Source organism: Micromonospora sp. IBSANI012 (assembly GCF_052814045.1).
The window spans coordinates 5722168-5837199 of record NZ_CP199933.1; the positions used below are offsets into that span (position 1 = coordinate 5722168).

The following is a 115032-nucleotide window of genomic DNA, read 5'->3' on the forward strand; positions in this document are numbered from 1 at the left end:
GTCCGCCTTCCTCGCGCTGACCGTCCTCGCCTTCATCATGCTGGGCGACGCCATCCGCGACGCCTTCGACCCGAAGCTCCGGTGAACCTGATGACCCAGTCCGCTGTCCACCCGACGCCGGCCTCCCCCACGCCCGAGGGCGGCCACCTGCTCGACATCCGGGACCTGCACGTCGAGTTCCGGACGAGCGAGGGCGTCGCCAAGGTGATCAACGGGGTCTCCTACCACCTGGACGCCGGCGAGACCCTCGCGGTGCTCGGCGAGTCCGGCTCCGGCAAGTCGGTCACCGCCCAGGCGATCATGGGCATCCTCGACACGCCGCCGGCGGTGATCCGTTCCGGTCAGATCCTCTATCAGGGTCGGGACCTGCTGAAGCAGTCGGAGGAGCAGCGCCGCCAGGTGCGGGGCAAGGAGATCGCGATGATCTTCCAGGACGCCCTCTCCGCGCTGAACCCGGTCTTCCCCGTCGGCTGGCAGATCGGCGAGACGCTGCGCCAGCGCGAGGGGATGTCCAAGGCGGACGCCCGCCGGCGCGCGGTCGAGCTGATGGACCTGGTCCGGATCCCGGCCGCGGCGAAGCGCCTCGGCGACTACCCGCACCAGTTCTCCGGCGGCATGCGGCAGCGCGTCATGATCGCGATGGCGCTGGCGATGAACCCGAAGGTGTTGATCGCCGACGAGCCCACCACCGCGCTGGACGTCACCGTGCAGGCCCAGATCATGGACCTGCTGGCCGACCTGCGCCGGGACCTCAACATGGCGATGATCCTGATCACCCACGACCTCGGCGTGGTCGCCGGCGTCGCGGACCGGATCGCGGTCATGTACGCCGGCCGGATCGTCGAGCACGCCGACGTCCGCTCGCTGTACCGGTCGCCCGCCCACCCGTACACCAAGGGCCTGCTGGAGTCGATCCCGCGCATGGACGTGCGCGGCCAGGAGTTGTCGACGATCAAGGGGCTGCCGCCGAACCTGATGCGGATCCCCTCCGGCTGCCCGTTCCACCCCCGGTGCCCGTACGTGCAGCAGGTCTGCGTGGACGTGGTGCCGCACGACCTGGTCCTCGGCAATGGCCGGACCAGCGCGTGCCACTTCGCGCAGGAGGTCCGAGATGACAGCGCCCGCTAGCCCGACCAAGGTCCGCGGCGAGACCATCCTCGCCGTCGACAACCTGGTCAAGCACTTCCCGATCACCCAGGGCGTGCTGTTCCAGAAGCAGACCGGCGCGGTCCGGGCCGTCGACGGGGTGAGCTTCGAGCTGCGCCGGGGCGAGACCCTGGGCATCGTGGGCGAGTCCGGCTGTGGCAAGTCGACGCTGGCCCGGCTGCTGATGCGGCTGGAGACGCCCACCTCCGGCGGGGCCACCCTGGAGGGGAAGGATCTGTTCAAGGCCTCCGGGGGCGAGCTGCGCCGACTGCGGCGCAACATGCAGATGGTGATGCAGGACCCGTACACCTCGCTCAACCCGCGGATGACGGTCGGCGACATCATCGGCGAGCCGTTCGACATCCACCCGGAGGCGGCGCCGAAGGGCAGCAAGCAGCGGCGGGTGCAGGAGCTGCTGGACGTGGTCGGGCTCAACCCGGAGCACGTCAACCGCTACCCGCACCAGTTCTCCGGCGGCCAGCGGCAGCGCATCGGCATCGCCCGGGCGCTCGCCCTGCGGCCCGAGGTGATCGTCTGCGACGAGCCGGTCTCCGCGCTAGACGTCTCCATCCAGGCGCAGGTGATCAACCTGCTGGAGCAGCTCCAGGACGAGTTCGGGCTGTCGTACATCTTCATCGCGCACGACCTGTCGGTGGTCCGGCACATCTCGGACCGGGTCGCGGTGATGTACCTCGGCAAGATCGTGGAGATCGGCACCGAGGACGAGATCTACGAACGGGCCACCCACCCGTACACCCAGGCGCTGCTCTCGGCGGTGCCGGTGCCGGACCCGGATGTCCGCAACGACCGGACCATCATCCGGCTCACCGGCGACGTGCCGAGCCCGGCCGATCCGCCGTCCGGCTGCCGCTTCCGCACCCGCTGCTGGAAGGCCCAGGAGGTCTGCGCCCGCGAGGAACCCCTGACGGTCTCCCGCGCCGCCGACCCCCACCCCTCCGCCTGCCACTTCGCCGAACTCCGCCCGACCAACCTCTGACCCTCCCCTCCCCCGCCCACGGTTCCCGCCGTCGATCATGAAGTTGTTGTCCCGACACGCCGCGGTGCCGGGCAACAACTTCATGATCGACAGGTTCGGGGCGGGGGTCCGCGCCGGCTGACCATCTCGCGGCGGCTCACCGCCCCGCGGCGAACCGCCGGAGGCCGCGTGGCCCCCGGCGGTGCCGTCGGTCAGTGGAAGAAGTGCCGCGTGCCGGTGAGGTACATGGTCACGCCGGCCTCCTTGCACGCGGCGATGACCTCCTCGTCGCGGATCGAGCCGCCGGGCTGCACGATCGCGCGCACCCCCGCCTCGATGAGGATCTTCGGGCCGTCGGCGAACGGGAAGAACGCGTCCGAGGCGCAGACCGCGCCGCGGGCCCGCTCGGCGCCGGCCCGGTCGACCGCCAACCGTGCCGAGTCCACCCGGTTGACCTGCCCCATGCCGACCCCGACGGTGGCGCCGTCCTTCGCCAGCAGGATCGCGTTGCTCTTCACCGCGCGGACCGCCCGCCAGGCGAAGGCCAGGTCCCGCAGGGTGGCCTCGTCGGCCGGGTCGCCGGTGGCCAGCCGCCAGTTCGCCGGATCGTCGCCCTCGGCGTCGACCTTGTCCCGCAGCTGCACCAGGACACCGCCGGTGACCTGCCGCCACTCCGCCGGCAGCGGGTCGAAGGCCGGGGCGTGCAGCAGCCGGATGTTCTTCTTGGCCTGCAGGATCTCCGCCGCGCCCTCGTCGTAACCGGGGGCGACCACGACCTCGGTGAAGATGTCGGCCACCTGCCGGGCCATCTCCACGCTCACCGGCCGGTTGACGGCGATCACCCCGCCGTACGCCGACACCGGGTCGCAGGCGTGCGCCCGGCGGTGCGCCTCGGCCACGTCCGCGCCAACCGCGATGCCGCACGGGTTGGCGTGCTTGATGATCGCCACCGCCGGCTGGTCGGTGAAGTCGTTCGCGGCCCGCCAGGCCGCGTCGGCGTCGACGTAGTTGTTGTAGGACATCTCCTTGCCGTGCAGCTGCTCGGCCTGGGCCAGGCCGGCGGGGCTGGACGGGTCGGCGTAGACGGCCGCCGCCTGGTGCGGGTTCTCCCCGTAGCGCAGCACCGCCCGGCGGCGCAGGCTCAGCCCGGCGAACTGCGGCCACCCGTCGGCGGCCGGAGCCAGGGTGGTCGCGAACCACTCGGCCACGGCGACGTCGTACTCGGCGATGTCGGCGAAGGCGCGGGCGGCGAGCGCCCGACGCTGCGCCAGCGTGAAGCCGCCGTCGGCGAGGGCGGCCACCAGGGCCGGGTACGCCGCCGGGTCGGTCACCACCGCAACCGACGCGTGGTTCTTGGCGGCGGCCCGGACCATCGCCGGCCCGCCGATGTCGATCTGCTCCACGCACTCGTCCTGGCTCGCGCCGGAGGCGACCGTGGCCTGGAACGGGTAGAGGTTGGAGACCAGCAGGTCGATCCCGGCGATGCCGTGCTCGTCGAGCTGGGCGGCGTGGGTGTCCTTGCGCAGGTCGGCCAGGAGACCCCCGTGGATCTTCGGGTGCAGGGTCTTCACCCGGCCGTCGAGGATCTCCGGAAAGCCGGTCACCTGCTCGACCGGAGTCACCGGCACCCCCGCGCCCGAGATGGTGGACGCGGTGCTGCCGGTCGAGAGGATCTCCACCCCGGCGTCGTGCAGGGCCCGGGCCAGCTCGACCAGACCGCTCTTGTCGTAGACGCTGACCAGTGCCCGCCTGATCGGGCGACGCTCGTCCTGAGTGGAACTCACGGGACCGTGACCTTTCTTCCGGTGATCGTCCAACCTTCGCGGACCAGCCGACCGACCTGCTCGACGAGCTGGCGCCGCTCGGCCTCCTTGATGCGCTCGGTGAGCGTCTCCACGTCGTCGTCGTCGCGTACCGGCACGGCGACCTGCGCGACGATCGGGCCGGTGTCCATCCCGGCGTCGACGAAGAAGAGCGTGGCCCCGGTGACCTTGACGCCGTAGGCGAGCGCGTCCCGGGGGCCGTGGATGCCGGGGAACGCCGGCAGCAGGGTGTTGTGGGTGTTCAGGTAGCGGTCACCGAAGGCGGCCAGGAAGTGCGGCCCGACCAGCTTCAGGAAGCCGGCCGAGATCACCAGGTCGGGTCGGTGCTCGGCGACGTGCGCGGTGAGCGCGCGGTCCCAGTCCTCCCGCGACGGGTGGTCCTTGACCCGGTCGACGAAGGTCGGCACCCCGGCGGCGGCAGCCCGGTCCAGGCCGGCGATCCCGTTGCGGTCGGCGCCGACAGCCACCACCCGGGCCCCGTACGCGGGGTCGACGGTGGCGTCGAGCAGCGCCTGGAGGTTGCTGCCGGAGCCGGAGACGAGGACGACGAGGCGGGCGACGGACGCGGGCTCGGTCACGCGGCCACCCTATCGGGCAGGTCAGGACTCCCAGCGATCGGGCAGCGGCGATTCGGGTGATCACGCGAGTGGCACGTACGCGATACGCTGCCCGTCGCTCGGTGGCCGCCGTCCGGCCCGCCGCCGCACCCTTCACCACAAGATCAGGCACGGACAGTGCCGACGGAGCGAGGAGCACCATGCAGCCCGGTTACCCCAACCCCGCGCAGCAGCCGCCGATCAACAACAACATGACGATGTCCATCGTGGCCATCTTCTTCTTCTGGCCGCTCGCCATCCCGGCCATCATCAACGCCTCCAAGGTCAACCCGCTGCTCCAGCAGGGTGACTACGCGGGCGCCCAGGCGGCGGCGAACGAGTCGAAGAAGTGGTCGAAGTGGGCCATCATCATCGGCGCCGTCTGGCTCGTGATCGTCCTGCTGTGCTGCCTCGCCGGTGGTCTGGCCGGGATCATGGGCTCCGACACCAGCAGCAGCAGCTACTGACGATCACCGACTGAGGAGCATCCGCCATGCAGCCCGGACCCCCCGGTCAGGACCCGTACGGCCAGCAGCCCCCGCACGACCCGTACGGCCAGCCCGCCTCCGGGCAGCCCTACGGGCAGCCGTACGGGCAGCCGCAGGACCCGTACGCACCGCCCCCGCAGGCGCCGTACGGGCAGCAGCCGCACGATCCGTACGCCCCGCCGCCGCAGGCCCCGTACGGCCAGCAGCCCACCTCGGGCCAGCCGTACGGACAGCCGGTCTCCGGTGACCCCTACGGCCAGCCCACCTCGGGCCAGCCCTACGGGGCGCCGGGCCAGCCGTACGGGCAGCAGCCCTACCAGGATCCGTACGGCCAGCAGCCCTACGGCATGCCGGCGTACCCGAACGCGGGCTACCCGCAGCCCCAGGGCCAGCAGAACACGCTGGGCCTGGTGTCGATGATCCTGGGCATCGTCTCCATCCCGATGGTCTGCTGCTACCTCGGCATCCCGCTGGGCATCGCCGCGGTGATCACCGGATGGCTGGGCCGGCAGAAGGCGGCCCAGGGGCTGGCCAGCAACGGCGGTCAGGCCCTCGCGGGTCTGATCTGCGGCGGAATCGGTCTGGCGCTCGGGCTGCTGCAGATCGTGGCGCTCGCCGCCGGCATCGCCATGCCGAACTCCTGAGCCGACACCCGGAAGGGGCGTCCCGGATCTCCGGGGCGCCCCTTCCGTCGTCCCGGCCCCGCGCGCGCCGGTCGCCACAGGGCACGTCGCCCCCCGGCAGCAGCCGGGTGAGCGGCCCGGACGTGGGTCAGCGGGTCAGGCACGGGAGGCCGGGCGGGTCAGGCGCAGTCGGCAGCCGGGTGAGCGGCCCGGACGTGGGCCAGCCGCTCAGGCGCGGGAGGCCGGGCGGGTCAGGCGTGGCCAGCAGCCGGGTGAGCGGGCCGGGCGCGGATCGGCGGGTCAGGCGCGAGGTGCCGGGCGGGCGAGCACCCGGGCGGCGGCGGCCCCGAGCAGCGCGCCGGCCGTGACCACCGCGGTCGAGACGGCGGCCACCTGCCAGGGGACCGGGCCGATCTCGGCCAGCCGGCCACCGCCGAGCGGGCCGCCGGAGGCCGCGGCGGCGAGGCCGGCGAGCAGGCCGACCACCGGGCCGGCCAGCGCCGCCGGGCCGAGCAGCGCACCCCACTCCGGCAGCGCGCGCTCGTCCGCGTCGCGGAGCAGCCGCCGGGCGAGCAGCCAGCCCGCGGCCATCCCGGCCAGCACCGGCACCGCGAGCAGCGCCGCCCCGAATCCGTCGACCGGGCCGCTGGGCAGCCCGGCGAGCAGGGGTACGGCCGGCAGCGCGCCCACCGAGACCTCGCTGGTGCGTACCGCCGTGCCGGCGCCGACGGCGAAGCCGGGCCCGAGCAGGTAGGCGGTCGACCAGATCGTGGCGTTCGGCGCGTAGGCGAGGCTGACCAGGGTGATCCCGGCCTGCCCGGCCACCCCGGTCCGGTACGCGCCGATCATGTCGGCGGCGTCGCCCCCGCCGGTCGCCACCGCCAACCCGGCCGCGCCGGCCCCCGCGCCGAGCAGCAGCAGCCCGGCGACGAACCCGGTACGCACCCCGTCGCGCAGCGCCGCCGGCGCGCGCTCGGCGAGCAGGCCGGCCACGCCGGTGGTGCGCAGTGCCCCGACCAGCGCGGCGAGCGCGCCGAAGACCGCGTGGGTGACGCCGGCGCGGACCGGGGAGACCCGCAGGTCGTCGGTGCTCACCAGCACCGCGGCGAGGGCGCCGAGCAGCCCGTACCCGAGGCCGACCGCGACCGCGGCGGTGAGTGCCTGGCGGGGCGAGCGCCCGCCCCGCGCGCCCATGGCCCGGCTGGTGTGCACGCCGGCCCGGGTCAGCCGCCAGAACGCGAGCCCGGAGAGCAGCAGCGGGACCAGGCCGAGCGGGCCGGCGGTGGTGTGCAGCGGCACCCCGTGGCCGAGCAGCCAGCCGGACAGCCCGGCGCGCAGCGCACCGGCGACGGAGCCGGCGTCCTCGCTGAACTGGGCCAGCCCCAGCACCAGGGCGACCGGCAGGTACGACGTGAGCGCCGCCCAGCCCGCGGCGACCCCGGCGGCGACGACGAGCGGCGCCCGCCCCCGGCCCGACTCCGGCCGGCGGGGCGCGGGCACCCGGCCACCCGACGCGGGCCGACCTCCGGGCCGGTCGTGCTCCCGGCGGGCGTCGTCCCGGCGGTCGTGCTCCCGGCGGTCGCGCTCCCGGCGGTCGTGGTCCCGGCGGGCGTCGTCCCGGCGGTCGTGGTCCCGGCGGGCGTCGTCCCGGCGGGCGCGCTCCCGGCGGGCGCCCTCCCGGGGGCCGTCGTCGTTCCGGCGGGCGTCGTCGTTCCGGCCGGCGCCGGCCGGGCGGGCATCGTCCCGGCGGGCGTCGGCGCGGACGCCGGCGGCGGGACGGCGGGGCTGATCAGGGGTGACCGAGGACATCGGGTCTACTCTGGCACGCCGCGCGGGCGGCGGCTGCCCGGCGGCCCCACCTGGCCCCGGCGAGTTCCGTGATCCACCGGTTTCCGGACCGGATTCCGGTCTAGCCTCGGCGCAGGACGCGACTGCAGTCGCGGCACGAAGCGCTGGGAGGAAGCCGTGAACGCTCCGTACCCGCCGCCCCCGCCGCCGCCAGCGGCCGGCAAGGACCGCACCACGCTGTGGGGCGTGCTCGGCATCGTCCTGGGCCTGATCTGCTGCGGCATCCTGGGCATCGTCTTCGGTTACCTGTCGATCCGCGACGCGAAGCGGTTCGGCCAGTCGCCGGTGCTCGGCTACCTGGCGATCGCCTTCGGCGTGATCAACATCATCGGTACCGCGATCTGGCGGGCCAGCGGGACGTACCCGCTCTGGGACGACTGAGGGGGCCGACCGTCGCCGGCCGACCCCCTCGGTGTCTCACCCGTCCGCTCAGCGGCGGACGGTGCTGCCACCGGCCGCTCAGCGGCCCGACATGAGCTCCCGCATCAGCTTGGCGGTCTCGGTCGGCGTCTTACCGACCTTGACGCCGACGGCCTCCAGGGCCGCCTGCTTCGCCTCGGCGGTGCCCGCCGAGCCGGAGATGATCGCGCCGGCGTGCCCCATGGTCTTGCCGGGGGGCGCGGTGAAGCCGGCGATGTAGCCGACCACCGGCTTGGTGACGTTGGCCTTGATGAACTCGGCGGCCCGCTCCTCGGCGTCGCCGCCGATCTCACCGATCATCACGATGGCGTCGGTCTCCGGGTCGGCCTCGAACGCGGCGAGGGCGTCGATGTGGGTGGTCCCGATGATCGGGTCACCGCCGATGCCGACGCAGGTCGAGAAACCGATGTCGCGCAGCTCGTACATCATCTGGTAGGTCAGCGTGCCACTCTTGCTGACCAGGCCGATCCGGCCGGAGCCGGTGATGTCGGCCGGGATGATGCCGGCGTTGGAGGCACCCGGCGAGGCGATGCCCGGGCAGTTCGGGCCGATGATCCGGGTCTTCTCGCCCTTGCTCACGTTGTACGCCCAGAAGGCGGCGGTGTCGTGCACCGGGACGCCCTCGGTGATCACCACGGCCAGCGGGATCTCGGCGTCGATCGCCTCGACCACGGCGCCCTTGGTGAACTGCGGCGGCACGAAGATGACCGTGACGTCGGCCCCGGTCTCCTTCATCGCGTCCGCGACGGAGGCGAAGACCGGCAGCTCGGTGCCGTCGAAGTCGACCGTCTGGCCCGCCTTGCGCGGGTTGACGCCGCCGACCACGTTGGTGCCCGCGGCGAGCATCCGCCGGGTGTGCTTGGAACCCTCGGAACCGGTCATCCCCTGGACGATGACCCTCGAGTCCTTGGTCAGCCAGATAGCCATGATCAGACCCCCGCAGCTGCCAGCTCGGCGGCCCGCTCGGCCGCGCCGTCCATGGTGTCGACCCGCTGGATCAGCGGGTTGTTCGCGCCGTCGAGGATGGCCCGACCGGCCTCGGCGTTGTTGCCGTCGAGACGGACCACGAGCGGCTTGGTGGCCTTCTCGCCCCGCTGCTCGAGCAGCGCCAGCGCCTGCACGATGCCGTTGGCGACCGCGTCGCAGGCGGTGATGCCGCCGAAGACGTTGACGAAGACGCTCTTCACCGACGGGTCGGAGAGCACGATCTCCAGGCCGTTCGCCATCACCTCGGCGCTCGCGCCACCGCCGATGTCGAGGAAGTTCGCCGGCTTGACGTTGCCGTGCCGCTCGCCCGCGTAGGCGACCACGTCGAGCGTGGACATGACCAGGCCCGCGCCGTTGCCGATGATGCCGACCTCGCCGTCGAGCTTGACGTAGTTGAGGTCCTTCTCCTTGGCGGCCTGCTCCAGCGGGTCCACCGCGGCCTGGTCGACCAGGGCCTCGTGGTCCGGGTGCCGGAACCCGGCGTTCTCGTCGAGGGTGATCTTGGCGTCGAGCAGCAGCAGCTTGCCCTCGCCCGTCTTGGCCAGCGGGTTCACCTCGACCAGCGTGGCGTCCTCGGCGACGAAGGCCTTCCACAGGCCCACCGCGACCTCGACGACCTGGTCGGCGACCTCGGCCGGGAAGCCGGCGGCGTCGACGATCTCGCGGGCCTTCGCCTCGTCCACGCCCTTGACGGCGTCGATCGGGGCCTTGACCACCTTGTCGGGGGTCTCCGCGGCGACCTGCTCGATGTCCATGCCGCCGGCGACGCTGGCGATGCAGAGGAAGGTGCGGTTCGCCCGGTCGAGCAGGTACGAGAAGTAGTACTCCTCGGCCACGTCCGCGGTCACGGTGATCATGACCTTGTGGACGGTGTGACCCTTGATGTCCATGCCGAGGATGTCGGTGGCGCGGGCCACCGTCTCCTCCGCGCCCTCGGCCAGCTTGACGCCGCCGGCCTTGCCTCGGCCGCCGACCTTCACCTGCGCCTTGACGACCACCCGACCGCCGAGGCGTTCGGCGATCGCGCGGGCCTCCTCCGGGGTAGTGGCGACGCCGCCGGCGAGCACGGGCAACCCGTGCCGCTCGAACAGGTCCCGCCCCTGGTACTCGTACAGGTCCACGATTGCGCGTCCCGTCCCGTCTCCGCGGCGCGCCGTCGCGCCGCCACCAGCGTTGTGGAAACTCCGTTGACACCCGTCATCAGTTGAAACGGGCTATCGGCCGCAGCCTAGCGAGATGAGCACCAGCGGCAACCGAGCGGGTGCGCGGTGTGCGGTAATGCACAGCGCGCCGCCCGCGACTCGCCGGTGCGCGGGCCCGGCCGGCAACCGCCGCGAAGGATGTCTCCGACGACGCGTAACCCCCTGGTGGGGTCGTCGTTGAGTCTGATGTCGGAGCGCTGATTCAGCGCGAGGACGGGAGCGGCCGATGCCCTGTCGGTCGAGGGGTGGCGGCGGGGCATCGTGCATAGAAGGGCCGGGCGTGTGAGGGGTGCGTCCGGCCCTTCCCCCGTGCCCGGATCCGGCCGGCCCTCCCCAGCTCCCGACCCACTCCAGGTACGCGACGTGGCGGCATCCACCGGATGCCGCCACCTGCGCGAGATGGAGTCGTCAGGGTGCCGGGCGCGGGCCCGGCGGTGGCGCAGTCGTCAGGCGACGGACTGGGCCACGTTCCCCCGGACCCACTCGACGATCGACTGGGTCGTCGCGCCCGGGGTGAAGATCTTCGCCACGCCGAGCTGCTGGAGCTCGGGGATGTCGGCGTCCGGGATGATGCCGCCGCCGAAGACGACGATGTCCCGGGCGTCCCGCTCGGCGAGCAGCTCCAGCACCCGCCGGAAGAGCGTCATGTGCGCCCCGGAGAGCACGGAGAGACCGACCGCGTCGGCGTCCTCCTGGATGGCGGTCTCCACGATCTGCTCCGGTGTCTGGTGCAGGCCGGTGTAGATGACCTCCATGCCGGCGTCGCGCAGGGCACGCGCGACCACCTTGGCGCCGCGGTCGTGGCCGTCGAGGCCCGGCTTCGCGACGACGACCCGGATACGAGAGCTCATCAGCGCACACCTTTCACGGGCTCCGCGGCTATCACCTGAACGAACGGTAACCCGCCCGGTCGGGGGCGGGAAATCCGGGCCGCACCTCTACCGTTCGGCGGCCCCCCGAGAAAGCCGGACGCCTCCGCCGAACGGTCACTCTGCGCGACGAACGGGCAGTAACGGGGACGGCCATCCGGCGTACCGAGCTATGACAATGATGGACGGAAAGGGACAGAAAGACTCACCGATTCGGCGGTTCCGCTTGTGACCGGCGCGGCGGAGGGCTAACGTGTCCACGGTTGTCATCAGGTCCACGGACGGGTGACGACGCGACCAACGGACGTTCGACCGAGCTTCACCGAACGGCCCGAGATCGCATCGGATCCCCGACAACGGAGGGTGTGCGTGCGCCAGCGCCTGTCGTCTGAGCCCGATAGATATCGCGGCCGCCGTCGCGTACCCACCCCCCCGCGCAGCCGCTACGCGGCGGTCGTCACCACCGCGTTCGTGGGCGCCGGCATCGTCGCGCTGGGCGCGAACGCGCTCCCCGACGCCAAGAGCGTGAGCCCGTCGGTCCTCGACGAGCTCAAGCAGGCCTCGATCACCAGCCAGGACGCGGCGGCCCGCGCCGACGCCGCCGACCGCGCCTCCCGCGACACCAACCGGGACGCCGAGGTCAACGCCGGCGACCAGGACCCGTGGTTGCTGCCCCTGCAGGGCTACGACTTCAACTCCCCGTACGGGATGCGCTGGGGCAAGCTGCACACCGGCATCGACCTGGTCGCCGCCGAGGGCACTCCCTACGTCGCCATCCACTCCGGCACCGTCACCAAGGCCGGCTGGTTCGGCGGGTACGGCTACGCCGTGATCGTCCAGCACGCCGACGGCAGCGAGGCCATCTACGGCCACTCCTCCTCCGTGAACGTCAAGGAGGGGCAGCAGGTCAAGGCGGGCGACCAGCTCGGCCTGGTCGGCAACACCGGCCACTCGTACGGCTCCCACCTGCACCTGGAGATCCATGTCAAGGGCGAGCCGCGGGACCCGGTGCCGTGGCTCCAGGAGCGCGGAGTGGACATCAAGCTGCAAGTCGAGGCGTATTACAGCGAGGTAGCGGCTTCCTGACGCTCCGTATCGCCCGATGACCGCCCGGATCGAACGATCCGGGCGGTTTTTCGTGCCCGGAAGTCTGCTGGGTCACAGTCAGGACTGTGAGCGACGGCACCGCAAGCCAAGATCAGCTATCGGGGCAGAGTACGCCATTCCGCCACAATGGCTGACAGTTGCCCCGGCAGCCGTCGGTGACCCTGCGGTACCGGTACCCACCGCGGACCCGGTCGACACCCAGGATGGGCAGGTCCCAGCCCCCTGAGTGTGAAGGTCAGCCGTGCAGGAAGACACCCCCGCCCAGAACGAGAAGACCGTGGCCGCCCCGGCCCGGCACCGGCTGCGGAAGCGGCGCGGCGGGCGCGCTCTCGTCGTCGGCGCGGTCGCGCTGGTCGGCCTCGGCCTCGCCGGTGCCTCCACCGTCGCGTTCGACCGCGACGACGCCCCCGCCCCCACCGCCGTCTCGCTGGACGCCGCGTCCCGCGCCGAGGACGCCGCCCGCGCCGACCGTTCCGCCCGCGAGTCCGCGACCCCGGCCACCCCGTCGGCCAGCCCGACCACCGCCGGCCCGACCGCCAGCCCGTCGGCCACGCCGACGAAGAAGGCGACCCCGACCCCGAAGCCGAAGCCGACCGTCCGGAAGACGACGAAGCCGAAGCCGTCCTGGGTCATCCCGATGGCCGGCGCAGAGATCACCTCCTGCTACGGGCAGCGCTGGGGCACGCTGCACGCCGGCATCGACTTCGCGCTGCCCGCCGGCACCCCCATCCGCGCCGCAGCGGCGGGCACCGTGGTCAAGGCCGGCGACGCCGGCGACGGGTACGGCAACTCGGTCTTCATCGACCACGGCAACGGCTACCTGACCCACTACGCCCACCAGAGCAGCCTCAAGGTCGGCGTCGGGGACAGGGTCAGCGCCGGCGAGGTGATCGGCTACGAGGGCTCGACCGGCGACTCGACCGGCCCGCACCTGCACTTCGAGGTGCACAAGGGTCAGATGTGGAACCAGATCGACCCGGCGCCGTTCCTGCGCGCCCGGGGCATCGACGTGGCCTGCTGATCCCGTCGAGGACACGTGAGGGCCCGGTCCGGCGGTTCGCCGGGCCGGGCCCTGTCGTTCACAGCTTGTCGATCGGGGCGTGCCGCAGCACCAGCCACATCGTCTGGTCCCCGAAGTCGATCTGCGCCCGGGCGCCCGGGCCGTGCCCCTCCACGGCGAGCACCCGGCCGAGGCCGTAGCGCTGGTGGTTGACCCGGTCCCCCGCCGCCACCTTGGGCCCCTGCGGCAGCTCGCTGGCGGTGGCCAGCCGACTGCCGTCCACCCCGAGCCGCTTGGCCAGCTCCGCCGCCTTCGGCGTACCCCCGGCGAAGCCGCCGCGCGCGCCGGGCGCCCGGTCCGCGCGGCCACCGACGCCGCCGCCCCCGCCGGCCCACGAGGTGTACGACCCCTCGGTGCGCTCCCAGCGGACCAGCTCCGGCGGCAGCTCCTCCAGGAACCGCGACGGCGGGTTGTAGGCCGGCTGCCCCCAGGCCGAGCGGGTGACCGCCCGGGAGAGGTAGAGCCGCTGCCGGGCCCGGGTGATGCCCACGTACGCCAGCCGGCGCTCCTCCTCCAGCTCCCGGCTGTCGCCCAGCGAGCGCAGGTGCGGGAAGACGCCGTCCTCCAGGCCGGTCAGGAAGACCACCGGGAACTCCAGGCCCTTGGCCGTGTGCAGCGTCATCAGGGTGACCACGCCCTGGTGGTCCGGGTCGTCGGCGGGGATCTGGTCGGCGTCGGCGACCAGCGCCACCTGCTCCAGGAACCCGGCCACCGTGGCCCGCTCGCCCTCGGCGCCGAGCGCCTCGATCCGCTCGGTGTACTCCCGGGCGACGCTGACCAGTTCCTGGAGGTTGTCCACCCGGCCGGCGTCCTGCGGGTCGAGGCTCTCCTCCAGCTCGGTGAGGTAGCCCGAGCGGGTCAGCAGCGCCTCCAGCACCTCCTCCGGGGTGCCGGTCTCGGCCAGCTCCCGCGCGCCGTCGAGCAGCGCGACGAAGTCGGCGATGCCGTTGGCCGCGCGGGTGGAGATGCCCGGCGCCTCCCGGGCCCGGCGCAGCGCGGCCCCGAACGAGATCCGATCGCGGCTGGAGAGCGCCTCCACGCACGCCTCGGCGCGGTCGCCGATGCCCCGGCGCGGGGTGTTGAGCACCCGGCGCAGGCTGACCGTGTCGTCGTCGTTGACCACCGCGCGCAGGTAGGCCAGCGCGTCGCGGACCTCCTTGCGCTCGTAGAAGCGCACCCCGCCGACCACCTTGTAGGGCAGGCCTGCCCGGATGAACACCTCTTCGAAGACCCGGGACTGGGCGTTGGTGCGGTAGAAGACGGCGACGTCGCCGGGGCGGGTGTCGCCGGCGTCGACCAGCCGGTCGACCTCCCGGCCCACCCAGTCCGCCTCGGCGTGCTCGGTGTCGGCGACGTAGCCGACGATCTGCTCGCCGGCCCCGGCGTCGCTCCACAGCCGCTTGGGCTTGCGGGAGGTGTTCCGGTCGATCACCGCGTTGGCGGCGTTGAGGATGGTCTGGGTGGAGCGGTAGTTCTGCTCCAGCAGGATCGTCCGGGCGTCGGTGAAGTCCCGCTCGAACTCCAGGATGTTGCGGATGGTCGCGCCCCGGAACGCGTAGATCGACTGGTCGGCGTCGCCCACCACGCAGAGCTCGGCCGGCTCGATCCCCTCGGTGCCGGAGACCAGCTCCTTGATCAGCGTGTACTGCGCGTGGTTGGTGTCCTGGTACTCGTCGACCAGGACGTGCCGGAACCGGCGGCGGTAGCTCTCGGCGACGTGCGGGTGCGACTGGAGCAGGTGCACCGTCGTCATGATCAGGTCGTCGAAGTCCAGCGCGTGGGCCTCGCGCAGCCGGCGCTGGTAGAGCGTGTACGCCTCGGCCAGCGCCCGCTCGTTGGGGCCCTTGGCCCGGGCGGCGAACGCCTCCGGATCGACCAGCTCGTTCTTCAGGTTGGAGACCTGGGCGGCCAGCCCGCGCGCCGGGTAGCGCTTGGGGTCGAGGTCCAGCTCCCGGGTGACCAGCTGCATCAGCCGGCGCGAGTCGTCGGCGTCGTAGATCGAGAAGGTCGACTTGAGCCCGGCGTGCTCGTGCTCGGCGCGCAGGATCCGCACGCAGGCGGAGTGGAACGTCGACACCCACATCAGCCGGGCCCGCGGGCCGACCAGGTGGGCCACCCGCTCCTTCATCTCGCCGGCGGCCTTGTTGGTGAAGGTGATCGCGATGATCTCGCCGGGGTGCACGTCCCGCGCGGCGAGCAGGTACGCGATCCGGTGGGTGAGCACCCGGGTCTTGCCGGAGCCGGCGCCGGCCACGATCAGCAGCGGGGAGCCGGCGTGGGTCACCGCGTCCCGCTGGGGGCCGTTGAGCCCCTCGATCAGGGCCTGCGGATCGAGGTGCGCGGCGGAGGACCCGGGCCGGCGCGCCGGCGGGCGGGCAGGCTCGGGCGCGGGCGGGGACGCGGGGATGTCGAAGAGAGGATGCATCGCAGGGCGAGTCTATGCCGCCGGCCGGACACTTCCCGCCCGCGCACGCCCCGGCGCGACCGCGCGGTCGCGGGGGCCCGGCCCCTCGGCGCGGCGAGACGAACCTGTCACGGCGTCACCTCTGGCGCCTTCGTCCCCGAAGCGCAACGATGACGGTGAAAACCCCGACTACTCCCCCGTACCCGACTTGGGAGAACAACCATGACTCCACCGCGCTCGCGCGGTCGGGCCCTGCTGCGTCACCTCGCCGCACCGGCCCTCGCGCTGGCCGTCGTGGCCAGCCTGCCCGCCACCGGACGGCCCGGACCGCAACCGGCCGCCACCGACCCGACGGCGGGCCTGGCCCCGGTCGCCGTCTCCTACGCCACGCCCACCGGCGGCGAGGTCAAGGGCAACTTCCTGAGCTACAACGACTTCCACGGCGCCATCGACCCGCCCGGCGGCAGCGGGGCCGCGGTCAACGGCACCCCCGCCGGCGGCGTGGAATACCTGGCGACCTGGCTGAAGAAGCTGCGCGCCGACGCCGCGGCCGAGGGCCGGCGCACCACCACCGTCGGCGCCGGCGACCTGATCGGCGCCACCCCGCTGGTCAGCGCGGCCTTCCACGACGAGCCGACCATCGAGCTGATGGACGAGGTCGGGCTGGAGATCAGCTCGGTCGGCAACCACGAGTTCGACGAGGGCGTCGCCGAACTGATCCGGATCAACAAGGGCGGTTGTCACCCGGTCGACGGCTGCCAGGACTCGGACGGCTTCGCCGGCGCGAAGTTCACCTACCTCGCCGCCAACACGCTCGACCGGAAGACCGGCCTGCCGATCCTGCCCCCGGTGGACGTGAAGTTCGTCGACGGCGTGCCGGTCGGCTTCGTCGGCGTGACCCTGGAGGGCACCCCGAGCATCGTGAACCCGGCCGGCATCGCCTCGGTGCGGTTCGCCGACGAGGTCCGGACCGCCAACAAGTGGGGCGGGCTGCTCAAGCTCTTCGGCATCCGGGCGATGGTGCTGCTGGTGCACGAGGGCGGCGCCCAGTCCCCGCCGCCGGCCACCCCGGGCGTCTCGGACTGCGCCAACTTCTCCGGGCCGATCGTCGACATCGTCCGCGGCCTGCGGCCGGAGTTCGGCCTGGTGGTCTCCGGGCACACCCACCGCTTCTACTCCTGCTCGCTGCCGAACTCCTCGGGCGCGCAGAGCGTGGTCACCAGCGCCGGCAGCAACGGGCAGCTGATCACCGACATCGACTACTCGCTGGACCGGCGCACCGGCCGGTTCACCGGCATCTCCGCCCGCAACGTGGTGGTGGAGAACGGCGTCCGCAACCCGGACGGCAGCTGGCAGCAGAGCGCCCCCGGCGTCTACGTCCGCAACCCCGAGCTGGTCGACGCGGGGGCCAAGGCGCTAACCGACAAGTACCGGGCCGCGGTCGCCCCGATCGCCAACCGGGTGGTCGGCAGGATCAGCGCGGACATCGTCCGGGACGCCAGGCCCAGCGGCGAGAGCCCGCTCGGTGACGTGATCGCCGACGCGCAGCTCGCGTACACCAAGGGCGACGGGGCGCAGCTGGCGCTGATGAACCCCGGCGGCATCCGGGCCTCCCTGTCGTACGCGGCGTCGGCCGGCGGCGAGGCGCCAGGCGAGGTGACCTACGGCGAGGCGTTCACCGTCCAGCCGTTCAACAACCTCGTGGTCACCCAGACGCTGACCGGCGCGCAGCTCAAGAACGTGCTGGAGCAGCAGTTCGTCGGCTACCAGGGGCAGACCACCCAGCGGATCCTCCAGGTCTCCGCCGGGCTGACCTACTCCTACGACAGCACCGCCCCGGCCGGCTCGCGGGTCAGCGCGCTGGCGCTGAGCGGCGTCCCGGTCGACCCGGCGGCCAGCTACCGGGTCACCACCAACGACTTCCTCGCCAACGGCGGGGACGGGTTCACCGAGCTGACGGCGGGCACCGGCCGCACCACCGCCCCCGGCTTCGACGTGGACGCGCTGGTGGCCCACCTGGGCGCGGGCGCGCCGGTGGCCCCGGGCCCGGCCGACCGGATCACCCGGCTGGGCTGAGCGGACGTCGCCCGGCCCCGGCGCCGGGGCCGGGCGACCTTCCCAAGTGTTGGCGGAATCCTTGCGCGTGCGTACCCACGGTCGGCATACTCGATTCCGTGTTCGGTCAGCGCTTCTACTTTTACTACGGCACCGGGAGTCCGGCAGCCGTGGGTCGCGCCTGATCAACCAGACCTACGAAAAGCCCCGGGCTCCTGGAGTCCGGGGCTTTTCGCGTTCCGGGTTCCCGACACCGGGCACGACGTCAGAGAGGTACGACCGATGATGACAGACGTGGCGGAACAGAGCGGCAACACGGCGCGCTCCGGGGCGGGCGACGGCCGGAACGCGGCACCCGGGTTCGGCACGGACGAGCCCGCGGCGGCGGCCCGGATCGCGGCCATCCGGGAGCGCATCGACGAGATCGACCGGACGCTGATCGGGCTGTGGCAGGAGCGGGCGGAGCTCTCCCAGCAGGTCGGCGCCACCCGGATGGCCTCCGGCGGCACCCGGCTGGTGCTGTCCCGGGAGCGGGAGATCCTGGAGCGGTTCCGGCAGGCGCTCGGCGCCGACGGCACCCAGCTGGCCCTGCTGCTGCTGCGCGCCGGCCGCGGACCGCTCTGACGGGTGCCCCCGGGCCGGGAGCCGGGCGGGACGCCCGGCCCGCCGTCCTGCGGCGTACCCCCTGGCGGCCCTGACCGACGGGACGGCCCGGGCCGTCCGCGGGCGCCCGCGAACGGCGGCGGTCAGGCCCGGATACGACGAACCGCCTGCCGGCGTCACGCGGACGCCGGCAGGCGGTTCGGACCGTCTCACACCTCGTGCGTGGCGACGATCTCCCGCTTCTCGGCGAAGTGGCAGGCGCTCGGGTGGTCCGAGCCCTGCCGGATCTGCAGCAGCGGCGGCTGCTCGGCGCAGATGTCCTGCGCCTTCCAGCACCGGGTGCGGAACCGGCAGCCCGAGGGCGGGCTGATCGGCGAGGGGACGTCACCGGTGAGCCGGATGATCGCCTTGTTGTCCCGCAGCGTCGGGTCCGGCACCGGCACCGCCGACAGCAGCGCCTGGGTGTACGGGTGGGTCGGCCCCTCGTAGATCTGGTCCTCGGTGCCGATCTCCACGATCTTGCCGAGGTACATCACCGCGACCCGGTCGGAGAGGTGACGCACCACCGACAGGTCGTGCGCGATGAACACGTACGACAGGCCGAGCTCGTTCTGGAGCTTCTCCAGCAGGTTCATCACCTGCGCCTGGATCGACACGTCCAGGGCCGAGACGGGCTCGTCACAGATGATGATCTCGGGCCGCAGGGCGAGCGCCCGGGCGATGCCGATGCGCTGGCGCTGACCGCCGGAGAACTGGTGCGGGTACCGGTTGATGTGCTCCGGGTTGAGGCCCACCAGGTCGAGCAGTTCCTTGACCTTGTCCCGGCGGCTGCCCTTCGGCGCCACCTCCGGGTGGATCTCGAACGGCTCGCCGATCAGGTCACCGACCGTCATCCGCGGGTTGAGCGAGGTGTACGGGTCCTGCATGACCAGCTGGATCTGCCGGCGCAGCCGACGCAGCGCGCCGCCGGACAGCTTGGAGATGTCCTGGCCCTTGTAGAGCACGTGGCCGGCGGTCGGCTTCTCCAGGTTCATCAGCACCCGGCTCAGCGTCGACTTGCCGCAGCCGGACTCGCCGACCACGCCCAGGGTCTCACCGGCCCGCAGGTCGAAGGAGACGCCGTCGACGGCCTTGACGTGACCGATGGTCTTCTTGAACACCACACCGCGGGTGACGGGGTAGTGCTTGACCAGGTCGCGTACCTCGAGGATGTTCTCAGACACGGTTCACCAGCTCCTCGGCGAAGTGGCAGGCGCTGGCCCGACCGGCGCCGATCTGCAGCAACGGGGGGAGCTTCTCGCGACACACCGGCTGCGCCATCGGGCAGCGCGGGTTGAACGGGCAGCCCGGCGGGATGTTCATCAGGTTCGGCGGGAGGCCCTTGATCGTGCGGAGCTGCTGGCCCTTCTCGTCCAGGCGAGGGATCGAGTCGAGCAGACCGAGGGTGTACGGGTGCCCCGGCTTCGCGTACAGGTCGTACACGTCGGCTTCCTCGACGATCCGGCCGGCGTACATGACCGCGATCCGGTCCGCGACGTCGGCGACCACGCCGAGGTCGTGGGTGATCAGGATCATGCCCATCCGCCGCTCCCGCTGGAGTTCGCCGAGCAGGTCCATGATCTGGGCCTGCACGGTCACGTCCAGCGCGGTGGTCGGCTCGTCGGCGATCAGCACCTCCGGGTCGAGCGCCAGCGACATCGCGATCATCGCGCGCTGCCGCATACCACCGGAGAACTGGTGCGGATAGTTGCTGAACCGGCCCTTGGCGTTCGGGATCTTGACCTGGTCGAGCATCTCGATCGCGCGCTTCTTGGCGTCCGCGCGGCTCATGCCGCGCCGGATGCGGAACTGCTCGGCGATCTGGAACCCGACGGTGAAGACGGGGTTCAGTGCGGAGAGCGAGTCCTGGAAGATCATCGCGATGCCCTCGCCGCGGATGCGGCGGCGCTCCTCGGCGGACATCCGGAGCATGTCCCTGCCGTGGAAGCGGACCTGACCACCGGTCACGTACCCCGGTGGCATGTCCAGGATGCCCATGATGGTCTGCGCGGTGACGCTCTTACCGGAGCCGGACTCGCCGAGCACGGCGAGGGTCTCCCCCGCGTCGACGTGGTAGGTGACTCCGTTGATGACCTTGGCGACGCCGTCCCGGGTGCGGAACTCCACCCGCAGGTCGTCGACCTCGAGCAGCCGGCCCGAGGGGCGGCCGGATCCGTCGGCGCCCGGCGCGGTCTGCTCGGACACGAGAATGTCGGACAACTCAATCTCCCCTAGCGGAGTTTCGGATCGAGGGCCTCGCGGACGGCCTCACCGAGCATGACGAAGCTCAGCACGGCGGTCACGAGGAACGCGGAGGGGAAGAAGAGCAGGAACGGCGACGGCCGCAGGTAGTTCTGCGCTTCGTTGATCATGATTCCCCAGGAGACCACCGGGCTCTTCAGGCCGATACCCAGGAAGGAGAGCGTGGCCTCGGCGCCGATGAACGAGCCGATCATGATCGTCCCGTACACCAGCAGCGGCGCCAGGCAGTTCGGCAGCAGGTGCTTGAGGATGATCCGGCCGCTGCCGGCGCCCATGGCGCGGGCCGCGACGATGTAGTCGGCCTCCTTGGTGGCCAGCACCGAGGAGCGCATCAGCCGCATGACCACCGGCCAGCTCAGCAGCACGAGCGAGGCGATGACCAGACCCTTGATCTCCCACTCGCTGTTGCTCGAACCCGCGCCGTTGAAGGTGGTCAGGATGACGATGGCGCCGAGCACGAACGGCAGGCCGAAGAAGACGTCGGCGATCCGGGAGAGCAGGCCGTCGATCCAGCCGCCCTTGTAGCCGGCGATGATGCCCATCGTCCCGCCGATCAGCATGGTGCCGATCACCGAGAGCAGCGACACCACGATCGAGGCGTTGGCGCCGTAGATGACCCGGGCGAAGACGTCGCGACCCTGCACGTCGTAGCCGAACCAGGCGTCGTTCGAGGGCTCCACCCGGCTACGGGAGAGCGCGCCGTCCGTCGGGTCAACCGAGGTGAACAGCGACGGGAAGATCGACATCACCACGAACAGCAGGATGAACGTGGCGGAGATCCAGAACAGCGGCTTGCGCCGCAGGTCCCGCCAGGCGTCACCGAGCAGGCCGCGGGGCTTCTCCTTGCGGGCGCCCTCCGGCTGACCGGCGGTGACCGGCGCACCGATCTCGGCCGGCTGCTCCGGACGGGGGGTGCTGACGATGGAAGCGGCACTCGGGTCACTCATGCCCGCACCTCCCTCTGCTCGGCGCGGGCCTGGTTGCCCGCTCGCGTGGCGATGATGGTTCGTTCGCGGCGCTCACTCATAGCGGATCCTCGGGTCCAGGGCGGCGTAGAGCAGGTCCACCAGGAGGTTCATCAGGAGGTAGACGAGCACCAGGACGACCACGATGGAGACAACCGTAGCGCTTTCCTTGGTGACGATCGCCCGGAGAACCTGGCGGCCGATGCCGTTGATGCCGAAGATGCCCTCGGTGATGATCGCGCCACCCATCAGGGCGCCGAGGTCGGTGCCGAGCAGCGTCACCACCGGGATCAGGGAGTTGCGCAGCAGGTGGATGCCGACCACCCGGCGCATGGGCAGGCCCTTGGCGATGGCCGTCCGCACGTAGTCGGCCCGGCGGTTCTCCGCGATGCTGGTGCGCGAGACCCGGGCGATGTACGCCATCGACGCGCTGCCCAGTACGAAGCCGGGAAGGATCAGTTCAGAGATCCGCATCTCGTTCGACACCGTCGGCGTGACGATGCCCCACTTGACGCCGAAGAGCCACTGGAGCACGAAGCCGACGACGAAGACCGGCAGCGCGATCAGGAAGAGCGTCGAGACCAGGACCAGGTTGTCCAGGAATCCGTTGCGCCGCAGACCGGTGAGCACACCGGCGGTGAGACCGATGAGCGCCTCGATGAGCAGGGCGACCGCGGCCAGCTTCAGGGTGTTGGGGTACGACGTCGCGATGATGTCGTTCACCGAGCGCCCGGACCAGGTCGAGCCGAAGTCCCCCTGGAAGAGGTTCTTCATGTAGACGGCGTACTGCACGAAAAACGGCTCGTCGAGGTGGTACTTCTCGGTCATCATGGCGATGTAGTTCTCCGGGCAGCCCCGATCACCGCACTTGCCGGCGAACGGGTCACCGGGAACCGCCCAGACGAGCGCGTAGATCATTAACGTCGTCCCGATGAAGACCGGGACGAGTTGGAGCAGCCGTCTCAACAGATAACGGCCCATGGGGTGGTCCTCCAGACAGGGGGCGCGTCGGACGGCCGACACGAGTGACAACGTTGCGAGGGAATGTTGTACACCCCCTCGCGGAACGGCCCCGGGTCGGGCTCACCGGTAGGCGAGCCCGACCCAGGGTCAGACCGTTCGGATCAGAGCTCGACCGAGGTGATGTCGAGTTCGCCGACGTTGGTCAGCTCCATCTTCTTGATCTTCTCCGAGTGGCCGGACTGCTGGCCACCGAAGTAGACCGGCACCGTCGGGACGTCGGCGTCGATCTTCGCCACGGCCTGCTCGAAGAGACCGTGCGAGGCCTCGAGGCTCGGGGCACCGCTGGCCTGCTTGGCCAGGGCGTCGACCTCGGGGTTGCTGTACAGACCGTCGTTCGAGGAACCACCGGTCACGTAGAGCGGGTTGACCCAGTTCTCGACGTCCGGGTAGTCCTGCTGCCAGCCGGCGCGGTACATGCCGTCCATCTTGTGGGCGTTGATGTTCTGGCGGAACACCGCGAAGGTCGGCACGCCGACGGCGACGGCGTCGATCTGCAGGGTGGTCTTGATCTGCTGCGCGACGGCCTCCATCCACTCCTTGTGGCTGGCGTCCGCGTTGTAGTAGAGCTTCAGCTGGCCCTTGAAGCCGCCAGCCTTGGCCAGCAGCTGCTTGGCCTGCTCCGGGTCGAACTTGCAGGCGGTGCAGTTACCCGGCTTGGCGCCCGGGGTCAGCGGGTTGGCCCAGCTGTCGGCCGGCTTGCGGTTGCCGAAGAAGATCTTGTCGCTGATCTCCTGGCGGTTGACCGACAGCGAGATCGCCTTACGCAGGTCCGCGTTCTTGAAGCGGGCGTCGTAGACCGGGAAGGCGATGATGCCGGTCACCGGGGTGGTGGAGGAGATGGCCCGGTCGCCCAGGTCGTTCTTCCAGTTGTCACCCGCGAGAGAGGAGACCGGAACCTGCTGCTGGAAGTCCAGGTTGCCGGAGACCAGGTCGTTGTAGGCCGCCGTGTCGTCCTGGTAGATCTTGACGGTGACGTCCTTGATCTTCATCTTGTCGCGCAGGGAGTAGTCGTCGAACCGCGTCAGCTTGATCGCGACGTTGTTCTCCCAGGACACGAAGCTGACCGGGCCGTTACCGATCGGCTTCTTGCCGAAGTCCTCCGCCTTGCCGGCGAAGAAGGCGTCCGGCAGCGGCATGAAGGTGCTGTAGCCGAGCTTGGTCGGGAACACGGCGGTCGGCGCGGAGAGCGTGACCTCGAAGTTCCAGTCGTCGACGACCTTGAGGCCGGACATCTCCTTCTTGGTCGGCTCCGGGGCCTTCTTCGGGCCGTCGCCATCCGGGTCGGAGGTGTTGACGTCCGCGAAGCCCGCGATGTCGGCGAAGAAGCTGGAGTTCTGCGCGCCGTTCGGCGAGTAGGCGCCCCAGTTCCAGGCGTCCACGAAGTTCTTGGCCTTGACGACGGTGCCGTCGTGGAACTTCGTGTTCTGCTTGATCTTGATCTTGTAGACCTTGGAGTCGGTCGTCTCGATCGACTCGGCCAGCGCGTTCTGCGGCGCGCCACCGTTGTTCGGGTACTCGACCAGGCCGGTGAACAGCCAGTCGATGATCTTGCCGCCACCGGTCTCGGTGGTGTTGGACGGAACCAGGGGGTTCTCCGGCTCCGTACCGTCGACGACGATGCTGCCGTCAGAGCTCTTGGCGGCGGTGCCGCCGTCGTCGTCGTTGGTGGAGCAGCCGGACGCGATGAGCGCGAATGCCGCGCCCACGGCGATGGCGCCGCTCGCCCGCTTCGAGACTCTCATTCCGAGGGGCCTCCTCTTTCGTAACCTGGTTCCGTCGTGGGTTTCACGCACGCATGGGGGGTGACGCCGCCGGTGACCCCGTGTCGCAGGTCACCGGTACTACCGCAGAGAAATCGGGACACCCCAGGGGGACCGATCCGCCGGGCCACCGCACCACTGGAGCTCGACACCGCGCAGGCTCGACGGCCACGAACCGCGTTGATGGGCGGTGCCGTGGTCGGCGGGGCGTACGGGGTGCCTCACGCCAGGGGTGAGGTGCTGCCACTGTGACACCCACCGGCCCATTCCGTGAAGGTGCCGTTATCAACCCGTTAGTTGCCCGCCACGTTGCCGATACTTGAGAAAAGATCATGAGATGCCCTGGTCGTACCGCTCTGAGCAGGTAAGACATCAAGGCACCGGATCTCCGCACCACCCGTAGGCTCGGGGCTTGTGAGCTTCCCCGCCTCCGCTCCGGCGCTCGCCGACGTCCACCGAGCGCTGGCCGTTTTTGCCCATCCGGATGATGTCGACTTCGGCTGTGCGGGCACGATAGCAGGCTGGGTGGAGGACGGCGTGGAGGTGGCGTACCTGATCGTCACCCGCGGCGACGCCGGCGGTTTCGACGACACCGCCCGCGAACGGATGCCCCGGCTGCGCGAGGCCGAGCAGCGCGCCGCGGCCGCCGCCATCGGGGTGACCCGGGTCGACTTCCTCGACGGGTACGCCGACGGCACCGTCACGCCGACGCTCGACCTGCGCCGGGACGTCACCGCGGCCATCCGGCGGTTCCGCCCCGACCGGGTGCTGACCAACTCGCCGCTGCGCCGGTGGGAGCACCTCGCCGGGCCGAGCCACCCCGACCACCTCGCCGTGGGCGAGGCGACCACCTGCGCCGTCTACCCGGACGCCCGCAACCCCTTCGCCCACCCGGAGCTGCTCGCCCAGGGCCTCGAGCCGTGGGTGGTCCGGGAGATCTGGTACGCCGGCGGCCCCGGCCCGGACCACGCCGTCGACATCACCGACCAGATCGATCGCAAGCTCGCGGCGATACGGGCGCACTCCTCGCAGACCGACCGGCTGGACCTGGAGACCTGGGTGCGTGACCGGCTCACCGCGGTCGCCGACAACGCCGGGCTGCCGTCGGGCCGGCTGGCCGAGGCGTTCACGGTGCTGCGTACCGAGTGACCCGCCGCCGGCCCCGGACCACCGGCGCGCCCCGGCTGACCCGGAACGGACTCGCCCCGGCTGACCCGGAACGGACTCCGGCCCCGGCACCACAGGGGTGCCGGGGCCGGAGGGGGTGGTTCGTCAGGCGGTGAAGCGCACCCTGCGGCGGCGGACCACCAGCAGGGCGACCGCGCCCACGGCCAGCAGCAGCACGCCGGCGGCGGCCGCGGCCGCGATCGGCGAACCGGTCAGCGGCAGGTCGCCGCCGTTGCCGGCCGGCGAGGTGGACGGCGCCGGGCTCTCCCCCGGGGTCGAGGGCGAGGGCGACTCGACCGGAGTCGACGGCGAGGGCGAGGCCGACGGGGTGGTCGGCGACGCCGACGGGCTGGCGGGGGCGGCGGCGAAGCTCGCCGAGGCGTCGGCGGTGACGGTGGCGCCGGCGCTGCCGCCGAGGATCAGCTTCTGCTTCTCGTCCTTGCCGCCGGAGAAGAGGAAGACCCGACCGAAGGAGACCGAGTCCTGGGCGGAAACGGTCACGGTGACCGAACCGGGATCGGTCGCGGTCAGCCAGAAGACCCCGCCGTTGGTGGTCGTGGTGACCGGCTTGCCCTCGGCGTCGACGGCGGTGCCGCCGGAGACCTTCAGCGCGATCTCGCCGGCCGGGCCCTTGACGGTGAACGGGCCCGCCTTGCCGCCGACGGTGGCAGTGGCCTTCGCCGGGTCGATGCTCAGCTCGGCCTTCGGCTCCGGCTGGTCGGTCGCGTTCGCCACCAGGTAGTCGTGGATCTCCTTGATCACGCCGTACTCGGCGGGGTCGCCCAGGCCCTGCTCCCAGCCGCCCAGCTTGACGCCGTCACTGAAGTGCCAGACGGCGGTCTGGGTGCCGAAGTAGAGCAGGGTGTCGCGCCGCTTCTCGCCCAGCCCGGCCGGCAGCTCCGTCCCGGCCGCCTTGAGCAGCGCCGGCACCTCGGCGTTCGGGTAGCCGTGGGTGAGCACCCACTGCACCTTGCCGAGGTTCTCGACCTCCGACTGGCCCCAGGTGCCCTCGGTGTACTCACCGTCGCGGGCCACCGGAGTGTGGAAGTCGATGCAGAAGACCGGCACCGTGCCGTCCTTGAGCTCCAGCGCGAGCGCCGAGGTCGACAGCGTCTTCTCGTTGAGCTTCAGCACGACGCCGGTGTCCTTCACCGCGCGCGCCACGCCGGTCGCCGGCGCCTCGGCGGCCGCCGGAGCGGCCGAGCCGAGCACCATGGCGCTGCCGGCGACGAGCGCCGTGGCGATTCCGGCCCAGCGTCGTCCCAGTTGTTTGAACATCAAACTCGTACACCTCTCCCCAGGGGTGGGCCCGCATCCGGCGGGCCTGCACAGGTCGCCGTTCTCGCGGGGTTTCGCACCACCCGCACGCGAGAAGAACGGCGACGGGGAATTATGCGACATGAGTGGATCTCTTGTCAGCCCCTGGGGTCGTTCGGTCCGATTGTTCCGAATTGGCCCTGCCGTCACACCAGCCGGCGGTCCGCCGCCCAGCGGGACAGCTCGTACCGGTTGGACATCTGGAGCTTGCGCAGCACGTTGGACACGTGCGTCTCGACCGTCTTGATCGAGATGAACAGCTCCTTGGCGATCTCCTTGTACGCGTACCCCCGGGCCAGCAGGCGCAGCACCTCCCGCTCCCGGTTGGTGAGCTGGTCCAGCTCCGGGTCGGCGACCGGCGCGTCCGGGCGGGCCGCGAAGGCGTCCAGCACGAACCCGGCCAGCCGGGGGCTGAACACGGCGTCGCCGTCGGCCACCCGACGGATCGCGGCGGTCAGCTCGTCCGGCGAGATGGTCTTGGTGACGTAGCCCCGGGCACCCGCCCGGATCAACCCGATCACGTCCTCGGCGGCGTCGGACACGCTCAGCGCCAGGAACTTCACCTGCGGATGGGTACGCCGCATCGCGTCCAGCACCGCCCGGCCGCCGCCGTCGGGCATGTGCACGTCGAGCAGCACCACGTCGGGCTGGGTCGCGGCGATCCGGGTGAGCGCCTCGGCCACCGTGCTCGCCTCCCCCACCACCTCGACGTGAGCGCCCAGCTCGGCCCGTACGCCCGCCCGGAACATGGCGTGGTCGTCGACGAGGAAGACCCGCAGCCGCTCCACCCGGGCGTCCGCGCCCTCGACCGGTTCCATCGACTGCTCCGCCATGATCATTTGTCCCTCTCCGCCGTGGAGCCGTTGCCGGTGATCGGCAGGATCAACCGGACCTCGGTTCCTTCTCCCGGCCCGGACCGGATCTCCGCCCGGCCGCCGTGCCGCTTCATCCGACCGACTATCGATCCTCGTACGCCGTGCCGGTGATCCTCCACCGTATCCGGGTCGAAGCCCTTGCCCCGGTCCCGCACGAAGACGCTCACCTGCTCCGGCTCGACCTCGGCGTAGAGCGACACGGTCTGCACCCCGGCGTGCCGGGCCGCGTTGACCAGCGCCTCCCGGGCCGCCGCCACCAGCGCGCCGACCCGCTCGTCGGTCTCCCGGTCGCCCACCACCACCGCCTCGACGGTGATCGCGAAGGTGTCCTCCACCTCGGCGGCGGCCTGCTCCAGCGCGGCGGCGAAGCGTTCGGTGGGCGAGCCGGTGGGCTTGTAGAGCCAGTTGCGCAGCGAGCGCTCCTGGCCCCGGGCCAGCCGCTGCACCGTCTTGACGTCGGTGGCGTTGCGCTGGATCAGGGCCAGGGTGTGCAGCACCTGGTCGTGGACCATGGCGGCCAGCTCGGCGCGTTCCTGCTCGCGGATGCGCCCCTCCCGCTCCGAGCGGAGCTGGTTGTACGTCCGCCAGAGCACCGGCGCCGCCACCACACCGACGCCGGCCAGCCCGACCAGCGCGAAGATCACGCCGTTGACCACCGCGTCGAAGTTCTGCACCGGGGAGTAGACCGCCGCCACGCCGATGATGCCGACCGCGACCAACACCCCGCCGCCGGCGAAGCGGAGCACGAACGCCCGCCGGTCGCTCTCCTCGACCACCGCGCCGAGCCACGGCACCGGCATCGAGTCGCCCCACTGCCGGCGGCGCTCCGGCGCGGACTGGTGCCAGATCACGCCGGCGCCCACCGCGATGATCGCAACCAGCCAACCGGCGGTGCCGGTCGCGCCCACCGAGTCGAAGACCAGCACCTGCATCAGCAGCACGCCCAGCCCGATCAGCACGAACGGCAGCAGCTGCGACAGGTCCCGGCGGGGCGGCGCGGCGGTGTCGCCGGGACGCAGCGGGACCACCGCCCAGAAGGCGGCGTAGAGCAGCAGCCCCAGGCCGCTGAGGCCGAGCAGGACCATGAAGGCGACCCGTACCCGCAGCACCGGGATGCCGAGGTGGTCGGCGATGCCGGCGGCCACGCCGGCGGCCATCCGGTGCTCGGGTGCCCGGTAGAGGCGGGGCGGCGGGGTTGTCACGGTGCTGATCGGAGGCTCCCCTGTTCAGGGCCGGTGCGGCGCAGGTGCCGGGGTCGTCCGGCTCCGGTCCGATCGTCACACGGGGCGACGCCCGGTGACCACGGGGACGCCCCGGACATTCCCGCCCCCGGGATCTCAGGGTGGGGTCAGGGTCGGGTCCTGAGGACGCTCGGGCATCCGGCGCAGCAGGATCGGAGCATGACCGAGGAAGCTGCCCCGCCGCCCCGCCCGTGGGCGACCGAGCCGGAGAGTCCGCCGCCCACCACCACCGGCGCGCCGGGCCCGTGGGCGTCCGCCCACGGCGGCCAGACGCCACCCCCCGGGGGGTACGCTCCGCCGCCGTCGGGCGGTGCCGGCTTCACCTCGCGGTACGGGCTGGTACGGCCGCGGGAGGGCCGCTACCTGGCCGGGGTCTGCGCGGCGATCGGCCGGGCCACCAACACCGACCCGGTGCTCTGGCGGGTGATCCTCGCCGTGCTCGGCTTCTTCGGCGGCGTCGGCATCCTGCTCTACGTCGCGGCCCTGCTGGTCATCCCCGGCGAGGGCGACAGCGCCTCCCCGGTGGAGTCGATGCTCGGCCGGGGCCGGTCCAGCATGTCGCCGGTCACCGTCATCGTGCTGAGCATCCTGGTCGCGGTGAGCTTCGGCTTCATCGTCACGGACGCGTTCCGGGCCGTCCTGCTCGGCGCGGCGATCCTCATCGGCGGCGCGCTGCTGCTCAACCGGGACGGCCGCACCCCGCCCACCGCCGTCCCCACCGGACCACCGGCCCCGGCCAGCGCCCCACCCGGCCCGGTGCCACCGGTCAGCTACCCCGCGCCCGGCCTCTTCACCCCGGCGCCGCCGGCCCCGACCGGCCCGCTCGCCCCGACCGCACCGCTGCCGGTCACCGTGCCGGCGGAGCGCACCGCCGAGCAGGCCGCCTGGTCGCCCGCGCCGCCGGCCGCACCGCCCGGGGCCCGGCCGGACGCCCGGACCGCCGCCTGGCCGGCCGCGCCGGGGACGGCCGAGCCCGCGCCGATCACCTGGCCGCCGGTCGCCGAGCCGACCGCCCCGGTGCCGCCGGTGGGCGCGGCGGTGCCCGCCGGTGGCTACCGCCCGCCGTTCGCGCCGCGCGGGCCGTACGCCGGACCGCCGTCGCCACCCCCGCCCCCGCCGCCCCGGGTGAAGCCGCCGAAGCGGCCGCGCGAGCGGTCGGCGCTCGGCGCGGTGACCTTCTCGCTGATCTTCCTCGCCCTGGGCGTGGTGGCCATCCTGGACCTGCTGGGCGTCTTCCCGGTCGGCGCCGCGGCCTACTTCGCGGCGGCGCTGGCCACCATCGGCCTCGGGCTGCTGGTGGGCACCTGGTTCGGCCGGGCCCGCTGGCTGATCGCGCTGGGGCTGGTGACCGCGGCGGCGCTGGGGGTGGCCACGGTGGCCGAGTCCTACGACCGGATCCGCGGCGTGGACGGCAACGTCACCTGGGCCCCCACGGACGTCCGCGACCTGGCCACCCGCTACGAGAACAGCTTCGGCGACGCCACGCTGGACCTGCGGGGGATCAACTTCGACAAGCGGACCACCGAGATCACCGTCGTGGTCAACTTCGGTGAGGCGACGATCGTGGTGCCGCCGAACGTCGACGTGACCACCGTGACCGACGTCAACGCCGGGGACGCCACGGTCTTCGGCCGGCGCTCGGGCGGGCTGGACGGCCGCTCCCGGGAGAGCACCGACCTCGGCCCGGACGGGGCCGGCGGCGGCACGCTGCGCCTCAACGTCCACGTCAACGCCGGCAACTTGGAGGTGACCCGGTGAGGGTGCACCGCACGGACCTCGTCTCGCTCGCCTTCGGGCTGCTCTTCCTCGGGCTCTCCGTCTGGTGGCTGCTCGCCCAGATCCTCGGCCTCGCCCTGCCCCCGGTGGGTTGGTTCCTGGCCGGCGCGCTGGTGGTGATCGGGCTGCTCGGCCTGGTCGGCGCGCTGCGGTCCGGCCGGCACGACCGGGAGGTCCCGCCGGCCGCCGGGCCGGAGCCGACCGAGCCCGACCCGTCCGCCGCCGGCTGGCCGGCCCCGCCCGCCGGGCCGCGGGACACCGCCGACGGGTTCCCCGGACCGGCCGACACCACCGTCGCGGACCGGGAGCCGGCGCCGGTTTCCGTCGAGCCGGCCGACCTCCGGTACCCGCGGGACGACGAGGCCGCCCCCACCCGCTGGGAGACCACCGAGACCCCGGGCGCCGAGCGGGAGACGGCCGAGATCCACTACACCGACGCCGGGACGGACGAGGACGCGCCCACCCGCCCGCAGGTGACGGGGCAGGAGACGGCGGCGCTCGGAACAGCCGGAGAGCAGACCGCCGAGGTCCGGTTCGCCGGTCCGGACGACGCCACCGCCCCGGTGTGGGGACCGGACGGGACCGGTGACCGCTTCACCGAGCCGCGGACCCGGGCGATCGGATCGGCCGGCGACGTGGACGAGTGGCCCACGACGGCGATCAGCGACCGGCCCGCCGAGGCGGTCGAGGACCGGGCGGCCGACGCGCCGGACGACCGGCCCCGCTGGTCGCCCGCCGAGCCGGTCAGCGGCCCGCCGGCCGGGGAACGCCGCTCGCCGGACTGACCGCGGCGGTGCGGTCGCCGGCGACGGACTCGTATGCTGGCCGGTGGAGATCCCGCCTCCGCCGGCCGGCCGTGCCGGCGGGCCTCGTCCGCGGCCGAACGGTCCGGTCAGCGGTCCCGTCCGGGGCCGAGCGGACCAGGTCGCCCGTGGCGGTCCCGCCGCGACAGCCCGTCTCTACCTCGTCAGGAGCCCGTCCGACATGACCCAGTCCCCCGCCGAGCGCACCCCCGGCCGGTCCGGTCCGGTCCGCATCGGCGAGCGCGCCGCCCGTACCCTCGTCACCGAGCTGGCCCGGCGTAACGACCCGAAGGCCGCCCTCCTGGTCGACGCCTCCCCGGAGTCCGCGGTGCTCGCCGCGGCGATCGACGCGCTGCTGCCCGGCGACACGCTCACCGTCGTGCCGGCCGAGCCGGCCGGCGCCGGCGCGCTGCGCGAGCACGTGACGGCCCAGGGTCGCTGGGTCGCCGACCGGGTACGCGTCGTCGACTCCCTCGCCGAGGCGGACGCCGCCGAGGTGGTCATCGCCGCCGAGCCGCTGACCGGCACCGCGGAGCAGGCCCGGACGACCGTCGACGGCCTGGTCAAGTACCTCAGCGAGGGCTCGGTGCTCAGCGTGTCCGCGCCGGTGTTCCGTACCGAGGGCGCCGCCGCCGAGCTGGACCGCCAGGGCGTGCTGCACGGGGTCGGCACCGACCTGGTGCTGCGCAACTCCCCGCCGGTACGGGTGCACCACCTGCGCTTCACCCCGGCCAGCCCCGCGCTCGCCGCCCGGCTGGCCCCCGCCCACCGGCCCTCCAGCGTGCCGCTGACCCGCGGCATGCACATCGACTCCAACGGCGTCGCCGCGGCCGGCATCGCCCTCGGGCTGGCCGCCGTGGCCCGCGTGGTACGCCCGAAGTCGAAGCTCTGGCTGCTGCCGGCGCTGGCCGCCGGCCCGGTGGCCGCCTTCTTCCGGGACCCGGAGCGGGACGTCCCGGAGGACCCGTCGGCCGTGGTCGCGGCCGCCGACGGTCAGGTCCTCTCGGTGCAGCGGCTGCACGACGAGCGGTTCGGCGACGGCGAGTGGCTGCGGATCGCGGTCTTCCTGTCGGTGCTGGACGTGCACGTCAACCGCGCGCCGGTGCCCGGCAAGGTGGTCGACTACTTCGTCGCCGACGGCGGCTTCGTCAACGCGATGAAGCCGGACGCCGAGCACAACGTGGCCGCGTACACGGTGCTGGACACCGACCACGGCACGGTGGTGGTGGCGCAGCGCACCGGGCTGATCGCCCGGCGGATCGTGCAGCGGGCGCCGATCGGCGCGCTGCTGGCCCGGGGCGAGCGCTTCGGCCTGATCCGGTTCGGCTCGCGCACCGACGTCTACCTGCCGGCCGACGCGGCGGAGCCGCTGGTCGGGCCGGGCGACAAGGTGGTCGGCGGGTCGACGGTCATCGCCCGCTGGCGCTGACGGAACGCGAGAAGGGGCGCCGCGGTCGCGGCGCCCCTTCTGCGTACGTGCGGGTGGATCAGGCGGTGCGGCGCTGGTGCAGCCAGAGCAGCGGGCCGCTGACCAGGTAGCCCACCACCACCAGGGCGAAGGTGAGCCGGATGTCGACCAGCGCGCCGATCACCGGGGCCAGCCACAGCCACGGCGGCAGCTTGAGCAGCCGGGCGAGCTTCGCGTACGGGAAGCTGGAGACCATCGCGAAGGCCAGCAGCGCCACCCCGGCGATCTGCACCACGGCGGGCAGCGGCAGGCCGATCGCGACCGTGAGAGCGAGCACCGCCGCCGCCATGGTCGTCGGCACCCCGCAGAAGAACCGGCCGTCCTTCGGCGAGACGTTGAACCGGGCCAGCCGGATCGCGGCGCAGGCCGCGACGAGGGCCGCGGCCACCGCGGCGGCCGCCGTGGGGGCCGACCCGGCCAGCGAGGCGTAGACCACCACGGGGGCGGCCAGACCGAACGAGCACATGTCGGCCAGCGAGTCCATCTGGGCGCCGAACGGGCTGGCCACGCCGAGCTTGCGGGCGAGCGCGCCGTCGAGGCCGTCGAAGGCGACGCAGGCGATCAGCAGGATCGCGGCCACCCGGGCCTCCCCGGCCATCGCCACGAAGATCGCGTTGATGCCGAGCATCAGGCTGGCCAGGGTGCAGGCGTTGACCAGCGCGAACTTCATCCGGCGCGACGCGGTGCGCTCGCCGGGGAGCAGCGGGATCGACATCGCCGACGAGTCGTCGTCCACCGACGGAGCGGGGGCGAGGGCCGGGCTGACCGGCATGACCGCCTCGATCTCCGCGCGGCGGGCGCGGTCGAAGCCGTACCGGCGGGGCCGGTCGACGAGGTGCTCGGGGACCACCAGCTCGGCGCCGATACGCGGGTCGCCGTCACGGCGGCCCACCCGGACCAGCAGCACCTGCCGGGCGAACGTGCTGCTGCGGCGCAACCGGCCCGCCCAGCGACGCCCGGCCGGGCGCGGACTGTCAGTCGTACGACGCCGGCGCCATAGGGCTCTCGGCACGTTTCCTCCATCACCGGATCGACTGGCCGCCCACGGGGGGCGGGTGTCCGGCTGTCTCGTGCCGGACCGCTCTTGGCCCGGCAGCCCGTTCAAGCGGAGTACACCATTGCACAGGAAGTGGCGGTTGGCGATAGCTGCCGGCGGTACTTATATCTCCGTTAAACCGCGCGAACCGCTGCCTTGTTCCCATCTCGGGCCTCATCGCCCGTTTTCTCCGCCAACCTCACTTACGACTGTACCGGAGCACCCCCGCAACGGCCCGGCGAGCGAGGGCTATCCCCCCCGACGTCCGGTTGCCAGGGCGGCGACCTCGGTCAGCGACAGCTTCTCCACCTGCGTGGACGTGAACCAGCCCGCCTCCGCGGTCGACCCGCCGGCCAGCTCGGTCACCTCCGGCTCGGTGGGCGCGGAGACCAGCACCCGGTAGACCACCCGGACGGCGTGCCAGTCCAGCGGGCGCCCCTCCGGCCCGAGCGCCGCCGGGTTGTGCAGATTGTCGACGGTCAACAGGTCGACAACCGTCCCGAGCTGCCCGGACTCCTCCACCAGCTCGCGCAGCAGCCCGGTGGCCGGCTGCTCGCCGTGATCCGTGCCACCACCGGGCAGGTGCCACCGGCCGGCACCCGGGTAGCCCGGCGCGATCCGGGTCAGCAGGATCCGGTCCGCGGGGTCGGTGACCAGCCCGTACGCGGCGAACCGCTGGCGCCGGTCGGCGGGCGGGGCGGCCTGCCGGGCCGGCAACGCGTCGGGCAGTCCGGCCGGCAGGGGCGTGACGGGCAGGCCGAGCAGCTCGGCGGTGAACGGCATCAGCGGCAGCGCGGCGGCCTCGTCCGGCGTGCACCAGGCCAGCTCGTCGCTGCCGCCGGCCGGCTCCGGGCGCAGCTCGCCGCCGTGCTGCTCGACGTCGAAGACCAGCCGGTCGGTGTGCACGGCGACGCCCTCGGCGCGGAACGTGGTGACGTCGGCCAGGGCGGCCCGCACCCCGGTCACCTCGACGGTCAGCCCGGTCTTTTCGGCGAACTCGCGGACCACCGCCCGCGCCGGGTGCTCCGCGTGCTCGAGGCCGCCCCCCGGCAGCTGCCACACGCCCGGGAACGGACAGCGGGCGGATCCCCGGGCCAGCAACACCCGCCCCGAGGCGTCCCGCAGCACCCCGTACGCCCCGACCCTGCGCCGCTGCTCCACGCCCACCACGCTCCCCCGCCGTCCGGCCACCCGGCCGTCGATCATGAGGTTAGCGGCAGCGGGGAGCGGTATCAGGCGGTCGACGCCCAGGACGGACGGCGGACCGAGGGTCAGGTGAGGCGGGCGGCCTGGACGGCTTCGGCGGTGACCTCGGTGAGCCGGTCGGTGGGGAGGGCACCCAGCTCCTCGCGGGCGAACCAGCGGGCCTCGCAGGTGGAGCCGCCGACGTCGGCGACGGTGGGCGGGGCGGGCTGGTCGACCACCACCCGGTAGAAGGCGCGCACCCCGTGCCAGTCGATCGGGTAGCCCTCCGGGCCGAGCGAGGCGGCGTCCCGGTGGCTGGCCACGCCGAGCAGCTCGACCAGGCGGCCGGTCTGGCCGGTCTCCTCCACCAGCTCCCGGATCAGCGCCGCGCCGGGCTGCTCGCCGTAGTCGGTGCCGCCGCCGGGCAGGTGCCAGCAGCCGGCCCCCGGGTACCCATCGGAGACCCGGGTCAGCAGCACCCGGTCGTCGGGGTCGGTCACCACCGCGTACGCGGCGAAGCGCTGCGCCCGGTGCAGGCCGTCCGGGCCGGGCACGGCGTAGAAGGAGGGGAACTCCGGCGGCTCGTCCGGGACGACGTCGGCGGAGGAGGCCGGCAGGCCCAGGGCGCGTGCGGTGAACGAGCGCAGCGGCAGCGCGCGGGCCTCGTCGAGGGTGTACCAGCGGGCCAGGTCCGTGGGGCGCTCCACCCGGTCGGCGAGGGTGCCACCGCGCACCGAGACCCGGTAGAGCAGGCGGTCGGTGTGGATGGTGATGCCCCGCTCCGGCAGGGCCCGCATGTCGGCGAGGACGTCCTCCAGGCCGGAGACGGCGACCGAGAGCCCGGTCTCGGCGGCGGTCTCCCGGACGACGGTGTGCTTTGGGTCCTCGCCGTGGTCGACCGCCCCGCCGGGCAGGGACCACACGCCGGGGGTGCCGGAGCGCTCCGATGCGCGGACCAGCAACACTCGGCCGACTGAATCAGCACAGACTGCGTATGCCGCGATCCTGCGGAGCGGCTCCAGCAAGGTGGTCACGGAGCCAAATTCTCCCCGCCCACGGTTACCTGGATCGAAAAGAGTCAGATTCCTGACTCAAGGCTGGCAGGTCAGGGATCGGTCAGGGTAGGGATCCGGGCGGTCACCGAGGTCGCCCGGCCGCCCCGCGCGGACCGTGGAGACATGACCTCGACGAGCACCCCCCAGGCCCCGTACAAGCAGCTCCGCCGACCCACCACCGACCGGATGGTGGCCGGCGTCGCCAGCGGCCTCGGCCGCTACTTCGCCGTCGACCCCACCCTGGTCCGGGTGGTTTTCGCCGTGGCGACCCTGCTCACCGGCGGGTTCGCCGCGCTGGCGTACCCGATCATGTGGTTCCTGATGCCCGAGGAGCCGGCGGGCGCGCCCGCCTGGCCGCACCCGACGGGCGCCGCGCCGCACGGCACGCCGCCCACCCCGGGGTACGTCCCGACGCCGGCCCCGACCACGCGGCCCGAGCCGCCGACGGTCGCGCAGCCGACCTACCCGCCGCAGCAGCCGCCGACGGCGTGAGCCGGCCGGCTCACTCCCACTCGATGGTGCCCGGCGGCTTGCTGGTCACGTCCAGGACCACCCGGTTGACCTCGGCGACCTCGTTGGTGATCCGGGTGGAGATCCGGGCGACCACCTCGTAGGGCAGCCGGGACCAGTCGGCGGTCATCGCGTCCTCGCTGGAGACCGGGCGCAGCACCACGGGATGCCCGTAGCTGCGCCCGTCACCCTGTACGCCGACGCTGCGCACGTCGGCCAGGAGGACCACCGGGAACTGCCAGACGCCCCGGTCCAGGCCGGCGGCGGAGAGCTCCTCGCGGGCGATCAGGTCCGCCTGGCGGAGCAGGTCCAGCCGCTCCTGGTCGACCGCGCCGATGATCCGGATGGCCAGGCCCGGGCCGGGGAACGGGTGCCGCCAGACCATCGCCTCGGGCAGGCCCAGCTGGAGGCCGAGCGCCCGGACCTCGTCCTTGAACAGCGTGCGCAGCGGCTCGACCAGGGCGAACTTCAGGTCCTCCGGCAGGCCGCCGACGTTGTGGTGGCTCTTGATGTTGGCGGTGCCGGTGCCGCCGCCGGACTCCACCACGTCGGGGTAGAGGGTGCCCTGCACCAGGAACTCGACGTCGCCGTGCGAGGCGATCTCGCGGGCGGCGGCCTCGAAGACCCGGATGAACTCCCGGCCGATGATCTTGCGCTTCCGCTCCGGGTCGGTGACCCCGGCCAGCGCGCCGAGGAACCGCTCCTGCGCGTCGACCACCTTCAGCTTGATGCCGGTCGCCGCGACGTAGTCCTTCTCCACCTGCTCGGCCTCGCCGGCGCGCAGCAGGCCGTGGTCGACGAAGACGCAGGTGAGCTGGTCACCGACCGCCTTGTGCACCAGCGCCGCGGCCACCGCGGAGTCCACGCCGCCGCTGAGGCCGCAGATGACCTCCTTGTCGCCGACCTGCTCGCGGATCCGGGCGACCTGCTCGTCGATGATGTTCTCGGGCGTCCAGGTCGGCTCGATGCCGGCGATGTCGTACAGGAAGCGGGTCAGCATCTCCTGGCCGTGCGCGGTGTGCCCGACCTCCGGGTGGAACTGCACGCCGGCCCGGCGGCCGGCCAGGTCCTCGAAGGCGGCGACCGGGGCGCCGGCCGACTCGGCCGTCACCGTGAAGCCCTCGGGGGCCTCGGTCACGCAGTCGCCGTGGCTCATCCAGACCGGCAGGTCGGCCGGCAGGTCGCGGAGCAGCACGCCGGGGTCGAGGAGGCGGGGGCGCAGCGGGGTGCCGCCGTACTCGCGGTTGCCGGTCTTGGCGACCGTGCCGCCGAGCGCCTGGGCCATCGCCTGGAAGCCGTAGCAGATGCCGAATACCGGCACGCCGGAGCCGAACATCCCAGCGTCGATCTGCGGGGCGTCCGGCGCGTAGACGCTGGACGGGCCGCCGGACAGGATGATCGCGGCCGGGTCCTTCGCCAGCATCTCGGCGACCGGCATCGAGTGCGGAACGATCTCCGAGTAGACCTTCGCCTCGCGCACCCGGCGCGCGATGAGCTGGGCGTACTGGGCTCCGAAGTCCACCACCAGGACGGGGCGAGGCGTGCTCATGTGCAGAAAGCCTACCGACAGTCACCCCCGGCCCGGGCACGGGCCGGGCTCCGGGCGTGCCGCGTCACGTCCCCGCCGGTCAACCGGCCGACCGCCCCGCCGCCGGCGCGCCACCGGCCGGCCGCCCGCCCGGTGCCCGCGGCCCGCCCGGAACGGTCAGCCGCGCAGCGCGGCGGGGGCGTCCGCCGGCACCGCCGGGCGCCGCGGGGGTACGGGCGCCACCCGCCGGTACGCCTCGCCGAGCGGCGGACGGGGATCGTCCTCGCCCTGGTTCGGCCAGAAGGACATCGCCCGCTCCGCCTGGGCGGTGATCGTCAGCGACGGGTTCACGCCGAGGTTCGCCGAGACCGCCGCCCCGTCCACCACGTGCAGCCCCGGGTGGCCGTAGACCCGGTGCCACGGGTCGATCACCCCGTCGGCCGGGGACGCTCCGATCACCGCCCCGCCGAGGATGTGCGCGGTCATCGGGATGTTGAACGGCTCGGTGAGCGCGCCGCCCGGCGTACCGCCGATCTCCTCGGCGAGCAGCCGGACCGCCTGGTTGCCGGCCGGGATCCAGGTCGGGTTGGGCACGCCGTGGCCCGGGCCGGAAACCAGTCGCCGGCCGAAGAGGCCGCGCCGGAACCGGGTGGTCAGCGAGTTGTCCACCGACTGCATCACCAGGGCGATCACCGTCCGCTCCGACCAGCCGCGCACCGAAAGCATCCGGGCCGCCAGCCCGGGTTGCCGGACGATGCTGCCCAGCCAGCGTCGGACCCGGTGCGGGCCGCCGTCGACCAGCAGCGACTGGAGCAGCCCCATCGCGTTCGAGCCGCGGCCGTAGCGCACCGGCTCGATGTGGGTCTGCGGGTCGGGGTGGAAGGAGCTGGTGATCGCCACCCCCTCGGTGAAGTCCACCCCCTCGGCGCGGGCCCGCCCGCGGGGCACCGAGGCGCCGAGGATCGCCTCGGAGTTGGTCCGGGTCAGCTCGCCGAGCCGGTCGGACAGGCCGGGCAGCGCCCCGGTCGCCTTCATCTCGTGCAGCAGCCGCTGGGTGCCCAGCGCCCCGGCGGCGAGGACCACCTGGTCGGCGTGGATGACCTGCCGGCGCCGCCGCAGCCAGGCGCCCGTCCGCTCGGTGTGCACCTCGTACCCGCCGTCGGGAGCCGGCCGGACGGCGGTCACCGTGGTCAGCGGGTGGACCTCGACGCCGAGCCGCTCGGCCAGCCAGAGGTAGTTCTTGACCAGGGTGTTCTTCGCCCCGTGGCGACAGCCGGTCATGCAGGAGCCGCAGTGCGTGCAACCGGTGCGCTCCGGGCCGACGCCGCCGAAGTACGGGTCCGGCACCCGCTGGCCGGGCCGGCCGATGTGCACGCCCACCGGGGTGGCGTGGAAGGTTCGGCCGACCCCCATCCGCTCGGCGACCGCGCGCATCGCCCGGTCCGCGCCGGTGTCGACCGGGTATGTGGTGACGCCGAGCATCCGCTTCGCCTGGTCGTAGTGGCGGGCCAACTCGTCGCGCCAGTCGGTGATGCCGCGCCACTGCGGGTCGTCGTAGAAGGCGTCCAGCGGCTCGTAGAGGGTGTTGGCGTAGACCAGCGAGCCGCCGCCCACCCCCGCCCCGGAAAGCACCATGACCCCGCCGCCGGCCCTGCGGTCGGCCGAGCGGAGCAGCGTGATCCGTTGCAGGCCGTAGCAGCCGAGCTTCGGCGCCCAGAGGAAGCGCCGGGCCCGCCAGGAGGTCTGCGGGAACTCGTCGTCGGCGAACCGCCGGCCGGCCTCCAGAACGCCGACGGTGTGACCCTTCTCGGCCAGCCGGAGCGCGGTGACGCTGCCGCCGAAACCGGACCCGATGACGACCACGTCGTACCGCATGAACGCATCATTACCGCTGAGTAGCCATCGCGCCAGCGGCAGTTTTCGCGCGATCATGCTCGGGTCCACCGATCCGTCAGGCCACGCCCGCAACTCGGGACCCCAGTCGGAGCGTTGTTTCAACGGGGGTGCCGAGCATGGCTCACGAGACAGGGGCGCGACGACCGCGCCGGGTGTTGCTGCTGGCCGCCCTCGCCGCGGTGGTGCTGGTCGCCGGCGGCGCCCTGGTGGTGAACCGGCTGGTCAGCGACGACGGGCCGCAGCGCCGGCCGGGCGCGGTCGCCGCCACCGCCACCGCGACCGCCACACCGAGCACCGCCGCGGAGCCCAGCCCGACCGCCCCGCCCGGGGCCGGCATCACCGGGCCGCTCAACCTGCTGCTGGTCGGGGTGGACACCCGGGTCAGCGTCCCCGGGTGGGAGCCGCACAGCGACGCGGTGCTGGTGCTGCACGTGCCGGCCGGGCTGGACCGGGCGTACCTCTTCTCGCTCCCCCGCGACCTTCTGGTGGACATCCCGGCCTTCCCCGCCTCGGGTTACAAGGGCGGGAAGACCAAGCTCACCCACGCGATGAGCTACGGCAGCCGGGTGCCGGGCAAGCCCAAGGAGCACCGCGTCGCCCAGGGGTACGAGCTGCTGCGCAGCACGGTCAGCGGATACACCGGGCTGCGGTTCGACGCTGGCGCGGTGATCACCTTCAACGGCTTCGACAAGCTGGTGGACACCCTGGGCGGGGTGGACATCCACGTCGACGAGCGGGTGGTCTCGCTGCACCGCCGGCCGGACGGCAAGCACCGCGACCCGGCGCCCTCCGGCGGCGGCTACGTCGGGCCGCAGATGGTCTACGAGAAGGGCCAGCGGCACCTCACCGGCTGGCAGGCGCTGGACTACGCCCGCCAGCGCTACATCGCCGGCGGCGACTACGCCCGGCAGCGCCACCAGCAGCAGCTCATCCGGGCGCTGACCGCGAAGATCCTCGACGAGAACCTGGCCCGCCAGCCGGACCGGGTCCAGCAGGTGGCCGACGCGCTCGGCGACACCCTGGTCTACGCCGGAGGTCCCCGCATCGTCGACCTCGCGTACGCCCTCGGCGGGCTGAGCGTCGACCGGTTCACCCCGGTCGCGCTCCCCGGCAGCGGGGTGGGCAAGGGCCGCGCGTACCGGGGCGAGGAGCTCAAGCCGGTCGGCCGGCAGTTCCTCACCGCGCTCAAGGCCGGCGACGCCGAGAAGTTCCTCGCCGCCCACCCCGAGCTGCGGGTGAAGAACTAGGGCGGCTCTCCCGGGTCTCGTCGAGCCGAGACGGGGCCCAGGCGGCGATCCGGCAAGGCGGCGGTTCGTCCGGATACCGGTGTTGTATCCGGACGAACCGCCAACGCCGCCGGGCGTCGTCTGGGCCCGTCGCAGGCCGGCGAAGATCCGGGAGAGCCGCCCTAGATTCGCTTCGGTGCCGGGGGGCGCTCGGTGCCGTGCAGCCAGGCGGCGAAGAGCTTGTCCAGTTGCTTGCCGGAGACCCGCTCGGCGACCGCGACGAACTCGTCGGTGGTGGCGTTGCCGTTGCGCTTCTCCGCCGCCCAGGTCTTGAGGATCTTGAAGAACGCCGGGTCGCCGACCGCCACCCGCAGCGCGTGCACGGTCATCCCGCCGCGCTGGTAGACCGACTCGCTGAACAGGTTCTGCCGACCGGGCTCGGCCGGCTTCGTCTGCCAGAGGCGGCTGGACGAACCGGCGTACCGCCGGTCGAAGGCCGCCTGGGCGGTACCGGTGCCCCGGTGCTCGGCCCACAGCCACTCGGCGTAGGTGGCCAGCCCCTCGTTGAGCCAGATGTCCTGCCACTTCGCCAGCGAGACGCTGTTGCCGAACCACTGGTGGGCCAGCTCGTGGGCGACCACGCCGGTGTTCTCGCCACCCCGGAAGAAGCCCGCGCCGTAGACCGGGCGGCTCTGCGTCTCCAGCGCGTACCGGATCCGCTCGTCGGCGACCACCACCCCGCCGTACGCGGCGAACGGGTACGGCCCGAAGACGCTCTCCAGGTAGTCGGCGACCTCGGTGGTGCGGGCCATCGACGCGTCGGCGGCCCCCTTGCCGAGCTTGGTGCTGACCGCGCTGAACACCGGCCGTCCCTTGTGCTCGCCGGTCTCGACCCGGTAGTCCCCGATCACCACGGTGCTCAGGTAGCTGGCCATCGGGGCGGCCTCGGACCACTTCCAGGTGGTCCAGCCGTCGGCGTCCGAGCGCCCCTTCGGCACCCCGTTGCTGACCGCGGTCAGCCCCTTCGGGACGGTGATCTCGACGTCGTAGGTCGCCTTGTCCGAGGGGTGGTCGTTGACCGGGAACCAGGTGCTCGCCGACTCCGGCTGGCCGAGCGCGATCGCGCCGTCGGTGGTGTGCAGCCAGCCGCCCTCGCCGAGCACCTCGTTGGCCAGCGGCTTTGGCTTTCCCTCGTAGCTGATCTCGGCAGTGAAGCCGTTGCCGGCGGTGAGCCCGGCGGCCGGGGTGACCACCAGCTCGTCGGCCTCCCGCGCGTGCCGGGCCGGCGCGCCGTCCACGGTCACCTTCCGCACCGTCAGCCCGGCCAGGTCCAGGTGGAACGCGGACAGGTCGGCGGTGGCGGTGGCCTGCACGGTGGCGGTGCCGGTGAGCCGGTCGGTCGCCGGGTCGTAGCGGACCTTGACGGTGTACCGCCCGACGTCGTACCCGCCGTTGCCGTAGCTCGGGAAGTAGGCGTCGCCGACGCCGGCCGCGCCCGGCGCGAACTGCCGCCCGGCCGTCGGGGCCGGTGCCGTGGCCGGCGCCGGCCGCGGCACCGGGTCGGACCCGCACCCGGCGAGCCCGAGGGCCGCCACCGTCACCAGACCGACGCCCCGCCGCATCCGCGCCATGGCCACCCGGCACCTCCCCGTGTCGTCGGCGGCAGCCTACCGACCGGCGGTCGCCCGCGGGTCACGGCAGGGCGGGCGCGACGCCGCCGGCCAGCCAGGCGTCCAGCAGGGGGCGCAGCGGGCGGCCGGCGACCCGCTCGGCGTACCCGACGAAGTCGGTGGTGCTGGCGACGCCGCCGCGCCGCTCTTCGGTCCAGCCGCTCAGCAGCCGGAAGAACGTCTCGTCGCCGACGGTCCGGCGCAGCGCGTGCACCGCGAGGGCACCCCGCTGGTAGACCCCGTCGCCGAACATCGCCGCCCGGCCGGGATCGACCGCTGGCTGCGACCAGTCGGTGACGGCGTGCCGCAGCTCGAAGGCACGCTGCGCGGTCCGGCCGCCGTCGTGCTCCGTCCACAGCCATTCCGCGTACGTGGCGAAGCCCTCGTTGAGCCAGATGTCCTGCCAGCTCGCCACCGAGACGCTGTTGCCGAACCACTGGTGGGCCAGCTCGTGGACCACCACCGATGGGTTGGGCCGGCCGCCGGAGAAGAAGCCCGGCCCGTAGACCGGGCGGGACTGGGTCTCCAACGCGTACCCGATCCGGCTGTCGGTCACCACGATGCCGCCGTACGAGTCGAACGGGTACGGCCCGAACCGGCTGGCGAGGAAGTCCGCTATCTCGCCGGTACGGGCCAGCGAGGCCGCCTCGGGGCCGGTCGCCGGCAGGGCGGCCGGCACCGCCGTGACCATCGGTCGGCCGGCGTGGGTGCCGGTCTCGACCCGGTAGTCGCCGATCACCAGGGTGGTCAGGTAGCTGGCCATCGGCGAGCGCTCGGCCCACCGCCAGGTGGTCCAGCCACCGGCGCTGCTCCGCTCCCCCGGCACCCCGTTGCTCAGCGCGGCCAGCCCGTCGGGGACCGTCACCTCGACGTCGTAGGTGGCCTTGTCGGACGGGTGGTCGTTGACCGGGAACCAGGTGGCCGCCGACTCGGGCTGGCCCAGCACGATCGCCCCGTCGGCGGTGTGCAGGAATCCGCCGCTGCCCAGCTCGCCGTCGGGGACGGCGGTCGGCACCCCGGCGTAGTCGACCTCGACGGTGAACCCGGTGCCGCGGGGCAACCCCCGCGGCGGCGTGATCACCAGCTCGCTGCCGTCGCGGCGGTGCCGGGCCGCCGCCCCGGAGACGGTCACCCGCGAGACGTCCAGCCCGATCAGGTCCAGGTTGAACCGGGAGAGGGCGGCGGTGGCGGTCGCGGTGACGGTGGCCCGGCCGGTCAACCGGTCGGTCGCCGGGTCGTACCGCACCCGCAGCCGGTAGCCGGAGACGTCGTAGCCGCCGTTGCCACGACCCGGGACGTACGAGTCACCGGCGTCGGCGGCGCCGGGCCGGAACTCGCTGCGGTCCTCGCGGTCGGGCGTACAGCCGGCGCCCGCCAGGGTCGTCGCCGCCACGACGGCGGCGAGCAGAAACCTGGACCGGATACGACGCACCGGCCGAGCCTAATCGGCGCGACCGGTGCATCGGGGTGGTTTTGTCCGGGTCAGCGGTCCAGGACCAGGCCGACCTTCTGGAACTCCTTGAGGTCGCGGTAGCCGCACTTGGCCATCGCGCGGCGCAGCCCGCCGAAGAGGTTGAGCTGGCCGTCCGGCTCGTCGGCCGGGCCGAAGAGCAGCTGCTCCATCGAGCCCAGCGGCTCGCCGGCGATCTCGAACGCGCCGCGCGGCAGCGACGGGTGGCTGGCGGCCGAGTGCCACCAGGCGCCACCGGCCGGCGCCTCCTCGCAGAGCGACAGCGCCTCGCCGAGCATCACCGCGTCCGCGCCGCAGCCCAGCGCCTTCGCGATGTCGCCGGAGGTCTGGATGTCGCCGTCGGCGATCAGGTGCACGTACCGGCCGCCGGTCTCGTCCAGGTAGTCGCGGCGGGCCGCGGCGGCGTCGGCGATCGCGGTCGCCATCGGCACCCGGATGCCCAGCACCGACTCGGTGGTCGACCAGTCGTCGCCGCCGATACCGACGATCACGCCGGCCGCGCCCGTCCGCATCAGGTGCAGCGCCGTCTTGTAGTCGGTGCAGCCACCCACCACGACCGGCAGGTCGAGGTCGGCGATGAACTCCTTGAGGTTCAGCGGCTCGTCGGTGGTCGAGACGTGCTCGGCCGAGACGATGGTGCCCTGGATGACCAGTATGTCGACGCCGGCGTCGAGGATCACCGGGGCCAGCGCCAGGGTGTGCTGCGGGGAGACCCGGACGGCCACCGTGCCGCCGCCGGCGCGCAGCTCGCGCACCCGCTCGGCGATCAGGTCGGGACGGATCGGCTCGGAGTAGACCTCCTGGAGCCGCTTGGTCGCCCGCGCGTCCTCGCCGAGGCCGGCCAGCTCCTCAAGGACCTTGGTCGGGTTCTCGTACCGGGTCCACAGGCCCTCGACGTTGAGCACGCCGAGCCCGCCGAGCTGGCCGAGCCGGACGGCGGTGGCCGGGCTCATCGTGGCGTCCGACGGGTGCCCGACGCAGGGAATGCCGAACTGGTACGCGTCGAGCTGCCAGCTGGTGGAGACGTCGTCGACGTCCCGGGTCCGGCGGCTCGGCACGATGGCAATGTCGTCCAGGTGGTAGCCGCGCTGCGCGGTCTTGCCCAGCCCGATCTCGACCACGTCACGCATGGGGACTCCAGGTGGTTGGGGGTGATGGTCAGCGGGAGTGGTAGTTGGGCGCCTCGACGGTCATCTGGATGTCGTGCGGGTGGCTCTCCTTGAGCCCGGCCGCCGTGATCCGGATGAGCTGGCCGCGGCGGTGCAGCTCGGGAATGCTCTCCGCGCCGACGTACCCCATCGCGGCGCGCAGCCCACCGATGAGCTGGTGGGCGACCGCGGAGAGCGGCCCCCGGTAGGGCACCTGGCCCTCGACGCCCTCGGGGACGAGCTTGTCCTCGGCGAGCACGTCCTGCTGGAAGTAGCGGTCCTTGGAGTAGGACTTGCCCTGGCCGCGGGACTGCATCGCGCCGAGTGAGCCCATCCCCCGGTACGCCTTGTACTGCTTGCCGTTGATGAAGATCAGCTCGCCGGGGCTCTCCTCGCAGCCGGCCAGCAGGCTGCCGAGCATCACCGTGTCGGCGCCGGCGACCAGCGCCTTGGCGATGTCCCCGGAGTACTGGATGCCGCCGTCGCCGATCACCGGCACACCGGCCGGGCGGGCGGCCCGCGCGGCCTCCATGATCGCGGTGATCTGCGGTACGCCCACCCCGGCGACGATCCGGGTGGTGCAGATCGCGCCCGGGCCGACCCCCACCTTGACGCCGTCGGCGCCCGCGTCGACCAGCGCCTTCGCCCCGGCGTACGTGGCGATGTTGCCGCCGACGATGTCGATGCCGACGTCCTTCTTGAGCTGGCGGACCATGTCCAGCACCGCCCGCTGGTGACCGTGCGCGGTGTCCACGATGATCACGTCGACGCCGGCGTCCACCAGCGTCCGGGCCCGCTTGTACGCGTCGTCGCCCACGCCGACCGCCGCGGCGACCCGGAGCCGGCCCGCCTCGTCCTTGGTGGCGTTCGGGTACTGCTCGCTCTTGGTGAAGTCCTTGACGGTGATCAGCCCGCGCAGCCGGCCCGAGTCGTCCACGATCGGCAGCTTCTCCACCTTGTGCCGGCGGAGCAGGTCGAGGGCCTCGTCCTTGCTCACCCCGACCGAAGCGGTGATCAGCGGGGGGCGGGTCATGATCTCGTGGACCGGGGTCTCCGGCGCGGAGACGAACCGCATGTCCCGGTTGGTGACGATGCCGACCAGCTGCCCGTCGCCGTCGACCACCGGCACGCCGGAGATGCGGTAGCGGCCGCAGAGCTCGTCGACCTCGCGGAGGGTGTCGTCCGGGCTGGCGGTCACCGGGTTGGTGATCATGCCGGACTCGGAGCGCTTGACCAGGTCGACCTGGAGCGCCTGGTCCTCCAGCGAGAGGTTGCGGTGCAGCACCCCGATGCCGCCCTGGCGGGCCATCGCGATCGCCATCCGCGCCTCGGTGACCGTGTCCATCGCGCTGGACAGCAGCGGCACGGTCAGCTCGATGTTGCGGGTGAGCCGGGTGCGGGTGTTGACCCGGCTGGGCACCACGTCCGACTCGCCCGGCTGGAGCAGCACGTCGTCGAAGGTCAGACCGAGCGGCACCACCCGCGCCGAGCCGGCCGGCAGCTCCGGCAGGTGACCACCCGGCTCGCCGTTGCCGACGCCGCCGGGAAGATCAGTGCTGGGCGAATTCTCCACGATTGCTCTCCTGAGCTGCTCGGACGGGCTTCAGCGAGGTGGCGCGCGCGGGCACCGGCGCACGCCGAGGTGACGGCGCGTCGTTTCATCGTACCCATTGAGCTGGGCCGGCCCCGGCGGTGCCGGCGCGGGTCGGCGAGGCCACCGGGGTGGCCGGGGGGACGCGTTCGGGGAGTGTTGGGACTACGGTGAGGGGGTGCACGACGAGCCCATCGACCCGTTCAACGGCGACCCGGCCGATCCGGCTGCTGGCCTGCACGATCCGCGTGAGGACGACCCGCTCGACCCGCTGACGGAGGTCGAGCGCCAGGACGTCCTGGAGGACCTGGCCGACCTGGAGATCTACCAGGCCCTGCTGTCGCCGATCGGGGTGCGCGGGCTGGTGATCGAGTGCGAGGACTGCCGCGAGCCGCACTACTTCGACTGGGACCTGCTCCGGGGCAACCTGCGTCACCTGCTCAGCTCCGGCCGGCCGCGGGTGCACGAGCCGGCGTACGACCCCGACCCCGACCACTACGTCACCTGGGACTACGCCCGTGGCTACGCCGACGGGGTGCACGACACGCTGACCGAGGCGGCCGAGGAGGAGACCCCCTCCGACGACTGAGCCCGGACGACCGGGCCCGACCGCGGGCGGCCGGCTCAGGCGACCAGGCCGGCGCGGAAACCGGCGGCCACCGCGTGCGCGCGGTCCCGGGCGCCGAGCTTGCGGAACAGCCGTCGGGCGTGCGTCTTGACGGTGTCCTCCGAGACGAACAGCTCCCGCCCGATCTCGGCGTTGCTCTTCCCCTCCGCCATCCCGAGCAGCACCTGGAGTTCCCGCTCGGTCAACCCCACGGCGCCGCGCCCGCTGCGCGCGCCGGGCGCGCCCCGCCGGCCGGTGGGCGCGGGCGCTTCCGGCTCGGCGGCGGCCTCCGGCTCGGCCTCGTCGTCGCCGCGCTGCACCGGCACCACCGACGGTCCCCCGGGCCCCTCGGCCGGTCCGGCGGACCAGCCCGGGCCCGGCTTGCCCGGGGTACGCCCGGCCGAGGGCCGGGGCGGCGCGCCGACCGCGGCGGTGTCCCGGGCCGGGTCGGTGACCCGGTTCCGGGCCGTCCGGCCGGGGGCGGAGAGCAGCAGCAGCGCCTTGGCCACCGCGCTGGTCAAATCGTGGTCGGTGCCCTGGATCAGGCCCCGGGCCCCGGCGTTGATCGTCGCCGCGGCGGCCTCGGACTCCTCCGCGCCGAGCAGCAGCACGGCGGCCTGCGGCGCGCGGGCAAGCACCCGGCGGACGAAGCCGGCACTGTCGGGTCGGGTGAGGGCGGTGTCGGCGAGCACGACGTCGACGGGGCGCTCGGCCAGCCGCAGCATCACCTCGGGGTCGGAGACGGCGGTCCGCACGACCGCGGCCAGGCCGAGCCGGGCGGCGGCCGAGGTCAACTGCTGCGCGGCGAGCGGTGTCCGGACGCAGACGAGAACGGTACGCACGGTGGTCTCCTCTCCGCAGAGAGCAGACCATGGCCGGCTGGGCCGGGGTGGAGGTTCCCGGCAATCCTCCGAACTTTTCCGACATCCAGGGCATATGCCGCGACTTGTCCGAGGTTTTCGATCACAGAAGTGTGAGTCGGGGAAAGGTCGGGTACCGAGACGCCAGGCCGGAAACGGTGCGCCTGCGCGGACCGCCGCCCGGACACCGGATGCGAACGAGACCTCCGCGGTGCCGCGCGGGAGGAGGGGTGCTGATGTCGAACGTACGTAGACTGCCCGGACCCATCGTCGACCTGTGGGACTGGCAGCGGCTCGGTGCCTGCCGAGGCCGCGACAGCGCGCAGTTCTTCCACCCCGACGGCGAGCGCGGCTCCTCACGGCTGCGCCGCGAGTCCGGCGCCAAGGCCGTCTGCCGGGCCTGCCCGGTCCGCGCCGAGTGCGCCGCCCACGCGCTGTCCGTCCGCGAGCCGTACGGCGTCTGGGGCGGCTTCAGCGAGTCCGAGCGGCTGCGGCTGCTCGCGCTGGGCTGGGAGGACCTGGCCGACCGTCGGCAGATCCGGGTCGACATCGCCCGGCTGGAGGCCCGCCTGGGCCGCCCCCACAAGTCCGCCGTGCCGGACCAGCGCAAGGTCGCCTGACCCGGCCGAGAGACCCCGACCGACGCCGCGCTCCGCAACCGGAGCGCGGCGTCGGCGCGTTCCCGGCCTGGGAACCTGGGCCGGGCGGCCAGGTCCAATCTGGTCCCGGTCTGCCGGGGTCCCGTCGTTCGGGTCCCGGTCTGGTCCGGTCCCGGTCTGGTCCGGTCCGGTTCCTGCCTGGCCGGGCAGGTAGGTCGGAGACGCTACGGATCTGATGACGTGAACGGATCAGCCCTGCCTGCCGCGGGGCGGTCGCCTTAGGGGGTGCCGAGCCGCGCCCGGTCCGGCCGCCGGGGCGACTCCGATTGCGGCGTGTCGCGGTGTCGCAGCCGTCGGACACCGCGACACACCGGAAACGGCGACCCGGGGACCTGGGACCGGGCGCCAGCGGGCGCGCCGGCGGCGCAGCCGCGGCCCTCAACCGGGGCCACCGCCAGGCCGGAATCTCTGGCGCCGGGCGCCGAACCGGTCAGGACCGGCGCACCTGGGGTGGCCCGGTCGGGGTCAGCGGACGGTGACCTTGACCGTGTGCCAGCCGGTGGCGCCGTCCGGCTCGACCGGCTGCTCCCGACCGGTCTGCGTCTCGCCGGTGGCATCGGTCGCCCGCACCTGGAGGGTGTGCTCGCCCGGGGTGGCGTCCCAGCGCCAGGACCACTGCACCCAGGTGTCCACCGACACCGTCGGGGCGAGCGTCGCCTCCCGCCACGGGCCGCCGTCGACGCGTACCTCGACGCGGCTGATCCCCCGGTGCTGGGCCCAGGCCACCCCGGCCACCATGACCGGGCCGGTGGTGAGCCGGTTGCGCGGGCGGGGCGTGTCGATCCGGGACTGCGTCTTGACCGGCCCCTGCGCCGACCAGCCCCGCGGCACCCAGTACGCGTCGAAGTCGGCGAAGCTGGTCAGCTCCAGCTCGGTCACCCACTTGCACGCCGAGACGTAGCCGTACAGGCCGGGCACCACCATCCGGACCGGGAAGCCGTGCTCGACCGGCAACGGCTCGCCGTTCATCCCGACCGCCAGCAGGGCGTCCCGCCCGTCCCGCAGCACGGCCGTCGGGGTGCCACAGGTCCAGCCATCGACCGAACGCCCCACCACCTGGTCCGCGCCCTCCTCCGGGTCCGCCTCGTCCAGCAGCTCCTTGAGGGGTACGCCCAACCACCGGGCGTTGCCGATCAGGTCCCCGCCCACCTCGTTGGAGACGCAGGCCAGGGTCACGTACCGCTCCACCATCGGCCGGGCGAGCAGGTCGGCGAAGCTCAGCTCGATCGGGTTGCGCACCCGCCCGTGGATCCGCAGCCGCCAGGTCTCCGGGTCGACCTGCGGCACCACCAGGGCGGTGTCGATCCGGTAGAACCCGGCGTTCGAGGTGACGTACGGGGCGAGCTGCGCCAGCGACAGGTCGGCGCCGGCCGGGACGACCGGGGCCGCCGCCGACGGGGTGGGCAGCGCGACCGCCCGGCGGGCCGCCGAGACGCCCCGGCGACCGGCGAGCCAGTGCCCGCCCAGCCCGGCCACGGCGGCCCCGCCGGCCAGCACGCCCACCCCGCGCAGGAACCGGCGCCGCGACTCCGGGTCGGTGCTCTCCAACGGCTCCCGCCCGGCCGGCGGACCAGTCACCGAAGCCGGGCCGCCCATCGCGCCCGCGTCGACCGGCACAGGACCGGCCGTGTCCGCATCGACCGACCCAGAGCTGCCGGCGTGCGGACCGGCCGGCGCAGAGCCGGCGGTCTCCGCGCCGGCCGACGCAGGGCCGGGGGTCTCCGGGTCGGGCGCGGCCGGCGGCGTCGACGGGCCGGGCAGGGGTTTCGGCGGGGTCCAGGGCCACGGGTCGACCTCCAGCGGGCCGGCGAGGAAGGCCCAGAGCACCAACCCGCCCAGCCCCGCCCCGACCAGCGAGGGCAGCGCGTCGGCGGCGTCCGCGCCGGCCCGGGTGAGGGCGGCGGCCACGCCGAGGGCGGCGAAGGCCGCGATGCCGGCCAGGCCGATCCACAGCCGGCGGACCGCCAGCAGCCCGAGCAGCGCGGCGAACGCGGCGAGCAGCAGCGCCGTCCCGACCAGCAGGGCGATCTTGTCGTACGTGCCGAACAGGGTGATGGCGAACTGCTTCAACGGCTCGGGTACGACGTCCACGACCAGCCCGCCGACCGCGATCAGCGGGGCGGACCGGGGGCCGGTGAGGACCGCGACCGGCTCGGCGACACCGATGGCCACGGCGGCGGCCGTGATCCCGGCGAGCGCGGCGAGGCCGCGGGGCGTGGTGCTCATCGGACCAGTGTTGTCGATCAACCGGACCGACCGCCAACCACGTCAGCGTTCCGTAATCCCCCGCAGACGCGTCAGGGCGCACCGTCTCCGAAGACGGTGCGCCCTGAGTCGGCGTACGCCGTGGGTCAGAAACCCGGGCCGTGCTGGTGGCCGTGACCGTGGCCGTGGCCGTGCCCACCGGCGGCGGCCGGCTCGGCCTTCTCCGGCTTCTCCACCACGAGGCTCTCGGTGGTGAGCAGCAGGCCGGCGATCGAGGCGGCGTTGGTGACCGCGTTGCGGGTCACCTTCACCGGGTCGATGATGCCGGACTTCACCAGGTCGACGTACTGGCCGGTGGCGGCGTCGAGGCCGTTGCCCCACTCCTTGCCGGCGACCTTCTGCACCACCACGTAGCCGTCGTGACCGGCGTTCTGGGCGATCCAGCGCAGCGGCTCGACCAGCGCCTTGCGGACGATCGAGACGCCGGTCTTCTCGTCACCGGTCAGGCCCAGGTCGTCGGCGAGCACCGGCAGGATCTGCGCCAGGGCGGCACCACCACCGGGCACCGTGCCCTCCTCGACGGCGGCCTTGGTCGCGGCGATGGCGTCCTCGATGCGGTGCTTGCGCTCCTTCATCTCGACCTCGGTCGCCGCGCCCACCTTGATGACCGCGATGCCGCCGGAGAGCTTCGCCAGCCGCTCGGCCAGCTTCTCCCGGTCCCACTCGGAGTCCGAGGCCTCGATCTCCTTGCGGATCTGCGCGACCCGGTCGGCGACCTCGGAGGACTGGCCGCCACCGTCGACGACGGTGGTGTTCTCCTTGTCGACCACGACGCGCCGGGCGGTGCCGAGCACCTCCAGGCCGACCTGGTCGAGCTTGTAGCCCAGCTCCGGGGCGACCAGCTCGGCACCGGTCAGGATCGCCATGTCCTGGAGCATCGCCTTGCGGCGGTCGCCGAAGCCGGGGGCCTTCACCGCGCAGACCTTGAGGGTCTTGCGGATCGAGTTGACCACCAGGGTCGACAGCGCCTGGCCCTCGACGTCCTCGGCGATGATCAGCAGCGGCTTGTTGTTCTGGAGGACCTTCTCCAGCAGCGGCAGCAGCTCCTCGATCGCCGAGATCTTCTGCGTGGTGATCAGGATGTACGGGTCCTCCAGGACCGACTCCTGCGACTCCACGTCGGTGACGAAGTTCGGCGAGATGAAGCCCTTGTCGAACTGCAGACCCTCGGTCACCTCCAGCTCGGTGGTGAGCGCGGAGCCCTCCTCGACGGTGATGACACCGTCGCGGCCGACCTTCTCCATCGCCTCGGCGATCAGCTCGCCGATGGTGGCGTCCTGCGCGGAGATGGTCGCGACGTTCGCGACCGCCTCCTTGCTGGAGACCTCGACGGCCCGCTCGAGCAGCGCCTCGGAGACCTTGGCCGCCGCCGCGTCGATGCCCCGCTTGAGACCGGACGGGTTGGCCCCGGCGGTCACGTTGCGCAGGCCCTCGCGGACCATGGCCTGGGCCAGCACGGTCGCGGTGGTGGTCCCGTCGCCGGCGACGTCGTTGGTCTTGGTCGCCACCTCCTTGACCAGCTGCGCGCCGAGGTTCTCGTAGGGGTTGGTGAGCTCGATCTCCTTGGCGATGGTCACGCCGTCGTTGGTGATCGTGGGCGCACCGAATTTCTTGTCCAGGACGACGTTGCGCCCGCGCGGGCCGAGGGTGACCTTGACCGTGTCCGCGAGGGCGTTGACACCGTGCTCGAGCAGGTGCCGGGCGTCGTCCGAGAAGCTCAGGATCTTCGCCATGAATGTCCCTTCGAAGCGCCGTTGCCCCGGCCCGGCGAGCCGGACCGGGGCAACGACACTGATCGGTTGCTTACTTCTCGATGACCGCGAGGACGTCGCGGGCGGAGAGCACCAGGTACTCCTCGCCGGCGTACTTGACCTCGGTGCCGCCGTACTTCGAGTAGATGACGGTGTCGCCGACGTTCACGTCAACCGGGATCCGGTTGCCCTTGTCGTCGATGCGGCCCGGGCCGACAGCGAGGACGGTGCCCTCCTGCGGCTTCTCCTTGGCGGTGTCGGGGATCACGATGCCCGACGCCGTGGTGGTCTCAGCCTCGTTCGCCTGGACCAGGATCCGGTCCTCGAGCGGCTTGATCGCAACCTTGGTCGCGGTAGTCACGGGCATACCCTCCTGGGGTACTGGTTTCGTTGCCGGTCGACCGGGGCCGACCAGCGTCAATCTGCCACATGCCACCGGGCGGGGCCGTCGTCGCGGGTGCCGGTCCGCCTGGCGTTCAGCGCCCGCGCCGGATGGCCCGGGAGCTGGCACCCTCAGGGTGAGAGTGCTAATCGCAGGTTATTCCTCGGCTAGCACTCCGTCAAGGAGAGTGCCAGCGCGTCGCGTCCGCACGGCCACGATCGACGCGGCAGGGGCCGGTCGGACGGCGCGGGGCGGGTCGGGAGAATGGGCGCGTGGACATCGACCAGCTCGCCGCGCTGCGTACCCCCGAGGGGTCGGCCGCGCTCGCCGCGGCGGCCGAGCTGGCCGGCGGCGACCCGCTGGCCTCGGCCGCCGCGCTGCGCGCCGCCGGGGTGCCGGCCGGGCTGGCCGCGTCCGCGCTGACCCAGGCCGAGCTGCGCCGCCGGGCGGTGGGCAAGTTCGGGCCGGAGGCCGTCGGGATGTTCCTCACCCGGGCCGGGCTGGAGCAGGCCACCCGCCGGCCGGTCGCGGACCGGCGCGCCGCGCGGCTGCGCGCCGCCGGCGTGCGCACCCTCGCCGACCTCGGGTGCGGCCTCGGCGCCGACGCGCTCGCCGCCGCCCGCGCCGGCATCCGGGTGTACGGGGTGGAGGCCGACCCGGTGACCGCCATGATGGCCGCCGCGAACGCCGAGGCGGCCGGGCTGGCCGAGGAGTTCACCGTGGAGTGCGGCGACGCGACGGCGTTCGACGTGACCCGGGTGGACGGGGTGTTCTGCGACCCGGCACGACGCCGGGCGGGCACCGGCCGGCGGATCTTCGACCCGAACGCCTACTCCCCACCCTGGGACTTCGTCATCCGGCTGGCTGAGCGGGTGCCGTACACGGTGGTGAAGGTGGCCCCCGGCATCGACCACGCGCTGATCCCGGCGGGCGCCGAGGCGGAGTGGGTGAGCGCGGACGGCGACCTGGTCGAGGCGGCGCTCTGGTGCGGCCGGCTCGCCGAGGTGCCCCGGCGGGCCACCGTGCTGCGCGGCGACGTCGCGCACCGGCTCACCGGCTCGGGCGCGGCGGAGGCGGCCGTCGGCCCGACCCGCCGCTTCCTGTACGACCCGGACCCGGCCGTGGTCCGCGCGCACCTGGTCGCCGAGCTGGCCGACACCCTCGGCGCGACGATCGCCGACCCGAGCATCGCCTACCTGTACGCGGACAACCCGACCGCCACCCCGTTCGCCCGCTGCCTGGAGGTCACCGACGTGCTGCCGTTCTCGCTCAAGCGGCTGCGCGCGCTGCTGCGGGAGCGCCGGGTGGGCCGGGTGGAGATCCTCAAGCGCGGCTCGGCGCTGGAGCCGGAGAAGCTGCGCCGCGACCTCAGGCTGGCCGGCGACGCGGCGGCGAGCCTGGTGCTGACCCGGGTCGCCGGGGCGCCGACCGTGCTGCTCTGCCGGCCCGTCGCGAGCTGACGTCCGGCGTCCGGTTAGCGTGACCGGCATGGCGGGACAGGGCACTCCGGCGACGGCGCTGCTGGCGAAGCGGAAGATCCGGCACAGCACCCACCCGTACGACGTCTCCCCCGACGCGCCCAACTACGGCGCGCTGGTCGCCGAGGCGCTCGGGGTGCCGCCGGAGCGGGTGTTCAAGTCGCTGGTCACCGAGGTGGACGGGGCGCTGACGGTGGCCGTCGTCCCGGTCACCGGCGAACTGGACCTCAAGGCGCTGGCCGCGGCCGTCGGCGGCAAGCGGGCGACGATGGCTGACCGGGCGGCCGCCGAGCGGGCCACCGGTTACGTCCGGGGTGGGATCAGCCCGCTCGGCCAGCGCAGGCGGCTGCCCACGGTGCTGGACTCCTCGGCGCTGACGTACGACACCATCTACGTCTCGGCCGGCCGTCGCGGCCTCCAGCTCCAACTGGCCGCGGCCGATCTGGTCGCGCTGACCGACGCCACCACCGCCCCGCTCGCCGCCCACTGATCAGTTCCGGCTGCCGGAAAAGAAATCGGCACCGGTGTGGAAACGATTCTCCACACCGAAACTCGTCTAACGGCAAGAGCGGATCGGACTCGCGGAGATCGCGCCTTTTCCCGCGTTACGGGATCGTTACGGCGGTCCGCCAAACTCGTGAGCTGGCAGTCTTGCGTCGCCGACACGGGTGGCAATACGTTGCCGCTCACAACAAACCAGCCTGCCACCACCCACCCCGAAAGGACCCGTGCAGATGCGCAAGGGCCTCCTCGCACTCACCGTCGTCGGCGTGCTGGCCGCCAACGGCGTGGCCGGTTGCGGCGACCAGCTCACCAGCGGCAGCGCGGCCGGTGGCGCCAGGAAACCGAAGATTGGCGTGATCCTGCCCGACAGCAAGTCCTCCGCCCGGTGGGAGGGCGCGGACCGCAGGTTCCTCGAGGAGGCGTTCGACGCCGCCGGAATCGACTCCGACATCCAGAACGCGCAGGGTGACAAGAGCCAGTTCTCCAACATCGCAGAGCAGATGATCACAAATGGGGCGACGGTCCTGATGATCGTCAATCTCGATTCCGGCACCGGCAAGGCCGTGCTGGAGAAGGCGCGGTCGCAGGGCATCGCCACCATCGACTACGACCGGCTCACCCTCGGCGGCTCGGCGCAGTACTACGTCAGCTTCGACAACGAGGCGGTGGGCAAGCTCCAGGGCCAGGGCCTGGCCAGGTGCCTGACCGAGAAGGGCGCCCGGAAGCCGGTCGTCGCCTTCCTCAACGGTTCACCGACTGACAACAACGCCACCCTGTTCAAGAGCGGCTACGACTCGATCCTCAAGCCGAAGTTCGACGCCGAGGAGTTCCGCAAGGGCCCGGACCAGTGGGTGCCCGACTGGAACAACGCCCAGGCCGGGGTCATCTTCGAGCAGATGCTCACCCAGACCGAGGGCCGGATCGACGGCGTCCTCGCGGCCAACGACGGCCTGGGCAACGCGGCCATCTCGGTGCTGAAGAAGAACAAGCTCAACGGCAGGATCCCGGTGACCGGCCAGGACGCCACCGCCCAGGGCCTGCGCAACATCCTCGCCGGCGACCAGTGCATGACCGTCTACAAGGCGATCAAGGAGGAGGCGAAGGCCGCCGCCGACCTGGCCATCGCGCTGGCCAACGGGGAGCGGAAGGAGACCGGCCAGACGGTCCGGGATCCGGAGAGCGACCGCGCCGTCGACGCCATCCTGCTCACCCCCAAGGCCATCTACGCCGACGACGTCGCCGATGTGATCGCCGACGGCTTCGTCACCAAGGACGAGGTCTGCTCCGGGGAGTACGCCAAGCTCTGCGCCGCCGCCGGCGTCAACTGACGGCACCCCTGCCGACGCGCAAAGGAGAACCCCGTGTCCGCGACCCCCCTGCTGGAACTGCGCGGGATCGACAAGAGCTTCGGTCCCGTGCAGGTCCTGCGTGACGTCGCTCTCTCCGTTCACCCGGGCGAGGTGACCGCGCTGGTCGGCGACAACGGCGCCGGAAAGTCCACCCTGGTCAAGTGCATCAGCGGTATCCACCCGACGGACGCCGGCGAGTTCCTCTTCGAGGGCCGCCCGGTCACCGTCAGCAGCCCCCGCGACGCCGCCGCCCTGGGCATCGACGTCGTCTACCAGGACCTCGCGCTCTGCGACAACCTCGACATCGTGCAGAACATGTTCCTCGGACGGGAGAAGCGCCGCGGGATCGTGCTCGACGAACCCACCATGGAGCAGATGGCCGCCGAGACGCTCGCCGGGCTGGGCGTGCGCAATCTCAAGTCGCTGCGCCAGCACATCTCCAGCCTCTCCGGCGGCCAGCGACAGACCGTCGCCATCGCCAAGGCCGTGCTCTGGAACAGCCGGCTGGTCATCCTCGACGAGCCGACCGCCGCGCTCGGCCTCGCGCAGACCGCCCAGGTCCTGGAGATAGTCCGCCGGCTCGCGGACAACGGCCTGGCTGTGGTGCTCATCTCGCACAACATGAACGACGTCTTCGCCATCTCCGACCGGATCGCCGCGCTCTACCTCGGCCAGATGGTCGCCCAGGTGAAGACCACCGACATCACCCACTCGCAGGTCGTCGAGCTGATCACCACCGGCCGCTCCCGCCACCTCGGCTTGGGCGCCGAGCCGGACGCCGGCGGCACGCGCGACGGCAGCGAGCCAGCCCACCTGACCCCGGGAGCAGTCCGATGACCACCACCCTCCTGCGGCGGGACGGGCGCGGGGCCGGCACCCCGGCGCCGACCGTCGGCGACCACGTCCGCGACTACCTCGCCCGGGTACGCGGGGGCGACCTCGGCTCGCTGCCGGCCGTCATCGGCCTCACCGTGCTCTGCCTGGCCTTCGCGACCGTCCGGCCGGTCTTCTTCTCGGCGGCCAACTTCGCCAACCTGTTCACCCAGGGCGCCGCGGTCACCGTGATCGCGATGGGCCTGATCTTCGTGCTGCTGCTCGGCGAGATCGACCTCTCCGCCGGCTTCGCCAGCGGCGTCTGCGCCACCGTGCTGGCCAACGTGCTCAGCGTGCTCGGCTACCCCTGGTACGTCGCGGTCATCGCCGCCATCGGCACCGGTGTCCTCATCGGCCTGACCATCGGCTTCCTGGTGGCCAAGGTCGGCATCCCGTCCTTCCTGGTCAGCCTGGCCGGCTTCCTCGCCTTCCAGGGCATCGTGCTGCTCCTGATGAAGGAGGGCACCAACATCTCGATCGACGACCAGGTGATCATCGCGATCGAGAACAACTACGTGCCGCCGGCGATCGGGTGGCTGCTGGCCGGCGTCGCCGTCGCCGGGTACGGCGTCGTGCAGTTCCTGCGCCACCGCAACCGGGCCACCCGGGGCCTGGTCACCGAGCCGGTCGCCGTGGTGGCCGCCCGGGTCGCCGGGCTGGCCCTCCTGCTCGGCTGCGCCGTTTATGTCCTCAACCAGGAACGCAGCATCAACACGGCGATCAGCTCCACCAGGGGGATGCCCGTGGTCGTACCGCTGATCGGGGCCCTGCTGGTCTTCTGGACCTTCGTGCTCAACCGCACCGCGTACGGCCGGCACCTGTACGCGGTGGGCGGCAACCCGGAGGCCGCCCGGCGGGCCGGGATCAACGTGGACCGACTGAAGATCTCCGCCTTCGTCATCTGCTCCAGCATGGCGGCCGTCGGCGGCATCATCGCCGCCAGCAAGGACCGCTCGGTCGACCCGAACACCGGCGGCAGCAACGTCCTGCTCTACGCGGTCGGTGCGGCGGTCATCGGCGGCACCAGCCTCTTCGGCGGCAAGGGGCGGATGATCCACGCGGTACTCGGCGGCGCGGTGGTGGCTGTCATCATCAATGGGATGGGCCTGCTGGACCTCAGCTCCGGCCTCAAGTACACCTCGACCGGACTGGTGCTGCTGCTGGCCGCGGGCGTCGACGCGCTGTCGCGGCGCCGATCCGTCGCCACCGGCACGCGCTGATGACGGAGTACCAGGAACGATGCGGGTAGGACCCAGCCAGGACGAGATCCGGCGGCAGAACCTCGGGGCTCTGCTGCGGCACGTGCACGTCCACGGCGCGACCTCCCGCGCGGAACTGACCACCACCCTCGGGCTCAACCGCAGCACCATCGGCGCGCTCACCGCCGACCTGGCCGGCGCCGGGCTGGTCAGCGAGGGGACGCCGAAGGAGACCGGTCGCGCCGGCCGGCCGTCGCTGGTCGTCCGGCCCGAGTCGGCCCGGGTCTACGCGTACGCGTACAGCATCGAGGTGGACCGGCTGCGGGCCGCGCGGGTCGGTCTCGGCGGTGAGGTGCTCGACCGCCGGGACCTGGACCGACCGCGCGGCCTGGACGCCGGGGAGACCGCGCCGCTGCTGGCCGGCGCGCTCAAGGAGATGCACCAGCACGTGGCGCCCGGCTCGCTCTGCGTCGGCGCCGGGGTGGCGGTGTGCGGCATGGTCCGCCGCGACGACGGGCTGGTCCGGCTCGGCCCGGCCACCGGCTGGGTGGACGAGCCGATCGGCACCTCGCTCGCCGCCGAGCTGGGCATCGACGTACCCGTCACGGTGGGCAACGTGGCGGACATGGCCGCCTTCGCCGAGCATGCCCGGGGCGTCGCCGCCGGCTGCGACAACGTCATCTACCTGTACGGCGACGTCGGCGTCGGCGCCGGCATCATCGCCGGCGGGCGGCGGCTCACCGGCCACGGCGGGTACGGCGGCGAGGTCGGACACATGGTGGTGGTCCGCGACGGCGTCCCCTGCGAGTGCGGCTCCCGGGGCTGCTGGGAGACCGAGATCGGCGAGCACGGGCTGCTCCGCGCCGCCGGCCGGTCGGACGCCCGCGGCCGGGACGCGCTGCTGGCCGTCTTCGACGCCGCGGACCGGGGCGACGCCCGGGCCCAGACGGCGGTACGCCGGGCCGGCGACTGGCTCGGCTTCGGGGTGGCGAACCTGGTCAACATCTTCAACCCGGAGATGGTCATCTTCGGCGGCACCATGCGCGACCTCTATCTGGCCGCCGCCGCCCAGGTCCGCAGCCGGCTCAACTCGATGGGGCTGCCCGCCTGCCTGGAGCACGTCCGGCTGCGCACCCCCAAGCTCGGCGCGGACGCGGCGCTGATCGGCGCGGCGGAGCTGGCCTTCGAACGGCTCCTCGCCGACCCGCTCGACGCCGGCTGACCGGCGGCTCCCGCCGACGCCCCGGCCTGCGTACCCTGTCGCACGTGGACGTCCAGTTGCGCGCCTCCGACGACGACCGGCACCGGGTGGTGGCCGAGCTGCAACGGCACACCGGCGCGGGGCGGCTCACCCTGGACGAGTTCTCCGATCGCGTCGCCGCGGTCTGGACAGCGCGCACCCTGGGGGAGCTGGCCGACCTGACCCGCGACCTGCCCACGGCGCCCGCACCGGCCGGGGCGGGCGACGCCACCGGGCACGGCCGGCGGGAACTGCTGGTGCTCTTCGCGGTCGCCGCGGCCACCCTGCTGCTGCTCGGGATCTTCATGGCGCTGTCCCGCTGACCGGCATCCCCGGCTGACTTGTCGCTCAGCATCGGTGAACTGATCGGGTCGGTGGTCCGTACCAGTGGACGGACGGGCAGCCGGGTGCGCTGCCCGGCGTGACACGTACGGCCCGGACCGAGGAGGCACCGCAGGATGGCACCGCTGGAATCCGCACGTCGTCGGCCAGGGCACCGGACCCACCGGGTGGCGGTGCTGCTCATCGCGCTGGTGGCGGGGCTCGGCGTCCTGCCCGGCGTGGCCGTGGCCGCACCGGGCAACCAGATCAACGCCGCCGACATGACGCTGCTCAACGGGGTACGGCTGGCCGGGCTCTGGGAGATGCCGGCCGGGCAGATGGCCGCCGAGAAGGGGGTGTCCCCCCGGGTGCGGGAGATCGGGGCCGAGATCGCCCGCCAGCACGGGGTGCTCGACCAGTTGGTCGTCAACGCCGCCAACAAGCTGGGCACCACCCTGCCGACGGATCCCACCACCGAGCAGAAGGGGTGGCTGACCGAGATGCAGGAGGCGAACGGCAACCAGTTCGACCAGATCTTCGTCACCCGGCTCCGGGTGGCGCACGGCAAGATCTTCCCGGTGATCGGCGCGGTCCGGGCCAGCACCCGGGACGCCACCGTCCGCAAGCTCGCCGACGAGGCCAACAAGTTCGTCACCGACCACATGGCGATGCTGGAGAGCACCGGGCTGGTCCGCTGGCAGCAGATGCCGCCGGCCGCGCTGCCGCCGGCCCAGAGCGACTCGCTGATCGCCGCCGCCAAGGCCGGCGCCCCCGCCCCGTCGGTCGGGGTCAGCACCACCATCGTCTGGGCGGTCTTCCTGCTCGCCCTCGGCGTCGGGGGCGTCTCCACCTGGCGCATCCTGCGCCGCAGCTGACCAGCGGAACGCCGTCGGCGGCCGGGTTCGGTCGGAACCCGGCCGCCGACGGCGGTCCTCAGCGGTCGACCTGGGTGAAGTCCCAGGAGTGCGGGGGCCGGGCGACCAGCATGGCCGGCGGCTCGGGCAGCGGTTGTGGGTTGCTCCGCCACTTGGAGATGACCACCACCCGGTGGTCCGTCGAGGAGAAGACCTCGCTGGACAGGTGCAGCGGGTCGTGTTCCAGCTCCGGCAGGGCGGTGTCGCAGACCCAGGTGATCAGGTCGGCGAAGCCGTACGGCTCCGCGCGCGCCTCCCACATCCGCACGATCACGTCGGCGCTCCCCTTCCGTGCCGTCACACGCTGACCGTGGTCAGCGGCAGGGCCGAGTCGGCCGGCAGGTCCAGCCGGCTCGGCGTCACCCCCGCCGCGACCAGGTGCGAACCGAGCGCCGCGACCATGGCGCCGTTGTCGGTGCAGAGCTTCGGCCGGGGTACGCGGACCCGGATGCCGTGCTTCGCCGCGCGGTGCTCGGCCATCGCCCGCAGCCGCGAGTTGGCGGCCACTCCCCCGCCGATCACCAGCGTCTCGATCCCGTTGGCCCGGCAGGCGTCGAGCGCCTTGGCGGTCAGCACGTCGCAGACCGCCTCCTGGAAGGAAGCCGCCACGTCGGCCACCGGCACCGGCTCACCGGCGCGCTGGCGTGCCTCCACCCAGCGGGCGACGGCGGTCTTCAGGCCGGAGAAGGAGAAGTCGTACCGGTGGGCGGCGAGGTCCTTGGCGGCGGTGAGACCGCGCGGGAACCCGATCGCCGCCGGATCGCCGGCCCGGGCCTCCCGGTCGATGTACGGGCCGCCGGGGAAGGGCAGTCCGAGCAGGCGGGCGACCTTGTCGAAGGCCTCCCCCGCCGCGTCGTCGATGCTCGCGCCGAGCGGGGTGACGCCACGGGCGAGGTCGTCGACGAGCAGCAGGGAGGAGTGCCCGCCGGAGACCAGCAGCGCGACCGCCGGCTCGGGCAGCGGCCCGTGCTCCAGGGTGTCCACGGCGACGTGCGCGGCGAGATGGTTCACCCCGTACACCGGCTTCTCGGCGGCCAGCGCGTAGCCCTTGGCGGCGGCCACGCCGACCAGCAGCGCGCCGGCCAGCCCCGGGCCGGAGGTCACCGCGATCGCGTCGATGTCGGCGAGCGTCACGCCCGCCTCCGTCAGCGCCCGGTCCATGGTGGGCACGATCGCCTCCAGGTGCGCACGGCTGGCCACCTCGGGCACCACGCCGCCGAACCGGGCGTGCTGCTCGACGCTGGAGGCGATCGCGTCGGCGAGCAGGGTGTGCCCGCGCACGATGCCGACACCGGTCTCGTCGCAGGAGGTCTCGATCCCCAGGACCAGGGGCTCGTCAGCCATCAGTCGTCCGTCCCGTCGTCGGTCGGGTCCGCGACGCGCCGCATGACCAGCGCGTCGGTGTTGCTCGGTTGGTAGTAGCCGCGGCGGACGCCGATCGGCTCGAAGCCGTACGTGGCGTAGAGCTTCTGGGCGGGCGCGTTGTCCGCCGCCACCTCCAGCAGGACGGTGCGGACGTCGTGCCGGGCCACCTCGGCGAGCAGTTCCTCCAGCAGCATCCGGCCGACGCCGCGCCGCTGGGCGTCCCGCCGGACGGCGATGTTCTGCACCCAGGCCTCGTCCGGCTGGACGGTCAGCCCCGCGTACCCGAGCACCGTGCCGTCGACGTCGGTGGCGACCCGGTACCAGTGCCCGCTGGCCAGCTCGTTCCAGAACATCGCCGGGGACCACTGTTCGGCGCCGAAGAGGTCCGCCTCGATCGGCAGCACCTCGTCGACGTGCCACCAGCGGAACCGGGTCAGTCGTACCGGTGCGCTCACGGCAGGACCGACTTGCGGGCGGTCGCCGCCACGGCGTCCGGCCGGCGCAGGTAGAGCGGGGTGAGCGCCTCCGTCGGCGCACCGGCCCGGATCCGCTCGGCGGCCAGCGCGGCCAGCGCGGTGGCGTCGGGGTAGCGCGGCTCGACCCGCAGCGGCAGGTCGAGCACGTCGGCGTACCGGTGGGCGCCGTCGCCCACCGCGGCGGTGACGGCCAGGCCGCGGGCCCGTTCGGCGGCGACCGCGGGGGTGTCGACGTTCGGCCCGGCGATCCGCTGGCCGGCGCCGTCGTAGACGGCCCAGTAGACCTCCCGGCGGCGGGCGTCACTGGCCGCGAGGACCGGTTCGCCGAGCGCCGCCGGGTAGCCGATGGCGTCCAGCGAGCAGACACCGTACGTGGGGACGCCGAGCACCTGGCCCATCGTGGCGGCGGTGACCAGGCCGACCCGCAGCCCGGTGAACGGGCCGGGACCGAGGCCGGCGACGATCGCGGCCAGGTCGCGCGGCCGCGCCTCCGCGTCGGCGAGCACCGCGTCCACCTGCGGCGCGAGCAGTTCGCCGTGGGCCCGCGCGTCGATCGTGCAGCGGTGCGCCCGCGGCACGACCCCGTCCGCCGAGACCTCCACCAGCGCTGCGGTCACCGCGGGGGTCGAGGAGTCCACCACCAGTACGAGCACGGTATGCCAGCCTAGTCGCCCCACCGGTCATCCCCGGTCACACCCCGTCGAGGGGGTCCACCATCACGCTGGGTGACCTCGCGGGAGGACAGGACCGGTGTGAGCGCGATACCTCAGAGTCATCAATATGCCTCTGAGGTATCGCGCTCACATCGGCATGGCCCACCATTCCGGGATGCCCTCGCGTCTGGTCACCCTCTTCAGCGACGTCGTGCGACGCGAACGGGAGGCGCACGAGCTGAGCCAGCGGGAGCTGGCCGAACTGGCCTCCGTGAGCCAGGCGACGGTGGCCCGGATCGAACGCGGTGACCGCAGCCCCGGCGTCGACGTGTTGGAGCGCCTGCTCGCCGCCATGGGTGTGCAGCTCACCGTCGCGGTGGAGCCACTCGACGCCCACCTCGACGCGCGGATCGACGAGCTGGCCGCGCGGCCCGTCGCCGAGCGGATCGAGCAGGCCGGCCTCGACCGGGTGCTGGACCGGCTCGGCGATCTCCCGCACGTGCTCATCGGTAGCTGCGCCGCGCTGCTGCAGGGTGCGGCCGTGCCGGTGACCGAGATCGAGATCGCCGTCCGGTGGACGGACTCCGCCCGGTTCACCCAGTGGCTCGCCGACGGCTACGGGCAGCGCTGGAACGCGCAGTGGCGGGAGTTCGGCTACCTGCGGCTGGAGCCGGAGGAGCCCGGCGAGCACCTGTGGCGGACGATCTCCGGCGACGTCCGGGCCACGATGTGCGACGAGTTGCCGGAGGCGATCGAGGTGCGGCACGGGGACCGGAGCTACCCGGTGGTGCCGTTGGTCGCGCTGGAACTCACCGATCCGCGCGCGACCGAACTGCTGCGCCGGCACCGCCTACGGGCGGCCGGGTCAGCCGGCTGAGCGCTCCCAGTCGACGGTGGGCAGACCGGCGTCGGCGAGCGCCTTGTTCGCGGCGCTGAACGGGCGGCTGCCGAGGAAGCCACGCGGGTTCATCGGGCTGGGGTGCCCGGCCTCCAGCACCACGTGCTGCGGGTTGGTGACCAGGGCGGCCTTCTTGCGGGCGTAGCCGCCCCAGAGCAGGAAGACCACCCGCTGCTCCATCGCGTCGAGCGCCCGGATGGTGGCGTCGGTGAACTCCTCCCACCCCTGGTTGCCGTGCGAGCCGGGGGTGGCCTGGCGGACGGTCAGCACCGCGTTGAGCAGCAACACGCCCTGCGCCGCCCAGCCGTTGAGGTTGCCGCTGCGCGGCTTCGGCACGCCGAGGTCCTCGCCCAGCTCCTTGAAGACGTTGCGCAGGGACGGCGGCACCGCCACCCCGTCGCGGACGCTGAAGCTGAGCCCGTGTGCCTGCCCGACCCGGTGGTAGGGGTCCTGCCCGAGGATCAGCACCCGCGTCTCCCGGGGCACGCACAGCCGGTAGGCGGAGAAGAGGTCCTCCACCGGCGGGAAGACGGTCTGGGTGGCGTACTCACGGGCGACGAACTCGGCCAGCGCCGCGGTGCGGGCCGGGTCGAGGTGCGGGGTGAGCACGGCACGCCACTCCTCTGGCAGCAGCGCCAGCAGGTCGAGGGCGGGGGTGTCGTCGGGCATCGGCAACCTTTCGCAGTCTGTGCCGGCACTCTAGGCAGCTGGTACGACAGCCCTCAGCGCAGGGCTTCCAGGCGCCGCGCCCAGTCGCCCCCCACCGGCTCCAGCTCGACCAGCCGGGTGTCGTCCTCCCGCCGGTCGAGGCGTACCCGCAGGTGGGCGTCGACCAGCTGTTCGACCAGCCCCTCGCCCCACTCGACCACGGTCACCGAGTCGTCCACCGAGGCGTCCAGGTCCAGGTCGTCGATCTCGGCCCGCGGGTCGGCCGCGTCGCCCAGCCGGTACGCGTCGGCGTGCACCAGGGCCACCGTGCCGCCCCGGGCCGGGTCCGGCCGGTGCACCCGGGCGATCACGAAGGTCGGCGAGGTGATGGCGCCGAGCACCCCCAGCCCGGTGCCGATGCCCTGGGTCAGCGCGGTCTTGCCGGCGCCCAGCGGGCCGGTGAGCAGCAGCAGGTCGCCGGCGCGCAGCACCCCGGCCAGCCGGCGGCCGAACGCGTGGGTGTCCTCGACCGTCGGCAGCGTGACGGTCAGCGTCACAGCCCCTCCAGGAAGTCCCAGAGCGCCTTGTTGACCTCGTCGGCGTGTTCCAGCATCACCACGTGCCCGCTGTCGTTGACCTTGGTGTACCGGGCGTGCGGCAGCCGGCGCACGATCTCCTCCGAGTGGGTCACCGGCGTGATCATGTCCTTGTCACCGACCACGACCAGCACCGGCGTGCCGCTGAGCGCGGCCAGCGCCGGGAAGCGCGAGTGCGTGGCGAGGGTACGCAGATAGCGGGTGACCGTGTCGGCGGAGGTCCGCGAGTTCATCTCCTCCACATAGGAGACCAGGGCCGGGCTGGGCTTGCGGGTGCCGAAGCCGTACTTGCGGGTCAGCAGCCAGGCGACGTTGGAGGTCGACTTCCGGGCCCGGTCGATGACCGTGCCGCCGTACCGGGTGGCGTTGCTCATCATGTAGAGCACCGGCGCGCCGACCCGGCCGATCAGCGCCGGGGCCACCAGCTTGGTCTCCGCGAGCAGGCCGCCCGAGGTGGCCATCAGCACCGTGCCGACCACCCGGTCGCCGAACATCTCCGGGTACAGCTCGGCGAAGGCCATGATGGTCATTCCGCCCATCGAGTGCCCGACCAGCACCAGCGGCCCCTCCGGGGCGGTCCGGTCGATCACCCGACGCAGGGTGCGGCCCAGCGCGGCGAGGTCGTACTCGCCACTCTCCAGCCGCCCGGAGCGGCCGTGACCGGGCTGGTCGTACGCGACGATCCGGTGCTCGCCCCGCTCGGCGAGCAGCTTGCGCTGGAAGTGGAACGTCCCCATGTCCAGGCAGAAGCCGTGCACCAGCACCAAGGTCGGTCGCCCCGGCGCCGGGTGGGTCGGCTCGACCACCTCGATGTGGATGTCGGTGCCGTCCGGCAGCTCCAGCCGGAACGCGTCGTCGTACCGCTGCTCGCCGAAGACCTCGTGCGCGTACCGGTCGGTGGGGTCGGCCTTGAGCCGGCGGACCAGGGCGCGCTCGCTCACCACGCCCGCGGCGAGCCCCGCGGCGGCGACGCCGACCGCGGCCCCGACCACGCCGGCGACCTTGCCGGCGGCGGTGCGCGGCCGGGGGATCCGGAAACGCTGTGGCGCGCTCACGGTGCCAGCTCGGTTCGCGACTGCCGGGCTCGCAAGATCGGCTCACTCCTCGCGCTCACGGCCGCTCGCCGTCGTAGACCCGGGGCACCCGGCTGCTGCCGAAGCGGGTGACGATCTCGTAGTTGATGGTGCCGACCGCCTCGGCCCAGTCGTCGGCGGTGGGTTCGCCGTCCGCGCCGCTGCCGAAGAGGGTGGCCACGTCGCCCTCGGCCACCGGGTCCTCGCCGCAGTCGACCACGAACTGGTCCATGCAGACCCGGCCGGAGATGGTGCGCCGCTTCCCACCGAGCTGCACCGGCCCGACGTTGGAGGCGTGCCGGGGCACCCCGTCGGCGTAGCCGAGCGGCACCACGGCCAGGTTCGCCTCCCGCCCCGTGGTGTAGGTGTGACCGTAGGAGACGCCGGTGCCCTCGGGCACCCGCTTGGTCAGCATCACCCGGGCCCGGCCGGTCATCGCCGGACGCAGCCCGAAGCGCTCCCCCGCCACCGGCGAGAGCCCGTAGACGGCGATCCCCGGGCGGACCAGGTCGAAGTGGGTGTCCGGGCGGGTCAGCGTGGCCGCCGAGTTGGCCAGGTGCCGGTAGCGCGGGCGCAGCCCGGCCCGCTCGACCATGGCCAGCCCCTCGTGGAAGACCGCGAGCTGGCGGTCCGTGGTGGGGTGGCCGGGCAGGTCCGCGTACACGAAGTGGCTCCACACGCCGACCACCTCGACCAGGCCGTCGGCCTGGGCCTTCGCGGCGGCCTCCAGCAGGGTCGGCCAGTCGGCGACGGTGGCCCCGCCCCGGGACAGCCCAGTGTCGATCTTCAGGTGCAGCCGGGCCGGGCGGTCCGCCCGGCGGCTCGCCTCGATCATCTCGTCCAGCTGCGGCAGGCTGGCGGCGCCCAGGTCGACCCCGGCCGCGACGCCCTCGTGCAGCGGCAGCCCGGGGGCGAGCAGCCAGGCCAGCACCGGCGCGGTGATCCCCGCCCGGCGCAGGGTCAGCGCCTCGTCCAGCGTGCAGACCCCGAGCCAGTCCGCCCCGGCGTCGAGCGCGGCACGGGCCGACGGGACCATGCCGTGCCCGTACCCGTCGCCCTTCACCACCGCCATCAGCTCGGCGCTCGTACCCGACCGGAGTCGGGCCACGTTGTCACGGATCGCGTCGAGATCGACGCGCACCTCGGCCTGCCACATACGCCCAGCCTACTTGCGCCGGTGATCACACGACCGTGCTCCCGCCCGCGTCGGCGACCCGCGCCACGCCGGGGAGCGCGACCGCCGCTCAGTCCACCAGCGGAGCCAGCACCGGGCGCAGGGCGACCGCCACGTCGGGCGCGGTCACCGGCCCACCCCGGGCCGCCTCCCGTCCGGCCAGCCCGTGCAGGTACGCGGCCGTCGCCGCCGCCCGCTCCGGGGCCAGCCCGGCGGCGAGCAGCGAGCCGAGCAGCCCGGCCAGCACGTCCCCGGTGCCCCCGGTGGCCAACACGGAGGTGCCGGTCGGGTTGACGTACGCCCGGCCGTCCGGCGTGCCGATCACCGTGCGGTCCCCCTTGAGCAGGACCGTCGCGTTCATCCAGGCGGCCAGCCGCAGCGCGGCGGAGACCCGGTCGGCCCCCGGCTCCTCCCCGCAGAGCCGGGTGAACTCGCGGTCGTGCGGGGTGACCACGATCGGGGCGTCCCGGTTGCGCAGCCGCTCGGCGAGCGAGCCGTCCACCAGCAGGGTGAGCGCGTCCGCGTCGAGCACCACCGGCACCGGCGCGGAGAGCACCGCGCGCAGCTCGCCGGCGGCGTCCTCGCCGGTGCCCAGCCCCGAGCCGCAGATCCAGGCCTGGACCCGGCCGGCGTCGGCGACCCGTCCGGTGGCGATCACCGACGGGTGCTGGTGCAGCACCTCCGCGCGGGCCCCGCCGGCGTAGCGCACCATGCCGGTCGGCCCGGCCAGGGCACCATGCACCGAGAGCACCGCCGCGCCCGGATACGTCGCCGACCCGGTCGCCACCCCGACCACGCCCCGGCTGTACTTCTCCGAGGCCGGGCCGAGCCGGGGCCACCACTCGACGATGTCCGACCACTCGGTCACCCGCAGCGCCGGTGACCCGCGCAGCCACGGCTCCAGCCCGATGTCGACCAGCTCCACCTGCCCGGCGAGGGCGGCGGCCGGCCCGACCACCAGGGCGGGCTTGAGCGCCCCGAAGGCCACCGTCACGTCGGCTCGCACCGCGCTGTGCCGGCCGGAGGCGGTCAGCGGCACGTGGCCGGTGTCCACCGCCACCCCGCTCGGCACGTCCACCGCGACCACGGTCGCCCGCGTGCCGTCGCGCCCGCAGTACCGGACCAGGCTGGCCGCGAGCTGCTCGGCGGTCTCCCGCAGCCCACCGGTGCCGCCGATCCCGACGATGCCGTCGAGCACCAGGTCGACCCTGGCCGGGGGCCGGTCGACCAGCCGCCCGCCGGCGGCGCGCAGCGCCGCCAGCCCTTCGGCGTGCGCCCGGCCGGGGGTCAGCAGCAGCGCCGACACGGCGACCCCGCGTCGGGCCAGCAGCGCCCCGGCGTAGAGCGCGTCACCGCCGTTGTCCCCGGTGCCGACCAGCAGCAGGACCCGCGCGCCGTACACCCCGCCCCGGTCGGCGAGGAGCAGCGCGCAGCGCCGGGCCAGCCCGGCCGCGGCCCGCTTCATCAGCGTCCCGGGCGGGAGGGTGGCCATCAGGCCGGCCTCCGCCGCGCGTACGTCCGCGACCCGCCACACCGGTTTCATGCCACTCCGTCCCGTCTGTCACCTCGCGGGCCGGCCCGGGGGCCCGCCCGACCGATCAGCGTTCCGCGACCACCATGGCCGAGGCGATCCCGCCGTCGTGGGACAGCGAGAGATGCCAGCGGTTGATCCCGCGCTCCACGGCGGCGGCGGCCACGGTGCCGGAGACGGTGAGCCAGGGCCGGCCGTCCGGGTCCGGCACGATCTCGCAGTCGTGCCAGCTCAGGCCGGCCGGGGCGCCCAGCGCCTTGGCGACCGCCTCCTTGGCGGCGAACCGGGCGGCCATCGACTCCGGGGAGCGCGGGTTGCCGGAGCGGGTGTACCGCTCCGCCTCGGTGAAGAGCCGGTCGGCGAGCAGCGGCGTGCGGGCCAGCGCCCGGGCGAACCGGTCCACCAGCACGACGTCGATGCCGACCGCGACGATCACGACGCTCACCCTACCGGCGGGAAGGGCGGCAGATTAGCTGCCTGCTCGGCTGTGGGCAACGCCTGTGGAAAACCCTCGGGTACAACCACCGCCCGCCGTCCACAGGCCCTCCCGGTGACCCGTGCCGCTGCCTAGCGTCGGCGTGGTGCTGACGGAGGGGGCGCGGGTGGACGGGGAGCCGGTGCAGGTGCGGGCCGCGGTGCTGCGCGAGGTGACGGGCGGGCTCGCCGACGAGGCGTACGCGCTGGCGCACGGGCTGGTCGGGGTGCCGGGGCTGGTGGTGGCGGCGGCCGAGTGGCGGGCGGCGGCCGCGCTGACCCGGCTGGAGTCCGCGGTGCACGACTGGCACGGCGCGCTCGCCGCCCGGGTGGCGGAGGCCGGCTGCGCGCTGCGCGCGGCGGCCGACGGGTACGACGCGGCCGACGACCGGGCGGCCGGCCGGCTCGCCGGGCTGCCCCGATGACCGGGTACGCGCAGCTCTGGCGCGCCGCGCCCGGCAGGTGGGGTGCGGCCGGGGCGGCCTGGCGCGGGCTGGCCGACCCGGTGCGGCGCCGGCGGGCAGCGCTGGCCGAGTGCGCGGCGACCCTGCGCGCGGGCTGGTCGGGTGGGGCCGCCGGGGCAGCCGACGGGCGGCTCGGCGCGCTCCGGGGCGAGCTGACCGCGCTGCTGCCCGCCCTGATCGAGGCCGACCAGGTGCTGGCCGAGTTCGCCGGCCGGCTCCGGGTGGCCAAGGCCCGGCTGGCGGAGGCGGTGGCGCTCGCCGACCGCACCGGGGTGCTCGTCGACCGCCACGGCGGGGTCAGCGCGGCGCCGTCCAGCGCGCCGACCTGGGCCGGCCCGGAGGCCGGTGTCCTGCCCGGCGCCGGGCTCCGCTCGGGTGCACCGCCGGGCGGCCGGCCCCTGCCCGGCGGACGGACCGGGTCGGACCCGGCCGCGATGCCGGGCGCGGACGTCGGCGCGGCAGCCGGGCCGGGCGGGCGGGCCGGGCCGGCGGCGCTGGAGCAGGTGGCCGCCGCGCTGCGGGACGCGCTGGCGCTGGCCGACGCGGCGGACCGGGAGGCCGCCACCCGACTGGACGAGCTGAGCGGGGCGGCCCGCGGCGGCTGGGCCGAGCCGCCGCCACCGGGCCGTCCACCGGCCGACGCCGACCCGGCGACCGTCCGGGCCTGGTGGGCGCGGCTCACCCCGGCCCAGCGCCGCTGGCTGGTGTGGCACGAGCCGGGCCGGGTCGGGCGGCTCGACGGGGTGCCGGTTGCCGCCCGGGACCAGGCCAACCGGCTGCTGCTCGACGACCGGCGGGAGGCACTGCTCGCCGCTCGGCGGGAGTTGCTGGGCCGGCCGGCCCCCGGCCCGGCGGAGCGGGCCGGGCTGCGCCGCCTCGACGCGGGGCTGGCCGGCCTGGACGGGCTCGCCGGGCGGCTGGCGACGGCGGAGCCGCCCCGGTCGTACCTGCTGGGGCTGGATCCGACCGGGGACGGGCGGGCGATCGTGGCGCTCGGCAACCCGGACCGCGCCGACCGGGTGCTGACCTACGTGCCGGGGATGACCGCCGACCTCGCCGACGCCCCGGCCGAGCTGGGCCGGGCCGGTCGGGTGCTGTCCCGCTGCGCCGGCCTCGCGCCGGGGCGGGAGACGGCGGCGGTGCTCTGGCTGGACTACGACGCGCCGGACTTCCTGCCCGAGGCGGCCCGGTCCAGCCAGGCCGGGGCCGCCGGGCCGGCGCTGCACCGCTTCCAGGAGGGGCTGCGCGAGACCCACGAGGGCCCGCCGGCCCGGCAGACGGTGCTGGGGCACAGCTACGGGTCGCTGGTGGTGGGCGCCGCCGCCCGGGACCACGGTCTCGACGCGGACGCCCTGGTCTTCGTGGGCTCGCCGGGGGTCGGGGTGGACCGGGCCGAGGCGCTGCGCCTGCCGCCGGAGCGGGTCTGGGCGAGCACCGCGCCGGACGACGTGATCCGGCTGGTCGAGCCGGCCGGGCAGCTCACCGGCCGGGCGGTGCTGGCGGCGTCGCCGCTGGCCACGGCGGTGTCGCTGCTCCGCCCCGACGACCACGAGCTGTGGTTCGGCCGCGACCCCAGCGACCCGGGCTTCGGCGGGCGCACCTTTCCCAGCGGCCGGTACGGCCACACCGGTTACTGGGAGGCCGGCAACCCGGCGCTGGACGGGATGGCCCGGATCGTGCTCGGCCGGTGACCGGCTCCACCCGTGCCGTCGGGTCGTCCCGCCGGGGCGGGCGGCCTCGGTCGTCGGTGTCGGCCGGGCCACGGCCGGGCGGGCGGGCGGGCGGAACGAGCGGACCCCGCCGGCCGTGGTCACGGCGGGCGGGGTCCGGTGGACGCGTGCGTCAGATCACTCCACGGTGACCGACTTCGCCAGGTTGCGCGGCTGGTCCACGTCGTGCCCCCGGGCTGCGGCGATCTCGGCGGCGAGCACCTGGAGCGGCACGGTGGTGACCAGCGGGGCCAGCAGGGTCGGCGTACGCGGCACGTAGATCAGGTGGTCGGCGTAGCGGACAACCGCCTCGTCACCCTCCTCCGCAATCACGATGGTCCGGGCGCCCCGGGCGCGGACCTCCTGGATGTTGGAGACGACCTTGTCGTGCAGCATGCCCCGGCCGACCGGCGACGGCACCACGCAGATCACCGGGGTGCCCTTGTCGATCAGCGCGATCGGGCCGTGCTTGAGCTCACCGGCGGCGAAGCCCTCGGCGTGCATGTACGCCAGCTCCTTGAGCTTGAGCGCGCCCTCCAGGGCCACCGGGTAGCCGACGTGCCGGCCGATGAAGAGCACGGTCGGCTCGGACTTCAGCTCCCGGGCCAGCTCGCGCACCGGCTCGATCCGGTCCAGCAGCTCGCGCAGCTTGCCCGGCATCTCCTGGAGCTGGGCCACCACCGCGCCCACCTCGTCGGCGAACTTGATGCCGCGCACCTGGGCCAGGTGCAGGCCGATCAGGTAGCAGGCGACGAGCTGGGTGAGGAACGCCTTGGTGGAGGCGACGGCGATCTCCGGCCCGCCGTGGGTGTAGAGCACGGCGTCCGACTCGCGGGGGATGGTCGAGCCGTTGGTGTTGCAGATGGCCAGCACCCGGGCCTTCTGCTCCTTGGCGTGGCGCAGCGCCATCAGGGTGTCCATCGTCTCGCCGGACTGCGAGATCACCACGATCAGCGTGGACCGGTCGAGGACCGGGTCGCGGTAGCGGAACTCGCTCGCCAGTTCGACCTCGCACGGGATCCGGGTCCAGTGCTCGATGGCGTACTTGGCGACCAGACCGGAGTGGTACGCCGTGCCGCAGGCCACGATGAAGATCTTGTCGACGTCGCGCAGGTCCTGGTCGCTGAGGCGGACCTCGTCGAGGGCGATCTCACCGGTCTCGGTGAGCCGACCGAGCAGCGTGTCGGCGATCGCCTGCGGCTGCTCCTCGATCTCCTTGAGCATGAACCAGTCGTAGCCGCCCTTCTCCGCGGCCGAGGAGTCCCAATCGATGTGGAAGTCCTTGCCGGTGGCGGGCTGGCCGTCGAAGTCGGTGATCTCGATGCTCTCACCGGTGATCAGCACGATCTGGTCCTGGCCGAGCTCGACCGCCTCGCGGGTGTGCTCGATGAACGCGGCCACGTCGCTGGCCAGGTAGTTCTCCCCGTCGCCGCGACCCACGACCAGCGGCGAGTTGCGCCGGGCGCCGACCACCGCGCCGGGGATGCCGGCGTCGACGGCGAGCAGGGTGAACGCGCCCTCCAGCCGCCGGCAGACCACGCGCATGGCGGAGGCGAGCAGCTGCGGGCTGTCGGCCTCGCCGGCCGCGCGCAGCTCGGCCAGCGCGTGGGAGAGCAGGTGGGCGGCGCACTCGGTGTCGGTGTCGCTGGTGAACTGGACGCCGTCGTCCTCCAGCTCGGCCCGGAGCTTGGCGAAGTTCTCGATGATGCCGTTGTGGATCACCGCGACCCGGCCGTCGGGGGCCAGGTGCGGGTGGGCGTTGCGGTCGGTCGGACCGCCGTGGGTGGCCCAGCGGGTGTGCCCGATGCCGGTGGTGCCGTCCCCGATGCCGATCGGGCTGGCAGCGCAGTCGTCGGGGTTGCTGGCGGCGCGCTCGGAGAGCACCTTCTCCAGGTTGGCCAGCTTGCCGGCCTTCTTCTCGGTCAGCAGTTCGTCATCGCAGACGATCGCCACGCCGGCCGAGTCGTAGCCGCGGTACTCCAGCCGCCGCAGTCCGTCGAGCACGATGCCGAGCGCCGGGCGCGAGCCGGCGTAACCCACGATTCCACACATGGTCCGCAGCCTAACCCAGTTTCGCTCATCGCGCGTGCTCGGAAGTCCGGTAAACAATCACTGAATTTGAGCGATCGGCCCGTAACGGGCGTCCTGCGGACAACCCTGCCCGCCCCTCCGCCCGGGCCACGGGGGCCGACGGGGTTGCGGCCCCGCCCCCGGGTACGACAGTCTCTCGGCGGATCCGGCACGTCCCTCGGGCGGCCCGTTCGTCCCGTTCCCCTCGCCCGTCCGGAGCAGCCATGTCCGACCCATCCTCGCCCGAGCCGTCGCCGCCCGCACCGCGGGCCGCCGAGCCGTCGCCCGCCGTCCCGGTCGAGCCGTCGGCTTCGACGGGTGGTGCCGGCTCCGCCCCGGCCGACCCGACCGCCCCACCGGCCCCGTCGCCGTCCACCTGGACGCCGCCGGACCCGCTGGCCGCGCCGCAGCCCTGGACAGCGCCGGACCCGTGGGCGGCCCCGTCGACCACCCCCGCGACGCCGGCGGCTCACCCCGCCGACCCGGCCACATCTCAGGGCGCGTCAGCGCCCGACGGCTCCGCCGCCTGGGGCGCGGGCGGCCGGCCGACGGCCCCGCCGACCGCACCCCGGCCCGCGACGCCCCCCGCCGGGCCGCACGCCGCACCCGCCGGGCCCTTCGCCGCACCCGCCGGCGCCCCCGGCGGCCCGGTCGGACCGGGTACGCCGCCCGCCGGCTGGTACCCGTCGCCCTACCCGCCGTCCGGCTACCCGCCGCCCTACGCCTACCCCGGGTACCGGCCGGCACCCGACCCGGCTCAGGGACGGCGGGTCGTGGGCATCGTCATCGCCGTCGTCGCGGTGCTCGTCCTCGGCGTGTGCGGGTGCGTGGGGGTGGGCAGCGTGCTGGTCGGGTCGTACGCGCCGGGGCCGGCCGCCGACGATCCGTACTACGACGACCCGGACCCGTACTACGACGGCGACTACGACGAGGAGAGCCAGTTCCCTACCTGGACGCCGCCCACCCCCAGCGAGCCCGCGACGGCAGCGGCCACGCCCTCGACCGGTCGCGGCCGGGTCGTCGTGTCCTACGAGGTGACCGGAGAGGGGCGTGGCGACATCCAGTACTACGACGCCAACGGCGAGTTCATCCGTCTCGAGGCCGTGTCGCTGCCCTGGCGTCAGAAGATCCGCACCGACGACCCGAACCGGGTGCTGGTGATGGCCAGCAGCACCGACGACGAGGGGAGCGTCGCCTGCTCGACCAGGGTCGGCAACCGTGCGCCGGTGACCGACACGGCGGCACCGGGATACCAGGTGACCTGCGGGGGCAGGTGACGTCGGCGGCGCGCCCGTAGGCTGGCCGGCGTGACGACGCCAGATGTCGACCCGCTCGTGGCCCGGATGCGTCCGTTCGGCACCACGATCTTCGCCGAGATGTCCGCGCTGGCCGTCCGCACCGGCGCGGTCAACCTCGGGCAGGGCTTCCCGGACAGCGACGGCCCGCCGGAGATGCTGGCCGCGGCGGCCGAGGCGCTGCGCGGCGGGCAGAACCAGTACCCGCCGGGCCCGGGCATCCCCGCGCTGCGAAGGGCCGTCGCCGACCACCAGCGCCGTTTCCACGGACTGGAGTACGACCCGGACGGCGAGATCGTGGTCACCACCGGCGCCACCGAGGCGATCGCCGCCAGCATCCTCGCCCTCTGCGAGCCCGGCGACGAGGTGGTCTGCTTCGAGCCGTACTACGACTCGTACGCGGCCTCCATCGCGCTGGCCGGCGCGGTCCGGCGGCCGGTGACGCTGCGTCCCGGCGACGACGGCCGGTACGCCTTCGACCCGGCGGCGCTGCGCGCCGCGTTCCGCCCGCGGACCCGGCTGGTGCTGCTGAACTCCCCGCACAACCCGACCGGGAAGGTCTTCACCCCCGACGAGTTGGCCCTGGTCGCCGAGCTCTGCCAGGAGCACGACGCGTACGCGGTCACCGACGAGGTGTACGAGCACCTGGTCTTTCCCGACGCCGCCGCGCCGCACGTGCCCCTGGCCACCCTGCCGGGGATGCGGGAGCGGACGCTGCGCATCTCGTCGGCGGGCAAGACCTTCTCCTGCACGGGTTGGAAGGTCGGCTGGGCGAGCGGCCCGGCTCCCCTGGTCTCGGCGGTGCTGCGGGTCAAGCAGTTCCTCACCTTCGTCAACGCGGCGCCGCTGCAACCGGCGGTCGCCGTGGCGCTGGCCCTGCCGGACGCCTACTTCACCGACTTCCAGGAGGGCATGCGCCGGCGCCGGGACCAGCTCGTCGCCGGGCTGACCGACGCGGGCTTCGACGCGCTGACCCCGGAGGGGACGTACTTCGTCACCGCCGACGTGACCGCGCTGGGCGGTCGGGACGGGGTGGAGTTCTGCCGCTCGCTGCCCGAGCGGTGCGGCGTGGTCGCGGTGCCCACCCAGGTCTTCTACGACGACCCCGAGGCGGGCCGGCGGCTGATCCGGTTCGCCTTCTGCAAGCGCCCCGACGTGCTCACCGAGGCGGTCACCCGCCTGCGCCGACTGAAGGAGGCCCGATGACCGACGGGTACGCCGAACGGGTCCGCCGGCTCACCGCGCTGCGCGGCTGCGACGCCGTGCTCTCCGGGACCCGGCCGCCCTCGGTCGTCGAACAGCTCGACACCATCCGCGCCGCCGCCACCGACGAGCTGCTGCCGGACTTCTACGGCGAGGGCGGCGCGGTCGAGGCGCTGGAGCGCCGGGTGGCCGACCTGCTCGGCACGGAGGCGGCCACCTTCTTCCCCACCGGCACGATGGCCCAGCAGGTCGCCATGCGGTACGGCGCCGAGCTGACCGGGCGCAACGCGGTCGGCCTGCACCCGCTGAGCCACCCGCTGATGTACGAACGGGACGCGTACGCGGTGCTCGGCGGGCTGCGGGCGGTGCGCACCACGACGGCCCCGCGCAACCCGACCGCCGAGGAGGTCGCCGCGCTCGACGAGCCGGTCGGCACCCTGCTGCTCGAACTGCCGCTGCGCGACGCCGGATTCGTGCTGCCGACCTGGGACGAGCTGGTGGCGGTGGCCGGGGCGGCCCGGGACCGGGGCTCCCGGGTGCACCTCGACGGTGCCCGACTCTGGGAGTCCACCGTCCACCTCGGTCGGTCGCTGGCCGAGATCGCGGCCCTCGCCGACAGCGTCTACGTCTCGTTCTACAAGTCCCTCGGCGGCCACGCCGGCGCGGCGCTGGCCGGCCCGGCCGACCTGGTCCGCTACGCGCGGGCCTGGCGGCACCGGTACGGCGGCACCGTCTTCCAGCAGTGGCCGGCGGCGCTGGCCGCCCTCGCCGGCCTGGACCGCGAGCTGCCGCGGCTGGCCGGCTACGTGGGGCACGCGAAGGTGGTGGCCGCGGCGCTGGCCGGCCTGCCCGGCGCGCGGGTGTACCCGGAGCCGCCGCACACCCACCGGTTCCGGCTGTGGCTGCCGCATCCGGCGGGCGCGCTGAACGACGCCAACCTCGCCCTCGCCGAGGAGGAGAAGGCGTGGTTCATCGGCGGCTGGCGGGACACCGAGGTGCCGGGGCTGGCGATGGCCGAGGTCGAGGTGGCCGGGCCGGCGACCGAGCTGGACGCCGACCAGGTGGTCGAGCTGGGCGGGCGGTTCCTCCGCCGGGTCCGCACCGCCTGACGGCCGGCGGCCGGCCGAGCGGCCCCAGCACCTGCATCTCGGCTCCGTCCATTTTTCCCCGTTGTTCATTTCCGGTCGGCCCCGCCGAGGTGTGTGCGCGGTCCACCGCGGCACACCCGGCGCATCGATCGGCGGAAAACATCGGCCGACCCGACAATCGCGCCGCTCACCAACGCAGATCCACTGCGTGTGAGAATTCCCCCCGGGGCCACAAATGACCGTACCCCGTTACGAATGGCTGATGTCGATACCCTGTCACATGTTCACACCCGCATCCAATGACGGCGGGTGATAGGCTGACCCGAGCCCGATTGCAACCAATTCGGCATAGGGGAGAAGATGCGCTACACACGGCTCGGCGGCGAAGGTCCGCAAATACGAGCCATCGGCCTCGGCTGCATGGGGATGTCCTGGGGATACGACGAGGACGGGCGCGACGACGACCATTCCGTCGCGGTCATCCACCGGGCGATCGAGCTGGGCTGCAACCTTCTCGACACGGCGGACCTGTACGGCCCGTTCACCAACGAACGCCTGGTCGGCCGGGCGCTGCGCGGGCGTCGTGACCAGGTCGTGCTGGCGACCAAGGGCGGCCTACTGGCCGACGGCAGCCGGGCGGTGCACCGCAACGGACGCCCCGAACACCTGCGGGCGACGTGCGAGGCGAGCCTGCTCAGGCTGGGTGTGGACCATGTCGACCTCTACCAGCTGCACCGCGTCGACCCGGCCGTTCCGATCGAGGAGAGCTGGGGGACGCTGGCCGAGCTGGTGACCGAGGGCAAGGCCCGGATGATTGGGTTGTCCGAGGTGTCGGTCGACGAGATCCGGCGGGCCGAGGAGATCCACCCGGTCGCGAGCGTCCAGTCGGAGCTGTCCCTGTGGACGCGTGAGCCGCTGGATTCGGTCCTGCCGTACTGCACAGAGAAACAGATTACATTTTTGCCGTTCGCACCGCTCGGCCGCGGTTTCCTCACCGGTCGTTTCGCCGGCACCGCCGACCTGCCGGTCCGGGACGGCCGGCGCAACCTGTCACGTTTCCAACCGGATACAATTTCCGCAAATCAAGAAATCGCCCGGCGGGTTATTCGTATCAGTTCGGAAATGGGTTCGGCACCTGCGCAGGTGGCGCTCGCCTGGCTACTGGCGCTCGCCGACAACGTGGTTCCCATTCCGGGCACGAAGACGCTCAGTCATGTGGAAGACAACATGGCCGCGGATTCGATCACGCTGACCGAGGACGCGCGTTCGGCACTCGACGCCCTCCCCGAGCCGGTGGGCACCAGGTACTGAGCGGCAAGCACGCCGGCACACATCCCGCGACGCAATTCGGCGACGGTTGCCGCCCCACCTCATCGGGGCGGCAACCGTCGCTCAATATCGACCGCCGACCGCCGGCAGCAGGGCGTCGAGCCGGGCCCGTACGTCGGCGGTGAGCACCACCGACGCTGCCTCGGCGTTCTCCGTCAGGTGCGGCAGGGTCCTGGCCCCGGGGATCGCGACCACCGCGTCGTCCTGGGCGAGCACCCAGGCGAGGGCGAGCTGCGCGGGAGTGTGCCCCGCGTCCCGGGCCACCGCGCCGAGTTCGTCGAGCAGTGCCCAGTTGTGCCGCATCGCCTCGGCGGAGAACCGCGGGAAGTAGTCGCGTCGGCCGTCCCCGGCCGGCAGGTCGCCGGGCTCGCGGAAGGCTCCGGTGAGGAACCCCCTGCCGAGCGGACAGCAGGCGACGAAGCCGATCTGCGTGGGCGAGGTCGATCTCCGCCACCGACACCTCGGACAGCCCGATCCCCCGCACCTTGCCCTCGGCGACCAGCTCGGCCATGGCTCCCCAGGTCTCCTCCAGCGGCACGGCCGGGTCGACCCGGTGCAGGTGCAGCAGGTCGACATGGTCGAGACCGAGCCGTCGGAGGCTGGCCTCGCAGGAGGCGCGCCGGCATCACTCTGGTGAAGCGGGCAGCGGGTCAGCGTGAGGGCACCGGCGCCCGGCGGGTGCCAAAGAGCGGCCACACCGGGGCAGCGTCGTACCCGACCGGCTCTGCGGGCCGGCCGGGTACGGAGACGCGCGAAGAGACGGTCAGGCGGTCGGGCTGGCGGCGCGTACGTGCCCGGCGATCCGCTCGGCGACCGACCGGGCGGTCGCCTCGGTGGCGGCCTCCACCATCACCCGCACCAGCGGCTCGGTGCCGGACGGGCGCAGCAGCACCCGGCCGGTCTCGCCCAGCTCGGCCTCGGCGCGCTCCACCTCGGCCCGTACCTCGGGGGCGCTGGCGCCGACGGTGCGGTCACCGACCGGTACGTTGATCAGCACCTGCGGCAGCTTCGTCACGACCGAGGCCAGCTCGGCCAGCGACTTGCCGGTGGCGGCGAGCCGCGACATCAGGTGCAGCCCGGTGAGCACGCCGTCGCCCGTGGTGGCGTACGCCGGCATGACGATGTGACCGCTCTGCTCGCCGCCGAGGGCGAGGCCGGAGGCGCGCAGCTCCTCCAGGACGTACCGGTCGCCGACCTTGGTCTCGATCAGCCGGATGCCCTCCGCGGACATCGCCAGGCGCAGGCCGAGGTTGCTCATCACGGTCGCGACCAGGGTGTCCTGGGCGAGCGTGCCGGCCTCCCGCATGGCGAGGGCGAGGATCGCCATCAGCTCGTCGCCGTCGACCTCGTCACCGTCGGCGGTCACCGCGACGCACCGGTCGGCGTCGCCGTCGTGCGCGATGCCCAGGTGGGCGCCGTGCTCGACGACAGCGGCGCGCAGCCCGTCGATGTGGTTGGAACCGCAGTCGTCGTTGATGTTGAGCCCGTCCGGCTCGGCGTGGATGGCGATCACCTCGGCGCCCGCCTCCCGGTACGCCACCGGGGCCACCTCGGCGGCGGCGCCGTTGGCGCAGTCCACCACCACCTTGATCCCGTCCAGCCGGTGCGGGACCGTGCCGACCAGGTGCTGCACGTAGTGGTCGGCGCCGTCGAGGAGGTCGTGCACCCGGCCGACGCCGGCGCCGATCGGCCGGTCCCAGGCGGTGGTGGCGTTCGCCTCGACGGCCGCCTCGATCCGCATCTCGATCTCGTCCGGCAGCTTGTGCCCGCCGGCGGCGAAGAGCTTGATCCCGTTGTCCGGCATCGGGTTGTGCGAGGCGGAGAGCATCACGCCGAGGTCGGCCTTGGCCTCCGCGGTGAGGAAGGCGACCGCCGGGGTCGGCAGCACGCCGACCCGGACCACGTTGGCCCCGGCGCTGGTGAGCCCGGCGACCACGGCCGCCTCCAGCATCTCGCCGCTGGCCCGGGTGTCCCGGCCGACCACGGCGAGCGGGGGATGCGTCTTGTCCGACTCGGCCAGCGTGTGCGCGGCGGCCACCGCCACCGCGAGCGCCAACTCGGGGGTGAGATCCGCGTTCGCCCGCCCGCGTACGCCGTCCGTGCCGAACAACCGGCCCATACCCGCCAACCTCCGATGAAAGGGTCCCAGGGGAAACGGCGAACGGCCGGGCCACCTCCCGTGTGGGGAGGCGATCCCGGCCGTCCGTCAGAAGTACAACGTGTCGCTGATGATCAGCGCTTCGAGTACTGAGGAGCCTTACGGGCCTTCTTGAGGCCGTACTTCTTGCTCTCCTTGACCCGGGCGTCCCGGGTCAGGAAGCCGGCCTTCTTCAGGGCCGGGCGGTCGTCCGGCTCGTTGACGATCAGCGCCCGGGCGATGGCCAGCCGCAGCGCACCGGCCTGGCCGGTGGTGCCGCCGCCACGCAGGTTGGCGATGACGTCGAACGCCTCGGGCTTCTCGGCGGTGACCAGCGGGTCCTTGATGAGCTGCTGGTGCACCTTGCTCGGGAAGTAGGCCTCGAGGTCCCGGCCGTTGCAGGTGATCTTGCCGGTGCCCGGGACGATGCGCACCCGGACGATGGCCTCCTTGCGGCGGCCGACGGTCTGGATCGGCCGGTCACCACGAGGCGCGCGGGCGACGGGCGCCGGCGCCTCGGTGGCCTCGGGGGCAGCCGGGGCAACCTCGGTCTCGGTGATGTCGGTCATGCTGCTTCCTTCGCCCGCGCTCACTGCGCGATCTGCTTGATCTCGAACGGCACCGGCATCTGCGCGCCGTGCGGGTGCTCGGCACCGGCGTAGACCTTCAGCTTCTTGATCAGCTGACGGCCGAGCTTGTTGTGCGGGAGCATCCCCTTCACGGCGAGCTCGATGGCCCGCTCGGGACGCTTGGTCAGCAGCTCGTCGTAGCCGACCTGCTTCAGGCCACCCGGGTAACCCGAGTGGCGGTAGGCAACCTTGGTCTGGCGCTTGTTGCCGGTCAGCGCAACCTTGCCCGCGTTCACGATGACGACGAAGTCGCCCGTGTCGACGTGCGGCGCGAAAGTCGGCTTGTGCTTGCCGCGCAGCAGCGTGGCGGCGTGGGTGGCCAGGCGGCCCAGCACGACATCAGAGGCGTCGATAACGTGCCACTGACGCTCGATCTCACCCGGCTTCGGGCTGTACGTACGCACAGGTCTACCTTGTCTCGTCGTCGGTCTGGGGTCGCGCGCCGAGGTGACCAGGCGCGCACGAACGACCAAGCGTACCTGATGCGGCACGCCTCTGGATGTCGTACAACAGCAGGCAACGATACCCGGCGCCCCGTCAGCAGGTCAAAACGGGGGGTCACCCAGCGTGGCTTGCGACGTGACGATGGTACAGGTCACACCCCGGCCAGCCGGCGCGGGCCCGGGCGCAGGTACACCGCCCAGGTCAGGGCGAAGCAGAGCGCGTACCAGCCGATGAAGGCCAGGTACGCCGCGTCGGCGTTGCCGGAGGTCAGGAACGACTGCCGGAAGGCGATGTTGACCAGCACCCCGCCGGACGCGCCGACCGCCCCGGCGATGCCGATCAGTGCCCCGGAGAGCCGGCGGGCCCGCCGCTCGGCCGCCTCGGGATCACCGGTCAGCTCCCCCTCCGCCACCGCCCGGGCCCGGAAGATCGCCGGGATCATCTTGTAGGTCGATCCGTTGCCGATCCCGGAGAAGACGAAGAGCGCCAGGAACCCGGTCAGGTAGAGCGGGAACGACTGCTCCCGGGCCGCGTACAGCACCAGCCCGGCGCCCAGGGCCATCGCCACGAAGTTGCCGAAGGTGACCCGGGCCCCGCCGAGCCGGTCGGCCAGCTGGCCGCCGAGCGGCCGGATCAGCGACCCGACCAGCGGGCCGAGGAAGGTCAGCCAGGCGGCGTCGACCGGCGTCGGGAAGCGCTCGGCGAACTGGAGCTGGAGCACCTGCCCGAAGGCGAAGCCGAAGCCGATGAAGGAGCCGAAGGTGCCGATGTAGAGCAGCGACATCACCCAGGTGTGCGGGTCACGGGCCGCCTCGCGCAGCGCGCCCGGCTCGTTGCGCGCGCCGGGGAGGTTGTCCAGCCAGCGCGCCGAGGCCAGCGCGGCCAGCACGATCAGCGGCAGGTAGGCCGCCGGCACCAGCCGGGGGTACGCCGCCCCCGCGGTGGCCAGCACGGCGAGCCCGACCAGCTGCACCGCCGGTACGCCGAGGTTGCCCCCACCGGCGTTGAGTCCCAGCGCGCGGCCCTTGAGCCGGTCCGGGAAGAAGAGGTTGATGTTCGCCATCGAGGAGGCGAAGTTGCCCCCGCCGACCCCGGTGAGGCAGGCCAGCACCATCAGCGTGGTGTACGACACTCCCGGCTCCAGCAGCACCGTCATCGGCACCGCCGGCACCAGCAGCAACAGGGCGCTGACGATGGTCCAGTTCCGGCCGCCGAAGCGGGCCACCGCCAGCGTGTAGGGCAGCCGCAGCACCGCGCCCAGCGCGGCCGGCACGGCGGTGAGCAGGAACTTCCCCGCCGGGTCGATGCCGTACGCGGGACCGAGGAACAGCACGGTGACCGACCAGAGGCTCCAGACGGAGAAGCCGACGTGCTCGGCGAAGATCGACACCCAGAGGTTCCGGCGGGCGATCGGTGCCCCGGTCGTACGCCAGAACGTCGGGTCTTCGGGGCGCCAGTCGTCGATCCGGTGCCGGCGTCCGGCGGCGGTCGTGGGGTCGGCGGGGGCTGTTGTCGTGGGGGCGAGCGTGCTCACGGCGGCTCCTCCTGGTCGATGTGACGTCCAGGAGGTTAGGAACGGCGGGTTACCCGACCGTGCCTGTCGCGGGTCGTTCCGGAAACGGAGATCGCACGTCGGCCGAAAGGCGGTGGTGAGGCGGTCAGAGCTGCTGGAGGATGCGCAGCGCCCGCCCCACCCGCTGCATGGTCTCGGTGTCGGCGACGTCCACGCACTCGGTGAACCACTTCTTCATCGGCGAGGAGAGCCGGTCGGGCATCACCACGTACCCGCCCATCGGCACGGCGAGCGGGGAGTCCCGCAGCAGCGCCGTCTCGACCACCTCGGCCACCATCACGATCGGCACGTCGGTGGAGTTGTAGACATCGGTGCTGATCACCAGCCCGAGCCGTTCCCGGGCGCCCTCGATCCGCCAGATCTCGCCCCTACGCAGCACGCGGACGTCCGCCGAAGAGCGCGTCGTCGACCATGCCGACCTCCCGGGCGTCGGCGAGCGCGGCGGTCTCCAGGTCGAGCCCCGCCCGGCCGACCGCGGCGGCGTGCGCGGTGAAGACCTCGCGCAGCGCCTTCTCCCGGGCCGCCTGGTCCATCCAGGCGGAGAGCGACAGCCCCTCACGCTTGGCGAACCGGCGCGCCTCCTCGATCGTCTCGTCGGAGAACGACAGTGTCACCTTGGCAGTCATGCCGCTGAGACTACCCGCTGGTATGACCAGCAGTCATCCCGCTTCGCGCCGGTCGGCCAACGGCTCAAAACGCCCTCGTCCGGGGTCGGGCCACGCGGGCGTGTCGCGCTTTCCGTGTACGCGCGTCCCGTTTGTGGCGTGTGCGGGGTCAGGCGGGCGGGCGGGTGCCGCCGAAGACGGCGAACCGCCACGCCTTGAAGAAGCAGTCCACGTCGACCAGCCCGGCCTCGGCGAGCCAGCGGCACTGCGCGTCCACCGGCGCCGGCCGGTCGTGCCGCATCCGCTCCCGAGCGGCGGCCAGTTCCGCGTCGTCGGACCCGAGCGCGGCGGCCTGGGCCACCCAGACCTCGTCGTAGCGGCGGTCCAGCGCGGGGGTCGGGCCGGCCACCTGTTCGGCGTTGACGAACACCCCGCCCGGCGTCAGCGCCGCGGCGGCGCGCCGGTAGAGGGCGCGCTTGCCGTCGTCGTCGAGGTGGTGGACGGCCAGGGCGGAGACCACCGCGTCGTACCGGCCGGCGGGGAGCGGATCGGCCAGGTCGGCGACCACCGTCCGGTGCGGCACGCCCCGGGCGGCCAGCGCGTCGGCGGCCACCGCCAGCATCCGCGGGGCGCCGTCGAGCAGGGTCACCCGGACCCCGGGCAGCGCCGCGGTGAGCAGCAGCGAGAGCAGCCCGGTGCCCGCGCCCAGGTCCAGCACCTCGGGGGTACGCCCCGCGGCAAGCGCGGCCCGCAGCGGTACGGCCGCCACCTCGACCGCGGTGCCGTAGAAGTCGTCGAAGCGTGGCACCAGGCGCCGTCTGGCCTGGTCGTAGCTGCCGGCCACCGCGTCGAACGCCGCCGTCACGCTCATCGTCGCCTCCCATATTTCAGGACGGTTGTCCCATATCATAGACCCACCGGCCGGCCGGCTGCCCCGGTGCGGTGTGAGGCGCTCTTGACAGGACCGAAACAGACGGGACCCGGACCGGAAACCGCCCCCCGGCACGCTTCACTGGCATGACAGACCGTGCACGCTCCGCGACCCGATCGGGGGGCGCCCCCCGGCAGGCGGAGACGCACTGCCCGTACTGCGCCCTGCAGTGCGGGATGGTCCTGCGCGAGACCGGCGACCGGGTGGAGGTGCTCCCCCGCCAGTTCCCCACCAACCGGGGCGGGCTGTGCCAGAAGGGCTGGACCGCCGCCGAGCTGCTGGACCACCCGGACCGGCTGAGGACCCCGCTGGTACGCGACCCGGCCACCGGCGAGCTGCGCCCGGCGACCTGGGCGGCCGCGCTCGACCGGATCGCCGCCGGCATCCGCGCCGTCCAAACGGGATACGGCCGGGACGCGGTGGCGGTCTTCGGCGGCGGTGGGCTCACCAACGAGAAGGCGTACGCGCTCGGCAAGTTCGCCCGGGTGGCGCTGCGCACCCGGCACATCGACTACAACGGCCGGTGGTGCATGTCCTCGGCCGCCGCGGCCGGGATCCGCGCCTTCGGCGTCGACCGGGGGCTGCCCTTCCCGCTGGCCGACCTCGGCCGGGCGGAGACCCTGCTGCTGGTCGGCGCCAACCCGGCGGAGACCATGCCGCCGCTGATGCGCCACCTGGCCGACCAGCGGGAACGCGGCGGACGCCTGATCGTGGTCGACCCCCGGGTCACCGCCACCGCCCGGCAGGCCGACCTGCACCTGCAACCGCTGCCCGGCACCGACCTCGCGGTGGCCAACGCGCTGCTGCACATCGCGCTCACCGAGGGCCTCATCGACCGGGACTACGTGGCCGCCCGGACCACCGGCTTCGACGAGGTACGCCGCACCGTGGCCGGCTACTGGCCGGCGGAGGTGGAACGGCTCTCCGGAGTGCCGGTGGCCGACCTGGAGGCGACCGCCCGCGCGCTGGGCACCGCCGGCAGCGCGATCATCCTGACCGCCCGGGGCGCGGAACAGCACGCCAAGGGCGTCGACACCGTCAGCGCCTTCGTCAACCTGGCGCTCGCCCTCGGCCTGCCCGGCCGCCCCGGCTCCGGCTACGGCTGCCTGACCGGCCAGGGCAACGGCCAGGGCGGCCGGGAACACGGGCAGAAGGCCGACCAGCTGCCCGGGTACCGGAAGATCGACGACCCGGCGGCCCGGGAGCACGTGGCGGGCGTGTGGGGCGTCGACCCCGAGGACCTGCCCGGGCCGGGCGTGCCGGCGTACCAGCTGCTGGAGTCGCTCGGCACCCCGGGCGGCCCCCGGGCGATGCTGGTCTTCGGCTCCAACCCGGTGGTCTCGGCACCGCGGGCGGCCCGGATCGAATCCCGGCTGCGCGGGCTCGACCTGCTGGTGGTGGCCGACTTCCTGCTCTCCGAGACGGCCGCCCTCGCCGACGTGGTGCTGCCCGTCGCGCAGTGGGCCGAGGAGGACGGCACGATGACCAACCTGGAGGGTCGGGTGCTGCGCCGCCGGGCGCTGCGCGAGCCGCCGCCCGGGGTCCGGAGCGACCTGGCGGTCCTCGCCGAGCTGGCCGCCCGGCTGGAGGCCCCGGCGTCCTTCCCGACCGACCCGGCCGAGGTCTTCACCGAGCTGCGCCGGGCCTCGGCCGGCGGCGTCGCCGACTACGCCGGGGTGAGCTGGGAGCGGATCGAGGCCGACGAGGGCGTCTTCTGGCCCTGCCCCGATCCGGCCGGGCCGGACACGCCCCGGCTCTTCGCCGACTCGTTCGCCACCCCGGACGGCCGGGCCCGGTTCCAGCCGGTGACCCACCGGCCCGCCGCCGAGCCGGTCTGCGTCGACTATCCCCTGCACTTCACCACCGGTCGGGTGCTCGCCCAGTACCAGTCCGGCACCCAGACCCGGCGGGTCGCCGCGCTGCGGCGGGCCGCCCCCGGCGGCTTCGTCGAGCTGCACCCCGACCTGGCCGCCCGGCTCGGCGTGGTTGAGGGCGAGGAGGTGCGGGTCGCCTCCCGCCGGGGCGAGCTGCGGGCGCCGGCCCGGCTCACCCCGACGATCCGGCCGGACACCGTCTTCGCGCCGTTCCACTGGGGCGGCGCGGCCCGGGCCAACTCCGTGACCAGTGACGCGACGGACCCGGTCTCCGGGATGCCCGAATTCAAGATCTGCGCCGTACGGGTGGAGAAGGCATGAACGTGGTCATCGTGGGATACGGCATGGCCGGGTCCCGGCTCGCCGCCGAACTGCACGCCCGGGACGGGGACCTGAAGGTCGTCGTGCTCGGGGCGGAGCCGCACCGGGCGTACAACCGGATCATGCTCTCCACCCTGCTGGCGGGGAAGGTCGCCGAGCCGGACGTGGAGCTGGCCGAGGTGGCCGGGCAGGGCGTCGACGTGCGTACCGGCGTGCAGGTGACCACGATCGACCGGGACGCCCGCGTGGTCCACGACGACGACGGCGACCGGATCCCCTACGACCACCTGGTGCTCGCCACCGGCAGCCGGGCCATCGTGCCGCCGCTGCCCGGCCTGGACCCGGCCGACCTGCCGGAGCGGGTGGTCCCGTTCCGCACGCTGGACGACTGCCGGCGGATCCTCGCCGCCGCCGAGGGCGCCCGCAGCGCCCTGGTGCTCGGCGGCGGGCTGCTCGGGCTGGAGGCGGCGCGCGGGCTCGCCGCCCGGGGGCTCGACGTCGGCGTGGTGCACCCGGTGCCGTACCTGATGGAACGCCAGCTCGACCCGACCGGCGCGGCCGTGCTGGCCGGCACCCTCGCCGGCCTCGGGGTGACCACCCACCTGGCCGTCGCGGCCACCCGGGTGGCGGCGGACGCCGACGGCATCCGTCTCGACCTGGCCGACGGCCGGTCGCTCTCCGCCGACCTGCTGGTGCTCTCCTGCGGGGTACGCCCCGACACCGCGCTGGCCGCCGCGGCCGGGCTGAGCGTGGACCGGGGCGTGGTGGTCGACGACCAGCTCCGCACCGGCGACCCGCGGATCTCGGCGATCGGCGACTGCGCCCAGCACGACGGCACGCTGACCGGGCTGGTCGCGCCGGCCTGGGCGCAGGCCCGGGTGCTGGCCCAGGCGCTCACCGGCGAAGACCCGGCCGCCCGGTACCGGCCCCGGCCGGTGGTGACCCGGCTCAAGGCGGCCGGCATCGACCTCGCCGCGATGGGCGACCCCGCCGACGGCCCGGGCGAGGAGCTGACCTTCGCCGACCCGGCCCGGGGCACCTACGCCCGGCTGCGCATCCACGAGGAGCGGCTGACCGCCGCGATCCTGCTCGGGGACAACCCGTCGGTCGGCACGGTGGTGCAGCTCTTCGACCGGGGCGCGCCGGTGCCGGCCGACCGGCGGGCGCTGCTGCTGGGCCGCGCGCTGGGCGGCACCGCGACGGCGCCGGCGGAGTCCCCGGCGCTGATGCCGGACGCGGCCACCGTCTGCCAGTGCAACGACGTGCGCAAGGGCGCGCTGGTCGCCTGCTGGCGGGCCGGGGCCCGGACGGTGGACGAGGTGGTGGCGACCACCCGGGCCGCCACCGGCTGCGGCGGCTGCCGGGGCGCGGTCGCCGGCATCGTCGACTGGCTGTCCGAGGCGGACTCGGTGGGGGCGACCCGATGACCGGACGGAAAGCGATCGACCGAACTGACGCGACGGACCGCGAGGAGGTGACGCGATGACCGGCGGACGATTGGTCGTCGTCGGCAACGGCATGGTCGGACAACGGTTCGTCGAGGCGCTGCGCGCCCGCGACCACGACCGGCGGTGGCGGGTGACGGTGCTCGCCGAGGAACACCGGGCGGCGTACGACCGGGTGCGGCTCTCGGCGTTCTTCGACGGGGTGGGTGCTGACGAGCTGAACCTGCACACCCCCGACGACGGGGTCGACCTGCGCCTCGGCGAGGCCGTCACCGGCGTCGACCGGGAGCGCCGGGTGGTGACCACCACGGCCGGCGAGCACCCGTACGACGCGCTGGTGCTGGCCACCGGCTCGTACCCGTTCGTGCCGCCGGTGGACGGCACGGCGCTGCCCGGGGTCTTCGTCTACCGCACCCTGGACGACCTGGAGGCGATCCGGGCGCACGCCCGGGGTCGGCGTACCGGCGCGGTGATCGGCGGCGGCCTGCTCGGCCTGGAGGCGGCCAACGCCCTGCGCCTGCTCGGCCTGGCCACCCACGTGGTCGAGTTCGCGCCCCGGCTGATGCCGGTGCAGGTCGACGAGGCGGGCGGCGCGATGCTGCGCCGCTACGTCGAGGAGCTGGGGGTCGCCACCCACCTCGGGGTGGCCACCACCGCGCTGCGCCCCGGCCCCGACGGCGTCGTGGCCGGGCTGGAACTCTCCGACGGCAGCACGGTCGACGCCGAACTGGTGGTGGTGGCCGCCGGCATCCGTCCCCGCGACGAGCTGGCCCGGGCCGCCGGGCTGGCGCTGGGCCCGCGCGGCGGGGTGCTGGTCGACGCGACCTGCCGCAGCGACGACGAGCGGATCTGGGCGGTGGGCGAGTGCGCGGCGGTCGACGGCACCTGCCACGGCCTGGTCGCCCCCGGGTACGCGATGGCCGAGGTCGTCGCCGACCGGCTGCTCGGCGGGTCGGCGACCTTCCCCGGGGCGGACACCGCCACCAAGCTCAAGCTGCTCGGCGTGGACGTGGCCTCCTTCGGCGACGCGCACGGCACGACGCCGGGCTGCCTGGACGTGACCTTCACCGACCCGGCCACCCGGTCGTACGCGAAGCTGGTTCTCTCCGACGACGCGCAGACGCTGCTCGGCGGCGTGCTGGTCGGGGACGCGAGCGCCTACCCCACGCTGCGGGCCAGCGTCGGCGGGCCGCTGCCCGCTCCCCCGCTGGCGCTGCTGGCCCCGGCCGGCGGGGCGGGCGCCGGGGCCGGGGCGCTGCCCGGCGCGGCGCAGGTCTGCTCCTGCAACGCGGTGACCCGCGACGACATCGACACCGCGATCGCCGGCGGCGCCACGGACGTGCCGGCACTCAAGGCGTGCACCCGGGCCGGCACCAGCTGCGGATCGTGCGTGCCGATGCTCAAGCAGTTGCTCGACGCGGCCGGGGTGAAGCAGTCCACCGCGCTCTGCGAGCACTTCGACGCCAGCCGGCAGGAACTCTTCGACATCGTCCGGGTGCGCGGCATCCGGACCTTCTCCGGGCTCATCGCCGAGCACGGGCGGGGGCGCGGCTGCGACATCTGCAAGCCGGTGGTGGCCTCGATCCTGGCCTCGCTCGGCACCGGGCACGTGCTCGACGGCGAGCAGGCCTCGTTGCAGGACACCAACGACCACTTCCTGGCCAACCTGCAACGCGACGGCAGCTACTCGGTGGTGCCCCGGATCCCCGGCGGGGAGATCACCCCGGAGAAGCTGATCGTGATTGGTGAGGTGGCCCGCGACTTCCGGCTCTACACGAAGATCACCGGCGGGCAGCGGATCGACCTGTTCGGCGCCCGGGTCGAGCAACTGCCGCAGATCTGGCGCCGGCTGGTCGACGCGGGCTTCGAGTCCGGCCACGCGTACGGCAAGGCGCTGCGGACGGTGAAGTCCTGCGTCGGCGAGACCTGGTGTCGGTACGGGGTGCAGGACTCGGTCGGCCTGGCCATCGCGCTGGAGCTGCGCTACCGGGGCCTGCGCGCCCCCCACAAGATCAAGTCGGCGGTCTCCGGCTGCGCCCGGGAGTGCGCCGAGGCCCGCAGCAAGGACTTCGGCATCATCGCCACCGACACCGGCTGGAACCTCTACGTCGGCGGCAACGGCGGCTTCCGGCCCCGGCACGCCGACCTCTTCGCCACCGACCTGTCCACGGAAGCGCTGATCTCGCTGATCGACAGGTTCCTGATGTACTACATCCGCACCGCCGACCGGCTGCAACGCACCGCCGCCTGGATCGAGGCGATGGACGGCGGCCTCGACCACCTGCGCTCGGTGATCGTGGACGACTCCCTCGGGCTCTGCGCCGAACTCGACGCGGCGATGGCCCGGCACGTGGCGGCCTACTCCGACGAGTGGCGCGACGTCCTCGACGACCCGGAGCGGCTGCGCCGCTTCACCTCCTTCGTCAACGCCCCGGACGTGCCCGACCCGTCGATCAGCTTCGCCGTCGAGCGCGGGCAGCCGGTGCCCGCGCGCGGCGCACCACCCACCCCGGCGGCCGACCGCCGCCGCCAGCCGGTCGCCCTCGGCCTTCCGGAGGTACGGCGATGAGCCCGACGAGCACCGTGGACGGAGGCAGGGCGATGAGCCTGACGAGCACCCTGGACTGGACGGCCGTCTGCCCCCTCGACCGGTTGGATCCCGACCGGGGCGTCGCCGCGCTGGTCGACGGCGTACAGGTGGCGCTCTTCTCGACCGGCGGCGAGCTCTTCGCGGTCGACAACCTCGACCCGGTCGGCGGCGCGTACGTGATGTCCCGGGGCATCGTGGGCAGCCGCGGCGGGGTGCCGACCCTCGCCTCCCCGCTGCACAAGCAGGTCTACGACCTGCGTACCGGGTGCTGCCTGGACCTGCCCGGCGTGACGCTGCCCGTGCACCGGGTCCGCTGCCGGGACGGGCTGGTCGAGGTGCGGCTGCGACAGGAGGAGTGATGCGGGAGGAACTGGCCGGCTTCACCATCGGGGTCACCGCCGACCGGCGGCGCGACGAGCTGGCCGCGCTGCTGCAACGCCGCGGCGCCCGGGTGGTGCTCGCCCCGGCCCTGCGGATCGTGCCGCTGGCCGACGACAGCGACCTGCGCGAGGCCACCCGTGCCTGCCTGGACCGGCCGCCGGACATCCTGATGGCGAACACCGGCATCGGGATGCGCGGCTGGCTGGAGGCGGCCGAGGGCTGGGGGCTCGCCGAGCCGCTGCGCTCGGTGCTCTCCCAGTCGTACGTGGTGGCCCGGGGGCCGAAGGCGCGCGGCGCGATCCGGGCCGCCGGGCTGCACGACCAGTGGTCGCCCGACTCGGAGAGCTGCGACGAGGTGGTCGACCACCTGTGCCGGCGCGGGGTGGCCGGTCAGGTCATCGCCATGCAGCTGCACGGCGACCGGCAGCCGGAGTGCACCGAGGCGCTGGAGGCGGCCGGGGCCACCGTGATCGAGGTGCCGGTCTACCGCTGGGCGCCGCCCACCGACCCGGCCCCGCTGCACCGGCTGATCGACCTGGTCGCCGGCCGGCTGGTCGACGCCGTCACCTTCACCTCCGCGCCGGCGGCGGAGGCGCTGCTGCGGGCGGCCGGCGACCGGTCCGAGACGGTGCTGGAGGCGCTGCGCGGGGACGTGCTCGCCAGCTGCGTCGGCGCGGTCACCGCGGAGCCGCTGGTCCGCCGGGGAGTGCCGGTCAGCGCGCCCGCCCGGGCCCGCCTCGGGGCACTGGTCCGGCAGATCGTCGACGAGCTGCCCCGCCGGACGGTGACCGTCAAGGCCGCCGGGCACCTGCTGACCCTGCGCGGGCACGCGGCCGTGGTCGACGGGGAGCTGCGGCCGCTCGCGCCCGCGCCGATGGCGGTGCTCCGGGCGCTCGCCGCGTCGCCCGGCCGGGTGCTGTCCCGCACCGCGCTGCTGCGGACCCTGCCCCGGGGCGCGGACGAGCACGCGGTGGAGATGGCGGTGGCCCGGCTGCGGGTCGGGCTCCAGGCCCCCCGCGTGGTGCAGACCGTGGTCAAGCGGGGCTACCGCCTCCGGGTCGAGTGACCCGGAGGCGGTTCAGCCCACCGGGGCGTAGCCCCGACCGTGCTCGGACTCCAGTCGCAGCATGGCGTGCTCGACCACGGTCACCAGCACCTGCTTCACCGAGTCCCGTTGCCGGGCGTCGCACATCACCAGCGGCACGTCCGGCGAGATGGCCAGCGCCTCGCGGACCTCCTCCGGCTCGTACTGCGGCGCGTCGTCGAACCGGTTCAGCGCCACCACGTACGGCAGGTTCCGGTTCTCGAAGTAGTCCAGCGGCGCGAAGGCGTCCGTGATCCGGCGGGTGTCCACCAGCACGGCGGCGCCCACCGCCCCCCGGATGATCTCGTCCCACATGAACCAGAACCGGGTCTGCCCCGGAGTGCCGAACAGGTACAGGATCAGATCCTGCGCCATGGTGATCCGGCCGAAGTCCATGGCGACCGTGGTGGTCTCCTTGCCGGGCACCTTCGACGGATCGTCGATGCCGACGCCGGCCGCCGTCATCAGCGCCTCGGTGGTCAGCGGCGTGATCTCGGAGATGGCGCCGACCATCGTCGTCTTGCCCACGCCGAAGCCACCCGCGATCACGATCTTCGCGGAGATGATCTCCCGGCTGCGGCGCGCCCCGGCGGGGTCATAGTTCGCGAAGTCCACTTAGCACCCTTCCCAGCAGGTTCATCCGCTCCTCGTAGCCCTCGGCCGGAGCGGCAGTGTGTAGCGTCAGCAGGCCCTCGGCCACCATGTCGGCGACCAGCACCCGGGTGACGCCCAGCGGCATCCGGGTGTACGCGGCGATTTCCGCCAGCGACTGTGCCCGGCCCTCGCAGACCGTGGCGATGCGGTACTTGTCGTGCCCGGCGAAGCGCGCTTCCGCACTCTGGGTGAGGCTGGCCGACAGCACCGCCTCCAGGGCGATGTCCCGGCTCGGCTCGGTACGGCCCCGGGTGACCGCGTACGGCCGCACCAACGCCCCGCGTGGGTCCCGCCGGGGTTCCATCCGCCATCACCTCCCTCCGCCCGGAGCCCACCGGCACCGGATCGCCTGTCCCTCGCCGGGCGCGAGCGCGCCCGGCGTCGTACCGCCCGCCTACGAGCGCACGGCGTCGCGGGGCAGCGGCACCAGCGCGGCGCCCACCCGCTCGACGAGCAGCGCCATCTCGTAGCCGACCTGCCCGACGTCGCAGCTGCGCGCCGCGAGCACGGCCATCGACGACCCGTCACTGATCGACATCAGGAACAGGTAGCCGCTGTCCATTTCGATCACCGTCTGGAGCACACCACCCGCGCTGAACATCCGGGCGGCCCCCTCGGTCAGGCTCACCACGCCGGAGGTGATCGCGGCGAGCTGGTCCGCCCGGTCCCCCGGTAGGTCCCGCGACGAGGCGAGCAGCAGCCCGTCCGCGGACACCGCCACCACGTGGGCGATACCCGCCACGCTGTCGGCGAAGTTGGTGAGCAGCCAACCCATGTCCTGCATGGCAGCTGGCCTGTTCATCGGCGCGTCTCCTTGGTCGAGGTGCTGTTCTGGTCCGTACCGGCCGAACGGCCGCGCTGCACCCCACGGTGGTAGGCGGAGAGCAGGCCGCGGACCTCGTCGGGGGTGCGGCGGCTACGGTCCCGCCCGTCCTTCGGCTCGATGCCGCCGGGGACGAGCTGGGCCTGGGGTACCCGCTTCGGCAGGCCGGAGCGGGTGGTGCCGCCGGTGGCCGGCTCGGCGGCCCGGGTGGCCCGGGACCAACCTTCGTCGGCCGCCGTCCGCCAGGCGTCCGACTCCGCGGGTGGCGGGGTGGCGGACTCCGTGGGCGGCGGGGCGGTGGGGGTCGCCGGCGGCGCGGACGGCGCCGCCTGCGGGACGTACGACGGGGGCGCCGGCGCGACCGGCGGCTGCCCGGCGGCCGACCCGACGGACGCGGTGCCGGCGGCGGGCGACCCCACGGACGGGGTGCCGGCCGCGTTCGGGGCGCTCGGCACCCGGGTCGGCAGCGGCGGCCGGCCGGGCTTCGCGGCGGAGGCGTCGGCCCGCGGCTCGTCGAAGTTCGGCCGGGTGAAGATGGCGGTGGCGTCGTCCCCGTGGGACCGGAACCAGACCGCCTCCATCTCGCGGAATATCGGCGAGTCGGCCGGCCGGGTCGGGCGGGCCACCACCGGGACGGCCGGCGCCGGGGCGGGCGGGGTGTACGGCACCGCCGGGGTCTCCGCCGCGGCCGGGGTCGCCGGGGCGAACGGCGCCGCCGGTGCCCCCCCGTACGGGGTGAACGGCGGGGGCGCCGGGGTGAACGGTTCGGCCGGTGCCGACGGCACGCCGGCGACCGGCCCGAGGGGCAGCGCCGGGGCGGCGTCGGCGGCCGGGGTCCGCTTCGGCAGCCTCGGCCGCGGGTCGACCAGGGGCTGGGCCCCCGTCGGATAGCCGGCTCCGTACGCCGGCTCCGCCGGGGCGGCCGAGAACGGCAGCGCGGAGGTGGGCGCCGCGGACGTCGGCACGGCCGAGGCCGGCACCGCGGACGTCGGCACCGCCGAGGCGGGCACGGCGGAGGTGGGCGCGGACGGCGGGAGCTGGCCGCCGAGCGTCACCGCCGGGGCGGTGTCCCGCGCGTCGACCGGAGGCTGCCAGGGCGCCGGAGCCGGCGGGGCGGCCCGCCACTGGTCGGTCAGCGTCGCCGCGCCGGTACGCCCGCTGCTCAGCGAGTCGCCGAGGCCGGCCGGGGTGAGCGGCGGCTGCTCGACCGCCAGCGGCTGGCGCGACCGGGGCAGCGACTGGTCCCGGCCCCGGTGGGCGGGCAGCACCACGGTCGAGGTGGGCAGCGTCACCTGGGCGACGGTGCCGCCCTCCACGTTGCGCCGCAGCTCCACCCGGATGCCGTACCGGGAGGCGAGCCGGCTCACCACGGCCAGACCCATCAGCCGGAACGCGGCCACGTCCACGCTCGGCGGCGCGGCCAGCCGGCGGTTGAGCGAGTCGAGCTGCTCGTCGGTCAGGCCCAGGCCCCGGTCTTCGATCTGGATCAGCACGTAGTCGCGGATGCGGCGGCCGTCGGCGACCACCGTGCTGGTCGGCGGCGAGAAGCGGGTGGCGTTGTCGAGCAGTTCGGCGACCAGGCGGACCACGTCGTTGACGGCGTGGGCGGAGACCGAGATGTCGGTGTCGACGGTGCCGAACTCGATGCGGTTGTAGAGCTCGACCTCGGACTGGGCGGCCCGCAGGACGTCGACCAGCAGCGCGTCGTCGCGGCGGGGCACCGCCGAGTCGGCGCCGGCCAGGACGAGCAGGTTCTCGTCGTTGCGGCGCATCCGGGTGGCCAGGTGGTCGAGCTCGAAGAGCTGGGCGAGGCGCTTCGGGTCCTCCTCGCTGCGCTCGATCGCGTCCAGCTCGCCGATCATCCGGTCGACCAGCGTCTGACTGCGCCGGGCCAGGTTGAGGAACATCGCCGAGACGCTGGTACGCAGGGCGGCCTGTTCGGCGGCGACCCGGACCGCCTCGCGGTGCACGACGTTGAAGGCCAGCGCCACCTGGCCGACCTCGTCGCGGTTGCGCAGCCGGATCGGGTCGCGGACCTGGCGCACGATCTCGTCCACGCCGCCCTCGCCGACGCTGCCCATGTTCTGCAGCCGCCGCACCGCGTCCGGCAGGTCGTGGTTGGCCACCGACAGGGCGCCCTCGCGCAGTCGCCGCAGCGAGTGGTTGAGCGAGCGGGCCAGCACCACGGCGAGCGAGACGGCGATGATCAGGGTGAGCAGCACCAGCGCCGACTCGATCACGGCCTGCCGGATCACGTCGCTGCGGGCCTGCTCGGCCCGGTCGAGCAGGCGGTCCTGGAGCTGGATCTCGGCCCACCGCATCAGGTCGTTGACCGAGCCGATGGAGGCGCTCGCTTCGGCCGCGCCGACCAGTGGCTGCTGCCCCACCGAGCGGGTGATGTCGGCGGCCACCCGGTCGGCGAGGCCGACCGCGTCGCCGGAGACGGTGCCCTCGACCAGGGCCCGCTGGTCCGGGTCGGCGGCCAGGGAGAAGGCGACCAGCGCCTCCTGCTGGCCGGTCAGCGTGGTGACGAAGGCGGAGAACTGCTCCTCGTCGATCCGGCCGGCGCTGAGCGCGGTGTAGGCGACCGCCTCCTCCTCGGCGACGGCCGCCTTGGCGCGGCTGAACGCGGCCACCGCGCGGCGGGCGTCGGCGAGGCTCTCCTGGCCGGGGAGCTGGGCCAGGGCGTCGCCGTACGAGACGAGGTCGGTCAGGACGATGCCGTAGCGCAGGGTCGCCTCGGCCACCGGCATCTGCCGACGGTCGAGCACCTCCTGGCGGGTGCCGTTGAGCGTCTCCAGGTGATCGTCGATGACCTTGAGCCGGTCGCGGACGGCCGACGGGACCTCGCCGATCCTGGCGCGCTCGGCGCGGTACTCCGCGATCCGCTGGTCGGTGGCGCGGACCCGCAGGTTGTAGTCGTCGGCCTTCTGCTGCGGGGTGGCCAGGTAGCCGGCCGCCGCCATCCGCTCCTTGTGCAGGTCCTGGGTCAGCGCCGAGACGTCGACGGAGAGCGCGGTCAGCGACCGGAGCCGGGTGGCGTCGTACGCACCCTCACCGGTGGAGATGAGTCGGATAGTCGCCAGAGCAATGACCGCGGCGACCGGCACCACCAGAATGAGGGCGAGTTTGGAGCGGATCCGCGCGTCCCTCAGTCGGGGCAGCCGTCGCCCCCGGTCGCGCTGGGCGGCGTCGCCGATTTCGGGCAGGGTCGTCGGTCCGGTGCTCACGACATCGCCTCCGTCGTATCTTCCACGCCTGACCCGCCGACCCGTGCCTGGTGCAGCGGAGAGCGCCACGCGCGGCACGGCCGCGATTTCATCAGAGAAGATCGCGTTTGGGAAGCCGCAGTGAGGCAGGAAACGGTCAACCCGCGGCCTCGTCGCCTTTTGGCTTCATTGTCGCGCACGCTCTGAACAGGCATTGTCACTCCAGAGTGGGCCGATCGCCTCTCCGGAGTGAGCGTCGGTAAATATCTGATGACCCCAACATGTGGGAAAGCCGTCCCGAAACCGCTCCGGGCCTCCGCGCTTGACCGCGGGGCCCGGCATTGGCAAGGTTTTGCAGGCTTCGCGCACACCGTACGGCAGACAATCCCGTATCTCCACTGAGGACGGACTAGCGGCGGTGACCGGGCAGCGCCCGCGCCGCACCTGGAGGACTGAGTTGAGCCCCATCCGCTCCGCGACCATCGTGGCGCTCGCATCGGCCGTGCTGGCCACCACGCTCACCGGCTGTTCGTTCGGGGCGGGGCAGGAGGACGCCAGCCCCATCGTCATCGCCGCGGACCTCGAACTCTCCGGCGCGGCGGCCCCGGTCGGCAAGGCGTACCAGCGCGCGCTGGAACTGAAGATCGACCAGCTGAACACGTCCGGCGCCCTGGGCAGCCGAAAGATCCGGCTCGAGGTGAAGGACAATCGTTCCGACGCCAGTGAGTCACTGCGGAACATCACCGACTTCAGCGGCGATTCCAAGGTCAGCGCGATCATCATGGGCGGTTGCAACGAATGCGCCGTCGGCGCCGTACTCACCATCAACGAGAAGAAGATCCCGACCATCGCGCTCGCCCCGTCCAGCGCGATCTCCAACCCGGTCGCCGACCGGCGGTACGTCTTCAAACTGGCCCCGAACGCCGCCGACAGCGCCGCGGCGCTCACCACGGAACTGCGCCGAAAGGGCATCCGTAAGGTCGCCGTGCTGCACAGCGACGACGACTACGGCCGGGAGGGCCTGACCGCGCTGCGCGGCGAGTTCGACAAGGCCAAGATCCGGCTGGTCCGCAACGAGGCGGTGCGCACCACCGACACCGACGTCAGCCAGCCGGTCCGCCTGCTCACCTCCGGCGAGGCGCAGGCGCTGCTGCTCTGGACCCCGCCGGAGCAGGCCTCCCTCGCCGCGACCAGCGCGCAGGAGGCGGGCTTCTCCGGGTCGCTCTTCCTCGACGCGGCCGCCGCCGGCGACCTCTTCCTCGGCAACGCCGCCCGGTCCACCGAGCGGGCCACCCTGATCTTCACCCAGACCATGGTGATCGACGACGTCATCGCCACCACCCCCGCCAAGGCGGCCCGGCGGCAGTGGTTCCAGGACTACACCGCCCGGTTCGGCGGCTACAACGGCTTCTCGTCCTTCGCCGCCGACGCCGTCCAGCTGATCGCCGACGCCGCGCTGCGGGCCGGCGGCCCGGCCGACCAGGTCAACCGGGACGGCATCCGGGACGTGCTGGAGACGTCCCAGATGGACGGGCTGTCCGGACCGATCCGGATGACACCGGACAACCACTCGGGGCTGATGCCCCAGGCGCTGACGACGCTGGTCGCCCGGGGTGGGCGCTGGCGGCTGGCCGGCTGAGTTCGTCGGGACTCGCCTCGAACGGCACTGGCCGGCTCCCCGGGTGGGGGCCGGCCAGTCGCGTGGAGAAGCCCGTCAGCGGGCGCTGGTGGTGGCGCGTACCCAGGGCAGGGCGAGGCGCTCGACCAGGGAGAGGGCGGCGTAGAGCAGGATGCTCATCGCCGCGATGAGCACGATCGCCGCCCAGGCGGTGGCGGTGTCCCCGATGCCGTTGTACTGCAGGATCTGGTAGCCCAGGCCCGGCTTGTCGGAGTAGAACTCGCCGATCACCGCGCCGATGGCGGCCAGCGGCATCGCCACCTTCAGCCCGACGAAGATCTGCGGCAACGCGGCCGGGAAGCGCACCTTGCGGAACGCCTGCCACCACGAGGCGTTCAGCGACCGGGCCAGCTCGGCCAGGTCCGCCGGGGTGGTGGTGAGCCCGGTCGCGGTGGACAGCACGATCGGGAAGAAGCAGAGCAGGAAAACCATGGTCAGGATGGGTTTCTCGCCCCAGCCGACCGAGACCACCAGCAGCGGCCCCAGGGCGATCTTCGGCACCGCGTTGATCGCCACCAGCAGCGGCGCGAACATCCGCTCGGCCCGCCGGGAGGCAGCCAGCGCCATCCCGATCAGCACCCCGGCGGCGGCGGAGAGCACGAAGCCCAGCAGCGTCATCAGCGTGGTGATCCCCAGCGCCGGCAGCAGCACGCCGGCCGCCGCGGTCAGCGCCGCCCAGACGTCCTGCGGCGGCGGCAGGGACGCGGGATGGACCAGCTTCAGCCCCGAGGTGACCAGCCACCAGACGGTCACCGCGATCACCAGGCCGAGCAGCGGCAGGCCGACCGTCGCCGGGCGTACCCCCGGGCGCCGCGACGCCACAGCCGGTGGCGTGGTCGGGGTCGCCACCCCGGGCGCGTCGGCCGCGGCGCCCGTATCGCGCTCCGCCTCCCCCGCTCCGGCGCGGGTACGGATCTGCGTCACGTGTCCCATCCTCTCCTGCCGGCCAGGGGCCGGCACGGCCACGGGGGCGCGGCCACCGGTCGCTGTCCCGGTGACCGCACCCCCGTGGCACGGTCGGTGTCGATCAGGCCTTCGGCGCCAGGCTGAAGTCGATGATCTGGTCCGGGTTGATGTTCTGCTTGAGCGCGCCGGCGCCCTGCAGCAGCGCGATGCTCTTGGCCACCCGCTCGTTGTCCAGGGTGCCGATGGCGGTGCCGGAGTTGCTGGACCGGACGTACCCCGCCATCAGCTGGAGCTCGGCGGCGGCCGCGGCCGGGTTGGTCGCGGCGACGTTCTTCTTCAGCAGCTCGGCGGCCTCCTGCGGGTTGCCCAGGGCGTACTCCAGGCCCTTGAGCAGCGCCGCGGTGAAGCGCTTGACCATCTCCGGCTTCTCCTTGGCCAGCTTGGCCGAGGTGATCAGGGCGTTGCCGTAGAGGTCCTGCATGACCTCGCTGTACGGCAGGACGACCGGCTTCTTCTTGGTCACCGCCTCGACGGTGGGCTGGCCGACCACGAACTGGCCGATGCCGTCAACCGTGCCGGAGGCCAGGGTGCCCATCAGGGTCTGCGCCTCACCGTTGACCCAGGTCACCTTGCTGGCGTCGACGCCGGCGAGGCGGGCGTACGTCGGGAAGAGCTGGCGGACCACGGAGGTGGGGGTGTCGGCGAGCTTCTTGCCCTCCAGGTCCTTCGGCGTGGCGATGTTCTTGCCCTCGACGGTGACCACGGCGGCCATGGTGCGCTGCTGGATCGCCGCCACCACCACGAAGTCCTTGGCGACGCCGTTGCCGAGCTGGAGCAGGCCACCGGTCAGGTCGATCGGACCGAAGTCGGCCTGACCGCCGACGACGGTCTGGATGACCGAGCCGGTGCCCTGGCCCGGCTTGATCTCCACGTCGAAGCCGGCCTCCTTGAAGAAGCCCTTCTCCTTCGCCACCCAGGCGTACGAGTCACGGCCGAAGTTGCCGAAGGAGGTCAGGTAGGTCACCTTCTCCAACGCCTTGCCGTCACCGCCCTTGGCGTCGGAGTCGTCCGAGCCGCTGCTGCACGCGGAGACCAGGGCGAGGGCGGTGGCCAGGGCGGCCGTGGCGACCGTACGGGTCAGCCTTCTCATCAGTGCACCATGTCCTTTCCGACCGGGTCATGCCACCCGGAGGGGTTGTCGGTCCGGCGGTGCCGGCGTGAAGGGGGGAGCCGACGCCACCGTCGTGAAGGGACTCTTCGCGGGCACAGCGTACGAGAGACCCACCGTCACGACACCACTCGCATCGGGTTGCGGAACGGAAACAACTGAGCGTCCACCCCGGACTGTTGGCACGTGCCACACGCCGGATAGCCTTTGTCGGATTCCTGACCGCCCACTCAGGGGAGGCCCGCCGGACATGATCCGACTCGCCGACGTGTCGCGTACCTTCGACGGCCGCTCCGGCCGCGTCGAGGCGCTGCGCGGCATCGACCTGGCGGTCGCCGAGGGCGAGTTCGTCGCGGTGCTGGGCCGCTCCGGCTGCGGAAAGTCCACCCTGCTGCGCATGGTCGCCGGGCTGCTGCCGGTGACCAGCGGCGAGATCACCGTGGGCGGCACGGCCGTCACCCGGCCCCGCCAGGACATCGCGATGCTCTTCCAGCGCCCCGCCCTGCTCCCCTGGCGCACCGTGCTGGACAACGTCCTGCTGCCGGTGGAGATCTTCGGCTGGAGCCGGGCCAAGCACCGCGACCGGGCCCGCCAACTGCTGGAGATGGCCGGCCTCGGCGGCTTCGAGAAGCGGCTGCCGCACGAGCTCTCCGGCGGCATGCAGCAGCGGGTGTCGCTCTGCCGGTCACTGATCGGCGAGCCCCGGGTGATGCTGATGGACGAGCCCTTCTCCGCCCTGGACGCGCTCACCCGCGAGGAACTCTCCGGCGAACTGCAACGCGTGCACATGGAGACCGGAGCCACCGTCGTCTTCGTCACCCACTCCATCGACGAGGCGGTGCTGCTGGCCGACCGGGTGGTCGTGCTCAGCCCACGCCCGGGGCGGATCCGCAAGATCGTCGAGGTGACCATCCCCCGACCCCGCACCCTCGGCCGCAACGCCCACCTGGCCGACGTCGCCCGGGTCAGCGCCGAACTGCACGAACTGCTGATGGAGCGCGAGACGCCGGCCGTGGCGGAGGGACGATGAGCATGCGGGTGGCCGTCTTCGTCGAGCCGCACCGCGGTGCCAGCTACGACGACCAGCTCCGGTTCGCCCGGCTGGTGGAGGCGGGCGGCTTCGACGGGTTCCTGCGGGCCGACCACTACCAGGCGATGGGCGACGAGGCGGGGCTGCCCGGCCCGACCGACGCCTGGCTGACCCTCGCCGCGCTGGCCCGGGAGACCACCCGGATCCGGCTCGGCACGCTGGTCACCTCGGCCACCTTCCGGCTGCCCGGGCCGCTGGCCGTGATGGTGGCCCAGGTGGACCAGATGAGCGGCGGCCGGGTCGAGCTGGGCATCGGCGCCGGCTGGTACGAGCGTGAGCACACCTCGTACGGCATCCCGTTCCCCAACGTGGGTGAGCGCTTCGACCGGCTGGCCGAACAGCTGGAGATCATCACCGGGCTGTGGCGGACGCCGGTCGGCGACACCTACACCCACCTCGGCGACCACTACCGGCTGGTGGACGCGCCCGCGCTGCCCAAGCCCGTGCAACGGCCCGGCCCGCCGGTGATCGTCGGCGGGCGCGGCCCGAAGCGCACCCCCGAGCTGGCCGCCCGGTACGCCGACGAGTTCAACATGCCCTTCAAGTCGGTCGAGGAGACCGCCGCGGCGTACGAGCGGGTCCGCGAGGCGTGCGACCGGACCGGGCGCGCCGAGGCGGGGCGGGCCCCGCTGGTGCTTTCCGCCGGGGTGGTGGTGGCGATCGGGCGTACCGACGCCGAAGCCCGCCGCCGGGCGGCGCCGCTGCACGTCAAGAGCGCCCTGCCGCCGGAGGACCCGGTGGTCGGCTCCCCCGCGCAACTCATCGACCGGCTCGGCGAGTTCGCCGCGATCGGCGCCACCCGGGTGCACCTGCGCCTGATCGAACTCGACGACCTCGACCACCTGGAGCTCATCGCCGGCGAGGTGCTCCCCCAACTGAACGGAACGCGATGACCGACGTGGTCGACGGTACGGAACTCGGGCCGGTGGGCCAGGAGATCGTCTTCGAGAACGAGCGGGTACGGGTGTGGCACATCCGCCTGGAGCCGGGTGAGCGGCAGCCGCTGCACCGGCACGACCACCCGTACCTGGTGGTGGCCGTCCAGGGGGCGAAGAACGTGGTGCAGACGATCGACGGCACCCGGATCGACGCCGACGAACCCACCGGCGGAGTGGTCTACCGGGATCCGGGCGCGGTCCACATGCTCACCAACGTCGGCGACACCACGTATCTGGCCCGTCTCGTCGAGTTGAAGTAACCCCAGGCAGTCGCCCCGCCGCGCCACAGTGGCGATCGGGCGCACCGGGCCGTAACGTGCGCGACATGGCCTTTCGGACGTGGGGCAAGCTGCTGTTCACCGCATTCGGGGTGAGCGTGCTGGCCGGAGCCGGTCAGCTCGGCATCGCGTACGGGTTCGGGATCGTACGACTCAACGGCGCGTTCACTGATGTGAACCGGTGGCCGGCCCAGCTCGCCTGGGTCGGCTGGTTCGCCGTGACCGCCGCCGTGGTCGGCGCCGTGGTCACCATCCGGCTCGCCCGCCGCGTCGGGCTGCCGGACGGCGCCGGCGCGCAGCTCGCCATCTCCGGCGCGGCCGCACTCGGCGCGACCGTCGTCGCTCCGCTCTGCATGCAACCCGCCCGGGCCGCGGAGCTGAGCACCGTCGACCCGGTCTGGGCGGTCGGGATCTGCGCGGTCGTCGGGGCGGTGGTCGGCGCGGGCGCCGCCTCGGCCGTGCTGCTCCGGCCGCCATTGGGCTGGAATGTCGCCCTGCTGACCGGCGCGGTCTGGCTGATCGCGCTGGTCTCCGTCGGGCCGGCGCTGATGTCCACCGGGGCGCTGCGCTCCGTACGCCTCGGGGTGCTGGAGCCGTCCTGGCTGGACGCGGACGCGGCGCAGCGGCTGGCCATGCTGATCCTCCCCGCGGTGGCGCTGCTGGCCGGCGCGGCGACCGGTGCGCTGGCCCGCTGGCGCGGGCACGTCCCGCTGGTCAGCGGGGCGGCCGGGGCGGCCGGGCCGGTGCTGCTCGCCTTCGCCTACCTGACCGCCGGCCCGGGCGACTCCGCCGACCGCTACCAGCTCGCCCCGTACTACGGCGCGGTGATCGCCGTCGCGGCCGGTGCCCTGGGCTCGGCCACCGCCGCGCTGCTGCGCTGGCCGCTCTTCCCGGCGACCGGAGCCGGGAACGCCGCCGGAGGCGACGACGCCATCGAGCCGACCGACATCCTGCGCCCGCTGCCCGACAGTCCGGCCCTGAGCAGCGCCTCCGGCGACGGTACGGCCACCGTGGACCTGGCCGGCGCCGCCGGCGCGAGCGCCCTGGCGGGGTCCGGCACGCCGACCGGCGCGGACCGGGCCGCTGACCGGGCCGCGACCCGGGCGACCGGGCCGACCCCGGCGCACTGGGACTGGCCGGTCACCCCCGGCAGCCCCACCCCGTCCGGTACGCGCCCGGACAGCGGTTTCGCCCTCGACGCCCCCGCCGTCGACCCGGTGTCGGCGACCTGGCCGGCGCCATCCGGCCGGACCCCGGACGAGCCGTCGTACGGCGACCTGCCGACGGGCCGGAGCCACGCGCCGGAGGCCGACGCCGCCGGCCCGGCGGGCGCCCCGCAGCCGCGGGCCCGTCGCGCTACGCCGGAGTCCCGGTGGACGGCGGACCCGGCCGCGCCGACCGGCGAGCCCGGCCCGGCGTTTCTCGCCGGCCACCGGGTGGAGTCGACGGAGTGGGACGTTCCGGCGGACCGGGAAGCGCCGGCAGGGTCGGCCACCGGGGTCGACGCCAGGGACGGAGTCGACCGGGACGGCACGGCCGGCCGGATCACACCGGCGGTACCCGCCGGGGAGCCGGTGGTCGACAGCTTCCCCGCCGCGCCGCCGGCCGTCCCGTCGGACGGGCCGCGAGCGGCCAAGCCGGTCCAGGTTCCACCCACCGCCGACCCGGTCCAGGTTCCGCCCACTGCCGACCCGGTCCAGGTTCCGCTCGCTTCCGACCCGGTCCAGGTTCCATCGGCCGCCGGCCGGGCCCAGGTTCCACCGGCTGCTGTCCCGTCCGACGGGCCGCGCGCGGCCGATCCGGTCCAGGTTGCACCGGTCGCCGACCAGCTCGACACGCCGGCAGCGGTTGGCCAGGTCACGCCGCAGGTCGCCGTCGGGTCGGTGGCGGCACCACGGGCCGCGGACCGGGCCGAGCAGCCGAGCCGCACCGAGGAGACGGCAGCCACCACCGACCACACCGCGACGGCGGAGCAGTCGCACGGCACCGAGGAAGCGGCACTCACCGCCGATCCCACCGGGACGGCCGAGCCAGCCGAGGCAACCACCGTCACCCCCCGGCCCCGGCCGAAGCGGACCCGCAAGTCCCGCTCCGCAGGGTCGGACGAGCCGGTGACCGACACCCCCGCCACCACCAGCGACGCCGCGTCGACCACCGATGCCGGTCCCGCCGCTGCCACCACCGGTTCTGCCGCTTCCGCCGCCACCACCGGCACCGCCGCTCCTGCCGCTGCCGCCACCGGCACCGCCGCTGCGGGCACCGGCCAGCGGGGCTCGGCGAAGCGGGCGGCCCGCGCCGCGGACCCGACGGCCGCCCCCGAGCCGGCCGACTCGCCCGCCGCCCGTTCCGGTGCGGACACCGCGCCGGACGCCGCCCCCGAGCGTGCGCACGACCGGCCCAGACTCGACCGGCCCGGGCTCGACCGAGCGCTCGACCGGACCCGCCTCGACCGGCCGGAACTCGACACAGCCCGGCTCGGCGAAGCCGGCCATGACACCACCGAACTCGACGCCGCCAGGCTGGACCCGGCGCCGCTCGACCCGGCCACGCTCGACCCGGCCACGCTCGACTCGGCGCCGCTCGACCCGGCCACGCTCGACCCGGCCAGGCTCGACTCGGCGCCGCTCGACCCGGCCACGCTCGACCCGGCCAGGCTCGACTCGGCGCCGCTCGACCCGGCCACGCTCGACCCCGCGCCGCTCGACTCGGCCACGCTCGACCCGGCGGCGCTCGACCCGGCACGGTTCGGCCCGACAGCGTCCGACTCGGCGCGGTTCGACCCGGCAGCTTCCGACTCGGCGCGCTCCGAGTACCCCTCGACCGGGTCCACCAGGGACGACGTCCGCGACGCGCCGGTTCCCCGGCCCGGCGTACGGGCGTCGAGCGCGGACCGCATCCCGGTGCGCCACACCCCACCCACCGCCGGTGCCACTCCCGCGAGCGCCGAGCCGGCGCCCCGCCCCCGGCACCAACTGCCCGACCTGAACAGCGCGGCGAGCTGGAACGCCTTCCCCGCGCCCCGCCCCGCACCTGCGCCGCCCCGCGCCGGCCTGCCCTTCCCGGACCACGGTCCGGAGGAGGAACCGAAGCCGGTCACCTTCCGCTGGGACGCGGACGACTCCCGGCCCGGCACCCCCCGTACGGCGAGCCGGTCGACCGACCTGCCCGCCGCCGAGGTGCCCGGTGCCGAACCTCGCGGGGCCGAACCGTCGTCGGAGGTCGAGCCGGAACCGGCGGCCGACCGGTCCCGGCCGAAGCGGAGCCTGTTCCGCCGCAACAAGGCGCGCGGCGCCGAACCGCCGGCCGAGAGCCCGGAGGCGGAGCCGCTCGCCGCGCAGGACGAGGAGTACGTCGACTGGGTCGCCGGCCTGAGCCGCCCGCTGGCCGACAACGAGCCGGAGACGGAGAGCGGCCGCCGCTCGCTGCGGTCCGGCGGCCGGCACCACCGGGACTGAGGAAGCACAGCGGTCCGGCGACAGCACCCGCCGTCGCCGGACCGGCGTGGTTCTGGGTCAGGCCATCGGCAGGTACACCCGGCCGCCGGAGGAGAGGAACTCCGCCGACTTGTCCTGCATGCCGCGCGCGGCATAGTCCTTCAGCTCCTGGGTGATCTTCATGGAGCAGAACTTCGGCCCGCACATCGAGCAGAAGTGCGCGGTCTTCGCCGGCTCGGCCGGCAGCGTCGCGTCGTGGTACGAGCGGGCGGTCTCCGGGTCCAGCGAGAGGTTGAACTGATCCTCCCAGCGGAACTCGAACCGGGCCTTGGACAGCGCGTCGTCCCAGGCCTGTGCGCCGGGGTGGCCCTTGGCCAGGTCGGCCGCGTGCGCCGCGATCTTGTACGCGATCACGCCCGCCTTCACGTCGTCCCGGTCCGGCAGCCCGAGGTGCTCCTTCGGGGTGACGTAGCAGAGCATCGCGGTGCCGAACATGCCGATCATCGCCGCGCCGATGGCCGAGGTGATGTGGTCGTACGCGGGGGCGATGTCCGTGGTCAGCGGGCCGAGCGTGTAGAACGGCGCCTCGTGGCACCACTCCTGCTGGAGGTCCACGTTCTCCTTGATCTTGTGCATCGGGACATGGCCCGGACCCTCGATCATCACCTGCACGTCGTACTCCCAGGCGATCTTCGTCAGCTCGCCGAGGGTCCGCAGCTCGGCGAACTGGGCCTCGTCGTTGGCGTCCGCGATCGACCCGGGCCGCAGCCCGTCGCCGAGGGAGAACGTGACGTCGTACCGCGCCAGGATCTCGCACAGCTCCCGGAAGTTGGTGTAGAGGAAGTTCTCCTCGTGGTGCGCCAGGCACCAGGCCGCCATGATCGACCCGCCCCGGGAGACGATCCCGGTCACCCGGTCCACCGCCAGCGGCACGTACGGCAGCAGCACCCCGGCGTGCACGGTCATGTAGTCGACGCCCTGCTCGGCCTGCTCGACGACGGTCTCCCGGAACACCTCCCAGCTCAGCTTCACCGGGTCGCCGCCGACCTTCTCCAGCGCCTGGTAGATCGGCACGGTCCCGATCGGCACCGGCGAGTTGCGCACGATGGCCTCGCGGGTCTCGTGGATCCGCTTGCCGGTGGACAGGTCCATCACGGTGTCGGCGCCCCACCGGGTCGCCCAGGTCAGCTTCTCCACCTCCTCCGCGACCGAGGAGGTGACCGCTGAGGTGCCGATGTTGGCATTCACCTTCACCAGGAACGCCTTGCCGATGATCGCCGGCTCGCACTCGGGGTGGTTGACGTTGAGCGGCAGCACCGCCCGCCCGGCGGCGATCTCGTCCCGGACGAACTCCGGCGCCATCCCCTCCCGGATCGCCACGAACTCCATCTCCGGCGTGACGACCCCGGCGCGGGCGTACGCGAGCTGGGTGGGCCGCCTCCCGTCCGTCCCGGCCAACGGCGTGCCCGCACCGCGCACCGGGGCCACGTCACCGCGCTCGGCGATCCACCCTCCGCGCAGCGGCGGCAGCCCCACCTCAGGATCGGAGCCCGGGCCGGAGGTGTCGTAGCGGCGCAGCGGCGGGTTGTCCCCGGCCAGCTCCACCTCGGCGAACGGCACCCGGACGTCCGGCCGCGACCCCTCGACGTAGACCTTGCGACGTGCCTGCATGACAGCCTCCCTGATGGTCAACAGGACCAGCCGAAGTGGTCCAGCGGGCCGCGTCCCGCGCCCAGTTCCCAGTCCCGCGCGCCGGTCAGCGCCCGGGTGACGTACTCCTTGGCGGCGGCGACCGCGACCGGCACCGGGTCGCCCGCCGCCAGCCGGACGGCGATCGCCGCCGAGAACGAGCAGCCGGTGCCGTGGGTGTGCCGGGTCCGCACCCGGGGCGCGCGCAGCAGGATGGTCGTCCCGCCGCCGCACAGCACGTCGACCGATTCGCCGCCGGCGTCCACGTCACCGCCGGTCACCACCACGTGCGCCGGGCCGCCGGCGGCGATCGCCTCGGCGGCGACCGCCATCTCCTCGACCGTGGTCACCGTGCGTCCGGTGAGGGCGGCGGCCTCCGCGCAGTTCGGCGTCGCCACCTCCGCGTACGGCAGCAGCCGCTCGACCGCCTCCACCACGCCGAGCGGGTGTCCACTGGTGGCGACCAGCACCGGGTCGACGACCAGGTACGGCAGCCGGCCCGCCTTCGCCGCCTCGGCCACGGCGTCGGCGACCGCCGGGGTGCCGAGCATCCCGGTCTTCACCGCCCGGACGCGGAAGTCGCCGAGCACGCTGTCGAGCTGCTCGGTGACCGTGCGCGGGGGCAACGGCAGCACGGCGTCGACGCCCCGGGTGTTCTGCGCGGTGACGGCCGTGATCACGCTGGTCCCGTACGCGCCGAGGGCGGCGAAGACCTTGAGGTCGGCCTGGATGCCGGCGCCGGCGCCGGAGTCCGAGCCGGCGATGGTGAGGACGGTCGTGGGCGTCACTGTGTTTCTCCCGTGGTGGGTGTGGGGGGCTGCGGCCGACCGTGCGGGTTCGTCGGTGTCGGTGTGGAGGGCTGCGGCCGACCGTGCCCACTCCGGGCGGTCAGGCTTGATCCCTGCGTGGGCACGGTCGGCCGCAGCCCCGTGTCGGAGACCTCCGCGCGGGCGTGCCGGCTTCGCGGCACCGGGGCGAGCGACGAGTGGAAGGCCTCGGTCAGGGTGGCGGCTGCCTGGGTGGGGTCTTCGGCTCGCATGACGGCGCCGAGCACGGCCACGCCGACGGCTCCCGCCTGGACGCAGGCGTGCACCTGGTCGGGGGTGTCGATGCCGCCGAGGGCGAGGATCGGCACGGGGCTGGCCTGGATCAGCTCGGCGAGCCCGGCTGCCTGGAGGGGTGGGCCGTAGCCGGGTTTGGTTCTGCTGGGGAAGACGGGTGAGAGGGTGGCGTAGTCCTCTGTGGTGAGTCGGTCCAGTTCGGCGCGGTCGTGGCAGGAGCGGCCGACCAGGCCGAGGGTCGGTGGCGGGTAGGGGCCGGCCGACGGCAGGTGGACGGCGTCGCCGTCCAGGGGGTCGGGGCCGGCGACGATCAGGGTTCCGCCGGCCTCGGCGAGGAGCGGGCGCAGCGCGGCGGCGAGGGCGGCGCGTTCGGCGCGGGGCAGGTCCTTCTCGCGCAGCACCACCCAGCGCACTCCCCCGGCCACCGCCGCCGCGACCACCTCCGGCAGCGGCCGCCGGGCCTGCCACCGGTCGGTGAGCAGCACCAGGCCCGAGGGCACCACCGGACGGGCGGGTCCGGTCGCGGCGAGCCGCCCCGAGCCAGCTCGACGCGGGTCCGTGCGCGTCCCGACGGGGCGTGGACCGCGCACTCCGCCCGCCTCGGGCGGCCCGTCGACGACCTGCCACGTCGCCGTCACAGGTCGGGCCTTCCCTCGTCGGGCGTGGAGGCGAGGGCGTGGAAGCGGCGGGCGATCCGGCCGGCGCCGTACGCGAGCCGGCCCGCCTCCACCGCGTATCGCATGGCGGTGGCCATCGCCACCGGGTCGGCGGCCCGGGTGACCGCGCTGGCCAGCAGCACCGCGTCGCAGCCCAGCTCCATGGCGAGCGCCGCGTCGGAGGCGGTGCCGATGCCGGCGTCGAGGATCACCGGCACGGCCACGCTCTGCCGGATCAGCCGGATGTGGTGCGGGTTGGTCACGCCCAGCCCGGAGCCGATCGGCGCACCGGCCGGCATCACCGCGGCGCAGCCCACGTCGGCCAACCGGCGGGCCAGGATCGGGTCGTCGGAGGTGTACGGCAGGACGGTGAACCCGTCGGCGACCAGTTCCTCGGCGGCGCGCAGCAGCTCCACCCCGTCGGGCAGCAGCGTGCGCTCGTCGCCGATCACCTCCAGCTTCACCCAGTCGGTGTCGAACGCCTCCCGGGCCAGGTGGGCCACCTTCACCGCCTCGCCGGCGGTGTAGCAGCCGGCGGTGTTCGGCAGTAGCCGCACCCCGCACCGGTCCAGCACGTCGAGCAGCCCGCCGGCCGCGGCGGGGGTGGTGTCCACCCGGCGCAGGGCCACCGTGACCAGCTCGGTGCCGGAGGCCCGGACGGCCTGCTCCAGCACGTGCAGGTTGGCCGCGCCGCCGGTGCCGAGGATGAGCCGCGACCCGAGGGTGACGGTGCCGATGGTGAGCGTCACGCCACTCACCCGCCCTGGGCGGCGCTGAGGACCTCGACCCGGTCGCCGTCGCGCAGCACAGTCGCCGGCCAGCCGGTGCGGGGCACCACCTCGCCGTTCACCGCCACCGCGAGGCCGCGCCGCTGCTCGGTGACCGCGCGGACCAGGTCCGCCACGGTCGACCCGCCGGGCAGGTCCCGGCCGGCACCGTTGACGATCAGTTGCACGTCTCCTCCTCGGAGGTGGGTGCGATCCGGTCCCGGCCGGCGGCTCGGGCGGCGGCGCCGGCGGTGAACCGGTCCGGCGCGAAGGGGGCGAGCAGCGGGTCCGCCGCGCCGGTGACCACCAGCTCGGTGATCAGGTCGGCGGTGACCGGGGTGAGCAGGATGCCGTGCCGGTGGTGGCCGGTGGCGACCAGCACACCGGGCCGGCCGGGCAGCGGCCCGAGGATCGGCGCGTTGTCCGGCGTACCGGGGCGTAGCCCGGCGGCGGCCTCCACCAGGTCGTACTCGGCGAGGTCGGGCACCAGGTCGACGGCGGCGCGGAGCAGCCGCAGCACCGCCCCGGCGGTCACCTCGGTGTCGGCGCGCTCCTCGACGGTCGCCCCGAGGACCACCTCACCGTCGGCGCGCGGCACCAGGTACACCGACTCGCCGTCGGCGTACCCCCGGATCACGTGCCGGAAGTCCGGCGTGCCGCGACCGGGCGCGCGCAGCCGGAGCACCTGCCCCTTCACCGGCCGGACCGGCAGGCTGGTGAGCGCGGCGGCGCCGCAGCCGGCGGCGACCACGGTGACCCGGGCGTCCACGTCGGTGAGGCTCGCGACCGCGCCGGGCACCAGCCTGGCCCCGGCCCGCTCGGCCGCCGCCCGCAGCGCGGCCACCAGCCGCCGCGGGTCGACCTGGTGGTCGCCGGGCGCGACCGCGCCGCCGCGCACCCGCGGCGCCAGCGCCGGCTCGCGGTCCCGCAGCTCGGAGGGGCGCAGCGGCGTGATCGGCAGCCCCAACCCCTGCTGGTACGACCAGAGTCGCCGCGCCTCGGCCAGGTCGTCACCGGTGAGCCCGACGACGAGGGTGCCCTCGGTGCGGTGGCCGAAGTCGGTGCCGGCGGCCTCGGCCAGCTCGGCGGCGAAGCCGGGCCAGCGGGCGGCCGACTCGGTGAGCAGCCCGGTCAGCTCGTGCTCCCCGAAGTACGCCTCGGCGACCGGCGAGAGCATCCCGGCGGCCACGTGGGACGCGCCGGAGCCGGGAGCGGGATCGTGCACGACGACGCGCAGCCCGCGCGCGGCGCAGCGCCAGGCGATCGCCAGCCCGACCGGTCCCGCCCCCACCACGGCGACGTCCGGTCGGGTCAGCACGTCAGCGCCCCGAGCAGTTCAGCGGTAGCTCGGGCCGGATCCGTTGATCCGGACAGCGCCCCCACCACCGCCACCCCGTACGCCCCGGCGGCCCGCAGCGCCGGCACCGACGCGGCGGTCACCCCGCCGATGGCGATCACCGGCACGGCGACGGCCTCGGCGACGGCGCGTACCCCGTCCGGGCCGATCGGGGCCGGCAGGCCGGCCTTCGTGGTGGTGGCGTGGCAGGGGCCCACGCCCAGGTAGCTGGCCCCGGCGGCGACCGCCTCGGTGGCGGTGCCCGGTTCCCGGGCGGTGGCGCCCAGCACGGCGGTGCCGCCGAGCACCCGGCGGGCCGCCCCGACCGGCAGGTCGTCCGCGCCCACGTGGCCCCCGGCGGCGCCGACCGCGAGCGCCACGTGCAGCCGGTCGTTGACCAGGCACGGCACCCCGTACGGCGCGCAGAGCGCGAGCACCCGGCGGGCCAGGTCGTACGCCTGCCGGTCGGTGGCGTCGTCGTCCACCCGGACCTGTACGACCAGCTCGGCGCGGGCCACCGGCAGGGCGGCGCGCAGCACGGCGAGCGGATCGCGCCCCGGCCGGGTGTCGGTGATCAGATGCAGTCGTCCCAGGGACGGCACGGCAACGCTCCTCCCTGCGCCGGCATTACCCGGATCAGGTTCTACGGTCGGGGGCTTCAGCCCCCCTCTCAGCCCGGTGCACCGGGCTCCCGTGGGTCACTTGCGGCATACCGTACGACGGATGCGCCGATCCGCCAAGGGCGGGGGTGCGCTTTTCCCACGGACCGTCTCAACTCGACGGAGTGGGCAGCGCGTGACGCAGCGCTCACGCCATGCTGTCCGGTTGGCCCTGAGTGGACGGCCGGCCACGAAAGGGCGGGGCACCTCCGCGGCGTCGCAACGACTCCGAGGTGCCCCGCTCACGGGTGGTGCGACCGCCGGCCCCAGGCCGACCGGCCGACGGTCAGAGGATGGCGTCGAGGGCGTCCAGGTCCTCGTCGCTGGGCTGCCAGGTGCCGGCCTCGGCGTTCGCCCGCACCTGCTCCGGCGTGGTGGCGCCGGCGATCACCGAGGTCACCGCCGGACGGGCGGCCAGCCCGCCGATCGCCACCTGGAGCATCGACAGGCCGCGCTCGCCGGCGTACGCCTCGATGGCCTCGATGGTGTCCCAGTCCGCGGCGGCGAGGCGCTGCGCGTACCGGCCACCGCCGGAGAGCCGGCTGCCGGCGGGCGGCGCCTCGTTGCGCTTGTACTTGCCGGTGAGCAGGCCGTTGGCGAGCGGGAAGAACGGCAGCATGCCCAGGCCGAACCGCTCGCAGGCGGGCACGACCTCGGTCTCGACGGAGCGTTCCAGCAGCGAGTAGTGGTTCTGCGCGCTGATGAACCGGGCCCGCCCGTTGGACGAGGCGACCCAGTCGGCGTCGGCGATCTGCCAGCCGGCGAAGTTGGAGTTGCCGAGGTAACGCACCTTGCCGGCGCGGACGAGGTCGTCCAGGGCGGCGAGCGTCTCGTCGATCGGGGTGCCCGGGTCGGGCTCGTGCATCTGGTACAGGTCGATGTGGTCGGTGCCGAGCCGGCGCAGCGACGCCTCCACCGCCCGGGCGATGTAGCGGCGCGCGCCCCGGGCGCCGTGGTCGGGGCCGTTCATGCCCTGCATGTCCATGCCGAACTTGGTGGCCACCA

The 115032-nt window shown here is 73.6% G+C and carries 101 protein-coding genes, 5 pseudogenes and 1 riboswitch (2 of these 107 cut by a window edge); of the genes and pseudogenes, 43 read left to right on the plus strand and 63 right to left on the minus strand.

The window, feature by feature from the left end; all coding sequences use genetic code 11:
* The 3 genes in view from ACTWM8_RS26415 to ACTWM8_RS26425 are tightly spaced (at most 5 nt apart) and all read left to right on the plus strand, a layout consistent with a single transcriptional unit that may run on beyond the window.
* Nucleotides 1-85: the 3' end of an ABC transporter permease gene (locus ACTWM8_RS26415; protein ID WP_446211341.1), read on the plus strand. 872 nt of this gene lie to the left of the window's left edge; 85 of the gene's 957 nt are visible here — the last part of the coding sequence; its start codon lies beyond the left edge, outside the window; the stop codon is at nt 83-85.
* 5 nt (nt 86-90) lie between these two features.
* Nucleotides 91-1128, plus strand: a complete 1038-nt coding sequence (locus tag ACTWM8_RS26420; RefSeq protein ID WP_446211342.1) for an ABC transporter ATP-binding protein — start codon at nt 91-93, stop codon at nt 1126-1128.
* Entirely contained in the window at nt 1112-2143 is a 1032-nt protein-coding gene (locus tag ACTWM8_RS26425; protein ID WP_446211343.1) for an ABC transporter ATP-binding protein, read from the plus strand. The genes ACTWM8_RS26420 and ACTWM8_RS26425 overlap by 17 nt, the downstream gene beginning before the upstream one ends.
* 191 nt (nt 2144-2334) lie before the next feature.
* On the opposite strand, the gene purH is transcribed toward ACTWM8_RS26425, so the two are convergent.
* Nucleotides 2335-3906, minus strand: coding sequence for a bifunctional phosphoribosylaminoimidazolecarboxamide formyltransferase/IMP cyclohydrolase (gene purH / locus ACTWM8_RS26430; protein ID WP_446211344.1), 1572 nt, complete (start codon nt 3904-3906; stop codon nt 2335-2337).
* Nucleotides 3903-4523: a phosphoribosylglycinamide formyltransferase gene (gene purN / locus ACTWM8_RS26435; protein WP_446211345.1), complete on the minus strand. Its 621-nt coding sequence runs from the start codon at nt 4521-4523 to the stop codon at nt 3903-3905. The genes purH and purN overlap by 4 nt, the downstream gene beginning before the upstream one ends.
* 179 nt (nt 4524-4702) lie before the next feature.
* Between purN and ACTWM8_RS26440 the strand changes: the two genes are divergently transcribed.
* Nucleotides 4703-5008 carry a CD225/dispanin family protein gene (locus ACTWM8_RS26440; protein WP_334569237.1) on the plus strand — a complete coding sequence of 102 codons (306 nt, stop codon included), beginning with the start codon at nt 4703-4705 and terminating at the stop codon, nt 5006-5008.
* A gap of 26 nt (nt 5009-5034) precedes the next feature.
* Nucleotides 5035-5673 carry a DUF4190 domain-containing protein gene (locus ACTWM8_RS26445; protein ID WP_377612277.1) on the plus strand — a complete coding sequence of 213 codons (639 nt, stop codon included), beginning with the start codon at nt 5035-5037 and terminating at the stop codon, nt 5671-5673.
* A gap of 279 nt (nt 5674-5952) precedes the next feature.
* Here the strand turns inward: ACTWM8_RS26445 and ACTWM8_RS26450 are convergent, their stop codons facing one another.
* Nucleotides 5953-7461: a cell division protein PerM gene (locus ACTWM8_RS26450; protein ID WP_446211346.1), complete on the minus strand. Its 1509-nt coding sequence runs from the start codon at nt 7459-7461 to the stop codon at nt 5953-5955.
* A gap of 156 nt (nt 7462-7617) precedes the next feature.
* Between ACTWM8_RS26450 and ACTWM8_RS26455 the strand changes: the two genes are divergently transcribed.
* Nucleotides 7618-7881, plus strand: coding sequence for a DUF4190 domain-containing protein (locus tag ACTWM8_RS26455; protein ID WP_446211347.1), 264 nt, complete (start codon nt 7618-7620; stop codon nt 7879-7881).
* 78 nt (nt 7882-7959) lie between these two features.
* On the opposite strand, the gene sucD is transcribed toward ACTWM8_RS26455, so the two are convergent.
* From sucD to ACTWM8_RS26470, 3 genes are all read right to left on the minus strand, one after another.
* Nucleotides 7960-8847 (minus strand): succinate--CoA ligase subunit alpha, encoded by an 888-nt coding sequence (sucD, locus tag ACTWM8_RS26460; RefSeq protein WP_446211348.1) that lies wholly within the window; start codon nt 8845-8847, stop codon nt 7960-7962.
* 2 nt (nt 8848-8849) lie between these two features.
* The gene (gene sucC / locus ACTWM8_RS26465) at nt 8850-10028 is read right to left on the minus strand and encodes an ADP-forming succinate--CoA ligase subunit beta (RefSeq protein ID WP_210778428.1); all 1179 of its coding nucleotides are present in this window, start codon (nt 10026-10028) and stop codon (nt 8850-8852) included.
* Nucleotides 10029-10555: 527 nt separating this feature from the next.
* Nucleotides 10556-10960: a cobalamin B12-binding domain-containing protein gene (locus tag ACTWM8_RS26470; RefSeq protein ID WP_154941907.1), complete on the minus strand. Its 405-nt coding sequence runs from the start codon at nt 10958-10960 to the stop codon at nt 10556-10558.
* 387 nt (nt 10961-11347) lie between these two features.
* On the opposite strand from ACTWM8_RS26470, the gene ACTWM8_RS26475 reads away from it, so the two are divergent.
* Together ACTWM8_RS26475 and ACTWM8_RS26480 are read left to right on the plus strand one after the other, a co-directional pair.
* Nucleotides 11348-12064 carry a M23 family metallopeptidase gene (locus ACTWM8_RS26475; RefSeq protein WP_210778427.1) on the plus strand — a complete coding sequence of 239 codons (717 nt, stop codon included), beginning with the start codon at nt 11348-11350 and terminating at the stop codon, nt 12062-12064.
* Nucleotides 12065-12326: 262 nt separating this feature from the next.
* Nucleotides 12327-13106: a M23 family metallopeptidase gene (locus ACTWM8_RS26480; protein WP_446211349.1), complete on the plus strand. Its 780-nt coding sequence runs from the start codon at nt 12327-12329 to the stop codon at nt 13104-13106.
* A 58-nt stretch (nt 13107-13164) separates the two neighbouring features.
* Here ACTWM8_RS26480 and pcrA read toward each other — a convergent pair whose 3' ends face one another.
* Nucleotides 13165-15570, minus strand: coding sequence for a DNA helicase PcrA (gene pcrA / locus ACTWM8_RS26485; RefSeq protein ID WP_446211350.1), 2406 nt, complete (start codon nt 15568-15570; stop codon nt 13165-13167).
* Between the two features lie 201 nt (nt 15571-15771).
* On the opposite strand from pcrA, the gene ACTWM8_RS26490 reads away from it, so the two are divergent.
* Together ACTWM8_RS26490 and ACTWM8_RS26495 are read left to right on the plus strand one after the other, a co-directional pair.
* Nucleotides 15772-17625 (plus strand): bifunctional metallophosphatase/5'-nucleotidase, encoded by a 1854-nt coding sequence (locus tag ACTWM8_RS26490; protein WP_446211351.1) that lies wholly within the window; start codon nt 15772-15774, stop codon nt 17623-17625.
* A 261-nt stretch (nt 17626-17886) separates the two neighbouring features.
* Nucleotides 17887-18228: a chorismate mutase gene (locus ACTWM8_RS26495; RefSeq protein WP_446211352.1), complete on the plus strand. Its 342-nt coding sequence runs from the start codon at nt 17887-17889 to the stop codon at nt 18226-18228.
* Nucleotides 18229-18416: 188 nt separating this feature from the next.
* Here the strand turns inward: ACTWM8_RS26495 and ACTWM8_RS26500 are convergent, their stop codons facing one another.
* From ACTWM8_RS26500 to ACTWM8_RS26520, 5 genes are all read right to left on the minus strand, one after another.
* Nucleotides 18417-19430, minus strand: a complete 1014-nt coding sequence (locus ACTWM8_RS26500; RefSeq protein WP_446211353.1) for an ABC transporter ATP-binding protein — start codon at nt 19428-19430, stop codon at nt 18417-18419.
* Entirely contained in the window at nt 19423-20451 is a 1029-nt protein-coding gene (locus ACTWM8_RS26505; RefSeq protein ID WP_346539669.1) for an ABC transporter ATP-binding protein, read from the minus strand. Before ACTWM8_RS26505 ends, ACTWM8_RS26500 begins: the two co-directional genes overlap by 8 nt.
* A 26-nt stretch (nt 20452-20477) precedes the next feature.
* Complete coding sequence (locus ACTWM8_RS26510; protein ID WP_446211354.1) at nt 20478-21455, minus strand: ABC transporter permease; 978 nt, start codon at nt 21453-21455, stop codon at nt 20478-20480.
* A 72-nt stretch (nt 21456-21527) separates the two neighbouring features.
* Nucleotides 21528-22454, minus strand: a complete 927-nt coding sequence (locus tag ACTWM8_RS26515; protein ID WP_346538269.1) for an ABC transporter permease — start codon at nt 22452-22454, stop codon at nt 21528-21530.
* 143 nt (nt 22455-22597) lie between these two features.
* Nucleotides 22598-24238, minus strand: a complete 1641-nt coding sequence (locus ACTWM8_RS26520; RefSeq protein ID WP_446211355.1) for a peptide ABC transporter substrate-binding protein — start codon at nt 24236-24238, stop codon at nt 22598-22600.
* A 432-nt stretch (nt 24239-24670) separates the two neighbouring features.
* Here ACTWM8_RS26520 and ACTWM8_RS26525 point away from each other — a divergent pair, with 432 nt between their 5' ends.
* A complete protein-coding gene (locus ACTWM8_RS26525; protein WP_446211356.1) occupies nt 24671-25405 on the plus strand; it encodes a PIG-L deacetylase family protein in 735 nt (244 codons plus the stop codon).
* Nucleotides 25406-25528: 123 nt separating this feature from the next.
* On the opposite strand, the gene ACTWM8_RS26530 is transcribed toward ACTWM8_RS26525, so the two are convergent.
* From ACTWM8_RS26530 to ACTWM8_RS26540, 3 genes are all read right to left on the minus strand, one after another.
* A complete protein-coding gene (locus tag ACTWM8_RS26530) occupies nt 25529-26701 on the minus strand; it encodes a thioester domain-containing protein (protein WP_446211357.1) in 1173 nt (390 codons plus the stop codon).
* A gap of 185 nt (nt 26702-26886) precedes the next feature.
* On the minus strand, nt 26887-27573 hold the full coding sequence (locus tag ACTWM8_RS26535; protein WP_210778416.1) for a response regulator: 687 nt from the start codon (nt 27571-27573) through the stop codon (nt 26887-26889).
* A 2-nt stretch (nt 27574-27575) separates the two neighbouring features.
* Nucleotides 27576-28772, minus strand: coding sequence for a PspC domain-containing protein (locus tag ACTWM8_RS26540; RefSeq protein ID WP_346539666.1), 1197 nt, complete (start codon nt 28770-28772; stop codon nt 27576-27578).
* A 243-nt stretch (nt 28773-29015) separates the two neighbouring features.
* On the opposite strand from ACTWM8_RS26540, the gene ACTWM8_RS26545 reads away from it, so the two are divergent.
* The 3 genes and pseudogenes from ACTWM8_RS26545 to ACTWM8_RS26555 all read left to right on the plus strand — a co-directional run bounded on the left by ACTWM8_RS26545 (nt 29016) and on the right by ACTWM8_RS26555 (nt 32864).
* On the plus strand, nt 29016-30614 hold the full coding sequence (locus tag ACTWM8_RS26545; RefSeq protein WP_446211358.1) for a PspC domain-containing protein: 1599 nt from the start codon (nt 29016-29018) through the stop codon (nt 30612-30614).
* Nucleotides 30611-30793 (plus strand): annotated as a pseudogene (locus tag ACTWM8_RS26550) (hypothetical protein); the annotation flags it as partial. The gene ACTWM8_RS26545 and the pseudogene ACTWM8_RS26550, both read left to right, overlap by 4 nt.
* Before the next feature lie 823 nt (nt 30794-31616).
* Entirely contained in the window at nt 31617-32864 is a 1248-nt protein-coding gene (locus ACTWM8_RS26555; protein WP_446211359.1) for a phosphatidylserine decarboxylase, read from the plus strand.
* A 58-nt stretch (nt 32865-32922) separates the two neighbouring features.
* Here the strand turns inward: ACTWM8_RS26555 and ACTWM8_RS26560 are convergent, their stop codons facing one another.
* The 3 genes from ACTWM8_RS26560 to ACTWM8_RS26570 all read right to left on the minus strand — a co-directional run bounded on the left by ACTWM8_RS26560 (nt 32923) and on the right by ACTWM8_RS26570 (nt 36158).
* The gene (locus ACTWM8_RS26560) at nt 32923-33753 is read right to left on the minus strand and encodes a CDP-alcohol phosphatidyltransferase family protein (protein ID WP_377612332.1); all 831 of its coding nucleotides are present in this window, start codon (nt 33751-33753) and stop codon (nt 32923-32925) included.
* 435 nt (nt 33754-34188) lie between these two features.
* A complete protein-coding gene (locus ACTWM8_RS26565) occupies nt 34189-35100 on the minus strand; it encodes an NUDIX hydrolase (protein ID WP_446214688.1) in 912 nt (303 codons plus the stop codon).
* A gap of 110 nt (nt 35101-35210) precedes the next feature.
* The gene (locus tag ACTWM8_RS26570; protein ID WP_446211360.1) at nt 35211-36158 is read right to left on the minus strand and encodes an NUDIX domain-containing protein; all 948 of its coding nucleotides are present in this window, start codon (nt 36156-36158) and stop codon (nt 35211-35213) included.
* Nucleotides 36159-36302: 144 nt separating this feature from the next.
* Here ACTWM8_RS26570 and ACTWM8_RS26575 point away from each other — a divergent pair, with 144 nt between their 5' ends.
* A complete protein-coding gene (locus ACTWM8_RS26575) occupies nt 36303-36671 on the plus strand; it encodes a PspC domain-containing protein (protein WP_446211361.1) in 369 nt (122 codons plus the stop codon).
* Nucleotides 36672-36681: 10 nt separating this feature from the next.
* Here ACTWM8_RS26575 and guaA read toward each other — a convergent pair whose 3' ends face one another.
* Nucleotides 36682-38238 (minus strand): glutamine-hydrolyzing GMP synthase, encoded by a 1557-nt coding sequence (gene guaA, locus ACTWM8_RS26580; protein WP_446211362.1) that lies wholly within the window; start codon nt 38236-38238, stop codon nt 36682-36684.
* 156 nt (nt 38239-38394) lie between these two features.
* Entirely contained in the window at nt 38395-40092 is a 1698-nt protein-coding gene (locus ACTWM8_RS26585) for an FAD-dependent oxidoreductase (protein ID WP_446211363.1), read from the minus strand.
* 137 nt (nt 40093-40229) lie between these two features.
* On the opposite strand from ACTWM8_RS26585, the gene ACTWM8_RS26590 reads away from it, so the two are divergent.
* On the plus strand, nt 40230-41360 hold the full coding sequence (locus tag ACTWM8_RS26590) for an LCP family protein (RefSeq protein ID WP_446211364.1): 1131 nt from the start codon (nt 40230-40232) through the stop codon (nt 41358-41360).
* A gap of 161 nt (nt 41361-41521) precedes the next feature.
* On the opposite strand, the gene ACTWM8_RS26595 is transcribed toward ACTWM8_RS26590, so the two are convergent.
* The 4 genes from ACTWM8_RS26595 to guaB all read right to left on the minus strand — a co-directional run bounded on the left by ACTWM8_RS26595 (nt 41522) and on the right by guaB (nt 47201).
* Nucleotides 41522-42970 carry a M1 family metallopeptidase gene (locus ACTWM8_RS26595; protein ID WP_446214689.1) on the minus strand — a complete coding sequence of 483 codons (1449 nt, stop codon included), beginning with the start codon at nt 42968-42970 and terminating at the stop codon, nt 41522-41524.
* Between the two features lie 61 nt (nt 42971-43031).
* Nucleotides 43032-44432, minus strand: a complete 1401-nt coding sequence (locus ACTWM8_RS26600) for a M1 family metallopeptidase (protein ID WP_446214690.1) — start codon at nt 44430-44432, stop codon at nt 43032-43034.
* A gap of 59 nt (nt 44433-44491) precedes the next feature.
* The gene (locus ACTWM8_RS26605; RefSeq protein ID WP_238451094.1) at nt 44492-45610 is read right to left on the minus strand and encodes a GuaB3 family IMP dehydrogenase-related protein; all 1119 of its coding nucleotides are present in this window, start codon (nt 45608-45610) and stop codon (nt 44492-44494) included.
* A gap of 28 nt (nt 45611-45638) precedes the next feature.
* Nucleotides 45639-47201, minus strand: a complete 1563-nt coding sequence (gene guaB / locus ACTWM8_RS26610; RefSeq protein WP_446211365.1) for an IMP dehydrogenase — start codon at nt 47199-47201, stop codon at nt 45639-45641.
* Nucleotides 47202-47397: 196 nt separating this feature from the next.
* On the opposite strand from guaB, the gene ACTWM8_RS26615 reads away from it, so the two are divergent.
* Nucleotides 47398-47808: a DUF5319 domain-containing protein gene (locus tag ACTWM8_RS26615; RefSeq protein WP_446211366.1), complete on the plus strand. Its 411-nt coding sequence runs from the start codon at nt 47398-47400 to the stop codon at nt 47806-47808.
* 35 nt (nt 47809-47843) lie between these two features.
* On the opposite strand, the gene ACTWM8_RS26620 is transcribed toward ACTWM8_RS26615, so the two are convergent.
* Nucleotides 47844-48668: a response regulator transcription factor gene (locus tag ACTWM8_RS26620; RefSeq protein ID WP_446211367.1), complete on the minus strand. Its 825-nt coding sequence runs from the start codon at nt 48666-48668 to the stop codon at nt 47844-47846.
* A 254-nt stretch (nt 48669-48922) separates the two neighbouring features.
* Between ACTWM8_RS26620 and ACTWM8_RS26625 the strand changes: the two genes are divergently transcribed.
* Nucleotides 48923-49306 carry a WhiB family transcriptional regulator gene (locus ACTWM8_RS26625; RefSeq protein WP_446211368.1) on the plus strand — a complete coding sequence of 128 codons (384 nt, stop codon included), beginning with the start codon at nt 48923-48925 and terminating at the stop codon, nt 49304-49306.
* 504 nt (nt 49307-49810) lie between these two features.
* Here the strand turns inward: ACTWM8_RS26625 and ACTWM8_RS26630 are convergent.
* The 4 genes and pseudogenes from ACTWM8_RS26630 to groES form a co-directional block, all read right to left on the minus strand.
* Nucleotides 49811-50878 (minus strand): annotated as a pseudogene (locus ACTWM8_RS26630) (molybdopterin-dependent oxidoreductase); the annotation flags it as partial.
* A gap of 201 nt (nt 50879-51079) precedes the next feature.
* Nucleotides 51080-51571: pseudogene (locus tag ACTWM8_RS26635) on the minus strand (molybdopterin-binding oxidoreductase); the annotation flags it as partial.
* Between the two features lie 125 nt (nt 51572-51696).
* Entirely contained in the window at nt 51697-53343 is a 1647-nt protein-coding gene (gene groL / locus ACTWM8_RS26640; RefSeq protein ID WP_446211369.1) for a chaperonin GroEL, read from the minus strand.
* 70 nt (nt 53344-53413) lie between these two features.
* Nucleotides 53414-53728, minus strand: a complete 315-nt coding sequence (gene groES / locus ACTWM8_RS26645; RefSeq protein ID WP_088960325.1) for a co-chaperone GroES — start codon at nt 53726-53728, stop codon at nt 53414-53416.
* 287 nt (nt 53729-54015) lie between these two features.
* Between groES and ACTWM8_RS26650 the strand changes: the two genes are divergently transcribed.
* From ACTWM8_RS26650 to ACTWM8_RS26685, 8 genes are all read left to right on the plus strand, one after another.
* The gene (locus ACTWM8_RS26650) at nt 54016-55203 is read left to right on the plus strand and encodes a THUMP-like domain-containing protein (RefSeq protein WP_446211370.1); all 1188 of its coding nucleotides are present in this window, start codon (nt 54016-54018) and stop codon (nt 55201-55203) included.
* Between the two features lie 28 nt (nt 55204-55231).
* On the plus strand, nt 55232-55711 hold the full coding sequence (gene ybaK / locus ACTWM8_RS26655) for a Cys-tRNA(Pro) deacylase (RefSeq protein ID WP_446211371.1): 480 nt from the start codon (nt 55232-55234) through the stop codon (nt 55709-55711).
* Nucleotides 55712-55955: 244 nt separating this feature from the next.
* A complete protein-coding gene (locus ACTWM8_RS26660; protein WP_446211372.1) occupies nt 55956-57053 on the plus strand; it encodes a sugar ABC transporter substrate-binding protein in 1098 nt (365 codons plus the stop codon).
* 33 nt (nt 57054-57086) lie between these two features.
* The gene (locus tag ACTWM8_RS26665; protein ID WP_446211373.1) at nt 57087-57911 is read left to right on the plus strand and encodes an ATP-binding cassette domain-containing protein; all 825 of its coding nucleotides are present in this window, start codon (nt 57087-57089) and stop codon (nt 57909-57911) included.
* Nucleotides 57908-59167, plus strand: a complete 1260-nt coding sequence (locus ACTWM8_RS26670; RefSeq protein ID WP_446211374.1) for a sugar ABC transporter permease — start codon at nt 57908-57910, stop codon at nt 59165-59167. Before ACTWM8_RS26665 ends, ACTWM8_RS26670 begins: the two co-directional genes overlap by 4 nt.
* A 19-nt stretch (nt 59168-59186) precedes the next feature.
* The gene (locus ACTWM8_RS26675) at nt 59187-60368 is read left to right on the plus strand and encodes an ROK family protein (protein ID WP_446211375.1); all 1182 of its coding nucleotides are present in this window, start codon (nt 59187-59189) and stop codon (nt 60366-60368) included.
* Between the two features lie 44 nt (nt 60369-60412).
* Nucleotides 60413-60709 (plus strand): DUF1707 SHOCT-like domain-containing protein, encoded by a 297-nt coding sequence (locus tag ACTWM8_RS26680; protein WP_334569277.1) that lies wholly within the window; start codon nt 60413-60415, stop codon nt 60707-60709.
* A 135-nt stretch (nt 60710-60844) separates the two neighbouring features.
* Complete coding sequence (locus ACTWM8_RS26685) at nt 60845-61582, plus strand: DUF4142 domain-containing protein (protein ID WP_446211376.1); 738 nt, start codon at nt 60845-60847, stop codon at nt 61580-61582.
* Between the two features lie 58 nt (nt 61583-61640).
* Here ACTWM8_RS26685 and ACTWM8_RS26690 read toward each other — a convergent pair whose 3' ends face one another.
* The 4 genes from ACTWM8_RS26690 to tsaB are packed head-to-tail and all read right to left on the minus strand — an operon-like array spanning nt 61641 to nt 64115.
* Nucleotides 61641-61895 (minus strand): hypothetical protein, encoded by a 255-nt coding sequence (locus ACTWM8_RS26690; protein WP_088964398.1) that lies wholly within the window; start codon nt 61893-61895, stop codon nt 61641-61643.
* Between the two features lie 23 nt (nt 61896-61918).
* Complete coding sequence (tsaD, locus tag ACTWM8_RS26695; RefSeq protein ID WP_446211377.1) at nt 61919-62965, minus strand: tRNA (adenosine(37)-N6)-threonylcarbamoyltransferase complex transferase subunit TsaD; 1047 nt, start codon at nt 62963-62965, stop codon at nt 61919-61921.
* The gene (rimI, locus tag ACTWM8_RS26700; RefSeq protein WP_446211378.1) at nt 62965-63441 is read right to left on the minus strand and encodes a ribosomal protein S18-alanine N-acetyltransferase; all 477 of its coding nucleotides are present in this window, start codon (nt 63439-63441) and stop codon (nt 62965-62967) included. Before rimI ends, tsaD begins: the two co-directional genes overlap by 1 nt.
* Nucleotides 63438-64115 (minus strand): tRNA (adenosine(37)-N6)-threonylcarbamoyltransferase complex dimerization subunit type 1 TsaB, encoded by a 678-nt coding sequence (gene tsaB / locus ACTWM8_RS26705; protein WP_446211379.1) that lies wholly within the window; start codon nt 64113-64115, stop codon nt 63438-63440. Before tsaB ends, rimI begins: the two co-directional genes overlap by 4 nt.
* A gap of 175 nt (nt 64116-64290) precedes the next feature.
* On the opposite strand from tsaB, the gene ACTWM8_RS26710 reads away from it, so the two are divergent.
* Nucleotides 64291-64992 carry a helix-turn-helix domain-containing protein gene (locus ACTWM8_RS26710; protein ID WP_446211380.1) on the plus strand — a complete coding sequence of 234 codons (702 nt, stop codon included), beginning with the start codon at nt 64291-64293 and terminating at the stop codon, nt 64990-64992.
* On the opposite strand, the gene ACTWM8_RS26715 is transcribed toward ACTWM8_RS26710, so the two are convergent.
* From ACTWM8_RS26715 to ACTWM8_RS26740, 6 genes are all read right to left on the minus strand, one after another.
* Nucleotides 64981-65682 carry a uracil-DNA glycosylase gene (locus ACTWM8_RS26715; protein ID WP_446211381.1) on the minus strand — a complete coding sequence of 234 codons (702 nt, stop codon included), beginning with the start codon at nt 65680-65682 and terminating at the stop codon, nt 64981-64983. The genes ACTWM8_RS26710 and ACTWM8_RS26715 overlap by 12 nt on opposite strands.
* A gap of 53 nt (nt 65683-65735) precedes the next feature.
* A complete protein-coding gene (tsaE, locus tag ACTWM8_RS26720) occupies nt 65736-66218 on the minus strand; it encodes a tRNA (adenosine(37)-N6)-threonylcarbamoyltransferase complex ATPase subunit type 1 TsaE (protein ID WP_350798303.1) in 483 nt (160 codons plus the stop codon).
* Nucleotides 66215-67312 (minus strand): alpha/beta fold hydrolase, encoded by a 1098-nt coding sequence (locus tag ACTWM8_RS26725; RefSeq protein ID WP_446211382.1) that lies wholly within the window; start codon nt 67310-67312, stop codon nt 66215-66217. Before ACTWM8_RS26725 ends, tsaE begins: the two co-directional genes overlap by 4 nt.
* 55 nt (nt 67313-67367) lie before the next feature.
* On the minus strand, nt 67368-68486 hold the full coding sequence (alr, locus tag ACTWM8_RS26730) for an alanine racemase (protein WP_446211383.1): 1119 nt from the start codon (nt 68484-68486) through the stop codon (nt 67368-67370).
* 88 nt (nt 68487-68574) lie between these two features.
* Nucleotides 68575-70047 (minus strand): NAD(P)H-hydrate dehydratase, encoded by a 1473-nt coding sequence (locus ACTWM8_RS26735; RefSeq protein WP_446211384.1) that lies wholly within the window; start codon nt 70045-70047, stop codon nt 68575-68577.
* 55 nt (nt 70048-70102) lie between these two features.
* On the minus strand, nt 70103-70471 hold the full coding sequence (locus ACTWM8_RS26740; protein ID WP_088960309.1) for a holo-ACP synthase: 369 nt from the start codon (nt 70469-70471) through the stop codon (nt 70103-70105).
* Nucleotides 70472-70616: 145 nt separating this feature from the next.
* Between ACTWM8_RS26740 and ACTWM8_RS26745 the strand changes: the two genes are divergently transcribed.
* Nucleotides 70617-70934: a hypothetical protein gene (locus ACTWM8_RS26745; protein WP_446211385.1), complete on the plus strand. Its 318-nt coding sequence runs from the start codon at nt 70617-70619 to the stop codon at nt 70932-70934.
* Nucleotides 70931-72664: an alpha/beta hydrolase gene (locus ACTWM8_RS26750; protein ID WP_446211386.1), complete on the plus strand. Its 1734-nt coding sequence runs from the start codon at nt 70931-70933 to the stop codon at nt 72662-72664. Before ACTWM8_RS26745 ends, ACTWM8_RS26750 begins: the two co-directional genes overlap by 4 nt.
* A gap of 156 nt (nt 72665-72820) precedes the next feature.
* Here ACTWM8_RS26750 and glmS read toward each other — a convergent pair whose 3' ends face one another.
* Nucleotides 72821-74734 (minus strand): glutamine--fructose-6-phosphate transaminase (isomerizing), encoded by a 1914-nt coding sequence (gene glmS / locus ACTWM8_RS26755; RefSeq protein WP_446211387.1) that lies wholly within the window; start codon nt 74732-74734, stop codon nt 72821-72823.
* Nucleotides 74735-74976: 242 nt separating this feature from the next.
* On the opposite strand from glmS, the gene ACTWM8_RS26760 reads away from it, so the two are divergent.
* The 4 genes from ACTWM8_RS26760 to ACTWM8_RS26775 all read left to right on the plus strand — a co-directional run bounded on the left by ACTWM8_RS26760 (nt 74977) and on the right by ACTWM8_RS26775 (nt 79649).
* The gene (locus ACTWM8_RS26760; RefSeq protein WP_446211388.1) at nt 74977-76029 is read left to right on the plus strand and encodes an MmpS family transport accessory protein; all 1053 of its coding nucleotides are present in this window, start codon (nt 74977-74979) and stop codon (nt 76027-76029) included.
* Between the two features lie 30 nt (nt 76030-76059).
* A complete protein-coding gene (locus ACTWM8_RS26765) occupies nt 76060-77253 on the plus strand; it encodes a pyridoxal phosphate-dependent aminotransferase (RefSeq protein ID WP_446211389.1) in 1194 nt (397 codons plus the stop codon).
* Entirely contained in the window at nt 77250-78359 is a 1110-nt protein-coding gene (locus ACTWM8_RS26770) for a threonine aldolase family protein (RefSeq protein ID WP_446211390.1), read from the plus strand. Before ACTWM8_RS26765 ends, ACTWM8_RS26770 begins: the two co-directional genes overlap by 4 nt.
* A gap of 339 nt (nt 78360-78698) precedes the next feature.
* Nucleotides 78699-79649, plus strand: coding sequence for an aldo/keto reductase (locus ACTWM8_RS26775; protein WP_446211391.1), 951 nt, complete (start codon nt 78699-78701; stop codon nt 79647-79649).
* Between the two features lie 81 nt (nt 79650-79730).
* Here ACTWM8_RS26775 and ACTWM8_RS26780 read toward each other — a convergent pair whose 3' ends face one another.
* The 9 genes and pseudogenes from ACTWM8_RS26780 to ACTWM8_RS26820 all read right to left on the minus strand — a co-directional run bounded on the left by ACTWM8_RS26780 (nt 79731) and on the right by ACTWM8_RS26820 (nt 85926).
* Entirely contained in the window at nt 79731-80093 is a 363-nt protein-coding gene (locus ACTWM8_RS26780; protein ID WP_446214691.1) for an aldo/keto reductase, read from the minus strand.
* Nucleotides 80094-80157: 64 nt separating this feature from the next.
* A pseudogene (locus ACTWM8_RS26785) lies at nt 80158-80235 on the minus strand (hypothetical protein); the annotation flags it as partial.
* Between the two features lie 195 nt (nt 80236-80430).
* Nucleotides 80431-81786 (minus strand): phosphoglucosamine mutase, encoded by a 1356-nt coding sequence (gene glmM / locus ACTWM8_RS26790; protein WP_446211392.1) that lies wholly within the window; start codon nt 81784-81786, stop codon nt 80431-80433.
* Nucleotides 81787-81899: 113 nt separating this feature from the next.
* Nucleotides 81900-82373, minus strand: coding sequence for a 30S ribosomal protein S9 (rpsI, locus tag ACTWM8_RS26795; RefSeq protein ID WP_446211393.1), 474 nt, complete (start codon nt 82371-82373; stop codon nt 81900-81902).
* Between the two features lie 20 nt (nt 82374-82393).
* Complete coding sequence (rplM, locus tag ACTWM8_RS26800) at nt 82394-82837, minus strand: 50S ribosomal protein L13 (protein ID WP_446211394.1); 444 nt, start codon at nt 82835-82837, stop codon at nt 82394-82396.
* 191 nt (nt 82838-83028) lie between these two features.
* Nucleotides 83029-84411, minus strand: a complete 1383-nt coding sequence (locus ACTWM8_RS26805) for an MFS transporter (RefSeq protein WP_446211395.1) — start codon at nt 84409-84411, stop codon at nt 83029-83031.
* Nucleotides 84412-84535: 124 nt separating this feature from the next.
* Nucleotides 84536-84829, minus strand: coding sequence for a type II toxin-antitoxin system PemK/MazF family toxin (locus ACTWM8_RS26810; RefSeq protein WP_088960296.1), 294 nt, complete (start codon nt 84827-84829; stop codon nt 84536-84538).
* Nucleotides 84819-85076, minus strand: coding sequence for a DUF6364 family protein (locus tag ACTWM8_RS26815; RefSeq protein ID WP_154941856.1), 258 nt, complete (start codon nt 85074-85076; stop codon nt 84819-84821). The genes ACTWM8_RS26810 and ACTWM8_RS26815 overlap by 11 nt, the downstream gene beginning before the upstream one ends.
* Before the next feature lie 148 nt (nt 85077-85224).
* Nucleotides 85225-85926: a class I SAM-dependent methyltransferase gene (locus ACTWM8_RS26820; RefSeq protein ID WP_446211396.1), complete on the minus strand. Its 702-nt coding sequence runs from the start codon at nt 85924-85926 to the stop codon at nt 85225-85227.
* Nucleotides 85927-86162: 236 nt separating this feature from the next.
* Here ACTWM8_RS26820 and ACTWM8_RS26825 point away from each other — a divergent pair, with 236 nt between their 5' ends.
* Genes ACTWM8_RS26825 through ACTWM8_RS26845 form a run of 5 tightly spaced genes read left to right on the plus strand, consistent with a single transcriptional unit; the run spans nt 86163 to nt 93663 of the window.
* The gene (locus ACTWM8_RS26825; protein ID WP_446214692.1) at nt 86163-88181 is read left to right on the plus strand and encodes a molybdopterin oxidoreductase family protein; all 2019 of its coding nucleotides are present in this window, start codon (nt 86163-86165) and stop codon (nt 88179-88181) included.
* A complete protein-coding gene (locus ACTWM8_RS26830) occupies nt 88178-89608 on the plus strand; it encodes an FAD-dependent oxidoreductase (RefSeq protein WP_446211397.1) in 1431 nt (476 codons plus the stop codon). The genes ACTWM8_RS26825 and ACTWM8_RS26830 overlap by 4 nt, the downstream gene beginning before the upstream one ends.
* 55 nt (nt 89609-89663) lie before the next feature.
* On the plus strand, nt 89664-92195 hold the full coding sequence (gene nirB, locus ACTWM8_RS26835) for a nitrite reductase large subunit NirB (RefSeq protein ID WP_446211398.1): 2532 nt from the start codon (nt 89664-89666) through the stop codon (nt 92193-92195).
* A 32-nt stretch (nt 92196-92227) separates the two neighbouring features.
* The gene (gene nirD, locus ACTWM8_RS26840; protein WP_446211399.1) at nt 92228-92575 is read left to right on the plus strand and encodes a nitrite reductase small subunit NirD; all 348 of its coding nucleotides are present in this window, start codon (nt 92228-92230) and stop codon (nt 92573-92575) included.
* On the plus strand, nt 92575-93663 hold the full coding sequence (locus tag ACTWM8_RS26845; protein ID WP_446211400.1) for a uroporphyrinogen-III synthase: 1089 nt from the start codon (nt 92575-92577) through the stop codon (nt 93661-93663). Before nirD ends, ACTWM8_RS26845 begins: the two co-directional genes overlap by 1 nt.
* A 12-nt stretch (nt 93664-93675) precedes the next feature.
* Here the strand turns inward: ACTWM8_RS26845 and ACTWM8_RS26850 are convergent, their stop codons facing one another.
* From ACTWM8_RS26850 to ACTWM8_RS26865, 4 genes are all read right to left on the minus strand, one after another.
* A complete protein-coding gene (locus ACTWM8_RS26850) occupies nt 93676-94296 on the minus strand; it encodes a GTP-binding protein (protein ID WP_446211401.1) in 621 nt (206 codons plus the stop codon).
* A complete protein-coding gene (locus ACTWM8_RS26855) occupies nt 94277-94639 on the minus strand; it encodes a DUF742 domain-containing protein (protein WP_088960287.1) in 363 nt (120 codons plus the stop codon). Before ACTWM8_RS26855 ends, ACTWM8_RS26850 begins: the two co-directional genes overlap by 20 nt.
* 90 nt (nt 94640-94729) lie before the next feature.
* A complete protein-coding gene (locus ACTWM8_RS26860) occupies nt 94730-95137 on the minus strand; it encodes a roadblock/LC7 domain-containing protein (RefSeq protein WP_007465177.1) in 408 nt (135 codons plus the stop codon).
* Nucleotides 95134-98388: a nitrate- and nitrite sensing domain-containing protein gene (locus ACTWM8_RS26865; protein ID WP_446211402.1), complete on the minus strand. Its 3255-nt coding sequence runs from the start codon at nt 98386-98388 to the stop codon at nt 95134-95136. Before ACTWM8_RS26865 ends, ACTWM8_RS26860 begins: the two co-directional genes overlap by 4 nt.
* Nucleotides 98389-98824: 436 nt before the next feature.
* Between ACTWM8_RS26865 and ACTWM8_RS26870 the strand changes: the two genes are divergently transcribed.
* Nucleotides 98825-100006 (plus strand): ABC transporter substrate-binding protein, encoded by a 1182-nt coding sequence (locus ACTWM8_RS26870; protein WP_446211403.1) that lies wholly within the window; start codon nt 98825-98827, stop codon nt 100004-100006.
* A 75-nt stretch (nt 100007-100081) separates the two neighbouring features.
* On the opposite strand, the gene ACTWM8_RS26875 is transcribed toward ACTWM8_RS26870, so the two are convergent.
* Both ACTWM8_RS26875 and ACTWM8_RS26880 read right to left on the minus strand, forming a co-directional pair.
* Entirely contained in the window at nt 100082-100969 is an 888-nt protein-coding gene (locus ACTWM8_RS26875) for an ABC transporter permease (RefSeq protein WP_446211404.1), read from the minus strand.
* 103 nt (nt 100970-101072) lie between these two features.
* Entirely contained in the window at nt 101073-102101 is a 1029-nt protein-coding gene (locus tag ACTWM8_RS26880; RefSeq protein WP_446211405.1) for an ABC transporter substrate-binding protein, read from the minus strand.
* Between the two features lie 268 nt (nt 102102-102369).
* On the opposite strand from ACTWM8_RS26880, the gene ACTWM8_RS26885 reads away from it, so the two are divergent.
* From ACTWM8_RS26885 to ACTWM8_RS26900, 4 genes are all read left to right on the plus strand, one after another.
* Entirely contained in the window at nt 102370-103149 is a 780-nt protein-coding gene (locus tag ACTWM8_RS26885; protein WP_446211406.1) for an ABC transporter ATP-binding protein, read from the plus strand.
* A gap of 2 nt (nt 103150-103151) precedes the next feature.
* A complete protein-coding gene (locus ACTWM8_RS26890) occupies nt 103152-104102 on the plus strand; it encodes an LLM class F420-dependent oxidoreductase (RefSeq protein ID WP_446214693.1) in 951 nt (316 codons plus the stop codon).
* Nucleotides 104099-104407 (plus strand): cupin, encoded by a 309-nt coding sequence (locus ACTWM8_RS26895; RefSeq protein WP_154941843.1) that lies wholly within the window; start codon nt 104099-104101, stop codon nt 104405-104407. Before ACTWM8_RS26890 ends, ACTWM8_RS26895 begins: the two co-directional genes overlap by 4 nt.
* Before the next feature lie 65 nt (nt 104408-104472).
* A complete protein-coding gene (locus ACTWM8_RS26900) occupies nt 104473-107880 on the plus strand; it encodes a hypothetical protein (RefSeq protein WP_446211407.1) in 3408 nt (1135 codons plus the stop codon).
* A 57-nt stretch (nt 107881-107937) separates the two neighbouring features.
* On the opposite strand, the gene thiC is transcribed toward ACTWM8_RS26900, so the two are convergent.
* From thiC to ACTWM8_RS26940, 8 genes and pseudogenes are all read right to left on the minus strand, one after another.
* Nucleotides 107938-109530, minus strand: a complete 1593-nt coding sequence (gene thiC, locus ACTWM8_RS26905; RefSeq protein WP_446211408.1) for a phosphomethylpyrimidine synthase ThiC — start codon at nt 109528-109530, stop codon at nt 107938-107940.
* 17 nt (nt 109531-109547) lie between these two features.
* Nucleotides 109548-110336, minus strand: coding sequence for a bifunctional hydroxymethylpyrimidine kinase/phosphomethylpyrimidine kinase (gene thiD, locus ACTWM8_RS26910; protein ID WP_446211409.1), 789 nt, complete (start codon nt 110334-110336; stop codon nt 109548-109550).
* Between the two features lie 200 nt (nt 110337-110536).
* Nucleotides 110537-111112, minus strand: a pseudogene (locus ACTWM8_RS26915) (thiamine phosphate synthase); the annotation flags it as partial.
* Between the two features lie 131 nt (nt 111113-111243).
* On the minus strand, nt 111244-112023 hold the full coding sequence (locus ACTWM8_RS26920) for a thiazole synthase (RefSeq protein WP_238449404.1): 780 nt from the start codon (nt 112021-112023) through the stop codon (nt 111244-111246).
* Complete coding sequence (thiS, locus tag ACTWM8_RS26925; RefSeq protein ID WP_088960276.1) at nt 112020-112220, minus strand: sulfur carrier protein ThiS; 201 nt, start codon at nt 112218-112220, stop codon at nt 112020-112022. Before thiS ends, ACTWM8_RS26920 begins: the two co-directional genes overlap by 4 nt.
* Complete coding sequence (gene thiO, locus ACTWM8_RS26930) at nt 112211-113350, minus strand: glycine oxidase ThiO (protein WP_446211410.1); 1140 nt, start codon at nt 113348-113350, stop codon at nt 112211-112213. Before thiO ends, thiS begins: the two co-directional genes overlap by 10 nt.
* Nucleotides 113344-113970, minus strand: a complete 627-nt coding sequence (gene thiE / locus ACTWM8_RS26935; protein WP_446211411.1) for a thiamine phosphate synthase — start codon at nt 113968-113970, stop codon at nt 113344-113346. The genes thiO and thiE overlap by 7 nt, the downstream gene beginning before the upstream one ends.
* Nucleotides 113965-114073: riboswitch (TPP riboswitch) on the minus strand. (Overlaps the previous gene by 6 nt.)
* Nucleotides 114074-114313: 240 nt before the next feature.
* Nucleotides 114314-115032: the 3' portion of an aldo/keto reductase gene (locus ACTWM8_RS26940; protein ID WP_446211412.1), read on the minus strand. The gene runs 244 nt beyond the window's last position; the window shows 719 of its 963 coding nt (coding positions 245-963); the start codon falls outside the window, past its right edge — the gene reads right to left on this strand; it ends in the stop codon at nt 114314-114316.

Coding starts and splice junctions, on each gene's coding strand:
- ACTWM8_RS26660 (WP_446211372.1), top strand. CDS start 55,956: ATGCGCAAGGGCCTCCTCGCACTCACCGTCGTCGGCGTGCTGGCCGCC.
- ACTWM8_RS26575 (WP_446211361.1), top strand. CDS start 36,303: ATGACCTCGACGAGCACCCCCCAGGCCCCGTACAAGCAGCTCCGCCGA.
- ACTWM8_RS26845 (WP_446211400.1), top strand. CDS start 92,575: ATGCGGGAGGAACTGGCCGGCTTCACCATCGGGGTCACCGCCGACCGG.
- ACTWM8_RS26535 (WP_210778416.1), bottom strand. CDS start 27,573: ATGGCGGAGCAGTCGATGGAACCGGTCGAGGGCGCGGACGCCCGGGTG.
- ACTWM8_RS26770 (WP_446211390.1), top strand. CDS start 77,250: ATGACCGACGGGTACGCCGAACGGGTCCGCCGGCTCACCGCGCTGCGC.
- ACTWM8_RS26555 (WP_446211359.1), top strand. CDS start 31,617: ATGACCCAGTCCCCCGCCGAGCGCACCCCCGGCCGGTCCGGTCCGGTC.
- thiC (WP_446211408.1), bottom strand. CDS start 109,530: ATGCAGGCACGTCGCAAGGTCTACGTCGAGGGGTCGCGGCCGGACGTC.
- ACTWM8_RS26760 (WP_446211388.1), top strand. CDS start 74,977: ATGTCCGACCCATCCTCGCCCGAGCCGTCGCCGCCCGCACCGCGGGCC.
- ybaK (WP_446211371.1), top strand. CDS start 55,232: ATGGCGGGACAGGGCACTCCGGCGACGGCGCTGCTGGCGAAGCGGAAG.
- ACTWM8_RS26900 (WP_446211407.1), top strand. CDS start 104,473: ATGGCCTTTCGGACGTGGGGCAAGCTGCTGTTCACCGCATTCGGGGTG.
- ACTWM8_RS26495 (WP_446211352.1), top strand. CDS start 17,887: ATGATGACAGACGTGGCGGAACAGAGCGGCAACACGGCGCGCTCCGGG.
- groES (WP_088960325.1), bottom strand. CDS start 53,728: ATGCCCGTGACTACCGCGACCAAGGTTGCGATCAAGCCGCTCGAGGAC.
- ACTWM8_RS26675 (WP_446211375.1), top strand. CDS start 59,187: ATGCGGGTAGGACCCAGCCAGGACGAGATCCGGCGGCAGAACCTCGGG.
- guaA (WP_446211362.1), bottom strand. CDS start 38,238: ATGAGCACGCCTCGCCCCGTCCTGGTGGTGGACTTCGGAGCCCAGTAC.
- ACTWM8_RS26605 (WP_238451094.1), bottom strand. CDS start 45,610: ATGCGTGACGTGGTCGAGATCGGGCTGGGCAAGACCGCGCAGCGCGGC.
- ACTWM8_RS26530 (WP_446211357.1), bottom strand. CDS start 26,701: ATGTTCAAACAACTGGGACGACGCTGGGCCGGAATCGCCACGGCGCTC.
- ACTWM8_RS26625 (WP_446211368.1), top strand. CDS start 48,923: ATGTCGAACGTACGTAGACTGCCCGGACCCATCGTCGACCTGTGGGAC.
- ACTWM8_RS26820 (WP_446211396.1), bottom strand. CDS start 85,926: ATGAGCGTGACGGCGGCGTTCGACGCGGTGGCCGGCAGCTACGACCAG.
- nirB (WP_446211398.1), top strand. CDS start 89,664: ATGACCGGCGGACGATTGGTCGTCGTCGGCAACGGCATGGTCGGACAA.
- ACTWM8_RS26545 (WP_446211358.1), top strand. CDS start 29,016: ATGACCGAGGAAGCTGCCCCGCCGCCCCGCCCGTGGGCGACCGAGCCG.
- ACTWM8_RS26670 (WP_446211374.1), top strand. CDS start 57,908: ATGACCACCACCCTCCTGCGGCGGGACGGGCGCGGGGCCGGCACCCCG.
- ACTWM8_RS26540 (WP_346539666.1), bottom strand. CDS start 28,772: ATGGCCGCCGGCGTGGCCGCCGGCATCGCCGACCACCTCGGCATCCCG.
- alr (WP_446211383.1), bottom strand. CDS start 68,486: ATGTGGCAGGCCGAGGTGCGCGTCGATCTCGACGCGATCCGTGACAAC.
- ACTWM8_RS26815 (WP_154941856.1), bottom strand. CDS start 85,076: ATGACTGCCAAGGTGACACTGTCGTTCTCCGACGAGACGATCGAGGAG.
- pcrA (WP_446211350.1), bottom strand. CDS start 15,570: ATGCATCCTCTCTTCGACATCCCCGCGTCCCCGCCCGCGCCCGAGCCT.
- ACTWM8_RS26590 (WP_446211364.1), top strand. CDS start 40,230: ATGGCTCACGAGACAGGGGCGCGACGACCGCGCCGGGTGTTGCTGCTG.
- ACTWM8_RS26715 (WP_446211381.1), bottom strand. CDS start 65,682: ATGCCCGACGACACCCCCGCCCTCGACCTGCTGGCGCTGCTGCCAGAG.
- nirD (WP_446211399.1), top strand. CDS start 92,228: ATGAGCCTGACGAGCACCCTGGACTGGACGGCCGTCTGCCCCCTCGAC.
- ACTWM8_RS26470 (WP_154941907.1), bottom strand. CDS start 10,960: ATGAGCTCTCGTATCCGGGTCGTCGTCGCGAAGCCGGGCCTCGACGGC.
- ACTWM8_RS26440 (WP_334569237.1), top strand. CDS start 4,703: ATGCAGCCCGGTTACCCCAACCCCGCGCAGCAGCCGCCGATCAACAAC.
- ACTWM8_RS26885 (WP_446211406.1), top strand. CDS start 102,370: ATGATCCGACTCGCCGACGTGTCGCGTACCTTCGACGGCCGCTCCGGC.
- ACTWM8_RS26710 (WP_446211380.1), top strand. CDS start 64,291: ATGCCCTCGCGTCTGGTCACCCTCTTCAGCGACGTCGTGCGACGCGAA.
- ACTWM8_RS26520 (WP_446211355.1), bottom strand. CDS start 24,238: ATGAGAGTCTCGAAGCGGGCGAGCGGCGCCATCGCCGTGGGCGCGGCA.
- ACTWM8_RS26595 (WP_446214689.1), bottom strand. CDS start 42,970: ATGGCGCGGATGCGGCGGGGCGTCGGTCTGGTGACGGTGGCGGCCCTC.
- rpsI (WP_446211393.1), bottom strand. CDS start 82,373: ATGACCGACATCACCGAGACCGAGGTTGCCCCGGCTGCCCCCGAGGCC.
- ACTWM8_RS26685 (WP_446211376.1), top strand. CDS start 60,845: ATGGCACCGCTGGAATCCGCACGTCGTCGGCCAGGGCACCGGACCCAC.
- ACTWM8_RS26750 (WP_446211386.1), top strand. CDS start 70,931: ATGACCGGGTACGCGCAGCTCTGGCGCGCCGCGCCCGGCAGGTGGGGT.
- tsaD (WP_446211377.1), bottom strand. CDS start 62,965: ATGGCTGACGAGCCCCTGGTCCTGGGGATCGAGACCTCCTGCGACGAG.
- ACTWM8_RS26860 (WP_007465177.1), bottom strand. CDS start 95,137: ATGAACAGGCCAGCTGCCATGCAGGACATGGGTTGGCTGCTCACCAAC.
- ACTWM8_RS26420 (WP_446211342.1), top strand. CDS start 91: ATGACCCAGTCCGCTGTCCACCCGACGCCGGCCTCCCCCACGCCCGAG.
- ACTWM8_RS26425 (WP_446211343.1), top strand. CDS start 1,112: ATGACAGCGCCCGCTAGCCCGACCAAGGTCCGCGGCGAGACCATCCTC.
- ACTWM8_RS26775 (WP_446211391.1), top strand. CDS start 78,699: ATGCGCTACACACGGCTCGGCGGCGAAGGTCCGCAAATACGAGCCATC.
- ACTWM8_RS26450 (WP_446211346.1), bottom strand. CDS start 7,461: ATGTCCTCGGTCACCCCTGATCAGCCCCGCCGTCCCGCCGCCGGCGTC.
- ACTWM8_RS26515 (WP_346538269.1), bottom strand. CDS start 22,454: ATGGGCCGTTATCTGTTGAGACGGCTGCTCCAACTCGTCCCGGTCTTC.
- sucD (WP_446211348.1), bottom strand. CDS start 8,847: ATGGCTATCTGGCTGACCAAGGACTCGAGGGTCATCGTCCAGGGGATG.
- glmM (WP_446211392.1), bottom strand. CDS start 81,786: ATGGGCCGGTTGTTCGGCACGGACGGCGTACGCGGGCGGGCGAACGCG.
- ACTWM8_RS26855 (WP_088960287.1), bottom strand. CDS start 94,639: ATGGAACCCCGGCGGGACCCACGCGGGGCGTTGGTGCGGCCGTACGCG.
- ACTWM8_RS26585 (WP_446211363.1), bottom strand. CDS start 40,092: ATGCGGTACGACGTGGTCGTCATCGGGTCCGGTTTCGGCGGCAGCGTC.
- ACTWM8_RS26890 (WP_446214693.1), top strand. CDS start 103,152: ATGCGGGTGGCCGTCTTCGTCGAGCCGCACCGCGGTGCCAGCTACGAC.
- groL (WP_446211369.1), bottom strand. CDS start 53,343: ATGGCGAAGATCCTGAGCTTCTCGGACGACGCCCGGCACCTGCTCGAG.
- ACTWM8_RS26735 (WP_446211384.1), bottom strand. CDS start 70,047: ATGAAACCGGTGTGGCGGGTCGCGGACGTACGCGCGGCGGAGGCCGGC.
- ACTWM8_RS26825 (WP_446214692.1), top strand. CDS start 86,163: ATGGTCCTGCGCGAGACCGGCGACCGGGTGGAGGTGCTCCCCCGCCAG.
- ACTWM8_RS26510 (WP_446211354.1), bottom strand. CDS start 21,455: ATGAGTGACCCGAGTGCCGCTTCCATCGTCAGCACCCCCCGTCCGGAG.
- ACTWM8_RS26445 (WP_377612277.1), top strand. CDS start 5,035: ATGCAGCCCGGACCCCCCGGTCAGGACCCGTACGGCCAGCAGCCCCCG.
- ACTWM8_RS26830 (WP_446211397.1), top strand. CDS start 88,178: ATGAACGTGGTCATCGTGGGATACGGCATGGCCGGGTCCCGGCTCGCC.
- ACTWM8_RS26880 (WP_446211405.1), bottom strand. CDS start 102,101: ATGAGAAGGCTGACCCGTACGGTCGCCACGGCCGCCCTGGCCACCGCC.
- ACTWM8_RS26895 (WP_154941843.1), top strand. CDS start 104,099: ATGACCGACGTGGTCGACGGTACGGAACTCGGGCCGGTGGGCCAGGAG.
- ACTWM8_RS26490 (WP_446211351.1), top strand. CDS start 15,772: ATGACTCCACCGCGCTCGCGCGGTCGGGCCCTGCTGCGTCACCTCGCC.
- glmS (WP_446211387.1), bottom strand. CDS start 74,734: ATGTGTGGAATCGTGGGTTACGCCGGCTCGCGCCCGGCGCTCGGCATC.